Raw genomic sequence first — 115,343 nt, 5'->3', positions numbered from 1 at the left:
GTTCTTAAAAACCGTGAAATCATGGGTGCTACTAACCCTGCTGAAGCACTAGCTGGTACATTACGTGCTGACTACGCAGACAGCATCGACGAAAACGCTGTTCACGGTTCAGACGCTGTTGAATCAGCTGCACGTGAAATCGCATACTTCTTCGCTGACGAAGAAATCTGCCCACGTACTCGTTAATTTCGAGTTCACAGCTAAGTCTGTGATGCAGAAGAAAAAGGGCTTTCGGGCCCTTTTTTAGTCATTAGCTAAGCCTGTTATAAATCTGTTTAGCTAATGACTAAAGCGATTAAATAATATACAATCGCGCACCCAAATTATTAATACCATCACCGTCACTGATTGAGGTTGTTTCATGGCCACTGAAAAAAAGATTAACTTATTAGATTTAAACCGAGATGCAATGCGCGAGCTATTTGTATCGTTCGGTGAAAAGCCATTTCGTGGCGATCAGGTGATGAAATGGATTTATCATTTTGGTGTAGACAATTTTGACGACATGACGAACGTCAACAAAAAGCTGAAAGAGAAGCTTAAAGCTGAGTGTGAAATTGTCGCTCCTGAGATCTCAGTTAAACAAGTAGCAAGTGATGGCACCATCAAATATGCTCTTTTGCTACAAGGCGGCCAAGAAGTTGAAGCTGTGTGGATCCCAGAAAAAGATCGTGCAACTTTATGTGTTTCATCACAAGTTGGTTGTGCGCTTGAATGTACATTCTGCTCAACAGCACAACAAGGCTTCAACCGTAACTTAGCGGTGTCTGAAATCATTGGTCAAGTTTGGCGTGTCGCCAAAGACATCGGTTTAGATGGCGACAGTACTAAACGCCCTGTCACTAACGTTGTAATGATGGGCATGGGTGAGCCATTGCTTAATCTTAAAAACGTTGTGCCAGCGATGGAACTGATGATGGATGATTGGGGTTTTGGCCTGTCAAAACGCCGTGTAACATTAAGTACATCAGGTGTGGTGCCTGCGCTTGATTTATTAAAAGAGAAGATCGACGTCGCACTCGCTATTTCACTCCATGCGCCAAACAATGAGCTGCGTGATGTACTTGTACCAATTAATAAAAAGTACCCAATTGAAGAGTTTTTAGCGGCGTGTCGTCGTTATATTGATGGCTCTAAAGCAAACAAAGACGTGACAATTGAGTACGTCATGCTGCAAGGTGTCAACGACAGCACAGATCAAGCGCACGAGTTGGTTAAAACACTCAAAGGCACACCATCGAAAGTAAACCTGATTCCATTTAACCCATTCCCAGGTAATGAATATGGCCGTTCGAGCAATAGCCGCATAGACCGTTTCTCTAAAGTATTACAAGCTGCAGGTATTACCTGTATTGTTCGTCGTACTCGCGGTGATGATATTGATGCAGCATGTGGTCAGTTAGTAGGTGATGTTGTTGACCGCACCAAACGCCTAGCGAAAAAGAAAATGCGTGAAGACAATGCAATTTCGGTGAACATTCACCAAGCATAAACACGAAAATAAAAGATAAGCCTTTGTAGCAAGCCTGTTATTTTTAAAATAATAGATGCAACACAAAGGCTTTTCGGTAAGATAGGCATACGGAATCAAACAAGAGATTAGGTAATGCGATCTTTACTTGCCATAACTGTTAGTACTTTAGCATTAACAGGATGTGTCACAGAAAACAGCTATAACGGCAGTAACAAACCGGTTGTAGAGAACAAAATCAACAACACAGGTGCGGCACGCACACGTATAGCACTTGCTCTACAGTATTTAAAAACTGGCAATAACTCGCAAGCAAAATATAACCTAGAACGTGCTGCTGATTTTGCTCCTGAGCTCCCTGAAGTTCATTACTCTCTTGCTTATTATTATCAACAGGTTGATGAACCTGAACTTGCAGACAAAGCTTATCAACAAGCATTACGCATTGACCCTAATGATCCTAATACATTAAATAACTATGGTGTGTTTTTGTGCGGTATTGGTGAATATGACCGCGCAGCCGAAGAACTGCTTAAAGCTATTTCAATTCCGAGCTACATCCGAGTAGCAGAAAGTTATGAAAACTTAGCCTTGTGTGCTATTGAATTTGATGACTTTGAAAATGCAGAAAAATACTTAAAATCGGCCCTGAGTCATAGTTCACAACGCCCTTCTTCGCTGATCAGCCTTGCTGGTTTATATTATGCAAAAAGCGACTTGCATAAGGCACAAGAGGTCGTCGAAAAATATGAAGCGACCGGCAGAGTGACACCACGCGCGCTCATGCTAAGTTATTTAATTCAGCAACGCATGGGACATATAGAAAAAGCCCAAACCACCGCAGGGATTATTTTACAAACGTACCCAGGTTCAACTGAGGCCAAAGCAATTTCATCGGAGCAACTAAAACGCACTGAATTTGAAATTTTGCGCGAAAAGTATCGTCAATCACAGCTCAAAGAGCTACAGGTCTCAAACAACACCTTTGCTGTCAGTAAAGATCAACCCAAAATACGCATTGTGAAGAAAAAAGCACCGCCAAAAACTTCGCAACCACAAGTGATAGCAGCAAAAGTAGCAGCACCAGCAGCGCAACCATCAGCTGTAAAAGCTGAAAGTGCGGTTGTTCAAAATACGCCAACCGATAATTCAGTAAACCAAAAAACAACAATAGAAGAGCCAACTGAAGTAACAACTTCACCTAGCACCACAGCAGCAGCTCCCGTTGCAACACAGAGTGACGATATTACTATTGTCTCGTTTGGTGCGCCAAAAAAACCTGCCACCAAGCAGCAAACAACAGCGCAATCTCAAGCGAAAAGTAATGACGCGAGCACGGTTGTTTTTTACGAAGCAGAAAAAGATGAAAGCGTGTTTAGCGCAAACTCAAAAGAGACTCAAAACACCACCCAAACGCACTTTAGTGTAACGAACGAGCATACAAACTTACCGATGCTGAACCCAAGTGTACCTGCGCTGAATATCCCCTATCATATTATTCAAAACGGCGAAAACCTGTTTAGCATTTCGGTGCGATACAATGTTAAACTACAGAAAATTTTGCAGTGGAATGGCTTAAAGGAATCGGATCGTGTGCAAAACGGCACAAAAATCTATTTAAATGATCCGCACATTTATCACAACATAAATACCGGTGATACCCTTTTTGGCATTGCCACTGAGCACAGCGTGTTGATCGATCAATTAATGCGCTGGAACAAATTAAGTCCAGATGTTGCCCTCGAACCTGGACATAGACTCTTATTGGTAGACCCTGACTCATACGCATTATGAATGAAGAAAAAAATACAGAACAACCGCAAGAAACGCTCGGCCAAGTACTAAAACAGCACCGCGAAAAAGCGGGAATGAGCCTTGAGCAGCTTGCAGGTGCATTGAAATTATCAGTGTTACAATTACAACGTTTAGAAAATGACGAGCACACACTTCTTGGCCCTGCTACTTTTGTAAAAGGCTATGTAAAAAGCTATTGCCGAGAGCTAAAACTAGACTGCCAAGAGATTCTCACTCTCTTACCAGAACATGTTGAACCAACTAAAAAGTCCAACATGCAAAGCTTTTCTCGTCGCACAGAAAAAGAAGCGCACGACAGTCGATTAATGCTATTCAGCTATTTTATTTTAGCAATAGTCATTGGCTCATCCGTATTTTGGTGGTGGCAAAATAGCGCACCAAACTTAGAAGAGCCAGTGAATGCAGCCATGCCAAATCAGCTTGAAAAAAATGAGCCTGCGAGGCCGACTGAAGAGACGACAGCAGCTGTTCAGAATACAGAGGAAACAACTGGTTTATCTGAGCCACAAAACACATCGTTAGATGAAACACCTGCGACACAAACTGTGGAACCGTCAAAACCTACGGTGTCTACCGCAATTGAAAAAACGAAAAAAAATGACCCTGAACATAGCACCATTGTAATGAACTTCAATGAAGATAGCTGGGTCGAAATACATGACGGCAATGGCGATCGTGTAGCCTTTGGTGTAAAAAAGGCAGGCTATGTGATGACAGTAACTGGCGCACAGCCTTTTAATATTGTGTTAGGCAAGCATCAAGTTGTTGATATTACTTTCCAAGGTGAAGCTATCGACACCTCGCACTTTGCCAAAAATCGATTAGCTAAATTTACTTTACCGTTATCAGAGTAACCACAATGTTTTCAGAATCTCCCATTAAACGCAGAAAATCGACACGTATCAATGTAGGTAACGTTCCGATTGGTGACGGCGCCCCGATTGCTGTTCAGTCAATGACAAATACTGATACGCTTGATGTTGATGCCACTGTGGCGCAAATCCAAGCTATTCAAGATGCAGGCGCCGATATTGTTCGTGTTTCAGTCCCAACGATGGATGCTGCTGAAGCGTTTAAAAGCATTAAAGAGCAAGTGACTATTCCACTTGTGACGGATATTCATTTTGACTACCGAATTGCGCTAAAAGTAGCACAATATGGCGCTGACTGTTTACGTATCAATCCTGGTAATATTGGTAGCGAAGAGCGTATTCGTGCTGTCGTTGATTCTGCGCGCGAGCATAATATTCCAATTCGTATTGGTGTAAATGGCGGCTCATTAGAGCGTGACTTACAAGAAAAGTACGGTGAACCAACACCAGAAGCGCTGCTTGAATCAGCAATGCGCCATGTTGAAATTCTACAACGTTTAGACTTTGATCAATTCAAAGTGTCGGTTAAAGCATCTGATGTATTTTTAGCTGTGGGTGCGTATCGATTGCTTGCAAAAGAAATTGACCAACCGTTGCACCTAGGTATCACTGAAGCAGGCGGTATGCGTTCTGGCTCTGTTAAATCAGCCGTTGGTTTAGGTATGCTACTTGCCGAAGGCATTGGTGATACATTACGCGTTTCCCTTGCAGCAGATCCCGTGCAAGAAATTAAAGTGGGTTTTGATATTTTAAAATCACTGCGCATTCGCTCACGCGGCATTAACTTCATTGCCTGCCCTAGCTGCTCACGCCAAGAGTTTGATGTGGTAAGTACCATGAACCAGCTCGAAGAACGTTTAGAAGACGTTGTTGAACCCATGTCAGTGTCAGTTATTGGCTGTGTGGTAAATGGCCCAGGCGAAGCACTTGTTAGCGATATTGGTCTTGCTGGTGCCAACCGCCGTTCAGGTTTATACATCAACGGTGAGCGTCAAAAAGCACGTATCGATAACGACAACATTGTTGAGCAACTTGAAGGGTATGTGCGTGACTTTATCGCTAAAAAAGAAAAAGAAACGCCAATCGACATCAAAATAGTAGAATAATTAGCATATAGTCGGCAAACCCTTGGGTTTGCCGTTTACCTTTACCGTCCAAACGGTATAATAACGGGTCAATTTTTCAGTTTTCTTGATGCGCAGAACATTTTTGCGCAAGTACAGTATTTAGGATTTATCAGTGGCAAAACAAATTCAGGCAGTGCGTGGTATGAACGATTGTCTGCCAGGCGATACGCAAATTTGGCAGAAAGTAGAAAACATTTTACGTGAAACAGTTTCATCGTTTGGTTATCAAGAAATTCGTTTTCCTATTGTTGAGTCGACCGATCTTTTTAAGCGTTCAATCGGTGAAGTAACCGATATCGTTGAAAAGGAAATGTACACTTTTGCTGACCGAAATGGTGATAACCTAACTCTTCGCCCTGAAGGGACTGCGGTATGTGTGCGTGCGGGTAATCAAAATGGTTTACTGTACAACCAAGAACAACGTTTATGGTACATGGGCCCGATGTTTCGTCACGAGCGTCCACAAAAAGGCCGTTACCGTCAATTCCACCAATTTGGCTTAGAAACATTCGGCATCGCCACTGCTGATATCGATGCAGAAGTTATTTTGCTAACAGCTCAATTATGGAAAGAATTTGGTATCAGCGAGCACGTTCGTCTTGAGCTTAACTCACTAGGTTCTAACGAAGCGCGTGCTGAATACCGTGATGCACTTGTAGCTTACTTAGAGCAACATGTCGATGTGCTCGATGAAGACTCAAAGCGTCGTATGCACACTAACCCATTACGCGTTCTAGATAGTAAAAACCCTGATGTACAAGCTATTTTAACAGATGCTCCTAAGCTATCTGAGCACTTAGACGCTGAATCAAAAGAACATTTTGAAAATTTATGTGAACGTTTAGACGCCGCAGGCGTCGAATACACGGTAAATGAAAAGCTCGTGCGCGGCCTTGACTACTACAACCGCACCGTTTTTGAGTGGGTGACAGATAGCCTAGGCGCACAAGGAACGGTTTGTGCCGGTGGCCGTTATGATGGCCTAGTTGAACAACTTGGTGGTAAAGCCACGCCAGCGGTTGGTTTTGCAATGGGTCTTGAGCGCTTAGTACTGTTACTTCAAGCGTTAGAATCCGTTGGTGACATTCGCCGTAGTGCTGATGTATATTTGGCAGCCATGGGCGATAAAGCCAGTATTCAAGCACCGCTTATTGCCGCTCAATTACGTAAAGATGTTGCGGGCTTACGTGTGATGGTGCACGCTGGCGGCGGCAACTTTAAAAAGCAATTAAAACGTGCAGATAAGAGCGATGCATTAGTCGCGGTAATTATCGGCGAAGATGAATTAGAACAAGGCGTTGTGACTATTAAGTACTTACGAGAGCGTAAAGAACAAGTCACCCTAAAATTAGAAGAAGCGAAGACGCTACTTGCTGCGCTTATATAAGCCCAGTGAGCAACAGAGGTAAGCATGGATATTTATTCAACAGAAGAACAACAAGCAGAAGCGATTAAACGCTTTTTCCGTGAAAATGGTGTCGCACTAGCTATTGGTATTGTTGCTGGTTTAGGTGGTTTATACGGTTGGAAAGCGTATAACCAAAACCAAATCACAACAGCTGAAACAGCATCAGACTCTTTCACTAAACTTGTTGATAGCGGCGCAGTGTTAGACAAAGCAGATACGTTTATCAATGAGAATAGCGAATCAAGTTACAGTACTCTAACAGCATTTGTTGCAGCAAAAGAAGCGGTAGAAAAAAATAATCTTGATGCAGCAAGCGAAAAGCTTAACTGGATCATCACGAATGAGAAAAACCCTGAGTTAAAAGCAACGGCTGCAACACGTCTTGCACGTGTTCATATTGCCCAAAAACAATATGACCAAGCGCTGGCTACTTTAAACTCGCAGTTACCTGAATCATTTGCAGCAACTGTCGCTGAACTTAAAGGTGATATTTTTTCTGCGCAAGGTGATAAGGCTCAGGCACGTACACAGTATCAAGCAGCTGCTGACAAAGGGGGTCTTGAGAATAACCCTTTATTACAAATTAAACTTGATGACTTAGCACAAACTAGCCCAGCGGCGTAAGGGGTTAAGATGAAGAAGTTAACAGCGGCTACACTTGCTCTGTGTATTGCAACCCTAACAGGCTGTTCGTCAAGTGATGACGAAGAAGAATTAGTGCTGCCAGAAATCGTTAATCAATTTGAAACAGACATCATTTGGCAAGAATCAATCGGTGATGGTGTAGAGCATTACTTTTCTCGCCTGACACCTGCAGTGCATAATGATGTTGTGTATGTAGCGAACCGTGAAGGTGAAGTTGAAGCCCTATCGCTTGAAAATGGCGATACACTATGGCAAACAGACGTACGTGAAAACCCAGCATTTTGGCCATGGGAAAGTACAGAAAGCGCGAAGCTTTCTGGCGGTATTTTACAAGCATACGGCAAAATTTTTGTTGGCTCTGAGCACGGCTACTTAACCGCGCTTGATCGCGAAACAGGTGAAATTGCCTGGCGTAAAACCATGCCTGGTGAAGTACTGTCTAAACCAGCCGCCGGTGATGGTCTGGTGTTCGTTAACTTAGGCTCAGGTAAACTATTAGCTGTTCACCCAGATACCGGTGAAGAGCGTTGGCGCTTTGAACAAGAAGTACCCCCTCTTACGTTACGCGGGCAAAGCTCTCCAACCGTTGCAAATGGTGGCGTTCTACTTGGCCTTGAAACGGGCCGATTAAGCGTGCTTATTTCAGAAAATGGCTACTCTGCATGGAGTGCTGAAATTGCAACGCCAAAAGGGGCTTCTGAATTCGAGCGTCTTGTTGATGTTGATACACAAGCATTAATTAGTGGCCCATATGCTTACGCTATCGCCTATAATGGTAACTTAGCAGCTGTTGATATTCGTTCTGGTAATGTTGTCTGGAAACGAGAGTACAGCAGCTATCGTGACTTATCTATGGATAGCCAACACATTTACGTTGTCGATAGCGATGGCGTAATTTATGCTTTAGATAAATCATCAGGCATTGAACGTTGGAGTCAGCCAGCACTGCGCGGTTGGTACCTTACAGGACCAACCATTGCAGGAAATTATATAGCCCTTGGCGACCAAGAAGGTAACCTACATTGGCTAAATAAAGAAACAGGTGAGCTTGTTTCTCGTGAAGACTTTGACAGCTCAGGTTTCTTCGTTGAGCCTGTTGTTGCTGGTGACAAATTAATTTTATACACCCGAGATGGTGAAGTTAGCGCGGTCAAAATTCCAGACTAACTTATTAATATTACTTGTACTTTTTATAAGGCTTCGCTTAGCGAAGCCTTTTGTTGTTTTTTTAAGAGGTAGTTTATGCTTCCCGTGATCGCTCTTGTTGGGCGACCCAATGTGGGCAAATCCACATTATTTAACCGTTTAACACGTACTCGTGACGCCCTCGTTGCCGACTTTCCTGGCTTAACACGAGATAGAAAATATGGCCAAGCTGATTACGATGGCTATGAATTTATCGTGGTAGACACGGGCGGTATCGACGGCTCAGAACATGGTATCGAAACTGAAATGGCTGAGCAGTCGCTACTTGCGATTGAAGAGGCTGATATCGTCTTATTTTTAGTTGATGCCCGCGCGGGTATGACTGCCGCAGACCAAGCAATTGCTAATCACTTGCGTAAACAGCAAAAAAAATGCTTTGTTGTTGCCAATAAGGTAGATGGTATTGATGCAGACTCCTACTGTGCAGAGTTTTTCCAATTAAGCTTAGGTGATATTCATCATATTGCGGCGGCTCACGGCCGTGGCATCACACAACTACTTGAAACAACTCTACAACCTGTAATCGCTGAACTGGCAGGTGAAACAGAAGAGCTTGAAGAAAGCGATGACGAACTCGTTGATCTTTACAGTGAAGATGAAGAAAGCGAAGACAATGCGCAAGCCTTTGCCGACAAGCCTGTAAAGCTCGCTATTATTGGTCGTCCTAATGTAGGTAAGTCAACACTAACAAACCGTATCTTAGGCGAAGAACGTGTTATTGTTTACGATATGCCAGGTACAACACGCGACTCTATCTACATTCCGATGACCCGTAACGATAAAGAGTACATCTTAATCGATACCGCCGGTGTTCGTAAGCGCAAGAAAGTAAGCGATGTAGTTGAAAAGTTCTCAGTGATCAAAACCCTTAAAGCAATTGAAGATGCTAACGTTGTATTGTTAGTAGTTGATGCGCGCGAAGGTATTTCTGATCAAGATCTAAGCTTACTTGGCTTTGCTCTTAATGCGGGCCGCTCGTTGGTTGTTGCGGTAAACAAATGGGATGGCCTTGACGATTACGTGAAAGAGCGTATTAAATCAGAACTTGACCGCCGTTTAGGTTTTATTGACTTCGCTCGTTTACACTTTATATCTGCGCTACATGGTACCGGTGTTGGTCACTTGTTTGAGTCAGTGGACGAAGCGTATGAGTCAGCAACTAAGCGTATCAGCACAGCAATGCTACGTCGTATCATGGATATGGCACAAGCAGACCACCAGCCACCACTCGTTCGTGGTCGTCGTGTTAAACTTAAGTATGCACATGCCGGTGGTTATAACCCGCCACGTATCGTTATTCATGGTAACCAAGTGCATGACTTACCAGACAGCTACAAGCGCTACCTAATGAATTACTATCGTAAAGCATTAGGTATTATGGGCACGCCAATCAAAATTGAATTCAGAGAAGGCGATAACCCATACGCAGGCCGTACCAATAAAGTAACGCTATCGCAAAAACGTAAAATACGTGCCTTTGCAAAAGAAAACCGTAATAAATCTTAACGACAGTATCTATTAAGATGAAAACCTTGTAATTAACACTTACAAGGTTTTTTTATCTCTGCAAAATCGTAAAAAGTATGCTTTATTTAAAGAATCAATAATCACTTTGAGTGTACAAATGGAGTTTATAAGTCAGGTTATTTACGTCGATAACGTAGAAGAAGTACTCGACTTTTACTATCAAGCATTTGCTTTAAATACCAATCATATCAGTGATGATGCAGAGTATGGCGAGCTCGTAACGGGCACGGTAAAACTAGCATTTGCCACTCACCCATATGCCCAATCTTATTTTAAACAAGGCTACATTCGCGCCCATCCAAAGCAACCTGCGCTTGGCTTTGAGCTACGTTTTAGTTGTAAGAACTTAGTTGAAAGCTACGATAAAGCGGTGCTCGCAGGGGCAGAGCCTTTATGCCCACCAACCAAAAAAGATGCTCAACACTATGCCTATGTTCGCGCAATCGAGGGCACCCTCATTTGTCTAGTAGAGATTTAAATTACCATTTTTAAGTAATTAATTACGCTTAAAAACCCCTGCTCTTTGAACAATGAATTTCCTAAAGTTTAACTACCGAGGTTATACAAGTAATCACTCATTCAACAAAGACAAATACGCAAGCTCTGCGAGCTTTTGTAGGTTCGAGTTTTCATCGGCAGCAGACTTTTCTACATGAATATGATGACGACGTTTTGGGATTTTAACTTGAATATAGCCATTGTTATTTGCCATGTCGATGCGCAGCATTTCACGCTCTTTTGGGGTTAGGTGATTCTCATGAATTTTTTCAAGTTCCCCATTATCTAGCCAAATTGCAGCGCAGTTCGGACACTCATCAATTTCAACCACTTTAAGCGGCGTAAAAAAGCGCCGCATCATGACAACATCAGGACACTTAGGACAATGAATCCGCTTTTTTAAATCTATTGACTCAGGTGGCAGTGTTTGTAAATGAGCCACCAGCACTTGTGCGGGCTTTAACCTTGGGTCGCTGAAATGAAAGATTTGTCGATTATCAAAAAACACACCGCCAGTTGGGGATAAATAAACCTTAATATCACCAATAGTTGTTTCTTCAAGCGCTACTTTTGTTCGCGGGCAATACATTTTACATCCTTGTTTTACAATTAATTTAGCGCTTTTGTAATTAGCGGTTTAAGCGGCTCAGGTAAGCTGATGTTACCAGCGAGTACAAATTCATGTGCTTCGTTTGACATTTTTTGCCATGTTTTACGAATAATGCCCAGCCATTTTTGCTCATCGTAATCAGGCTTGCTACTTGCAAAATCAAGCATGTAATGTTCAATAAACACAAGACTTGCGATATCTTCAATGAGTTGGCTGTCGGGATTACGTTTTATATTCTTTTTAGCGACTGCCGCATAGACACGCTCGCATTCATCTGACGAATAGCCTGCCTGTTGCATTAACGTTGTAACACGTTCAGCATGAAAATCATATAAAGCAGTACGCCATTGATAGTAGCCTTGTTTTCCTAATGGAAAGTCACTTCGAGGAGAGCGCCAACGTTCAATGTGTTGTCCGTGAGCTGCGATACACATCAATTCATCTGCCGATGGATTAAAACGCTGCAACATCTCACTCATACGCGTAGCGTACAGGCTCTCTTTGCCATAGGGTTTCCCATCTACAGTCACTTTATTAGGGTCTGCAGCATTCGCTTTATCTATGGCTTTAATCACACTTTGGTACATTGCTTTTACACTTCTAAATTTCAAGTTACTGTTTCTCGGTACAAATATTTGTACTTTTAACAGCAATAACGCCCTATTTTATGTCTACTAACTAGACAATAAAACAACCCTAAACTAGTATTTTTAAAAACCTGCTCAATACTTAAATTGCATTATTAATCGGGAATACGAACTCTTTGCGAAATAATAACAAATCTTCACTAAGTGTGATCTCTTTCATTCTGACTTTTTGCTTATTTTCGATTATTGCGTTTAAAGTTTATCTCGATAGACAAACAATGCATCATATTGAACAAGAGTCTGTTCTTGATAGTTATACAAACGATTTAAAAACAAACCTAGAAACAGCCTTGCTCGGTCCTTATTTAATTAGAGATGCGATGCGTGATGCCAGCTACACAAAGACACAGTTTGAAACGCTCGCCAAGCATATTCTAAAGCATAGTGACGGTAGTCAAACCATCCAACTCGCCCCAAATGGCGTTATTACTTATAGTTATCCGCTTGTTACACACGAAGGAGTCATTAACAGTGATTTGTTTGCTGTCCCTTCAATAAGACCCTCACTAGAAAAAGCAATTCAAACTGAGCAAATGCAGCTTGATGGCCCAAAGCAACTTTCTCAAGGGGGGGCTGGATTAGTTGCCCGCTTACCTATATTCAACAAAGGCTCTTTCTGGGGATTCAGCATTGTAGTGCTTCGCTTTCCTGAGTTTATTAATAAAATAAAATTAAAACATGTATCCCACTCCCATATTATCGAGGTGTGGCAAAACAACGATGGGAACTACATTCCTTTATTAGGAGAGCATGCGTTTAATAATACTAAATGGGAAACACGTTCACTACCTGTCAAAAATCAATTATGGATTGTAGGGATAAAAGATGAATTTGCGTATCGTGCGTATGCTGAGATAGGCATTTTAACATTCATTGTTTTAGCTTTTTCGTCTTTAATTAGTTACTTAATTAGCATCACTTTGCGCCTGCGCGAACATGAAAAAAACTTAGAGTCATTGCTAACAAAGCGAACCAATGAGCTTTCTGAGCAAGCATTAGCCTTAAAACAGGCCCAAACACTGAGTGGTGTAGGCAGTTGGCACATTTCGCCTTACAGTGAATCGAGACACCTTTCTGCACAAGCGACTAAATTATTTAAAACGAAGTCACCTAAGCAGCCAATTCAACAAGTATGTGACCAAATTGATAGTGCCTATAAAAATGCATTTCTTAATTTTATAAACGCAAAACCAGCCAGCCCCAGTGAGCTTGAGTACACAATAAAAATCAATGGTGAACAACGCTGGTTTCATGAGTATGCTGAGTGGAATAACAAAACAAAAACCTTGGTGGGAACAGTAGAAGATATTAGTGCTGAAAAGCAAAAACAGCATGAACTATATCAACAAGCTCATTTTGATCCCATAACGGGATTAGCAAACCGCCACTACAGCGAAAAATATATCACCAGCCTATGCTCTAAAAACCAATATAACTCGGGTTTAACTCTAATTTGCCTAGAAATTAAAGGCTACAGGCAAATTGAAGACATGTACGGATATAAGGCGTCAAATGAACTACAAAAAGCCTTAGCCAATCGCTTAATTGAGTTTGCAGAGCAACACCAAGCATTCTGCTCTCATATTAAACTAGGCTGCTTTATGCTCTTGCTAAAAGAGGGAATTTTTGACGAAGAACTTGCAACTCTCATCGATGAACTACAACACCGTGTCGCGGGGCTGATTGAAACAGCAGGTACAGCTCATTTTTATCATTTTTATGTTGGCATAGGCTATCCGCACTTACAGAATTTAGATGCAGCAGAGCAAATTAACACAACATTAATTGCCATGAATGAATGCCACCGACAGAAAAAAGCCTACACCATTTATAGTCAGTCTCTTAAAGACAAACTAATCGCACAAAGTGATTTAGAAAGTGACTTAAGGCATGCACTTTCAACCGATAAACAACTTAGTATGGTGTATCAACCTATTGTAAATACAAAAGATGGAAAACTGATAGGCTGCGAGGCACTTATTCGCTGGCAACATCCTGTACGAGGTTTTGTATCCCCACAGGAGTTTATCGCCATTGCTGAGCAATCTGAGCTAATTAACCTCCTTTCGCGCTGGATTGTCGCAAGAGTCGCAAAAGATTGCCACAGCCTTGTGGCGAACAATATCCATGTAAAAATGTCGATCAACTTATCACGTAAACAATTTTCAGATGCGCACCTTGTTAATCGACTAACAAGTGAAAAAGCGCAGCTGTTTCCTGCTACACAAAAAATTAATTTAGAAATTACCGAATCAGCGCTATTTCAAAATACACAGTATGCTATTAGTTTAATGCATGAACTCAAGGCCGTTGGATTTGACTTATCACTTGATGACTTTGGCACTGGCTACTCATCACTCGCTTCGATTCAGCAATTCCCATTAGATAATGTAAAAATAGACCGCGCCTTTATTTGTAACTGCGTTGAAAACCCACGCGATGGTTTATTTTTACAGACCATGAGTGACTTAGCCCATCAACTAAATCTGACTATCACCGCTGAAGGGGTTGAGAGTTCAGAGCAGTGGGAGCTGGTCAGCGATAAACGCATTGATTATGTGCAAGGGTATTTAATATCAATGCCTATACCGATTGAGGAGTTTATAAAGTTTGACCCTGTATTGTGAGATCAGCAGCAATACTTTGCTTTGGTTTCTCAATCATACGCACAAGCTCTTTTTCGTCATCGCTGACAATGATGGTAGGCGTATAACGCACATCGTATTGCTTAGCCAGACCATTGGGATCGCGTTTATCATAGCCTACCGCCACTAAACGCAGCGAATCTAACTGTACCTTTGCAGCATTGAGTAATTTTAAAAAGCGCGGTACTTCTCGTTTTGAGTCATGACACCAAGTGCCCAAAAATACCAATACTTGCTTACCTTGCAGTGCTTTAATTTTTACAAGCTCTTCTTTGCTTGGCGAAAAGCTCTCATACTCTTTATTAAATGCAGGGTAATCTTTAAGTAACTCATCGGTGGTAATGTCTCCTCGGTGAGGAGCATCCGTTGCATAAGCCATACTTGAAAATAACACTAACAAAGCAGCTAAAAATCGTATCATTATTATATTTCCCTTTCATAAAGCTGTATCACATTAACTTAGACAAAACTCATCAATTTAATAAAAATCAACGCTCATAAATGAGCAAACAATCGAATCCTTTTGCCAAAACGGTTAAACTACAAAGAATCAAATGATTAAGAGTGAAGTGTATGTCTTATCCTCCCTGTCCACAATGTAATTCGGAATATGTTTATCCGGAACAAAATAATCTTATCTGCCCAGAGTGCGCCCATGAATGGAATCCTGATACGGTCAATGAAGATGACATTATCAATGTAAAAGACGCTAACGGCACGCTGTTGGCTGATGGCGACAAAGTAACCGTTGCAAAAGACTTAAAAATCAAAGGCAGTTCACAAGTCATTAAAATCGGCACCAAAGCGTTAATCCGCCGAGTGCTTGATAAAAAAGATCACGAACTCGACTGTAAAGTTGATGGTGTCGGTGAAATGATGGTGACAGCTAAGTTCGTTAAAAAAGCATAATTTGTAGCTCACTTTAATGGCAAAAATCGCGCCACGATATTAAATCGAGACGCATTATTGAACTCAGTTAATAAATAAGCTGTTGGCAGGGTTTATTTTCAAAAGAGCGATTAAAATCTGAGATTTCTGTCGCTCTTTGATAATTTTAAGGCTCTAAGCAGTGCTAATTTGAGACACTTTCAAATAAATCTTGAATGTGTTTGGACATCGAATCTAACTAAGTTGTATCCCCCTCTTTTCAGGCATGCCCATTTTCTTTGCGAAAGCTGACATAACACCTCACATAACTTCATAAAAAGTTACTTTACTACTTATAGATATTAATAATTTTTATTCAAGTGCTTCAATGCCTTCATTCATATATTATGATGGACAACAATAAATAGGTGAGCAGCTTACCTTACATGAAACTAAATTTGTTTTGGTAATTTAGTTGAAATAAGTACGGTAAAAACAATAAACACCAGTGAGATAGCCAAGCACGCTGCCAAGCCATATAGCTGAAAAACTAAACCAGACAGCACTGTACCAACCAAGCGCCCCACAGCATTAGCCATGTAATAAAACCCGACATCGAGTGATACGCCATCGGCATCGGCCATGCTAACAATCAAGTAACTGTGCAAAGATGAGTTAATCGCGAATAACACACCAAATAACATTAGCCCACCTATGAGCATAGGTTTTACAGCCCACTCAAAGCCAATAGCAAGGGCAATCGCTAAAGTCACTAAAGCAAGCCATGATGCCCACTTAACTGTTTCTGCACTCGGTGATGTTTGCTTATTAAGCTTAATGATTTTAGGAGCAAAAGATTGCACTATCCCATAACCAATTACCCAAGTAGCTAGAAAAGCGCCCACAGTCCAATGGTCCCAACCAAAGGCTTGCGATAAAAACACCGGAAGTGCAACAACAAACCAAACATCACGCGCACCAAACAAGAACAACCTTGCTGCTGACAAAATGTTGATTGAACTGCTTTTTGAAAATACCTCGTTAAACTTAGGTTTGTTTTTGGCTTTGCCTAAATCATTTTTAAGTGCATAAAGACTGAAACACCACACCACCAGCAAAGTGGCAGCCATCGCGAGCATTGCGCCTTTAAACGACATTAATGTGAGAAGTAAGCCACCTAAAAAGAAACCCACACCTTTTAATGCATTTTTAGAGCCCGTTAGTATCGCCACCCATTTAAACAAGGTGCCTTCTTGGCCACTGGCAACCAGCATTTTAATTGAGCTTTTAGCACTCATTTTATTGAGATCTTTTGCAATGCCCGACAGAGCCTGCGCTAACATCACATAGGCAACGCTCAACCAGTCAGGAGGGACTGCCAGCATGAACAACGCCGCCACCTGTATGGCAAGGCCAATATTCATAGTTTTGTTTAAACCAAGCCTTGCGCCTAAATAGCCACCTACTAAGTTAGTAACAACACCAAAAATCTCATAAAACAAAAACAGCATGGCAATACTCAAAGGCGAGTAGCCAAGCGCATGAAAATGCAATACCACCAACATCCTCAATGCGCCATCTGTTAGCGTAAATGCCCAGTAATTCCCAGTGACAATTAAGTACTGCTTTATATCAGCGGGAAGATTAGCCAAACGCGTCATTGCTTTTAACCTTTTAATGATAACGCAACTTTACGGGCAAGTTCGGCAGTGCGGTTTGCATAACCCCATTCGTTATCGTACCAAACATACAGCTTAACTTGTGTCTCGTTCACAACCATAGTTGATAACGCATCAACAATGCTTGAGCGTGGATCTGTTTTGTAATCGATAGAAACAAGTGGCTTTTCTTCATAGCCTAAAATGCCTTTTAGCTCACCCTCTGCGGCTTCTTGCATCCATTGGTTAATTTGCTCAGCGGTAGTCGGCTTTTCAACTTCAAACACACAGTCTGTGATTGATGCATTCGCTAAAGGCACACGAACCGCGTGGCCGTTTAATTTGCCTTTAAGTTCAGGGAAAATATGTGTAATCGCTGTTGCAGAGCCTGTTGTAGTTGGAATTAAGCTCATGCCACATGCGCGAGCACGGCGTAAATCTTTATGCGGCGCATCTAAGATAGTTTGCGTATTAGTGATATCGTGAATGGTCGTCATTGAACCATGTTTGATGCCAATTTTTTCTTGCAGTACTTTAACCACAGGCGCTAAACAGTTGGTAGTGCATGATGCCGCAGTCACAATATCGTGCTGCTGTACATCGTATAAATCATCGTTTACACCCATTACAACGTTTAACACGCCGTCTTCTTTTACAGGCGCAGTGACAACAACTTTTTTCACACCTTGTTCAAGGTAGGCTTGCAGTAACTCGGTTTTTTTCATCACGCCCGAGGCTTCAATGACGATATCGCAGCCAGACCAATCAGTGTCTGCAATTGCTTTATTTTGTGTGACGTTAATTTCGTGACCATCGATAATCACTGCGTTATCGTTACTTTCAACCTCATGAGGCCAAATACCGTGTACCGAATCATATTTTAGTAAGTGAGCCAGTGTTGCTGCATCACCCGCAGGGTCATTAATTTGCACAAACTCAACGTCGTCCCATGCAAACGCTGCTCTTAGCGATAAACGACCCATACGGCCAAAACCATTAATGCCTACTTTAATTGCCATTATTAAGCTCCTACTTTTTGAAAATTGTCTAACTTGTTTACCGAGTTTGCCGACAGTTAACAGCAAACCGCTTTGTTTAATTACAACAGCGAGCAACACGGGTTGGGCGATCATCTCCCATCGCATTTAGCCTTGCTAACTCGTTCTCTATAAAATTCGGTTCGTTTACCACGGTCGAGGTAATTGTTTGCTTCATCCACATAGGTAGAGTCGGGTTTAAAGAGTAAAACACCCACTGCTGGTGTTTTCTATCCGACAAAATGCCCTGCTTTTTCAGCTGCGCTAAATGCCTTGAAACCTTTGGTTGGCTTTGCTCATTAAGTGCCGTCATTAATTCACACACGCAAACCTCTTGCTCAACGGCGATAAGTAATAAGCTTTTTAAACGAATATCATCTGCAAGCGCTTTATAAAATGTGGTTGGCGAAATAGAGACGGGCTTTTCTTTGTTATGGGATTGTACAAACTGTTTAATTCGCTCATTGATCTCTTGCAAGGTTTTTTCAAAAGCATGAGGTTCGGAGCGAGATTTAGGATCTGCAAAGTCCCACGCAAGGCAATGGCTGCCATCGACGCGATTGGCGCATTCTTTTGTAGCGTCATCACATAAGGTAATAACGTAATCAAAATGCAGATTAGTTACATCGTTTAAGTGCTTTGAGTGTAAGTTATCGGTTTTTAAACCAAAATGCTCAATCGCCGCAAGCGTACGAGGGTCTACCGCATAAGGTTCTGTACCTGCACTAAACACTTCAAACTCACCTTTACCATGATGTTTAAGTAATGCCTCAGCCATAATTGAACGAGCTGAATTTTCTATACATAAAAAGAGAACTTTCATGGTCACTCCATAACAATTTATTTATATAATAATTTTGTTATATAAATAAAGCAAACCTTGTCTGACCTTATTTGAGAGCGACTGTGACATTTTGTCGCATTGCCCAGCGCAATTAATTTATGAAATAATATTTCTTGGCATATTGAATAAAGCCAGTAATTATAAGGGGTTCTCAATGCTCAACTGGCGAAAACTGCACCGCCGTATACACAAATGGCTTGGCCTGAGCCTTGGGTTATTATTTTGTGTTATCGCACTAACAGGTTCGTTATTAGTATTTTACGACGAGCTTGATCAAAGCTTAAACATCTCCCATTCCAAGTTGCAGAGCAACGCTTCGCCTAATTTTAGTAACGCACTGAATACCCTGCGCAAACAATATCCTGATAAACTAGGTAGTTGGCGTTTTGAAGTAACGGCAAATGCAGAGCTAATTCCCGCTCGATATTACAATCCGCCTGAAACACAGCATCTCGAATTTGCGCCGTTAATGGTATGGCTCTCACGTGATGGCAATACAATTCTACGCCACGATTATTGGGGTCAATATTTAATGACGTGGCTGTATAACCTGCACTTCACTTTACTACTAGGTAACACGGGAACTTGGCTTTTAGGCTACGCAGGTTTAGCTATTTTATACTTGTTATTCAGTGGCTTATTTGCATGGTGGCCAAAACGAGGGCAATGGCAAAGACAAATTAAATTTAAAAAACGCCCATCGCCTATCGGCAGGCTTTACGATTGGCATAAATTGCTTGGGCTGATTTTTATAATACCCTTAGTCATTTTGTCAGTTACTGGCGTAATGTTAGCACTCCCTAAAGAGTCAACGGCAATTTTAATAAAAATAACAGGGCCAATAGACACAGCGGAGGCTCCTGTAAATCCTTATGGTACTGATGCAGATAACACTATCATTGAACCCAATACAGCATTGAGTTTAGCACTAAATACTTTACCTAACTCAAGAGGTGCATGGATAGAAACACCCGCAACAAACGGCAACCCGTTTTATTATCGAGTTAGAGTGCAAACAAAGGGTGACCCATCGCGCCGTTTTCCGCACAGCTATGTCTATATTGACGGCCATACAGGTGAAATTTCAGAGGTATTCGATTACCAGAAACAAGGCACCAGCACTACTATTTTAAATTGGCTTCATCCTATACATGATGGTAGTTTTCTTAATTTAACTGGACGTATAACTTGGCTTTTCAGCGGCTTAGCTGTAGGTGTGTTATTTATACTTGGCGCTATGCGCTGGTTTATTCGTAATCAACACAAAGGTAAAAAAAGCCCAAGTTAATATATTTTAAGGGCTCACTTTACCGTTTTCAGTTATCACCGAGTAAGCATGTTCACAGCCATAATAACCAACAATCCTGCAAAGATTTTTTTAATAGTAGATACTGGCAAGTGATGCGTCGCTTTTGCCCCTAACGGCGCGGTAAACCACGAAGTACAGACAATCCCAAACAAGGCAGGTAAATAAACAAAACCAGCAAAGCCCTCTTTTAACGTAAAGTACTGACTGCCCGAACTGATGTAACCCACTGAGCCAAACAGGGCAATCACAATACCGCACGCCGAGGCGCAGCCAATAGCTTTTTTCATATCGACCGAGAAAAACGTGAGTAGCGGTACCAACACGGCACCACCACCAATGCCTATCATGGCAGATAAACCGCCTGTGATTGTTGTATAAAACGTTAAAAGCCCTTTATTTGGTAATGCGCGAGCTGTTTGGGCATCATTTTTACTGCCAAAAATCATTTTTAATGCAATAAGCACCACACTTACCGCAAACACAATTCGTACTACATTTTGCGGTAATAACGCTGCTAAGAAACCACTTATCAGTGCGCCTAATGCAACTCCTGTCATAACCCAAGGCGCAAGCTGCCAAGGCACATTGCCATTTTTATGGTGAGCAATGGCTGATGATGTTGAAGTAAACAGGATTGAAGCGAGCGATGTAGCAATAGCCACCAGCACAACTTGCTCTGCTGGCAACACCTGAAAATGCAGCAGTATCATACTTAATATCGGCACGATCACTAAGCCACCACCGATCCCCAAGAGCCCTGCCAAAAAGCCAACACCACTGCCGAGTATCGCACAAGCTAGTATTAACACGATTAATTCATTCATTTTACTTGTCTTTGTTATTAGTTAGGGAGCCGAGTATAACAACTTAAAGCAGCACAAATGACTATGAAGACAATGATAAGGGGTGAATATTACTCACGTTTTATATGAAAAAATCACAACACCAATAAAAACATCTAGCCATCTAGACATTCAAAGGTATTTTTCCAGATATTATCCTCTCTTTGCCACTCGATAAACTAATCACCTCATTCAGGTATGAATCAAATTCATGTTTTACCTGAAATAAAAACGTTTTTCTTCATGATGCGGGGCACGTATAAATAGATACCCAAGCCACCTCAAGGTTAATGACCTAGCTATTAAAGGAAGGTGAGCAGCAATCATTTATCTCAGGACATTAGGTACATTGCCATGAAACATAATTTCTCATTTACAATTAAGAGTATTCGCCTTGACGAAAATTACCAACCGTCAAACAGCACCCGTATTACCACTAACTTCGCTAACCTAGCACGTGGCGAAAGTCGCCAGCAGAACTTACGTAATGCATTAAAAATGATAGATAACCGTTTCAATGCACTGGCAAATTGGGATAATCCACAAGGCAACCGCTATTCTGTTGAGCTTGAAATTGTCTCTGTTGATTTAGATATTGCAGGTAGTGGTGAAGCGTTTCCTTCAATTGAAGTTTTAAAGACCAATATCATTGACCATAAAACCAATGAACGTATTGAGGGAATTGTTGGTAACAACTTCTCATCGTATGTCCGTGATTATGATTTTAGTGTGCTATTACTTGATCACAATAAAAGCAGAGAAGAATTTAGTATTCCAGATAACTTTGGCGATCTACACGGTAAGTTATTCAAATACTTTATTGATTCAGAAACTTATAAACAGCACTTCAAGAAGCCTCCGGTTATTTGCCTAAGCGTTTCTGACAATAAAACATATCACCGTACTGAAAATCACCACCCTGTTTTAGGTGTCGAGTATCAACCTAATGAATCGTCACTCACAGAACAGTATTTCAAAAAGATGGGCTTACAAGTTCGTTACTTTATGCCACCAAACAGCGTTGCACCGTTGGCGTTCTATTTCTTTGGTGACTTATTGAATGATTACACTAATTTAGAGCTAATCAGCACAATCAGTACCATGGAAACATTCCAAAAGATTTATCGACCGGAGATCTATAACGCAAACGCCGTAGCGGGTAGCAAGTATCAACCAAATTTACGAAATGCCGATCACTCTATCACACAGATAGTTTATGACCGCGAAGAACGCAGCCAACTTGCTATTGCTCAAGGTAAGTTTACTGAACAGCACTTTATTAAGCCTTATCAATCAGTTTTGGAACAGTGGTCGGCTAACTACGCGATTTAATGAGAGTTAACATGAAAAAATTATTACCAACATCGACAGCGGGCAGCTTACCAAAACCTTCTTGGCTCGCTGAACCCGAAACTCTATGGTCGCCATGGAAGTTACAAGGCGCAGAGCTTATTGATGGCAAACAAGATGCGCTACGTGTAGCCCTGCAAGAGCAACAACAGGCTGGCGTTGATATTGTCAGCGACGGTGAGCAAACACGCCAACACTTTGTAACCACCTTTATTGAACATTTGAATGGTGTTGACTTTGAAAACCGTAAAACAGTTACTATTCGCAATCGCTACGAGGCAAGTGTACCAAGCGTCATTGGGCCGGTATCACGCAGTAAGTCGGTGTTTGTTGAAGACGCTAAATTTTTACGTTCACAAACCAAACAGCCAATAAAGTGGGCATTGCCAGGCCCTATGACAATGATAGACACCTTGTATGACGCCCACTATCAAAGCCGAGAAAAGCTGGCTTGGGAATTTGCCAAAATTCTCAATCAAGAAGCCAAAGAACTCGAAGCCGCTGGCGTTGATATTATTCAATTTGATGAGCCTGCGTTTAATGTATTTTTTGATGATGTAAATGACTGGGGCATTAAGTGTCTAGAAAGAGCAATCGAAGGCTTAAAATGCGAAACAGCCGTACACATTTGCTACGGCTATGGCATCAAAGCAAACACAGATTGGAAACAAACGCTTGGGAGTGAATGGCGTCAATACGAAGAAGTGTTTCCAAAACTACAAAAATCGAATATCGATATTATTTCGCTGGAGTGTCACAACTCTCGCGTACCTATTGAACTGCTTGAACTTATTCGCGGTAAAAAAGTAATGGTTGGTGCAATTGATGTAGCAACCACTGATATTGAAACACCCGATGAAGTGGCCGCAACGTTGCGCGAAGCTCTCAAATATGTAGATGCTGACAAACTCTACCCCTGTACCAACTGCGGTATGGCACCGCTTTCAAGAGATATAGCTAGAGCTAAACTAAGCGCACTTAGTCAAGGTGCTGAAATCGTAAGAGCTGAATTAGGCGCGTAGTTAATAAGCTCGCTCCCCACGTTATTCTTAAATCTACACATTAATCTATTCATTAAAAGTGCTTCACCATACCTTGAAGCACTTTCCTCCCTTTTACGGCTCACGCTTTAAACTGAAAGATAAAATTCAGTTTAAGATACATAAAAATTAAACCCCTTATTATGAATCAGAGTGTTCCAAACAACAGGTGGCGTTGTTTTGTATTGTTTTTTTGTATTGTTTTTTAGACTATTAATGAGTTTAATGGGTCAGCTTTAATTAAAAATATGTCATGGATAAGACAATGAAATACATAAAATATAGTTTCCTTACTTTAGGCTTGATAATCTTAATTGGCATGTTGATACCAGAAAAAATCATTATTCCTGTTAAAGGAGCGACACCGAGTGATTGGAACCATGAAACTTTTTGGTTCGAGCCTTGGGGCTCTTCTGTTGTACATAAAGGTATAGATATATTTGGCGAGAAGGGAACCCCCGTTTCAGCTGCAAGCTCTGGCATAGTTGTTTTTTCAGGTCATCTCAACAAGGGTGGTAAAGCAATTGCTATTTTAGGGCCTAAGTGGCGTATTCATTACTTTTCTCACCTAGATAGCCTTTCAATCGCGAGTGGGAGCCTTGTTAAAATAGGCGATACCATCGGCACATTAGGTAATTCTGGCAACGCAATTGGTAAACCGTCACACGTTCACTATTCAATTTTATCTCTGCTACCACTGCCTTGGTTAATGACAAATGAAACCCAAGGATGGAAGAAGATGTTCTATCTAAACCCTCATGAAAAACTACTGTAAACAACTTAATTAATTACTCCCTCTACTATTTCATTACCCCTCATTCAGAGAGGGTTAACTAAAAATCTGCAAAATAGCGTTGGCTAGATTTATTATTCTTTGCTAGATTTTAGTTGTACCCAATGGACGGGCATATATTGAGGGATTAATATGAATGAGTTCGATATTTTCATTAAAAATATAGTCATGGATTACATTCGAGACCATGGTACTTGCAGTGATATTTGTGAAGAAAATGAACAACTAACCTTCTACGTTGACATAGAAAACCCTGATAACGTCGTCTCACATCAGCAGTTTAAAGTCACCTACCCTATAACTTACTCAATTCAGTCAGCTATTAAACATGAAGTTGATCTACTGAGGTATTTAGACTCCGGCGAAATAAGAACACCGTTTACAACCGATATCGTCGAAGTACTTAAGTCGGAACTCGAGTCGTTCATGTATAGCAATAAACCTAAAGGTGAATACCAGATTTATTGATGGGTTTGTTTTGATACAAAGATAGTTATTCGTGTCTTAAATACGCCTCATAGACTTGTTGTATATGCTCCTAACAATGATCTTCCCCTGAACAACTAGGCATCTTTCAGTTTTGGACTGAGAGTAAACGAGTATGAGGGTTTATTGTGATCCTAAATGGCTCATAAGCGACCTTAACCTATTAGCTCTAAATCTTTAAAGGGCAAAAGCGAGTTATATTTAAAACCCGTTGATGGACATAAAAGAGTTAGAGCCGACGGGGGGCTTTGTGTCAGAAGCAGCCGTTAAAACGAGAAATATTAGTTCATCGTTTTTAGGTGGGCTTTTAAAAAATCTTGAACTGACAGCCACCGATTGAAAAACGGGTAACTGTCAGATTCAAGTCTTAGCTAGTACAATTTTTATTAACTTTTATTATGAAGCAAGCGGCTTGACCCCTTTAATATGTTCTAAATTGAAGTCTTTGGTCATTTGTCATTCCTATTTTATATATAATACTGAAATGACACAGATTTCTAAACACTACCCTGATCCCTCCAAAGCTTTGTTATGGACCAAAAACAATATGGCTCAACGCAGTCAAAGTTAGTTTGCTAGCCTGTGATTAATATTCTCTAGTACTGTTTGTAAATTCTGCCTTAGAGCTTCGTCTTGAACTACACCAAGTTCACTCTCTATATCATCTTTTAATGTACTAAGACTTTCATTACTTAACTGTGCATCTGGATAATATGACGCTAGAAATGCCCGCTCTGCCACATTATTTGAGCTATTAATGATATTGACCACTAGATCTTCTTTTGACTTATCACTGACCAGTGACGCACTTTCAATCCAATTTATTTTATCGTAGTTATCTTGTTCATGTTTCCCAAATACAGCTTGTTTAGTTTTATCTAAATAGAGCTTAATAGCCTGTGTCTTCTCAGCTGATAGGGAATGTTTAGACATAGATTGAGTGTAGCTATATACAGTTCTGGAAAGCGAGACATCCGATGTGCTTAAAAGTTTTTTAAGGTAATCAGGGCTTTCAGCGCTCATTGCTTGCGAAAGTTTTACCTTTGATAGTCGCTCATCATCAATTGAGTGATTGATATTAGCTAGCTCGTTTTCAATAAAGTCAATGTAGTCTTCCGTATTTATTAGATTGTTATAATTAAATACTAAAGAGTTAATTACGTCAGTACTAACATGTTTGTTCTTTATTTCACTCTCAAAAAAGTCTTTTACTCTGACAAAGTCATCGGTGTATTCTTCTAACTTACTGTCATCAATTTCTGCTGTAATCGTTGTAGACTCTGAAAGTAATCTAATGATTTTTTGTTTTGATTTGTCGTTTTCTGTGATTTGATATAAATCAATGAATTCGGATGATAGTTTTAATGGCTTTAAATCTGAAATAACATCTACTAAATATCGGAATTCAAATGATTCAGGTGGATAGTTTTCTATAAGGCTGTATATCTCAGATATTTTTTCTTCCCTTGAAAGAGTGTCTGAATATACTATTAACTTTAACACTTCATCTGTCTCAGATAGTTGACCTGTAAAAATTTCATTTTTTATTATGTTTGTTTTTTTGTTTTCTTTCTCCGATATTGTTTTTTTATTTTTTTCTTTTTTTATATTTTGCGCATTTATTTCTTTATCTTTTTCTATATTCTCACTGTTTTTATTATTTGAAAATAAAAGTGCGGCTGGCAGTGATGTTAATAAAAAAATTAAAATTATCTTTTTCATTGTTTTATACCTTTACAAGCCACTTTATGTGGCTTTGGAATATATGGTCTTTCTTACATCAAATCATAGTAATTATACATTTGTGTTGGTGTACTACCATAAGGCTTTCTTTCATTTGCTCGATCCCAAGAAAATGCTACAAAAGTATCGCATCTGAATTTTGCTTTTTGAATAACAACCTTTTTTCTTTCCCATTTTTTAGTTACGTTATTATAAACACGCTTATAACCCCACTTGCCTGCAGTTGCAGCAAAAGAAAGCGTATAAGATGGAGAGAACTCTTTTTGTTGTCGGCCAAACTTAATAATGTTTTCCCTTTTATTTATATATACAGAGCTTCTTCTAACTTTATATCCCCAGTACTCAGAAGCATTTTTGAAACTATTCAATGAGTTTTCTTCAATGACGGCAGGTGTATCCAAAACTTCAAGTACTTGACTACCTGTCCACAGTCCAACGTGTCCAAGATTTTCTAGTCCTGCTGCACTAAAACTTAGATCTCGACCTAGAATATCTGCAACGTTTTCTGGTGTTGAAGCATTAGCTAAACCCGCTGTAATAGTTGCACCTAGAAGCAAAGCAAATCTAATTTTATACATTATAAATTCCTGTTTTAAATGTTCAAAAATAACTGTTGTTTTTTTGGCCAATATGTGTAGATTTTATCAAACACATGAAATGAAACTTCTTTATCTGGTACCGGGAAGTTAAATAATTTTTTAAAATCATTTAATTTTTCAAACTTTTCCGGCTCTTTTAATACTCTTAAACAAAGCTGTTCATTAAGGTTGTCACTAGATCTTATTGGGTAAGATTTAATTAATATTTCATCATCGCCTATGACATCGTTAACTAATAATATAGGTAGTTGCTTAAGTGCCCTTGCTACTCTTAAATATCCATCTCTATATTTAAGGCTATTTAGCTTTTGGTTATAAAAGTATTCTTTAATTCCTTTTTGATCAAAACCAAAAGGCATGTCAGCTGGCATAAATATGGCATAATCCTGTTTAACAAGCTTTAACGCCTTTCTTAAAAAGTGACCTCTGCTATCTAAAATAATAACCTCGGCTTCAATACCAAGCGATAATGCTGTTTTTTTTATTAGATTAATGTCATAACTCTGTTCCGTAATAAGCATACAGATACCTTTGTACCCCATTAACTTGCAAGTTTTATAAGGTATTGAAAAATAAAGGTAATGATGAAAGAGTAGAAAAAAACTACTACCAGCCACAAGTTTTTTATCAATAGTAAAAGTAAAGTCTGTCATTATTTTAGATGAGCTTGCCTTGTTGATAAACTCCCTATTTAGTGATTTATTATACTCCCACTCGGATAAAATTTGTTCAAAGTTGTTATCTTCAAGTATATAGCTTAATGATAAACTGGCGTCTGTTCTTTCTATGTTTCTTTTTATCTCTACAGCTTCAGCTGTTGTCAATTTATTGGCCATAATTTTAAAGCAAGCCAGTTATGGCTTGCCAGAAAATTAAACAGTTTCAAATGGGTTAGTGCCACAATCTTTTGCAGCGTTAACCACTTCTACTGAATTATTGGCGATTTCTAGCACGGTTAAAATGTTTAGTTCTAACATATTATATTCCTTGTTTATTTAATTGACCCTGTATTGGGTCTTTTAAATTTATCAATATTTTTTTCTTTTTGTCAAATAAGAATTTAATGGGTTAATTTTGTTTTTTATCGGCTTTGTTTTGTTTTTTTGTTTAATGTTAATTCAATAATCTGAAACTTAATTTTCTAAATTTTAGGGAGGTTGGTATTTTTACTGCGTTTTGTGTCTTTTTTGTGAGGTGGTTTTTTAATAAGTTTTTTGCATTATTTCATTTTTAAGTTTTAATTTTTAATTTTTAATTTTTAAAAAAATATGTTTGAGTGACTGAAATCTTCTCCTTGATGAGTAAAAAATAGTCCAAATCAGCACTTTGGGTTGCATAGTGTTTGAAACACTCCTAGGTTCAGGCTTTGCTTTTTGCCTTTTTAGTTCTTTCTCGTCATATCAACAAAATAAAGGAGTTCAAGCCGCTAGCTTCATATTATAGAGAAAGTGAAGATCTGCTTCTCGATCAAAGCCGTCATTAGAGCATTCACGTTAACTCATTTTGGGGTATTTTCGAGTTACGAAACGGCACAAAAATGGACTTCCCAGATTTTGATTACTCCCATCTGAGCTTTGTTTTAACTCTAGGACTTTATATTTTCATTATGGTTTTTCTGTAGCTTTGAGGCAAATATAAAGCTGTCACGCCTTATCAGAAAACCCCAAATATCGACATCCCCCTCTCCCTAAAACCCTTTACATACAAGACTTTCTATTCCAATCTTGTCAGAAACCATTCCAGTTTTGGAACAGAAAGTACAAAGTTGAACAGACACTAAAATAAATAATACGCTTTATGACAATAGTCATAATTCTGTCATTTAACTGATCAATAATTGACGCTAATTTAATCACCCACGTAATGAAGAAGTAATGGACAGTGCCTTGGTGCAACTTTCGTTTGCACTCCCCTCTAGTGACGATCCTATGTGTGCTGCACTTGCACATACTGTAGAATATGAACAATTGCATTTTATTGCCGATGAGCAAAAGCGTGTCGTTTTTTGCTGCGTGCTACCAGATGATGCCCATCAGGGCGATGTAATCTCTATTAGTGCAACACGTCCTGATGCGCGAGAGTCTGCCTATTTTACTGCCCATACACTTACGCAAAACGATTTAGAGCAGCACGTTATTATGCTTACACTAAATGATGTGACGCATAGCGGCGAGTTTGTATTGCAACTCATGCTACATGGCAAGCATGCCACTTTAAAAGACAGTGCGCAGTTTGATGTGAGCCTTGCTGCTAGCAGCTGTACAGCTGAAAACTTAACTAAGCAGCAAGATAAAGCGCAAAGCTTACGCCATTACATTAGTAGTATTGGCGCTAGCTTCTTGGCTTTTTTTTAGTCAGAAAAGCTAATTTTACCCATGGTAATATCGGGAATCCCCTGCTCGGTATTACCAAATCGCTGTTGCCCACCCGACAAACATTCATTTGCTAAAATAGCAAATAACACCGCCTCTTTGGCATCAGGGTTTATACCTAATTCATCTGTGTTTTTGATAGCTGAAAGTTGTGGGCAGTTGTCTAAAATAACTTTCATTAATAATGGGTTATGCACCCCACCACCACTTGCATACACTGCAACTCGACTAAGGCCGTCACTACATTGAGTTATTGCTTTGGCAATCATTAACCCAGAAAAATGCACCAGTGTTGCCATGACATCAAAGTGAGACAAGTGCTCGGTGTTGCTACGTGCTTGGGCCGCTGCTAAATAGCCTAAATTAAACACTTCGGGGCCTGTGGTTTTTGGAAAAGCAAGGCCGAAGAATGCATTATCACAGAGTGCATTTAACAAAAGTTCACTTACCTTTCCTTGGCTTGCGATTGCAGCATCTTTATCATAATGCAGCGGCGCAAAATAGCGCTGAATATATGCATCCATAATAGTATTGCCAGGGCCTATATCTGAGCTAAAAACAGCACGCGCATCGGCTGATTTAGGTAAGTAGGTCAAGTTTGCAATGCCGCCCATATTAAGCAATATGCGGTTTTCGCTGGTGCTTGTGAAATACAAATAGTCGCCATACACCGCAAGGGGGGCACCTTCACCTCCTGCTGCAATGTGTTTTTGTCTAAAATCGCCAATAGTGGTGATTCCTGCAGCAACAGCAAGGTGATCACTATCGCCAATTTGTAATGTTGCATTGCCGTATTCTGGGCGCTTATGCTGACTTTTTGGACAGTGGTAAATCGTTTGTCCATGGCTTGCTATGACATCGACAAGCTCTTTCGCTACATTCCACTTAGCTAACGTTTTTGCAACCATGTCACCATGTAATTGACCAATCCATGGGTTCAGTAGAGTCACCTCTTCAAGATCACACTCTCGCTTTGCAAACACCCGTTTAACTCGTGACTTATAATCATCATCGTAGTCAACTGTTGTGAATTTTATAACGTCAACATGGGTATTCATACCCTGTCCTGATACCTCACATAACGCGATATCAAGGCCGTCTAGTGAGGTTCCACTCATCAGACCAACAATTAATTTTTTTTCTTTTTTGGCGCTTAAGTACAGTTTTTCAATATGTTGATGCATAAATAAATCACTTAAAATCAGCTTTTTATATGAAAATAAACAAGCTTGGATGTTGGAATAGTTTATATTTTAAAATAATAGATTCAAAGAATAATTATTGCAAAGATTTTTAAATTGCTTTAAAACTGTACGAGTGAACTCCCCAAAAGGAGAACACGGAACGCATCATAACAAAAAGTATGACTCATTAAATTAACTAAATGGTCTAGGTAATAAGCCAACCAGCGTTGATTTAAATGATAAAACGCTAGGGAATCAACATGAAAGCAAAGACAACATCCACAACGCGCTCGCTTTTACTGCTCTCGCCACTTGCGATCGCAGTAAGTTCAATTATCGGCGTAGCCCATGCAGAAGAAGCAGAACAAGTAAAAAAGCCAGAAGTAATCACTGTAACAGGGTCGCGTATCCAACGTGCAGAGCTTGCCTCTAGCAGCCCTGTCGTCAGTGTTGACGAAGCGCAAATCCATCTCGACCGCGCAGTAAACGTAGAAGATATCACAGCAAAGCTGCCGCAAGCTGCGGCGGGTGCAAACAGTACGGGGGCAACAGTTGGTGACTCATTTGGCTCATCAACTATTGATTTACGCGGCCTAGGTCAAAACCGAACATTGGTACTTATTGACGGTACTCGCGCCGTACCATTTAGTTTTCGTAACTCGGTTGACGTAAATACCATTCCTGCCGGATTAATTAAACGCGTTGATGTATTAACTGGCGGAGCTGCGGCCGTTTACGGTGCCGATGCAGTGGCTGGTGTTGTCAACTTCGTTTTAGATGATGATTTTACTGGTGCGGAGTTTTCAACCAGCTATGAAAGTGCTGATGGCGGTAACGAAAAACTAAATTTCGAGGCGATTTTTGGTGGCGATATTGCTGATGGCCGTGGCCACATTACCGGTTATTTAGGTTACACAGAGCGTAAGGAGTTATTAGCGGGTGAACGTGATTATGCACTTGAAAACTCGACACCTTTAATTAATAGCGGTGGTTACTACACTGACGTAGCTTCTGGCAATAGCCTTGCAATTACCGATGCAGGTGCTGTAACAAATGAACGCCAAACCTCTGATTTTACTCCTCACCGCTACTTAACACAGCCAATGGATCGTTTCTCTGCTGGGTTACTATTTGATGTTGACGTAAGCGACAGTGCAATCGCTTATGGTCGAGCTATGTACTCAAAAGTAACCGTTAATGGTGCGGGAGCGAGTGGTCAAACACCTATTTTTGTTAATGAGCAAGTGACTCTTTCACAAGACAATGCTTATATCCCTGATGAGCTTCGTGACCAACTAACATTTGACAGTGAAGGCAATGCCCTTGTTAATGTTGAACGTAATTTAGGTTTGGGTGTTCAACACACCAAAGCAGTGCGTGACTCAATGCAATTTCAATTGGGTTTAAAAGGCGATATTACCGACTACTTACGCTACGATGTATACGGTCAATACGGCAAAACCGATGAAGTGGCGACTATTTACAACAACGCTTACCGTAATGATAACAATGGCAACAGCCGCTTTGCTGCATTGGCAAACTCCGTGGATATTTTTGATCCGAACCATGATTTTAGTGACTTTAGCGATCCCTTGCTTTATACCACCCGCGACCGTACACAAAGTGTGATATCAGCAACCTTATCGGGTGATTCTGGGTTCCTATTCGAGTTACCAGCCGGTGCTATTGATTTTGCAATTGGTTATGAATACCGTAAAGAAACTGGTAAACAAACACCAGGCGATGCTTTTAGAAACGGCACCAGCTTTGCTTCAATCAGCGCGTTCGATATGGATGCAAGCTTTAGTTCTGAAGAGTTCTATGCCGAAATTTTAGTGCCAATTTTAGTTGACCAACCTTTTGCTGAAGAGCTTAGCTTTGAAGGTGCGTACCGTATTTCTGATTATTCAAACACAGAAGCAGAAGACACCTACAAACTAGGTATCAACTGGGCAATTAATAGTGATATTCGTATTCGTGCAAACCGCTTAACAGCATTTAGAGCACCTAACTTAGGTGAATTTGCCAGCCCAATTACAGCACTTTCATTATCGTTATTCGATCAAAACAGTGACCAATTTGTACCTCGTCTCGCTGGGCGCTATAACGGCGATCCTTGCTTATTAGGCATAGGTGATGCAACACAATGTGCAGCCTTTGGCGCACCTGCTGTTGGTACACAGTTCGATTCAAGCACCGCTGAGTATACCTACGGGGGCAACCCGAATATCAAACCAGAACAAGCAGAGTCAGATACACTCGGCATTGTATACACGCCAAGTTATATAGACGGTTTTGATTTGTCCGTTGACTATTACAGTATCCGTGTCACCGATGCTGTAAGCCAAATTCAACCAGGCGCAGCACTACAAAGCTGTTATATTGACGATCCGAATCCGAACAATCCATTGTGTGGTGCGGTACTTCGCGATCCGAATACAGGCTTTATTAGTACAGCGATCGTGAACGACTTTAACCTAGCCGCGATTGAACAAGAAGGTATCGACGTTGCAGCCAACTACGTGATTGATGCACCAGAGCAAATGGGTGGTCGTTTCAGGTTCTCGTATCAAGGTAACTTTGTTACAAAACAAACTCGCCAAAACAACAGTACAGTGCCAGAAATTGACTGTAAAGGCACTTACGGCAGCGCATGTTCTGGTGACTTTGCGAGTATTTTGCAAGCAGATTACAAACACCGTGCAAGCATTGATTGGCAGTTAGACGATATGAACTTCCAGCTTGGCTGGCGCAGAATCGGCGAAGTTGAGTACGCTGTTGACCGCTCAGAAACTATTTCAGCGCAGAACTACTTAGATTTTGCTGCGGCTTGGCAAGTTAATGAGGAACTTGCGGTTAACTTTGGTGTCGATAACTTATTAGACCGTGAACCGCCAACACCTGAGGTAGGCGCAAACCACTTTAACACCGTGAGTGATTACAGTGTGATTGGCCGCTCGGTGGGTGTATCACTTAGGTATTCTCCAAGCTTCTAATTAATCCTACTGTTTTAGCTACACAGGATTGATCCCCACAAGCGCACCCTGCCCGGTGCGCTTTTTTTCGCCGACTTATTTTAAAGCAAAGATGACTGTGGCAAAGTACCTACAAAAGGAAATATATAGCGAGAAACATCATGCCATTTAACGATCAAGAACGAGATGCTTTATTAGCACTAAAAGGCGTTGGGCCAACGGTTGTAAAACGGTTTGAAGAAATTGGTATTGAATCGTTTGAGGAGTTAGCAGGGTTTGATGCAAACACAATTGCGGAGCGAGTCGCGTCGATGCTGCATTCAACGTGTTGGCAAAATAGCCCGCAAGCGAAAGCGGCAATAACAGCCGCCATTACGCGAGCAAAGCAAGGCTAAAGTTCTATCACTTCGATAGCGCCACGTTTTTGCATAGTCACATACATTTTAGTTTGTGACTCATTAAATGTTAGATTAGTTGGGTGTTGGCCTTTTAGTTTATAAGTTTTTAACACCTTGCCTTTGGGTGATACTTTAAGCACTTTGCCCGCGCCATAACGAGTAATGAAAATTTGACCTTCACTGTTTACTCGCATGCCATCAAGACCATGGTCGTCAAAGCGTATCAGCTCTTGTTTGTTACTGATGTTTAGCTCATCGTCAAGATCATATTGCCAAACCACACGCTGCACACTTTCATTTACGTAAAGTTTAGTATTGTCACCGTTCACAGCCACGCCATTGGTTGTGCCCATATTTTTTTCAAGAAGCTCAGTGCTGCCATCGGTATTAATGCGCCACAACTGGCCTGTACTCTTTGACCAGTTCGGATCACTTGCAAACAATGCCCCACTTTTAGTGATACTAATGTCATTTGGCTGATTCATTTTAGCGTTATGTGCAAACACTTCGACTTGATGAGTATTAGCAGGTACTTTTAAAATATTGTGGTTAACATAATCAGCAATATAGAGGTTACCTTGTTCATCAAATTGCAAGCCATTACCAACGCTGTCATTTGGTAAACGCACAAACAATGATGACTTACCCATGTTATCAACACGTCCAATAGTACCCTGCTCAGCATAATTCACTGCATATAAGGTATCGTTGTACATGGTTGGCCCTTCAACACCTTGAGTGAACACGTTATCTTTCACAAAGTCCTGGCTATCAATTGCCAATGCAAGCGGCGTGCATAAAAAGCTAGTCACAGCAATAAGTGTGTGAAGTCTCATAATCGTCCTTTTAATTATCTAAACTGGTGTATACAGCTAAAATTGGATATTCATTTTCACCAAAAGACAGCGTTAACGAACGTTTTTCTCCGTTATCAAGCTTAACACCGCCACTGAAAGAGGATGGGTGTATTCTTGAGCCATCAGCAAACAAAGCCATAATATGATCAGCTTGTAAAATACGCGAGCCTGACGCTTTATTCTCAACGGTGACAACCGCTAAACGCCTGCCACTTTCACTGCTCATCAACACGCTATGAACAATGCTGAATTCACTTTCTTTTGGGTATCGCCTTGCATCATTTTCAAACGCAAATGCACTTCCTGCTGGCAAAGTAGGATCAACCGACAAAGTCCCTGAATTCGCTTGTGCATTGGTTGCAGTAAGCCCCATAACAAGCGCCATTATTATTAAAGAAATACCTTTCATATCAATCCTTTTTGATCAGCTGAATATTTTTTCAGCATACACCGTAATAATACGTGGTGCAAAATGGATTGTTGCTTAACTGCAATTAACATTCCCTACTTGGTAACAATTTAATCATTGATTTCTATTGGCGTGCCCGCACCTCTTTATTACACAGAATTAAAAGCTAAGTCATAGGAGCTAAGCATGTCTGATCTTCAAAACCGTCAATATATTCTCGAGTCACGCCCGAATGGCCCTGCAACGAAAAGTAACGTTGCGTTAAAGACAAACTCAGTATCATCACCTAAAGAGGGTGAAGTATTGTTAAGAACGATTTATTTATCTCTTGACCCTTATATGCGAGGCCGCATGAGCGATGCGGAGTCTTATGCAGATCCTGTTGCAATTGGCGATGTAATGGTTGGTGCAACCATCTGTCAGGTTGAGCAATCAGCGCATCCCGATTATAAAGTCGGTGAATGGGTATTGGCTTACACAGGCTGGCAAGAATATGCGATTAGTAATACTGAAGGGCTAATGAAACTAGGTGAAAACCCAGACAACCCTTCTTACGCGCTCGGAATTTTAGGCATGCCAGGGTTTACCGCCTATATGGGATTACTGGATATTGGTGAACCAAAAGCGGGCGAAACGGTCGTTGTGGCGGCAGCAACGGGGCCAGTTGGTGCAACTGTAGGTCAAATCGCCAAAATTAAAGGCTGTAAGGTTGTCGGTGTAGCAGGCGGTAAGGAAAAATGCCAACACGCTGTAGAACACTTAGGCTTTGACGCATGTATTGATCATAAAGCTGACGACTTCGATGAGCAACTAAAAGCCGCTTGTGACCAAGGCATTGATGTTTATTATGAAAATGTCGGTGGTCATGTTCTTGATGCAGTGCTGCCTTTACTCAATACAAAAGCGCGTGTGCCCTTGTGTGGTTTAGTATCACAGTACAATGCAACTGAATTACCACCTGGGCCTGATCGTTTATCGATGCTGATGGGCTTGATTTTAAGAAAACGTATTAAGGTACAAGGCTTTATTATTTTTGATGATTACGGGGATCGCTATGACGAGTTTGCAAAAGATATGCAGCAATGGCTAAAAGAAGGGAAAATTAAATACAAAGAGCACCTAGAAGCTGATTTTGAAAATACACTTGATGCCTTTAACGCTATGTTAAACGGTGAAAACTTCGGTAAAACGGTTGTTCAAGTACAAAAGCCACTGTAATACTGATCCATTCAAATTATGTGGGCGTAGTAAAACCACGCCCACAAAAGGATAACTTATGATTAAACTTCATCACTTAAATAAATCGCGTTCAAAGCGTATTATTTGGCTTTTAGAAGAGCTAGGCATTGACTACGACCTTGTTGCTTATCAGCGCAACCCCGAAACGTTTTTAGCCCCTGATGAGCTAAAAGAAATTCACCCACTAGGTAAGGCCCCTGTAATTGAAGATAATGGCAAAGTTATTACCGAATCGGGTGCCATTACCGATTATTTAATAACAACGTATGGTAAAGGCAAATACATGCCAGAACCACAATCTGATAGCTACGTTAGTTACCAGCAATGGCTTCACTTTGCCGAAAGTTCTGCAATGGTGCCTTTTTTATTAAAGCTCTTTATTACAAAAGATGGTTGTAAAACCAACTTTATAGGTGACTATGCTGATAATGAAATTGGTAAAATACTGAGCTATGTGAATCAACAACTAAAAGGTAAACAGTACTTAGTTGATGACACACTGACTGGGGCTGACTTTATGATGTCATTTGTTGTAGAAAAAGCTGATGAGGCAGGTCTGCTTGCGCACTTCCCTGAAATCAAACGTTATTTAGAGCAGCTAAAAACTCATGAAAGTTATCACACAGCAAACGATTTAGAAACGAAATACGACTGACCTCATGTGCAGTGACAGTTTGTATACTGTCACTTTTTCCCTGTTCAATAAAATAAAGCTCCAAAGCTACCAATCAAGCTTCACACACTCGATTGCGGCCAGACTTTTTAGCTTGATACATGGCTTGATCGGCCCTTTCGATTGCTGTTTCGATATCATCATTAGCATTTACTAACGAAACACCAAATGAGCCTGTTACATTAATGTGTTTATCATTATCAATTTCGATTTTTAAAGCAGCAACCCCAGCTCTTAATCGCTCAGAAAATGACTTGGCACCTTCAAGCTCGGTTTGGGGTAAACAGACTAAAAACTCTTCGCCGCCATAACGATACAATTGGTCGTACTCTCTTAGATGAGATTTAATGCATTTAACAAGCGCGATTAACACCTTATCGCCCGCAGCATGGCCAAACTCGTCGTTCACTTGCTTAAAGTGATCAAGGTCGATCATTATCAGCGCGCAGCTAAGCGATTTACGTTTGCAAAGCTCATGCTCTTTTTGCAGGTTTTCTTCTAAATTCGTTCGATTCAACGCTCCCGTTAAAGGGTCTCGGGTGTGCAGCAATTCAGAGAACTCATCAATAAGGGTCTCAAATAATTCATGTAGCCTATCTAAATCGGCATGAAACTGATCCAATAGATTGACAGTAATAGCAGACTTAGTTTCTTTTAACGATAACAGGACCTTGGCACCTTGATGCATTTTTTGGTGTGCACAAGCGATTTCTGAAAAATAAGAATGAAGGTTTAGGGTCTGCTCGGGAAGCTTACTAAACCATTGCCCAAAGCGACAGAGGTTATGAGCATTATCGCTTAAGTCTTGTTCATTTGCGGGAGTATCTGCAATTAAGCATCTTAACAAATTTTTATACCATGATTGATGCCAATCAATAGCCTGCTCAATTTCTGCAATCACGTCTTCAAGCTGGGTATTCGACAGTGAACTAATGCCTTGCCCAGTATTTTGATGCATAGCCAATGAAAAGACTTCCACTTTATTATTTTATTTACTAAAACAGTACCTAAGGTCTGTGACAAACACAACTTAAAGCGTTGTTAAGCGATAATTTATTCAACTAAGCGGTAACCCACCGAGGGCTCAGTTAAGATATGCTTTGGGCTCGCTGCATTTTGCTCGAGCTTTTGCCGTAATTGACCAATGTGTACACGTACATATTCAGGGCGATTAATATACTGCTCACCCCACACCTCAGATAAAATAGCGTTATGTGTTAGCACCTTGTCTTTTTGCTGAAATAACAACAGCAATATAGCGTACTCTTTTTTAGTTAGTTTAACTTCTTCAGCGCCTTTACGGACCACGTGCTTATGTGGGTCGATGTGAATATCGCCGCATTGCAGAGTTAGGCTTGGTGTTGTTTGTGCGCGCAATAGCACCCGAATACGCGCTAATAATTCGTTTGCACTGAATGGTTTGGTCAGATAATCGTTAGCGCCATTATCAAGCGCGGTGACTTTTTCTGTTTCGCCATCGCGTGCAGAAAGTACTAATACAGGGAGCAGACTCCACTGCCTAAACTCCACCAGCCAATCTTGCCCATCCATATCAAGTAAACCTAAATCAAGTAGCACTAAATCAAACTGTTGTTGGCTTAAAAGTGCAAATGCATCAAGCCCTTTAGCGCACACACTGACTTCATGATTGCTGGCTTTTAGCAGTGTTTTTAAAAAACTTTGCAGAGGCGCAGAGTCCTCTAAAACCAAAATATTAGCCACGGCTGTTACTCCAAGTTAATATAGCTGTCGCCTGCTTTGTTTGCTCATTGAGAGTTAATTCAAAGCGCCCTTGATGACACTTAGCAACCACATCACAGATCACACTCCCTAAGCCGACTCCTTCATCTTGACTCGCCTCATGCTTATTAGCAAAAGGATTGGTTAACACAATTCGGTACTCACTATCTGTTTCAATAAATTGCATGCTTGCTGTGCCATTACCATAGCGCGCTGCGTTCTCGAGCATATTGGCAAAGGCAATTTCAAGTAAGGTTTCATCACCAAAGCAGAGACTGTTTGGCTGAGCCTCAATGTTCAATTTAAAGCATTGTAATTGCTGCTGGCGACGTGATTTTGCTTCGCTAACAAGAGTCAAAATAGGCAGCTTTTGCCAGTTGATATTCTCAGCTAATTTATTAACTTTACTGAGCTCCATGACTTTATCAAAGTGCTGATTAAGAATTTTACTTTGCTCATAAATATTAGCTGCTTGCTCTTTGATAACCTCTGAGCTTAGTTGAATATCATCATCAGCCAACATGCTCGATGCGCCCATTATAGTTGCTAATGGCGTACGCAAGTCATGGGATAAACTACGCAATAAGGTGTTTTTTGACCTTTCTAGCTCCGCCTGTACTTTGATCGCCGCGGATTGCTCACGCAATAAGGTTTTTTCTTGAACCTGATATAGTAAAGAGCATGCTGTATTCGCCAAAGCAAGTTGCTCAGCATTAAGCGCTTTAGCAAATGCAATACCGCCAAATTCAACTTGTTGTTCGTTTAAATAAATAAACTGCCTAGAGCCTGTTAGCTGCCAGTCACACGCAACCTTTAAGTGCGCAGCCATGGTCGTTAAAAACAGCTGCTTTTGCTCCTCAAGGCTATCGAGATCATTGAGCTTTTTAGCTAGTTCATACAACAAACGACTATTACTTGCATGGGCTTGCACATCGCGAACCTTGGTATTGAGCTCACCGGCTAGGTGGCTTATTACTAAACCCACAATCAGCATCACCAAAAAGGTAACCACATATTCAATATTTTCGATATGAAAAGTAAAATACGGCACCACATAGAACCAGTCAGTGCAGGCAACACTCACTAAGGTGGTAAGCGCAGCCACACGACGATTACTTCGCACCGCAACCCAGGTCACCCACAGCAGCTGTAACATCACAATATCAGTGGTTGTAAACAGTTCTCGAAACGGAAAAATCGTGAGTACCACCACAAGTGGCATCAACACACTTAAAAATGCGGCTTTTAAATACTGTATTTTGAATACTGACTGCATGATCTTTTCACTTATTGTTTGTCCCTATTAGATTAAAGGGTTTTCAATTTTGTCACTATAAAGTTTTTATAAAGTTTTTTTATCTCGGCATAAAATCTTTATAAAACTTCTGCCATGTCTAAAGACTTCTTCTTTTTTGCCATTAGCATTAAGTGTGAACCCACAATAGCGAGAAAAACAATGGCTCAGTTTGCAGTAATCGGATTAGGACGTTTTGGCGTAACCGCCTGTTTAGAACTTTCAAAACAAGGGCACACGGTATGTGCCGCAGATATTAGTGAAAGCACAGTTAACCACTATGCCGACCAGCTCAGTTTTACTGTGGTGGTTGATGCCAGCGATGAAACACAATTAGCGCGGCTCGATTTACCCAGTTGCCAAGCGGTATTAGTCGCCATAGGCGAGAATATTGAAGCCAGTATTTTATGTGTATTGCACTTAAAAAACTTAGGCGTAAAACAAATTTGGGTAAAAGCATGTACCAAAAGCCATCATCAAATTCTGAGTAAACTGGGTGTTGACCGCATCATTCACCCTGAAGAGGAAATGGGCGTAAGAGTTGCACAAGCGCTTAACTACCCAATGGTTAATCAATATTTCCCGCTTAACCAGTCCACGTTTATTGTTGAGCTGGGCATAGATCTACAACTTTCAGGTCGCAAAATTGGCTGGCTACTCAAAGAGCGTAATAGCGATATTAAACCGCTCACACTTCGACGTGATGATTATTTCAATACTGAGCTGACTAATGACACCGAGCTGCGCCACGGCGATAGTCTGGTGCTACTTGGCTCTAAAACTTATTTAACTAAACTAGCAAAACGGTTTCGTGCATTATGATTAACTGGCAAGCCAACGTTTATCCTAAACAATTTAGCGGTGTAAAGTGTCGCAAGCGGCAAAAAATTAACCCGCCATTAGTGCTCACTATCGGCTTTATTGTACTAATCATGCTGGGGACGAGTTTACTCATGCTCCCTGTAGCCAGCACCGAACCGATTAGCTGGCTTGACGCACTATTTACAGCAACCTCTGCGGTCACAGTTACAGGACTGGTGGTAATAGATACGGGTACTGCACTGACAGTATTTGGACAAAGCATAGTGATGCTGCTGATTCAAATTGGCGGTATTGGCTTTATGACAGTGGCAGTGATTTCAATATTAAGTTTAGGAAAAACCCTCGGTTTACAACAGCGCTTATTGGCCAGTCGCGCTTTTGACACTAACGATTTAACCTCGGTGATCAAGGTCGCTAAATACGTTTTAGTCTATTCATTAATTATTGAATCCGTGGCGTTTTTCTTATTATTTATCAGTTGGTTTGATGATTATGGCTTAGTAAAAAGTGCTTACCACAGTTTGTTTTATACGATTTCTGCGTTTAATAATGCTGGCTTTGCCTTAAGTGGCGATAGCTTATCTGCGTTCAAAGGGGATGTGACCGTAAACTTAGTAATCACAGGCTTATTTATTATCGGTGGTTTAGGGTTTACGGTACTAATTGATATTTACAAACAAAAACGTTGGTCATCACTATCAACCAATACACGCCTAGTATTAATTGCGACTTTAGTGATCAATAGTACCGCATTTTTACTCATCTTTTTATTTGAACACGCAAACCCCGCGACATTAGCGCCGCTATCAACGTCAGAGCAAATACTGACCGCATGGTTTCAAGCAGTGACACCTCGTACGGCAGGATTTAATACTTTACCGATTGATGCCTTAAGCCAAGATTCTACGCTACTAACCATGCTGCTTATGGTGATTGGCGGTGGCTCAGTTAGTACGGCTAGTGGTATAAAACTAGGAACCTTTGTGATCTTAATTTTAGCGATGCGCAGTTATTTAAAACAGCAAACAACAGTCACGGTTTTTAACCGCCAGTTGAGCGACAAACTCGTGATCAAGGCATTAAGTGTCATGATACTGTACTTATTTATCGCCTTTATTAGTATTATGGTTATTACCAAGCTTGAACAAGGCTCGTTACTGGATATCACCTTTGAGGCGATTTCAGCACTCAGTACCGTTGGCCTTTCGCGGGGTATTACGGGTGATTTAAGCGCACCTAGTCAGCTCATTATCATACTGCTGATGTTGATAGGTCGAGTTGGCCCACTCACGTTTGCATATTGTTTTGCAAGACAAAGTAGCCAACCTTTGACCTACCCTACTACCAGTATTCAAATTGGCTAAGTTTACAGTTATGACACTTTTTAGTGTCATAACTGAATACCTAAAACCCTGCTACAACTGCTGTAGCAAGGCTTTAATGTCACTGTATCGTTGCTGTTCGCAAAGGCCAAAGCCTGATAGCTGCCTAACTTTATTACGAGTAAATAAAGGTACACTCATGCCCGCTAAAAAGCGGCACTGTGTGTCAACGCTGACATCACTAAACCCTTTATTTGCTAGGTGCTGTTTAAGCTCAGCAACTTTACTGGCAATCACATTTTGCTCAGGCATTTGATGCACTAATGAATAACTAAGTTTTACCTGCTGGCCTCTACACACTGAGCAATGGCCACATTGCTGGGGTGCATGTTGGTCATCAAAATAGCGGGCTAAGTTGTAACTTAAGCAGCTATCTAACTCAAAAAAGCGCACTAAAGTGGCGATACGCTTAATTTCGGCCTGTTCTTTTTCGATAAAGTATTGATGAAGTTGCTGTGCTAAATCAGCATGGTTAATAACCGCATTATTCACTTCATACACTTGCGTAATACGTTTAGTTTCAAGAGCGATATGACCCTTTTCGGCCAAATAATCAAGCGCAGCAACCACACGTTTTCTGTCAACTTGAGTGGCACGGGTTAGCGCATCAAAATTTAATGTGCCCCAAATTTTCTTAAACTCAGTGTGTTTAAATACCTGTTGTAAAAACGCTTGGCGATCAGCATCAAACTGGCTAAGCAGCGCATTTTGATCCGTTAAAAACTTATATTTAAAGTCAGCGTAATAGGCATATAAAGGTGTAATAGCCCCTTGCATTTCTAACTGCACCAGTAAGGTTTTTAACGCTAAAGCACGAATATTACTGTCGCTCGAAAGGCTGTACTCTTGCATTTCCCACTGGTTATTAGTTTGCTCGTTACGAATGTTATTAATGACATACTCAATCCCACTTTGCTCTGGCGTGTCGGCATAAACAAAGTTTTCAACGGTATTTAAGCCATCTAAGTTTGCTAGGGTAAAACAGTTTGATGGCGCACCATCTCGCCCTGCGCGGCCAATCTCTTGGCTATAATTCTCAATCGATTTTGGCAAATCATAGTGGATCACAAAACGAATATCAGACTTATCAACACCCATCCCAAAAGCAATGGTTGCCACGACAACATTGATTTTACCCGCCATAAAATCATCTTGAATTTGCCAGCGTTTATCATCCTCAAGGCCTGCATGATAAGCCACCGCATTAAATCCGGCTCCCCTCAAGCCTTCGGCTACTTGCTCGGCGGTATGCTGTAAGGTGACATAAACAATCCCAGCCCCTTGTTGGCTGGCTATAATACTTGCTAATTGCTGAGGCTTTTCTTGGCTTGCGACACTAAGCACTGATAAATCGAGATTACTTCGGTAAAAGCCAGTTTGCACTACACATTCAAGGGCAATGGCAAAGCGCTCACACATATCGCGCTTTACTTTTTTGGTAGCGGTAGCGGTGAGTAACAATACCAGCGGAATATTAAGATCTTCACGATAGCGCGGCAGCTTTAAGTAGTCTGGCCTAAAGTTGTGGCCCCATTCAGATATACAGTGCGCTTCATCAACCACCAGCATTGAAATAGGCACTTGTTTAATAAATTCACGAAAGCGCTCATTCTTAAAGCGCTCCACTGAGACCATTAAAATTTTCACCTTCCCTGCGCGCACATCACTCATTACCGTATGGCTTTGCTCAGAGGTTTGGCTTGAATCTAGGCTTGCCGCATAGATGCCTTTACTGTTTAAAAAGCTAATTTGATCTTTCATCAGTGCCAATAATGGCGACACTACTAAGGTCAAATTAGGTAAATGCATCGCTGTTAATTGATAACACAACGACTTTCCCGAGCCAGTTGGGAAGATAGCCAACGATGATTGCTGGTTTAATAACTGCTCAATGGTTTGTTGCTGACCTAGGCGAAATTCATTAAAGCCAAAGTACTGATTTAGCGATGCATGTAGTGACGTAGTCATCCTGATCCCTTCGTTCATTTCCTTTATTCTGAAATGATAGGTGTTTAAAAAACTGATGCACCATACTATCGCGTTTCCTGTTATCGCCCAAGCACCTAAATAGGATAAAAAGCGCCACATTGTTCTTAACTTTTGCTGACAAAACAAGCAAAAAGGCGCACAATAGAGCCGTTGCCGTGGGGTATTGATGGATGGATTTGCAATACCTAAGCGCTTTTTATCAAGAGTGTTTAGGTATTATACTTTTGAGGGCAACGTAATGATTAACCAACCTCCTAAAATCGTGATTATCGGTGGTGGCGCTGGTGGCTTAGAGCTAGCAACACAATTAGGACACAAACTCGGAAAAAAACGCCAAGCAGAGATACTTTTAATCGATAAAAACCGCAGCCATATTTGGAAGCCGTTACTTCATGAAGTAGCGACGGGGTCGATTGATGCCGATTTAGACGGCGTTGTATACTCAGCTCATGCAGCAAAACACCATTATAATTTTCAACTCGGCAGCTTTTGCCACTTAGATCAAAGCAATAAAACCATTACCCTAAGCGAGTTAAAAGACGAGCTTGGCCACCGCATTTTACCTGAGCGCCAAGTCAGCTATGACTACCTCGTACTTGCCATAGGCAGTGTCAGCAACGACTTCAACACGCCTGGAGTCAACAAGCACTGTTTTTACCTTGACTCAAACCAACAAGCTGAACGCTTTCAGCACGCTCTACTCGATAACTTCACCCGTTTACATCAAGATGACGACCAACAGCATTCGTTAACTATTGCCATAGTTGGGGGTGGTGCAACGGGGGTTGAGCTGTCGGCTGAGCTTTATCATGTGTCAGATATGCTAAAAATGTATGGCCTTAATAAAATGACCGCCAAACGCTTACACATTGATTTAATCGAGGCGGGGCCACGTATTTTACCTGCATTGCCCGAGCGCATTGCGAACTCGGCTAAACGCGAGCTGGTTAAATTAGGGGTGACAGTACGCGAAGGTACCCAAGTAAAAGAGGCCACAGAGAACAGCTTTATCACCAAACACGATGAACATATCAACGCCGATATTATGGTTTGGGCCGCGGGTGTAAAAGCCCCTGATTTCATTAAAGACATTGGTATTTTTGAACTCACTCGCAATAACCAAATTAAGGTAAATCAATACCTGCAAAGTAGTGTTAACAACGACATTTTTGTGATTGGTGATTGCTGTGCATTTACCCAAGAAGATGGCTCACAAGTGCCACCAAGAGCGCAATCGGCTCATCAAATGGCGCAATGTGTTGAAAAAAACCTCATTGCCACACTTAAAAACCAGCCACTGAGTGCCTTTACCTACAGTGACCATGGTTCTTTAGTCAACTTGTCACGCTACAGCACGGTCGGTAGCTTAATGGGTAACTTAACCAGTAATAGCTTTTTCATTGAAGGAAAAATTGCGCGCTTTATGTATATTTCGCTCTACCGTATGCATCAACGTGCGATTCACGGCAGCGCTAAAACCTTTGCATTGTGGATCAGTGAAAAAGTGCTGCGGGTGGTAAGGCCTAAGATGAAGCTTCACTAAACCAAATAGGCACTATTGAGCCGTAAAATTAACCTATCGGTTTACGGCTCATAAGCGTATAATGCGCTCTTTTTGTGGGGCGCAAAAATTGAATATTATTACTCTGAGCGTTTTATCGCTTGCAATGTCTACCGATGCTTTTGCGGCTTCTATCACCAAAGGCAGTACACTTAAAAACCCGCGTATTCTCAGTGCAATCAAGCTTGGTTTATTGTTTGGCTGTATTGAAGCTATAGCGCCGATTATTGGTTGGCTTATCGGTAGTGCCGGTGCTGACTACGTGGAAGCGTTTGATCATTGGATTGCGTTTGTACTACTCGTTGGTCTTGGCGTTCACATGTTGCTTGAAAGCCGTAAAGAGGATGACGAAGAGGAACTAGCCCCCAATACCAAGCGCTCTTTTATTGCGACATTACTAACGGCTGTTGGTACCAGCATAGACGCGATGACAGTTGGTATTAGCCTTGCTTTCATGAAAGTAAACATTTACTTAGCGGCAGCAATGATAGGTCTTGCGACGACCATCATGGTGACAATTGGCTCACTACTTGGCAATGTAATGAGTGGCTGGGTTGGCAAAAAAGCCGAAGCCATTGGCGGTATAGCACTTATCTTAATTGGTTGTGGCATCCTTTACAGTCATACTCACGCTTAATTAAATCGCTCTTCAAAATAAGCTTTGGGCATAAGTTTTAAATCCTCTTGCCCAAGCTCATTAAAGCACACCAAAAACTAAAACCAATAAAAAATAACCATCGCGCATAATTTGTCTTCAAATTTTAACAAATGCCTTGTATGTTATGACAAACCACTAAAGGAATGACGCTATGACCCCCAAAACGCTGATTTTCAACTTTGATGGCACTGGCAGCGAACCTCGTGATGCAGAGCAATTTAGTGCAGCGCATTTTAAAGAAGACGCTAGTATCTCTAACATACTTAAACTTCACTTATTATTTGGCGGCACACTAAATAATGAGCCAGAAACCCCATTTCCTGATCAAATTAGTTTTTATTATCAAGGTATAGGCACCCAAGGCAGTCGTTTTAAACGCCTTTTCAATCAAGCTTTAGCCCCTAGAGGGGATGATGTTGCCAGTATTTTAAATCGCGCCATTAATGACTTTAAAAGCTATTACACTGTTGGCGATAAAGTACTACTCACAGGGTTTAGTCGTGGCGCAGCGTTAGCACGGCGTTTTGCTAAATGCCTTGAACCACTTATTAGTGATGATGTTTACTTGTGTGTATTTGATACTGTGGCATCGATAGGGTTTTCTAAAGTCACAAAAGCAACCCGTGGTGCTGAGCATGTGATTTTTGAAAACTATACTTTAGCAACAAATATTAAAGCCGCCCTTCACTGTGTTGCACTTGATGAAAAACGCAGAGCTTTTGAACCAACGCTTATTAATAAAGCGCCCCATGTTGAAGAAATTTGGTTCGCTGGTGCCCATTCCGATGTAGGCGGTGGTTACTATCGTGACGGTTTAGCCGACATTTGCCTACGATATGCGATTGAGTGGCTAATTGAACAAACAGTTGCACTAAACCTTTTAACCAGCGCAGACATCAACTACAACACGTTACTTCCACAAGCGCATCGAAACTTAATTGCACAAGACGATGTCACCGTTACGCCCGACCCACTAGCACTCAGTCATCAACAAAACTATTTTTGGTTCAATCCGTTATTCAAACTCGTTGATCGTGAATGCTGTGTACTTATTGAAAACGAACAAAGCGACCACCCGCCAACTATTCACCACACTGTCGCACATAGAATCAACCGCTTAACAAGCTATCGTCCTGAGTCACTCAAAAGCCTAACCTATAACGTACTTTATAACGATGGCAACCTGCTAAAATTTAAGGGGTTATGCCAACACATTGCGCTTGATAAGCAAAATATGACTGTGCTTAGTATTGGCCAAAGCAAGGATGTTTTAGTGTATGGTTCTGAAAAATACAATCACACAGGTGTCATGTTAGAGCTAGGTGGCACTTACCGCTTTACACCTTACCCTGATCAAATTTGGTATGACGACGGTATTAGTTGCGGCCCAGGCGGCTGGCATCGCGATAATATACAGCTGGGCGTGAAAGAAATTCCGATGGCATTACTCGAGCCATTTCGACGTTTAGCGCACGCACAATGGTTTGCACTCATTGGCGCGATTGATAACAACGATGATCACCTTTTCGAAATCGCAGAAGGTGCCGATATCCGTATAGCAAAATCAGGTGAATTTTGCCCATTTGCAAACGACCTTAACCGCTTTTATGGGGCAAATGCAGGGCGCATAAAGCTGCGTGTTACTCGTCTTGGCTAAAGCTTCTAACATGCTCAGCTATCAAACCTGTGATGCTTTGTTGGTGTGTGATGATGGTATTGTTTATTCTAGTACGCTCAGGCTCTGTTAAGGTTGTTTTACTAAGCATAAACGACACCCAATTATCGTTAATAATATAGTCATGAAGCGCAATTCCTTTTAACTTAAGCGACCCTATGAGATAAAGACCGGCAAGCTCATCATCTATAAAAAAATCGACTCTATTAGCTTGTAGCATTCCTAAACGTTGTTGCAATTTAGGCACCGCCATAATTTGATTTTTAAACATTTTTATTCGGCTAAGCGCTGTAAACTCTTCACCGTAGTAGCTACCACTGTTGATTAAAATAACCTGACCTTTAAGTAATAATCCTTTCAGACTAAGTGCCGCATATTCTTTTTTGGGATACCAAAATAACCGCATCACCTCTTTTCTATAAGGCTCTGAAAAGTAGCTAAAACGAGCACGTTCCTCACTAAAACTTGCGGCGGGAAGTAGGTCTACTTTACCTGACCGCAGTTCAGCAAAGCCACGCTTTGAAGACGGGAGTGAAACAAATTGTGTGCAAAACCCAGATTTACTTAATACAAACTCAGTGATCTGGATATCAATACCAGAAAACGTTTTATCACGAATAAGCACATAAGGTGCCCATTGCTGAGATATTCCAACCTTTAACGTGCGTTCACAACCAAGCGCTTTTTTAAAAAGCAAAATCGAACAAAGCAGAAGACACACTTTTAACTTCATCAATATACTTATCAGCGGCTATGGTTAATCATTACCAAAGTATGGTTGATAGTAAGTAAAAGACCAAAATAAACGTCCAAACATGAAAAAAGCAGCCTTACGGCTGCTTTAGAGGGAAATCACATTATCATGAAACGCATTCAAATGTGGCTAAAAAACACTTAAAGTGCTTTCCATACATCAGCGCTGCCTGGCTCGTCTCCTTGAGTCCACCACTTCGCTTCGTATTGAGTACCTTGGTGAGTCACTTGGTCGCCGCTGTTGTAAGTGCCTGCTGCTTGCCAAATAACACCACCATTTGCATCTGTAGGCTGTGAACTAGCTTCCCATACGCCACCTAGATCTGGACGATCACCTTGTGTCCACCATTTAGCAGTATATAAAACACCGTTGTACATCACAGTATCACCACCCACATAAATGGCAGTTTCATCCCATGTTGTATTACCAGGAGGATTAGTCGTACCTGAGTCTGTCACTGTCACGTTGAAGCTGACTGATGTAGCTGCTTGACCATCGCTTACCTCAACCGATACAGGGTAGGTTGTATCCGCAGTAACACTGGCCGCTTGCAAACTCACATTTGCACCAGAACCCACTAATGTAAGGCCGGCAGGTACAGTCCAATTATAAGTAAGGGCATCGTTATCTGCATCTGTTGCAGAAACTGAGACGGCTACGCTTGCCTCTTCGGCAACTGTTTTGTCAGTAATAGCTGCAACAACAGGCGCTGAGTTTCCACCAGTACCAGGCGCAACGACATTAACTGTCACGTTACGGCTTACACTTGCTTTGCCATCAGTGACTGTTACTGTTGCAATGTATCGCGTGTCAACAGTGACCGATGGTGCTGTAATAGCAAGTGTATTTGTATTTGCTCCTGATACAGTAAGTGCATTATCGGCAGTCCAGCTAAAGCTTAGAGGGTCGTTATCAGCATCTGTTGCTGATGCACTGATTGAGACAGTTTCACCCGCATTCACTGTCACCGAGCCTGACACAGAGACAACGGGTGCTTTGTTAGTCGGCTCAGTAACGGTACCACCTAAACCTTCATGCATTGCATTAAGGATATCACCGTTATCCGCATCAATTTCCCATGCAAATAAACCACCTAGGTTATGTTGGTTAACATAGTTACCTTTTGCGATAACTGACGCAGGGCTATCATATGTGATGAGTTTACCGGTAGAACGATTCCAAACATACGCGCCTTTTGCTTGTTCATCATAACCAACTTCAAAGCCGTTTATACCCGTACCCGATGCACCAATCATGTGTGCTTTAATGCCTTTATAATCGATTACACCATCTTCCCACACACCTTGTGCGTTACTGCCTTTTAATGGACCCGATCCTGTTGCTGTCATTGGATTACCATCAATGGTTGTGCCCGCAGGGTAAACACCTTCCCAACCACGGCCATACATTGCTGTACCAACAACAATTTTCTTCGATGGAACATTTTGCGCAAGCAGTAATTGAATTGCGTTATCGGTTGTGTAAGCAGGGCCTTGATAAGGAACGCCACCAGCATCTACACCCGTACCATCACATTGACCAGGGCGGAAATGCGTACCACAATAAAGTGCTGTTTGGTGACCTGTTACACCACTCCACGCGCCATAGAAGTCATACGTCATGGCAAAGATGTAATCCATGTACTGGCTCGCGGCTTGATAATCAACATCTTCAATTTTATCGTAGCCAGCACCAATTGCAGAAGTAAGCTCATATTGACGGCCAGTTTCAGCTTCTAGCTCATCAAGCATGATGCGAAGCTCTTGCATCAATGCAACATATGCAGGACCATCAGCGACAGGGTCACCTAGATTAGGGTTTGCGCCGTCACCACCTGGGAATTCCCAGTCGATATCAACACCATCGTAGAATTTCCACGTTTTTAAGAACTCTTTCATCGAGGCGACGAAGGTGTCACGATTTGCCTTGTTAGTGAAATACGCGAATGGGTCTGATAACGTCCAACCACCCACTGATGGTAAGATTTTTAAATCAGGATAACGCTGTTTTAGTGCCATTAGCTGTGAATATGTACCACGGATTGGATCATTAGCATCAACACCCGGTAGTGCTTTTTGAACAGCTGCCCATGGATCATGAATAACCACTTCAAAATCCTGCGAACCAGTACAAGCGGTATTTAACGCATTTTTAGGCCCACCGGTCAGTGAATCATTCGGACCACAAATTGGAATAAAGCCATATAAAATGTGCGTTAAGTTTTGGGCAGGAATATTCGTTACATCGAAATCACGACCGTAAATGCCCCACTCAACAAAGTAAGCACCAGTGACTAACCCTTGCTTTGTACCAATATTTTTATTGTTTGGATCATAATCCATAGGCAATGGCGCTAAATGTGCGCCGTCGGTATCAGCAATAACAATTGGTTTGCCTTCACTGCGCGCGCAAGTCGTGCCGCCTTCACAAAGCTCGACATACATAGTATGGCGACCTGCTTTATTATAAGGAAAACTAATTACACCACTTTTAGTACCCGCTGCAAGCGTACCTTCGTTTACAAGCATATTGTCAAAATACACTTTATAACTGTCGCCACCATCACCACTCCATGCATTCCACTGTACATTAATGGTCACTTGTTCAACACGATTGACAAGGCTTTTATATGAGCCTGTCCCTTCTAAGTTCACCTCAACAAATGAGTATTCTTGTGGCTCCCAATTAAGAACAGGGGTTGAAGGAGCAGCACTTGCTGCACTTGCGAATAATGCAACACCAATGGCTGCGCTTAGTTGTTTTATATTCATGATTCTCTCTTTATCTATTTTTATTAAGCTTTACGCTGTATTGAAAAGTTTGAACTACAAAACTTTAGATTTCTGTCCATACTTGGCTTTCACTCGGTACATCACCTTGAGTCCACCATTGTGCGCGATAGCGCTTTCCTTGATAGGTTACTTCAGCACTGCCCTGATAGGCTTTGCCACTCGTCCATTGTTCAGATGCTGTACCCGCTTCAAGCTGCCATGCATCACTGCTGTCAGGCTGTGCACCTTGGTTCCACCATTTGGCACTGTATATGCCACCGCCAAAACTGACTTGATCGCCCGTGTTATATTGGCGCATGCTGTCCCACGCAGGTACGCTTGGTTCGGTAGGTGTTGTATTGGTATCTAGCACATTCACAACAAAACGTGTTTGAGTGGTTAATTCACCGTCTGATACCGACGCTGTCACTGTGTAGCTAGTATCGGCATTAACCTCTGGCGCGACGATGGTGATATCAGCTCCAGTACCTGTAAAACTCAGCGGTGCAGGTACATTCCAGCTATACGTTAATGTGCTTTGTTGATCATCAAAGGCATGCAAATGCACTTTCGTACTGCTATTTTCATTAACTTGTAAATCATCGGGTTGATGAACAATGGGGGCTGTGTTTTCAGGTGCAGCTTGTACACTTAATGCAAAGCTGTAGCTTGCATTAGTTGCAAACACCTGATTTGTTAGTACATCGTTGGCATTAAAGGCAATACTGCCATCACTACTTTGAACACCCACTTGCAATAGGTGACTGTAATTAAGGTTGAGTAACTCAGCAAAGGCTTGCTGCCAATTCGCTTGATTTTCGCTGGTTATTTGCATTTGTTGAGTCACTAACTCTTGCCCTGCTTCATCAAACAAACGCGCAGAAACATTGCCACCGACAACAGCATCTTGCCCTTGGCGAACAAAGTAACTGAGTGCAGACCAGTTTGTTGAATCTGTTGGCCCAGCGTCAGTAACAATAGTAATATCGCTACAGTTATAAAAACCTTCACCACCGGCATCCTCACGCTGCCAACGTGTATACAAGATTGCATCACCGCTGCGACCAGCAGGAATTGAGACACTCATTTCGTAATAACGATCATTGTTTGCATCAATAACAAAATCGAGGTTGCCGTATTCAGCAACTAGCTCTAAGTCATTCCAAGTTAAAACTTGCGTTGCCCCATCAAAGCCTGGCTTTGTTAAGTAAAACTCCCAGAAGCTAGGGTTATGTGGTGTACTTGCTAAAAAGCGAACTAAAATATCGCCATTCGCATTCGGAATAACATCACTGCGTTGCCAATGCGGCGAAGGCAAATCCATACCTCGTTTTGCACTATCTCCTGCGGCACATAATGCCCCATCGGGTACACTTTGTTTTACCGCGGCAATGTTGGTGTAATCAGCGGTATTCGCCGAAAACTCAATATCTTGTACAAACTGTACATGTCCTGATTCAACAAATGCTGCTCGACAAGCTAGATTTGGAATACCACTGCCATCATCAGGCCACCAATAACCGCCATCAGCATTACAAATCGCCTGACGTGCTTTAGGACTTTCTAAAAATCCGTGGGCATTTACATGGCTTGATGCAAAGCCAAGCAACATGGTGCTTGCCACTGCCGATAAAGACAATGCCTTCGATTTAATAATTTTCATTGTTGTGTTCTCGCTGTAGAAACGCGGAGCAATCTCCTTGCTCCGCTTATTGAGTTAAAGTGTGCAACTCACTGTCCAGTCAGCTGTTGTGCCTGGCTCTGCGCTTGTCCACCACTTTGCTTCGTAAACCACATTGTTGTGATTCATAAGATCGCCGCCTAGAGCATGAGTTGGGTTACCTGCCCAATCCGTTTGCGGCCAGTTTGGATAAACAGGGATACTTGTTACATCAATACCTTCACATGTCGCACCATTTCCACCTGTGTTACCGCCTGTGTCAGTGCCTGAATTTGGCGTGCCAGGAACGGCATCTGGTAGCATTGGGTACTCATATTTGAACGCGTATGTTTTACCGCCCTTTTCAATCGTGAAGTTACTTGGGCCAGTAATTGGCATGTAATACATCACTTGGGCATTTACGGTTTGGCCTGTATTGAAGGCTTTTTCGATACCGCCCCACTCATTTGTAAGCGTGATAGAAAAACGATGGAACTCATTTTCATAGCCACCAATGTTATTACCAGCCGCATTCGAGCCATTCACATCCACAGCCATACCCAGTTTTTCTTGAGCATTCCAATTTGATTTGAAAATAGCTGATGTTGATACAGGTACATCAAAACTGATTTTCGCACCGCTTAAATCAATATTTGAATTGTTTGTGAATGAGAATGTAGGCGAAATTGGGTAGTTATCATCACCAATTGGGAAGTCTTTCACTGTAAAGCTGACATCAACCGCTTCACTCGGAACAGTGAAATTAACGTTACCTTGATGCGTGTCATACGCAACACCACTTTGATTAAACTTATTGTAAGCAAGTGTCGTTAGGCTTGAACCCATGAAGTACTCACCTTTTGCTGAGTCATAATCAAAGTCACCAGCAAGCTCCCAGAACATGATGCCACCAAGGCCGTTGTTGATAACGTAATCAACTTTGGTTGCCATTGATTGCTCATCTTCAATTGATAAGAATACTTTTTTATCTGCATTCCATAACCATGGAGCCACAGCCACATTGTCGTAATGACGTGTATAAGTGCCTGTTAATACATCATTTGGATCTGTACTTGGTGTTAAACCATAGATTTCAAGATAAGACGGGTTGATACCGTTTTCTAAATTTTTAGCATGCCACAGTGGGTTTGAGCCAGCAGGCATTTCTTCACCAGCGTCATTTTTATCATGCCACAGGTTATCGATACCTAACGCACCGTTACCACATTTGTTCTTCTCACCAACACCGGTTCCTTTAGCACATTTAGATTGGTCAGGCAGTGCAGCTTGTCCCCATAATCCATTTGTACCGCCAGATACATCTTTGAAACCACGGGTATAATACGGAATACCAATGTTGATACGACCCGCAGATACTGCACCGCGGAAATAACGCACAGCCCAATCTGTATTTAAGTAACCAATACCTTCAAATTCTGCCGTTGTATACACACCCCATTGCGCAAGCTCTGAATCAAGGCCTGTATCAAACAATGCAGCATTATGACCCACGTGTGAGTTCCATGCACCGTGTAAGTCGTAAGACATAATGTTCACATAATCTAGGTACTTAACACTTTGGAAAGTTTCCATACCACGTAACAAGTAGCCTGAAGATGGAGAAGCAATTGTTAGTAAGTAATGCTTACCCGCTTTTTGACCAGCAATATCAAGCTCTTCACGAAGTTTTTCCATAAGAACACGGTACGATGCATTTAGACCCGCACGGCGTGCATTCGAAATTGGGAAATCATCCGGATGACCCGAGTCATTCATTGATGAAGGGTATTCATAATCAATATCAACACCATCAAATCCATATTTTTCGATGAACTCAACGGCACTTTTCGCGAAAGCGTTAATACCAGCTTGGTTTATTGAACCATCAGCATTCGTTGTCATGGTGTAAAAACCACCACTATTAACACGTGTACCATCAGCACCAAAGTAACCACCAGTTTCGGCCCAACCACCAACAGAAATCAGTGTTTTTACATCTGGGTGTTGTTTTTTAAACTTGTTGAGAAGATTGAAGTGACCTGAGTAACTAAAGCTTGGATCCATCTCTGCACCCGACACACCAGGCCAAGTCATATTAGTGGCAGGGTTACCAGGTGCATTAGGGTCGCCAATTGATACCTTATTGTTAGCATCAACATGAGCAAATGCATAGTTGATGTGCGTGATCTTATCCCATGGAATATCGTTCACTAAGTAACTAGGTTGACCATTTGCACCATTCCGCCAGCTTGTGAAGTAGCCAATAACACGGCGTGGGTGATCTGCGCCCATTTTTTCACGACCATTTGCATCATACACAGTACAATACGGCGTATTTACGCCTGGAGTTTGATATAAGCCTTGTGGTTTACAATCTGCACCAGGTGGGGTTGCTTCAACAACATTAACAACTTTAGTTGCTGTGCCAGTCGCACCTTCGTTATCTGTCACCGTTAACATGAAAGTAACTTGACCTAAAGCGGTAGCCTGCCATGTATAGCTTGAAGATGCAGTATTAGCTTGGTGAACAGCGGTGCCATTTTCAGACAAACTAAGTCCTGTTACTTGACCATCACTGTCGGAGCCAGATAGTGCAAACACAAGCTCTGAGCCAACGGTAATTTCATTGGGTACAGCACTAAATTCAATGCTGGCTGTGGGTGCTTGATTTGTTGGGTCCACAACACCCGACACACTCAACGTGTTAGCGACAGCAGTCGATGCTAAACCTAAATCGTCCGTTGCAACGGCACTTATAACATGGCTGCCAGCAACCGCTTGCCAGTTAGTTGAATACGGTGGTGCACTCACAACGGCAACCGAAACATTATCAACAAAAAACTCAACACTGGCGACACTGCCATCAACATCGCTCGCCTGCGCATCAATGACAACGCTGTCACCGCTATTAAATAAAGAACCATCAGCAGGTGTTAAGCTAGTGACTAGAGGAGCTTGGTTATCAGTGACAACGCTGTCACAAGCTCCCAAAAAACGCCACTCTTGATCCGTGCCAGAATTCTCCACGGGGTTTGACTGTGTCCACCACTTGGCTTCATAGGCATTATTATTAGCCTGAACTTGGCTACCGCCAACGTGCGTTTGTCCTTGTTGCCATACTTCTAGATTACTGCAATCAACTGCAGCTTGTGCTGTAAAGCCATATAATCCAAGTGACATTGCACTTAGCTTAAAGGCATTTTTTATAAATTGATGTGAGCTCATTCGCTCCCTCCGCCCAAGGTTGTTATAACATTTATTTTACATTTCCAACTTAAAAGTAACACAAAAAATAAATGGGTCAACCTTAAAATTACCGATAAAAGGTAAAAATCAAATCCTTTTGGGCGTAAAATGCTTAGTTACAAACCAAAAAGAATGAATCCATTTACTCTTAATGAAACCGAGAGAGGATTCTACAACTAAAAAGTGAACACAAAGTTAACAACCAATTAATCTTGCTAACAATGATTAACACAGGGTTTTTGAATTAAATGGAGAGAGAAACGGGCTAAAACGGCAAATAAAATACGTTTCTTATTTGGGTATATAACTAATAATCTAGTTTTTAGAAAAAAATGTATAAAAAATTGTGTGTTTTTTGTTCTCCACTATTCACTTTTCAGTTTAAGAAGCAAATTCAAGGCATAAAAAAAGCAAACTTGTCAGTTTGCTTTTCTGTAAAAATCCTATTTGATCACAACTAAAATCTAAGCAGCGATTAAATAGGACTCTCGCCCTGCATGTTTTGCCTTACGTTGGTAAGCGCCTTTACCTTTTTTAGCTTTTTCTACCTTTGATTTAAATAATTTTGAAGTGACCAATGCCGCATAGACATTGTCATTAATAACACCGCGACCAGTATCAACTTGGCTTTGGTTATGTTTCTTTTTGCTCATTTATTGCTCCTATTTAAAGTGCCGCGATTATATACACGGTTTAATGCTACGCAAGTGGTTTTTAAAAAATTTTCTGTTTTATTCACTGCTTTAACGAACTTGAGGATGATTTTTTATTTTTCAACCCATTTAGTGTTTTCTTGCTTTTCCTATTGGCAATACTTTTTAAAACAACCATAGTTACTAAATGTGCTAATACATTGTTTATCATAAAAAAGGTCTAAAATGGCAGATATCCTCCTAATCGCCTTCATTTTTCTAATAGCAGGTATTGTTGCAGTACCCATTGCCACTAAGTTAGGTTTAGGTTCAGTGCTTGGCTATCTCCTTGCAGGTATCGCTATTAGCCCGCTGCTCAATGCGCTGAATGTCGATGTCATTGCAATTCAACACTTTGCTGAGTTTGGAGTTGTGATGATGTTATTTATCGTCGGCCTTGAATTAGAACCCAAAATATTATGGTCAATGCGTAAGCAACTAATAGGTCTTGGTGGTGGGCAAGTTATTATAACCAGTGCGGCTTTAGCTACAGTCGCTATTTTGCTCGGACACACTTGGCAAACGGCTGTCACAATTGGCTTAATCTTATCTTTATCGTCCACCGCCATTGTATTACAGACCCTCTCAGAGCGAGGACTATTAAAGTCAGATGGTGGGCAAGCTTCATTTAGCGTATTACTCACACAAGATATTGCTGTGATCCCTATGCTGGCTTTTATTCCTTTACTGGCTTTACCCGAGCTATCTCAAGGTATAAGTAGTGCGGCTCAAAATTCTCACAGTGGACTTAGCCTTGTTGCAGATCTTGAAAGTTGGCAGGCAGCATTTGTAACGCTAGGGATGATTGCCTTGGTCATTTTTGGTGGAAATTATCTAACAGCGCCTCTTTTTCGCTTTGTCGCGCTGGCTAGACTTCGGGAATTATTCACCGCTACGGCGTTACTTTTTGTAATCGGCATCGCGTTAATGATGTCTTTAGTCGGGTTATCTGCTGCATTAGGCACATTTTTAGCGGGTGTTGTGCTTGCCAACTCTCCTTATAAACATGAGCTTGAGAGTAATATTGAGCCATTTAAAGGCTTATTATTAGGACTGTTTTTTATCACCGTTGGTGCTGGAATAAACTTTCAGCTACTCACTGATAATTTCATGGTGACGGTGTTGTTAACATTCGCCCTTGTTATCACAAAAACGCTCGTGCTGTTTTTACTCGGCCGATTATTTGGCTTAAAAGGCGCAGCATCTTGGCTACTAGCTCTTGGACTTGCGCAAGCGGGGGAATTTGGCTTTGTCCTTTTAGCCTATAGTGTGGCAAATAATGTGCTCGATTCGAGCGTTGCTGATCAGCTACTTTTAACTGTCACACTATCAATGCTGATTTCGCCTGCTTTGTTCATTATTTATCAACGTGTTATTGCACCAAGGTATATTACAGAGCAAGGCAGTAGAGAAGAAAGTTTCCCTGACGATAGCCATGTGATCATTGCAGGATCAGGCCGCATGGGTGGCCTTGTCGATCGTATTTTACAAGCTGGTGGCTATAAAACGACCGTGATTGACTATAATTATAAGCAGCTTGATGCACTCGAGCGGGTTGGAATTCGTAATTTTTTTGGTGATGCAACGCGTCCTGATTTACTTAATGCGGCTGGAATTGAAAATGCAAATTTGCTCATCGTTGCCTTAGATGATGCCGAACAAATAACTAAACTGGTACGTTATGCTATGCATAACTACCCACATTTACATGTTGTTGCGCGCGCAGTAGACCGCCATCATGTTTACGATTTATGGGCCTATGGTTGTCGGGATATCATTCGCGAAACGTTTGACAGCACGATGAGAATGGGGCGTTCAGCTTTTGAAGCTCTCGGTATTGAGCGAGGAAAAGCCCAAGAAATGGTCGATATATTCACTGAGTTTGATAAGGAAATGCTACGTCAAGCCGCTGATGCCTACGAAATTGGCGTTCCGTTTGAGAAAAATCAAGCCTACATTGATTGTATAAATAAGCTATTTGATGAAAAAGAGCCGCAAATTAAGCAACAAATGCGTGAGATTTGCGAGCGTGTTGCCACATCAGAAAATAAATAGATCACATCAACTACTTTGAGTAACCTCAAAGTTTAGCGGCTAGCCGATTAGGGTAAAGAAAATTCTGACAATCGATGCTTTGAATACGACTGATATCTTTATGTAGTGGGTTTATTAAAAAGTTATATTCGTCTGGACATAAACTGGAGGGAACTTGAAGCACCGCTGCCTCCATCGAAGTAAGCCAATTAGAGCCTAAGGCCTGAGTATCAGTAATATAAGGGTGATCATCCCATGCTTTTGGCAGCTCGGAAGCAACTAACCTGATAACTTTTAGGTCGTCAGGTATTTGAATCGTTGTGATACTCAGGTTTTTACTTAAAATATCCGTTGTGTCATTCACTAAACGTTCAAGCATTGCCAGTGATCGTGAGCTGGCGGTATACACAATTGGCTTACCAACAAAATGCCACCGTCCCTGCGCATACAAGCCACCTAATCCAGATAGCGCGTTAGTTAGGTCGTTATGTACTTTAGGTGCGATCCGATAACAAATCATTAAGCAGTAAACCCATACTCAAGCCCTAAAATAACACGTTTAATCAGCGCTCGACCGCGAATGGTATGAATCACCGATTTCGGCTCTTGATTAGCAAACTGAATGTTAGGAGTACTAAGCCATTCATTCCAACGTTTAACATCACCAAAGTAAGCTATACCTTGTGAAGAAATACGTGCAACCTCTAAGGCGTTTTCACTTAGCTTAGCATTAAGACGTTTTCTGTCTTTGCTATAACGCTCAAGAGTACGCGTCGTTGTGCCTATTGACGTCGCTAGAATATTAGCATCCCAATTTAACTCCTTACCAAGAGATTTAATAGCACTGACTGTCACCCCCTGCGTGGCAACATTGATTTCATCTATTGTATTAGAGTGAACGGTCACTCTGCCATCGGTAACAACACCTAGGTAATCTGTTTCAATCACATTCATATTTCACCTCGCCGAAAATCGACATCTGTCACTCATTATAGTGACACCTGTCGCTTTTTACAATTATCATTGTGCAACCATTCTTATATTACTTTGGCTAATAATGCATCGTGCGACTTTTAGTTTTGGTGGGGGTTTATCACAGAGCTTTTAGATCTGTTTAGTTTTAGGAATGAAAATAGCGCCAAGTGGCGCTATTTTAAGTTTTAAAATTGCAGCTTGATTGCGTTAAAAGCTAAAGCTCAGTTTTGCGTAATAAGTCATGCCATCAAAACCATAAGGTAAAGCACGAACAGGATACTTAAAAGCTTTATTAGTAATAAAATCAAGCACCTCGTCTTCACCTAACTCATCAGGTGTTACATCAAAAATATTATCAATACCTGCCGATAGCATCAGTTCATCGGTCAATTGATAGCCAACATTAACATCAACTAATACAGCTGATTCAACAGTGCTGGTATCTTTGAACTCGCCTGTTGGCGATAGCTCATCAGGTAGACCGATGTGATCATTACCAAAGTATTTAACATCCGTTTCGCCGTAATAGTTGAAACGCACCATGCTATTGAAATCACCGCGATCATACTCAAAAGTCAGTGTTGCGCGCTCACCCGGTTGTCCATCGGTTAAAAAGCTACGTTGTAAGTCATCAAGAGCAACTGAATCAGGGATCCCTTCTGGCGCATTAACATCATCAATTTCTGTGTCATTTAAATTACCTGCAAAAGTCGCAGAGAAGTTACCTTCGTACAAATCAGTGCGGTAAGAGGCAATGATATCCACCCCTTTAGTTGTTGAATCAACAGAGTTTGAGAAGTAGTTAGCTTGCTGGGCACCTGTGGCATTTAACGCCGCAACGGCCTCTGGACTAAACGCCACATCATTTGCCGACATCAAGCTGCCTAGTGTAATACGGTCTTTAATTTCAACATGATAAAAATCAACGGTTAACGATAATTCACTACTTACGTTATATACAAAGCCCGCACTTAAGTTTTCAGAGCTTTCAAGACCTAAATTATCCACGCCAAGTGCTGAAGGGAAATCAGACCCCGCCGTTGCAGTGAACGATTGTAACAACACACCACCTGCACCTAGGTTAGTGGTATAGGCGGTGTATGCACTTTGTTGTAATGATGGTGCTCTAAACCCTGATGAAATCGCACCACGAACTGCAAAATCGTCTGTTATTTCATATCGTGTTGCCAGCTTACCAATGATGTCATCACCAGCATCAGAGAAGTCTTCATAACGAAGTGCGGTACTAACTTGCCACGCATCGGTAATTAAGGTTTCAGCATTTACATAAAAAGCGTAGCTGTGGCGGCTTTCTTTGTTTGACGCTTCTGGACGTAATCCGTTATAAGCTTGAAAACCACACTCAGCAAATACCCCCTCATCATTGACCGCAGGGTATGAGGTATCGGTATTCGCTAAGCCACATGCGTATGAGGCCTCTTCACCTGGCACTATTTGATAATTCTCTTTTCGGTATTCAGCACCTACCGATACATAAACAGGTTCGCTACGACCAACATCTAAAATACCATTTAGATCGGCATTAACGGTGGTTTGATCAAACCTAAAACCACCAGAATAACCGCCCGTTGGGCCCGCATTTGCGGCAATATCTGCATCACTCGCATCAGGGTTATTCGCTACAAACTCAGCAGCATAAGAAGCATTTATGGTATTTTTTGACGTAAAATCATAGCTATTTTCACCATACACAGCAGATAGGTCATAGCTCCAATCTGTATTCAGGTCACCACGAAGTCCTAAGGCTACCGAGATATCTTCAGCTTCATTATCAATACGTGGTAAAAAGCCATCACTGTATACTTGCACTACATTTTTGGCTGCTTCATTGTAATTACGGTAAAAACCATTGCCTAATGCAGTTCTATTTGAATAACCGCCGAATGAATACAGCTCAATATCCCCTAGTGGCAAAGCCATATTATAGAATAACGATGTAAATTCGCTGTCAGCATTACCTTGTCCCCAACGAACATCATCTGATAGCGCCCCTGCTGGCTCGCCTAAAGCTCCGCCGGTATCTCGTTGTGCTCGGTTAGTACCGTCAGCGTCCCGATATTCGGCTGAAAAATTAATAAAACCACCTTCGTCGCCTAAATCAAAACCACGATTTAAACCAATCGATATTGTATCGCCGTCGCCTTCGCCTGTACTCCCTGCTTGCACATACCCTGTAGTTATCCCCGTCGAATCATTTAGCGATAAGTTGATAACCCCCGCGATAGCATCTGATCCATACTGCGCAGCAGCACCATCTCGAAGTACTTCAACCCCTTTTAGGGCAGTCAGCGGAATCGCATTCATATCAGTACCAGCAGCACCCGCACCGACTGTTCCATTTAAACCAAAAATAGACTGATTATGACGGCGTTTGCCGTTTATAAGCACAAGCGTTTGATCTGGTTGCAAACCACGCAACGTAGCCGGTCTAAATAAGTCTGATCCGTCAGACACCTGAGTACGAGAAAAGTTAAAGGATGGTGCGGTTGCTTGTAAGCTTTGGCCAAGCTCAGTGAAGCCCCCTTTGTTTAATGTATCAGCATCAATTAAATCAATCGGAGATGAAGACTCTGTAGCAGTCCGATTAGCCACTCGCGAACCAAGCACTGATATTTGCTCTATATTTTTATCGGCTTTTGTACCTTGTGCTTCTTGAGCCTGCGTAGAAGTCGCCGTCAGCGCTAAACTCACCGCTACGGCAAGTAAGTTAAAAGAATGTGTTGTCATATGTGTCCTGTTGATAGTTTTAGGCTAACTTTCGTTAAAGTGAGACGCCCCTTAGAAAAACGAAAGTAACCACTAAGCACGTATAGTCGATTTTAAAATCACTGTGTTGAAAGCTAACTCATGCCTGCGAGTTAACTTTTAAGAAACATCCTATCAACAAACCAAGCAAATGGAAGAAAAAAAAGTTACGACTTAGGTATAAATTTTTCAAATAACGGAACTTACAAATTAGCACTGGTTAAATTTCACTAAAAACCAACACAAAAAAGGATACTAATGCAAAATATAAATGATTAACCTTCTAAACCAATTTGATTAAACACCGGAAATATACAGCTAATTCGTGACCCCATTCCCTCAGCGCTTTGAATATCGATCTCTCCTTGATGCTCATGGACAATAGCATACACCATTGTCATTCCCATTCCTGTGCCCTCGCCTACTGGTTTAGTGGTAAAAAAAGGATCATAAATTTTAGCGATAGTTTGCTCACTCATACCACACCCATTATCTTCAACATCAATATGGATGCGTCCTTCAAGTTCATAAACAGATACTATGATGTTAGCATTGTCATTGTTTTTACAAGCTTGGCTTGCATTAATCACTATATTTACAATTACTTGGCTAATTGCAGATAAATTACACCAACTTACAGAGATAGGGCTAAAATGAGTGTGTAATTGACAATGCTTTAATTGGTTAGCAAGTAATTTTAGTGCACTTTTAACAGCATCTGTCATATCTGAAAATTGCTTTTCATGGCTTTTAGGACGAGAAAAATCCAATAAATTAGCTACAATTTTACTGATTCGCTGAAGGCCTTGCGCGGTGTCACTTATCAGCTCAGGTAAATCATCAGAAACAGAACGAAACGAATGTGATTTGTTTAGTTGGCTAAGACGTTGGCAAAATGCTTCCTTATCTGTTGTGCTACATACAAACTCATCACACAGTTCAAGCAATTCGCTGAAATAAGCACAATGGCTTTTCAGACTATCAATATTACTCATACTGTAGGCCAATGGGTTATTAATTTCGTGCGCCACGCCCGCACACAAAGTTCCCAAAGTAGCCATCTTTTCGGCTTGTATGAATAAAGCCTGATGACATTTTAAATCCATGATTTTTTGTTCTAGTTCACTGTTTAGCGCGACCAGGATTCGACTTTTATCAGCTAATAGCTGCTCGGCCTCTTCTCTGGCTGCTTTTTCAAGTAAGTAGGCTTGTTTAAAATCATCCATTTTTAGCCTCAAAATATAAAATCATCTCTACTAAAACCTAGCACAAGCCCCAATTTGAAGCTATGTTATTGATTAAAGATAATTCATAGTGCGTCCTCTATGGCAGAACCAGCAATAAAAGAACATATTCAAGTTTTATGCATTGATGATGATGAAATTGTATTGCGCACTTTGCAAAGGCTACTTGTGTCTTATCATTTAAGTGTTAAAACAGCGCTTGCTCCCAACGAAGGACTAAAACTGCTCGATACTCACACATTTGATGTCATTATTTGCGACATGCGTATGCCACATATGGACGGTGCTGACTTTTTCGCACAAACACTTGATATTGCTCCAGATGTACACCGTGTTTTGCTCACCGGCTACGCTGACATAGACAGCACCATCTCTGCTGTTAATAAAGGAAAAATTCACGCCTATATACAAAAACCATGGCAAAACGAGTTACTGATACGAACAGTGAATGATGGTATCGAAAAAACGGCGCTAAAACGCAAAAATAAACAGCTCGAAAAACAAATAAAAGCGCAAAATAATCAACTAAAAGAGCTCAATAACAACCTTGAGCAAATGGTCGAAAAGCGCACACAGCAGATCCGTAAAGTGCTTAAGCAATTAGAAGAAGCAAACGAGCGAGAAAAGCATGAACATCGCACAACATTTGAAATTTTATATAACTTTATTAATGCCAATCCTTATTTAGATGGCATACAAGCGCAAAATATAGCCAGCACCAGCAAACAAATTGCAGAAAGTATAGGGCTGGATCAAAAGCATATTAATATGGCCGAAATGGCAGGTTACTTAGCACAAATAGGCTTACTCGCTATGGAACCAGCACTATATAAAACGCCGACTCGTGAATTACCCGAAAATCAAAAAAAAATATTCTACACACATCCAAGTACAGCCCAATTAATGCTCATGCCAGCAACACATTTGCATGATGTTTCTGAAGCCATTTACCATCAGTTTGAGCATTACAACGGAACAGGCATCCCCAAAGGCTTAAAAGGTAAAGATATTCCAATTACAGCAATGATCTTAGCCGTCGCCCGTGATTTTTGGCAAGCCGTAGATAATGTAACCGTACAAGGAAACAAATTTGAAAGCGCATTAGATCAATTACAGTTATACAGTGGTACGTATTATCATCCCAAATTACTTGAAGCCTTAGCGAGTTTAAAAATTACGTGCGCAAGTAATCAGCAAGTGGGTAGTATGAAAATATTGTCTGCTGATGAGCTAAAGAATGGCATGGTACTCGGTCATGCACTAAGAAATTACGATGGCATTATGTTATTGCCAAAAGGTCATATCTTTGGTGCGAAATCGATTGCCAAGCTTCAGCAACTTGAAGCGAAAAAACCAAACCCTTTCAGGATCATGATCAAAAATTAACGAACAAAAGTGATCACATAACCCCATTACTTCGTTACAATATGATTTATATTACGTTTACTTTCAAAAGGAGCGCTCAGTGTCGCGATTTTCCGCTATTACAGACAAGCCGCATGACGGCAGATTCAATAAAAAAACGGGCATTTTATTGACCAATTTAGGGAGTCCTGATGCCCCAACAACAGCGGCACTGAGAACGTACTTACGCGAATTTTTATCTGATCCACGTATTGTCGAGATCCCACGTTTTATTTGGATGATCATTCTGTATTGCTTTGTACTGACACTTCGTCCAAAACGCTCTGCAGCACTTTATAAAAGTATTTGGACTGAAAACGGCTCACCATTAACACATACAACCCGCGAGCAAAGCAAAAAGCTGGCGGCTCTTTTAAAAGAAAAAGGTCATCAAGATACTGAGGTTGTTATGGCTATGCGCTATGGTAACCCATCAATTGAAGCAGGCCTTGAAGAGCTTCGCGAAAAAGGCATTACTCGGGTGATTGTGCTACCACTTTATCCGCAGTATTCAAGCACCACAATCGGTTCGACTTTTGATGCTGTATCGAACGTATTACGTAAATGGCGCTGGGTCCCAGAGCTACATTTTATTAATGGTTACCATGACAACCCAACCTATATTGACGCCCTAGCAGCGAGTATTAGCGAGGATTTAAACGTTCATGGTACACCACAAAAACTAGTCTTTTCGTACCACGGGACGCCCAAATTGTTTTTAGAAAATGGCGATCCTTATTACTGTTTTTGTATGCAAACCACACGCCTAGTTGCCGAAAAGTTAGGCTTAGAAAAAGATTTTGCAGTGACCACCTTCCAAAGTCGCTTTGGTAAAGCTGAATGGTTAAAACCATACACAGATGCCACACTTGAAAGCTACCCTAAAGAAGGCATCAAAGATGTTGCAATTTTAAGCCCCGCCTTTAGTGCCGACTGCTTAGAAACATTAGAAGAATTAGAGGGCGAAAACCGCGAAAACTTCGAACACGCTGGCGGTGAAAAATACCGCTATATTCCAGCACTGAATACGCGTGATGACCACATCAATGCTATGTACGAAGTCATTAAGCCTTCGCTAAAATAATGTTAAGTAGGCCCTAGTAACGAGGGCCTACTTAACTATCACACACTCCCTTGCGTTTCTATCACCAAGATACGCGCCTCACCTATTGGGTGTGCCACATGCTCAGTACCAACACTGGCATAAAAAATATCCCCAACACTTAGTAGCTCTGTGCATACTTCACCCTGTTGCTTGTAGAGCATCTCAACCCGACCACTTAATACCACAAACACTTCTTCGCCATCATTGATATGCCACTTGTATGGCTCATCCGTCCAATGCAGACGTGTTGTAATGCCATTCATATTGGCAATATCTAGTGCGCCCCATGCACGGTTGGCAGTAAATTCTTGGCTTCGTATTACTTTCATCGGTTTATTTCCATCGCTTAATCTTTACGTGTCATCACTAAGGTTATGACTCCTGCGACAATCCCCCAAAACGCCGAGCCAACGGTAAACAATGTCAGGTTTGAAGCCGTCACTAAAAATGTCACTATGGCTGCCTCGATATAATAAGCCTCCGTTAACGCTTGCTGTAAACTACTGGCAATTGTGGCAAACAAGGCTATGCCCGCTAAGGCTAAAATCAGTGCTTGTGGTAAGCTCGCTACTAAACCAACTAATGTTGCCGCTAGTAACGCCATGATGATATAAAACACACCACCAGCAATACTTGCCCAATAACGTTTATCAGGGTTCTTATCAGCTTCGGGGCTCATACAAATTGCAGCGGTGATTGCCGCTAAGTTTATCGAGTAACCACCAAACGGGGCAATCAATACATTTAAAAGCCCCGTAACATTCAAAGCCGCCGAAACTGGCGCCTTATATTGATGAGCCTTTAAAACAGCGATGCCCGGTAAGTTTTGCGATGTCATCGTCACAATAAACAGCGGTAAGCCTACGCTGATCATGGCATTTAAATCAAACTCAGGAGCAATAAACGCAAACTCACTTAATTTCCATTGCCAACTGCTTGTATCGATTTGCCCAGTAAAGCCTGCCATTAAAAAGCCAACCACAACAACAGCTAACATCGCAAAACGCGGAAAATAACGTTTACCAAATAAGTAAACAGCGACCATGACACCAATGACTAATGGCAGCTCATTCATAAAATTGAATACATCTATACCAAAATTCACTAAAACACCCGCCAGCATCGCACACGCTAACTGACTCGGAATTTTGTTCATCACTCTTTCAAAAATACCAGTGATCCCGCATAAAAACACCAATACTGCCGAGAACATAAACGCTCCAACAGCTTGATTTAAGGTATAACCTTGTGCGCTTGAAATAAGTAATGCTGCCCCCGTTGTCGACCACGCAATTAAAATAGGAACCTTATAGTAATATGACAACGCAATAGAGCTTGCTCCCATCGCAAGGCCTAGCATAAGTACCCAACTGGCCACCAAATCAGGCGTACCACCTAGCACCATGACTAATTGATAAATCAAGGCAATTGAGCTGGTAAAACCAATAATTACCGCTACTAGGCCCGCAGTTGCTCGACTGATCAGTTGACTCATAAAGGGTAAACTCCTTGCAAAATATGCAGATAAAAACCTACCTTATCGCAAGGCGTACACAATGACACTGTACACTTTTGTAGTATTTTAAGATTTATTTACTATACAGAACCAACGTTAGTTCTCGCTGCAAACATTAACAAAATTTAATTTGCTCTCCACCTTGTAGCAATCCTTGCTTAGTTAAACTACAAACACTGACTAATTTAAGGACTAATCATGACTAAACTAAGCAATCAAAATCACTTATCTATTATCACATTAGCGACAATCAGCGCACTCCTTACTGGCTGTGGCAGTAGTGGTAACAATGAGCAACCAGCACAAAATACGCTTACCCTTCCTAGTTTATTAGTCGGTGAGGTTAGTGCGCTATCTGATACCAGTATTACCGTTAATCAGCATCAAATTGCAGCAAATAATGCTGATATTGAAATTGATGACAACCGCGCATCAATAAAAGATCTAAAAATTGGTATGATGGTAGAAGTTGAAACAAATGGAAAAGAAGCAACAGAGATTGACTACGATCCAAGCTTCAAAGGACCTATCAGTATTAACGAACAAGGCGCAACCATTGCGGGGATCAAACTAAATAACCTAAAGACAGAAAACCTGTCAGATGGCAGCCTTGTTGAGCTAAGTGGTTACAACAATAACCACAGTGAATTTACAGTTACCTACCAACAACCATTAACTAATAATGCAGAATTGGAGCTCGAAGGCTTCATTACTGAGTTAAATACCGCAGCATCTACATTTAAATTAGGTAATTTAACCATTCAATACCAACATGCAGATATAGACGGCACATTACAAAATAACCAATATGTTGAGCTAGAAGGTTACCTAGATGGAAAATTAATCATTGCACACGAGGTTGACGCTGAGCACAATTTTGAAGGCAATGACAATACTGACACAGAATTACACGGCACAATTACGTTTATTAATAATGACATCACCCTCGTTACGCTGAATAATCAGTGGCAAGTTAGTATCACAGAACAAACCACGTTCGAAGACATTACCCGCACAACATTAGCGATTGGAGATACAATTGAAGTAGATGCCGTATGGCAACAAGCTAATAACTGGTTCGTAGCTCACGAAATCGATCTTGAGAAAAGCCATACTGCGCCAAGTTCAACCCCTAGCTTTAGTGTTTCTGGTCTTGCCAACTACAGTGATGGAAACGTCACTATCAACGGGCTCAACTTACAAGTAACAAACAGAACGGTGTTTGAAGATGAGTTAACAGCAGATACACTTTCAGGTGAATGGTTAGAGCTTGAAGGGATTATTGACGGTCAAAACTATATTGTCAGTGAAGTCGAGCGTGACAACAGCAATGAGTTACTGGAGCTGAAAGGCATAGTGACTGCCAATGCATCACAACAAGCGAGCTTATTTGGCTATATTAGCGAAGATAACAGCTTAGCGAGCTTTACAGAGCAATATGTTGACCTAGAATGCCAGTGGGTACAAGATAATATTGTACGTGCATGCCAACTTGATGATTAACAGTAAAATTTAATAATGGCAGCGCTAAATGTGCTGCCTAACCAATATCGAAACACTATGAAAAAACTACTTCTAACTTGCTTATGTTTAATTTCAGGCCTTGCTTTTGCTGCCAGCTCAGCCATTTTCAATATGCTGGATTCAAGCTCTGCACCTGCACCAATCGATGTGCTATTTGGTATCGAACAACGCTACGCTAAAAATGCGGTTATTGTTGAATTTGAGTTTGAAATAGAAAAGGGTCAACGTGTTTATGAGGTCACGCTCTACCAAACAAAAAAACAACGTTTTATCGAGTTACTTCTTGACCAATCAGGACACATCATTGAACAAGAATACGAACAGCCAGAATTAGATGAACAAGAAGAAATTGCGGCTGCAAACCTGATGACTAAAAAAGGGTATACATTGCATGGTCTGGTCAAACAGTTGGATGACGAACCGACCCATTACCTAATTGAAGCTCAATTAGAGCAAGACATGGGTATTTCCTATATGGTCGCCACGTTTGTAACAGATAAAGGGCGACACAAAAAAGCCATTGATCTTGAAACGGGTAAGAACTTGCCATTACTTCGCTGGGGCAATTAATGAAACTGTTATTGGTTGAGGACGACCAACAAAATCGTGAGTTTTTATACAAAGCCTTTGTCGAGCAAGGCTACACACTCGATTGTGCAGAAGACGGCCAACAAGGGCTTATGCTGGCAACTTGTGAGCACTACGACGCTATTGTACTTGATCGCATGCTTCCTAAGCTTGATGGTTTGCAAGTATTACTAGCACTTAGAGCTACAGGAAAAACGACCCCTGTATTGATTTTATCGGCGCTCGATAAAGTTGATGACAGGGTAACAGGTTTAAAAGCAGGCGGAGATGACTACTTAACCAAGCCTTTCTCATTTTCAGAACTGGCTATTCGAGTAGAAAACTTAATAAAACGACATACCTTCCACGCACCGTTAACTACAAAAATTAATCTTGCTAACCTAACGCTTGATTATAGTGATCAACGGGTTGACGTAAATGGCAAAACACTCAACTTACAACCCAAAGAATTTAAACTACTTAGATATTTACTTGATCATCAAAATAAACTCGTCACCCGTACTCTATTATTTGAGTCGGTTTGGGAGTATCACTTTGATCCAGGTACTAACGTGATTGATGTTCATATTGCAAGGCTTCGTAAAAAACTTGCTGAGGCATCTGCACAATTAGAAATAGAAACAGTACGTGGTGTAGGCTACAGGTTAAAGGCGAATGTGAGTTGATGAATGAACATGGCCTGCGTTTGTTCGACCCAAGAAAAAGCTCCGTCTGGCGTTTAACGCTCGCGTTTGCAGCAATCACAGCGGTTACTTTACTGCTCGCGATTATACTTATCTATCAGTTATTACTGGGTGAACAAAGCCGCCAAGTTGAAAGGCGTCTTGATGCTGAAAAAACACGTATCGAAGCACTTGCTTCAGAGTTTGACAAAGGAAGCTTTTTTCAACAACTTGATGTATTTAGAAACGAAGGTGAAATTTTAATTTTTTGGCAAAGCGAGTATGAACAAAGCCAGCAGCTCAGTTTTTTGCCTGATAACATTCCCGCACTACCGCAAACCATTGTTTTTCCTGTTCTTGATACCGGGCGCGGACAAATCCGTCTACTAACAACTGGCAAAGTTAAAACACATCATGGTGATATTGTACTTGCCACCGCCACAGAGCATTTACAACGCTTAATTGTCGACTTTAAATCTATCGCTAGCTGGACTTTCATTATAGCCATCGTGCTGACAGGTCTATTTGGATATTTATTTTCTCGCCGGCATTTACGCCGTGTTAATTATTTTAATGAAACTGCCGAACAAGTACAAAATGGCGACTTGAGTGCGCGCCTGTCTCATAAAAATAAAGGCGATGAATTCGACCGCTTAGCAGCACATATAAATACCATGCTTGATGCTGTAGAAGAAAATTTCGCACTCGTGCAGGGTATAACCGACAACATTGCCCATGACTTAAAAACCCCACTCACACGATTAAAGCTTAACATAGAAAAGCGCTTAGAAGATCAACCCCAAATGGGTTATGAGCTTGAGCAACTCAATAATATCATTAATACATTTGATGCCATGCTTAAACTCACGCGTCTTGAGCATGGGCAGTTTCCATTGAAACTTGAAACAATCGACAGTAGCCAGCTTACTCACGATGTATGTGAGATATTACAACCCAGCGCAGAACAAAATGACCAAATAATTTGTGTAAATATCACTTCTCCTTGGCAATTAAACGGCGATAAAAACCTCATCTTCCAAGCAATATTTAACCTCGTTGAAAATGCTATAAAATACGCAGGTAAAGGCGCGACCATCACATTAGCACTTGATGAGAAAAGTCTTTCAGTCACCGATAATGGTAAAGGCGTTAACGAGCAAGATTTAAAGCAACTAACTAAGCGCTTTTATCGCAGTGATCCAGCTCGTCAACATGAAGGGTTTGGTTTAGGCCTTGCAACAGTCAAAGCAATTTGCAACCGCCATAAGCTAAATTTATCGCTTAGCTCAGACAATGGCTTTTGTGTAAAAATAACCAATGATTAAGCGGCATCCTCTGCTGCTTTCTCTACATTCTCAAGCTGTTCAGGCTTATCAAAAATACCTAAACGGATACGAATAAAGTGCAAAATCTCTTTTGCAACATCAATTCCCAACGCCCCTTCTAAACCTTCAAAGCCTGGGCTTGAGTTTGCTTCGCATATTTTGAAATGTTGCTCATCAAATAATAAATCAATGCCCGCCACATCAAGGTTAAGTACATTCGCAGTTTGTGTTGCAAGCCATTCGATTTCTGGCGTTATCGGAAATGACTTACCAGTACCACCGGCACTGACATTGGCTTTAAAGTTTTTGCCCTGCGAGTTACGCTCCATACAAGCAACAGCACGGCCACCGATAGTAAGTACTCGCAAATCACGACCGTGACTTGACTTAACAAACTGCTGCAAAATAATGTTTGCTTGTGGATTTGCAGCCTCAATTAACTGCATTAAATCATCAAACTCTTCTTTTGATTTTGATAAAAATACGCCACTGCCTTGCGAGCCTGATAACGTTTTAATCACCACAGGAAAACCGATTTGTTTTTCAACTAAATCAATATTAACTGGAAACTTAACGAGCATAGTGTTGGGGGTTGGTAAATTACACTCAGCTAAAATTTGCTGCGCAAATAACTTGTCTTTCACCGTTTCGATTGACTGCGAGCTATTCACGCAATACACGCCTAAACGCTCAAGATGGCGGATAATTGCCAATGCAAAATAGGTTGTGCTCGCGCCCATACGAGGAATCACAAAGTCAGGTAATTGTACAGAGTGACCATCAATCAAAATACTTTTACCATCTTCGCGAGTGATCGTTAAATCAAACTGATCAGGCGAATAAACTTGTAAATCAATGCCTTCCTCTTTCGCCGCTGCAAGTAAACGTTCAACTTCGTAAGTTTCTTGCTTTAACAAGCCTTGGCTATCTTTATAAATGATCCACCCGCGCATAAGTCGGTACCTCTAATATTGGAGTTTCGGTGACAAAAAAACGCGGATTATGCTCATCATCGGGGAGTGAGTAAAACAAGTTAATTTTATCGTCACGATGATAAAAATGACTACAAACTGAATAAACATTGACCACATTGTTAAATTGAGGTAAAAAGTCACAGTAAGTTAACAATAAACCCGATTAGAGAAACATGTGAACAGGACGCTTGCATTAATCTTCATTATCCCACTGAGCGTATTTGCCTTAAATGAATGGCATATTCAAAGTGGTGCCTTTAAGTTACAGCCCAATGCTGAGGAGCTTTTTGTTTCCAATGATACGCTGGCTAAACACACGATTCCGCAGCCCGTTGTTAACCTAACAGCACCACTTAATCAGCTTTCAAATCGTGCACACGATTACCTTTATAAACAAGGCCGTTTGCCTAAAAGGCTCAATAATACAACGTTTAGCAAGTTTGACCTTGGCACTCTAAAAACACTGCAATCCGGTGATAACTTCATTCTTATCGTTGACGAGCATCAAAGTTATACTGTCGAAATAACCAATATTATTGAAGCAAGTAATGGTAACCGCAGTGTGTTTGGCAAGGTGAATGATCACACTAACGCATTTCATCAAGCTGTAATGACTCTTACCGACAACACGCTGCAAGGGCAGTTTAACGCTGGCGATAAGAGTTATAAATTTGAAAGCTTTGGCGAGTTTGGCTGGGTTTCAAAAATTTAACCTAGCCATTTAAACTTTTTATTTAATGGCTGGCCACAAAGTTTCACCATCACTGTCGATTGGGCTTAAAATTTTCAGTCCTAATAGTTTCGCAATAAGCGGATACACATCTAAGTTATTCACTTCATCTAGCTGTACATGTCGTTTAAATGCAGGGCCCGTGGCAATAAACGTCGCGGCCATATCATCTGTGTATGCATAGCCATGCGTACCTAAATAAGAAGCCATTTTACTATCAGTAAATACGCGCGGTGCTGTGGTTTGTAAAACAATATCACCAACCCGAGGGCCTTTATCGTAATAATAATCGCGCTTTTGCTGGTCAGTTAAAACGATATAACGGCCATCTTCTGCTTTAGCAAGCTTTTTACTAAAACCCTTGATGTCTGCTTTGCTATTTGGTTTTGCATAGTACAAAACGCGAGGACCGGTGTTTTGCACCATAAAATTATCGTCTTTTGGCAGACTATCTATTTTGATGCTCATGCTTGGATCAACAGATGCCATACCATGATCAGACACAATCACTAAGTTAATATTTTCATCAAGCGCTTTTAAACGCGTGTGCAAGTCAGCCATTAAACTATCTAGCTGTTGAACCGCATCGTATGTCTGTTGTGCATCTGGGCCATACTCATGCCCCATGCTATCCACTAACGAAAAATAGCTTACCACCAAACGCGGGCGCTGCGCTTTTGGCAAGCTTAACCACTGAATAATCTGATCAACACGCTTTTGGTAATCACTGTGTTTAGAATAATGATAAAAGTAATCAGGTAACATGCCATTAAAGCGCGCATCAGACTCTGGCCAAAAATAAGTAGCTGCTTTTACACCTTGCATTTGTGCAAGATTCCAAAGCGGAATACCATTCAGCCAAGTGCTGTCATCTTTACCCTTACCCATTTTGTAGCACTCATTACGCTCAGTATCACAAAAACGGTTATCAACAATACCGTGGTTGACTGGCAATAAACCAGTAATGATAGACACGTGATTAGGAAAGGTTTTCGTCGGATACACAGGGCGCATTTTGGTGGCTCGTACGCCCTGTTCACTGATTATTTTTAGATTTTTAGCATCATGTTTTTCAATATAATCCCAACGGAATCCGTCAATCGAAATAAGTACAACACTCTGTTCTTCAGCAGCTTTAACCACTGCACTGGATGCCAGTAAAGCGAAAAAAATAAAAGGCCAAATACGCATTAAGAATCCTTGTAAATTAATTTTTTAAGTCATTAAGTTAGTGTATCTAACTCACTTTAAAATTTTGTGATCATAGCCACAGCGACTTTTTAGCGCGTAACTAAGTACAATCATTTAATAGCAAGTAGTTTGAGCAAAGTACGCAAACTAAAATTATAACTTAAAACTAATATTTTAATTTATGATACAAGCTGTTAGATTAAATTTAATCTTTAAAATCACCAAAAGTAATCACCACGACTGTAATTTACTTGGTAGGAATAGAAATGATCGATTTTCGAAAAAAAATAACACCCGCTCGTGAAATGCGCTCTACCAATAATTTACATACAGCGCTTGAAAGCGACCGTGGTCGCATTATTAATAGCGCAGCCATTCGCCGGTTACAGCAGAAAACTCAAGTGTTTCCGCTTGAGCGTAATGCTGCTGTGCGCTCGCGCTTAACTCACTCGCTCGAAGTACAGCAAGTTGGTCGCTTTATAGTACAAACAATTTTTAATAAATTAAGCGATGCTCAGCAAAAAGAGTATGGCCTTAAAGGGCTAGAAAGACCTTTAGAAAGCCTTATTGAAATGGCCTGTTTGATGCACGATATAGGCAACCCGCCTTTTGGTCACTTTGGTGAGGCTGCTATTAATCAGTGGTTTGCTAAGCATTTAGATGAACTTGTTCCTGAGCCATGTAAAGCGGTTGGCATAAGTGTTATTTTTAAACACCTTGCGCAAGATATAAAAAGCTTTGAAGGTAATGCACAAGGTATTCGTATAGTTCATTCTTTATTGTCACTAAATTTAACCTACAGCCAAACCGCTGGTATTTTAAAATACACCCGCCCTGCCAGTATGTCTAAAAAAGATAGTCCGACTAACAAAGATTATTTGATGAAAAAAGTCGGCTACTATTTTAGCGAAAAAACCTTCATAGACGCATTACAAACAGAGCTTGAAATAGAGCAATATTGCCGACACCCTGCAAGTTATATAATGGAAGCTGCTGACGATATTTCGTACTGCCTTGCCGACATAGAAGATGCAGTAGAAAAAGGCATCATTAGTGTCGATATACTTTGTGACAAGCTAAAAGAACAATATACCAAAACACTCACAAACCTGACATTAGACAATACGAAACACGGTGACTTTGCAGAAAAAGCAATTGATTACGCACTAAGTAAAGCCGCTGAGCAGCCATATAACTTTAACAGCGAATTCTTTATTTACCTGCGAGTAACCTTACTACATCCTTTAGTAAATTATGCTGCTGAGCGCTTTATCAAAAATATTGAAGCTATTTACCATGGCGATTTTAATCAAGCACTGCTTGAGGATCGCAGCCACTTACATGCAGTCACAAAAACGCTGAAACAGGTCGCGCTTAACCACGTATTCTGCCACAAAGAAGTTGAACGACTTGAACTTCAGGGTTACCGTATCATTAGCGGCTTACTTGATTGCTATAAACCTTTGCTAGCACTTGATCACGATAGCTTTAAGCGAGCATTAAAAGGCGATAACAACTTACTTATTGAAAGTAGACTTGTTAAAAAACTTTCTAACAAGCACTTAAACAGCTACCAAAAAGCCATAGATGCGCTTAAAGCTGAGCCTGGTCACTATGCAGCTTATGAGTTTTATTATCGTTGTCGCTTAGTTCAAGATTATATCAGCGGTATGACTGACCAATTTGCTTACGATGAATATCGCGCTTTAATGGTTCTCGAATAAACCTAATTTGTTAACCAAATGTGGATAAATTAGTCGACTAAGCTTAAAATAATTCAATATATAGTCACCAGCTAAACTTCACTGGTCAGGAATCTATGTCAATTATAAAAACGACCCTTTTTTTGTTATTTGCTGGTCTTAGCTTTACCAGTAGTGCCCAGTACAACGAAGCAATGTGTATTTTGTTAAAACAACAAATGCATGAATACCGCGATAATACCAGCAACCGAAACTATCGCTCAGCGGCCAGAAATTTTGAAAAAAACTGTAAAAACCCGACCCCAGTTAATAATACCGCCGCGCTACAAAAGCTCACTTCAGAAGCAACACCGACACCACCTAAAACAAGCATAACCGAGCACTCAGGTGCGATTAAAGGTGCTGCTGAAGATGTTCCTGCTCAAGCACCTGTTCAACAAGCGCCTGTAGAGCCAATACAACAAACACAGCAACCTGCAGAGCCAGAATTAATTGACTCTTCACTCAGTTCTGAGCTTAATAACAGTGAGCCGGTTCAACAAGATAACGATAGCCAGTCAATGCCTAAACTGCCACCAGCAACAGAGTCAGTGACTGAGGCGGCACCAATTACAAACACAGAGCCACAAGCTCCTGCTGCAAATAAAAACGACGCAAATCAAGCTATAGAGCCTGCTAAAAAACCGGCTCCGGTTATAGTACAAACACCAGAACCAAGCTCATCAAACTCATTATTGATGCCAAGCCTGCTTGTGTTATTGGTGCTTTTAGTTGGTGGCCTATTTATTTTGCGCCTTCGTAAGAGTAAACAATCTGACTCAAATGCTGAACTTGAAAACACCTTGCTTCAAGCTCAAGCTGCAAGTGCCAAAATAAAAGCGCAACAAGCATTAAATGAAGATGAAACAAGCTCAGCAGAATCACAACCACGCTACGAAGATGAGTTTGAGAGAGCATTTAATGACACATTTAACACGAAAACGACAACGTCCGATGATGAAGAATGGTCTGAATTTGCACGCTTAAATGCTGAACACGACGAACAAAGTGCCTTCATAAGCACCGAAGAGCAAGCAACTGACTTTGCCCATGCGCATGAATTCAACGAGCTTGAAATTAGCCACGAAGAAATACAGAACGATGAATCAATTCAAAGTGATGAACTTGAAAGCTCACGCAGCTCATTTGGATTTAACGAGTACAACACCTCTGAACCAGAAGAAGCAACGCCCATTTACCCCGAGTCAGATAATACCGAATTAGGTGATAAGTTAGGTAATAATGAGCAAGACAACGACATTAAACCAGAGCTCGATGATGAGCCTGAGTTTACCAGTACACGCAGCTCTTTTGGGTTTGATGAGTACAACACCTCAGAACCAGCAGAAACAACGCCGACATACGAAGAGTTAAATAATACCGAATTAGGTGATGAGTTAGGCAATGATGAGCAAGACAGCAACATTAAACCAGAGCTCGATGATGAGCCAGAGTTTACCAATACACGCAGCTCTTTTGGGTTTGATGAGTACAACACCTCTGAGCCAGCAGAAACAACGCCCATTTATGACGAGTCAAATAATACCGAGTTAGGTGATGAGTTAGGTAATAATGAGCAAGACAACGAGGTTAAGCCAGAGCTCGATGATGAGCAAGAGTTTACCAGTACACGCAGCTCTTTTGGGTTTGACGAGTACAACACCTCTGAGCCAGTAGAAACGGCGCCGACATACGACGAGTCAGATAATACCGAATTAGATGATGAGTTAGGTAATAATGAGTTAGACAACGACATTAAGCCAGAGCTCGATGATGAACCCGAGTTTACCAGTACACGTAGCTCTTTTGGGTTTGATGAATATAAAAGCGTTGATCAACCTCTAAAAGATGACGTACCTGAGTACGATTTGTCATCTTTAGTAGATGACGATCTGTCTTTTACAGGCGCAATAGATGAGCCTGAACACTTACCCGAACCTGCAACAATTACGCTTACTGACGATGACATAAGCGATGATGACTTAGCAAAAGCCCTGCAAACACTTGAACAGGAGCTGCAACAAAATACAACTGCGCTTGCTGATGAGCCAAAGACGGCACCCATTATGACTGACACTAACCTGCCAGATAATGATGACGATACACTATCTTTAGATGAGAGTGACATGCCTCAAGGGATCAGTGATGAACAAACAAAAGAAACGAGCTCAACAAACCCTTTTGCTAACTTGTCGCTAGACCCTACGTGGGCTCCCAACTCAACCGAAAAGCCGCAGATTGAAAGTAAAGAAAAACAGCCTAAATCACAAGCGCTTATTGACGCAGAAAACAGAGCGAAACAACTCAAAACAGATGATTAGCGTTGATATTAGTTAGAGTGCAATAAACTATTCATAGTTTATTGCACTCTAACTTAGTCTTTAATAGCAGGACGTGGGCGCATTAAAAAGTGAAAAATAAAGATAAGCGAAAAGAACACCGTTACGGCTAACGCACATAACACAATAATATTTGTTGGTAGAATTGTATCGTTAGTGTAGCTATAACGCTTTAACTCCCGTTCAGCCATTATTCTAGCTCGTTCAGACTTACTCGGTAATACAAACTCGTGAAAGGAATCTGTCGATTTAGCCTCAGCTCTTTCATACTGCGCACTTTTTTGCTGCCACAACATATCAAACTGCTGAAACTGAACCTGTTTATTCTCGATACACCAATCTAAATATTGAATATTTAAAGGCCTGTGTAAACAACGCGAAGGAATAACATAATAACGCTCCCACGCTGCTTGTTTACTAATATAACCTTGCTCAGATAAGGGTTTAGCTAATGGGTTTTCAAGATAAGCAATATCTTGGTTATAAAACGAATGAGTTCGCTTTAATATTTGTTCGTCGGTTAAGCAATTATCTGAAATGCGCGATGAAAGATTATGTAAGCGTTGTTTGTACGAATCAATTTTATCGAGTAGGTGGGTTTTTCGAATGGCTGATTGCAGCTCAGCTCGCTCTGCTTGCATGCTTTCGCATTGCTCAACACTGAGAGCTTGCTGCCCCCATGCAAAACAAGGAGCCATGAATAAAGCTGATAATAAAATCCTTTTGATCATAAATTTACGTCACTGTAAAAGTTAGAGGTACAGCCTAACATTTTTATATAATACTGCAACAAAACAGCGCTAAAATGACTAAAAAAGATGATAAGTAACTGCTTTTTTGTTAATACATTTTAACTGCTTATATACTAAATAACTCCCGTTAATATTTCCCCTCTTGAATTTAACTTTTAGCTTAGACATTGCGAGCAAACTTAATTTTATATAGAGCATGAGGAATGGAAATAGACCTGTTTATTTATCTGTTATAAAGTTAAGCTTCTAAACATGCTCTATAGGAAACCTTATACTCGAGAAAGTATATTAATGTCTATGGCTTATTTATCAGGCTACTTACTAATAACATTCATATGTGTTTGCTTTATTTCATCTCTTTTATTTTCAAAAGTGTCAATTAAGCATATAAAAAATGGAACTAGACGACTTGCACCTTCATAGTTGGGACCGAGGTATCGGCGCAAGCGATTCGTTTTATGTATTTGCAATACTTTTTAACAACTACAGAATTAAAAATAAACTATTTGATGCCCGCTTTATAGCTAACCATACACGACCTATTGATAGAGTGATTACAGCGGCTTACTTTCTCTCAGTTACAGGAACTACCATTAGTCTTTGTATTGCCTTATATTATCAAAGCAACTGATGACGTAGCCACTACAAAAAAGCTAAAACTTTATATAATAGATAACCCTTAACACAAGATTTTTTGCAATGACAGTACTTAACTTTATCCTGTATTGTGTAATTTTCTTCTTTGCTCTCATGATGATAATGACTGTGATATTCCCCAGAATATCAATACGACATATCGAGAGTAAAATGCAGGAAAATGGAGTTTCATCTCCTAGTTGGGATAGAGGAATTGGAGCCAGTGCTCCTTTTTACGCACTCGCTATCTTTGTAAAAAGAGCTCGTAAGTCTACGCCATTATTTGATGGCAGGTTTGTCGCCAAACACGCAAGGCCAATTGATAAGTTTCTCGCTTTTCTGCATCTTGTATCAACATCTGGCTTTATAATTAGCATATTTCTTATGGTAGTTTTAGAGTACTTTTTGTTGTAGCTGAGTTTTTTTACTTATTTCTAAAGTAAATATGTGTATTAATACTAATAGCTTCGTAAAAAAAGGTTATTGATAATATTTATGATCGTAAACTATTCATAGGGGTATTTATAGATGGATCTTACTCTAGCTCCTATTTTAACTTCCTTATTTTTAACTTTTCTTTTCAGCTTTTTTATTTCATCTCTTTTATTTTCAAGAGTGTCGATTAAGCACATAAATAAAAAAATGGAACTAGATGACCTGTACCCACCCAGCTGGGACCGAGGGATTGGAGCAAGCGCTTCGTTTTATGTATTTGCAATACTTTTTAACAAGTACAGAATTAAAAACAAACTATTTGATGCCCGTTTTATCGCTAAGCATGCGCGGACTATTGATAAAGTAATTGCAGCAATTTATTTTACTTCAGTGGCTGGCATGATAATTTGCCTCTGTATTATTACTTTATTTAAAAGCCTTACCTGAATTAACCTCTATGACAGGAGGCGCCATTATGGCGATCTCATTGGAAAAATTAGTTCTAGCGAACATGTTTGTATTCATGGCTTTAGCGTTTCTTTTTGTAATTTTATTTACACGCATCTCTATCAAGTACATAAATAAACAAATGCTAAACGACAGTGTTACTCCTCCGCTTTGAGACAAAGGCACTGGCGCTAGTACCCCCCTTTTATGCCATGGCAATATTTTTCAAACGCTCGCGATTACCCACACCTATTTTTGATGGCCGTTTTGTAGCTAAATATGCAAGGCCTATCGATAGAGTTATAGGAGCTGCGCACTTAATCTCGGTCTTTGGGGCGATTATTTGCCTATGTATCGTTTCTTATTATCAAAAAAGCTAGCTCCTTTGTCTAACTACAAAACTATCGATGATCTAAAAGTGCGACTGAGTAGGCGTGAAACTTGTTTCGCGCGCCATATAACCATGCAGTAAAGCGCCCCAAAACCAATTTATAAGTAATAAACAAGCTATAATGAGGCGCTTTAATAACCGAATATTTATATTTGGCTTTTAACTAATACACCTCTACTTTTGAAACCTCAACAGGCTGTGCCAGCGCATTTTCATAAAAAGCGAACACAGCTTTGGTGTATGGCTGCTCGTAATGAGCATCAAGTGCAGCTTGCGATACAAACTGCTCAACTAAAAACAGACAACGCTGCTCTTTACTCGCAAACAGCTCAAAACGATTACAACCCTGCTCTGCACGAGTGGCGTTTAATATGCCCTGTAAACGCCCTTTACAGTCTTCAAAAAATGCTGCTTTAGGGGTAATTTTTGCTACGATATTAATCATACTAACTCCTTAGCGTATAATTTTAAAACCAATGCCCTTATTGGCGGCTTGGCGGCGCAACCGTAAAAGCCACCACAAAAGCAGCAGGCCATGCATTGGCAAACGCCTTCATCCAGCTTGCTAAAAATGTATCGCTTAGCCCTAAATTGACATAGGTAACCCATGCCGAAAGCAAAAACGACATTAAAAACGAAAATGCCGCAGTAAATGTAAAATGAATTTTCATATGTCCTCCTTGGCGTTACTATATTTGCATAGCCCAAGTAGCAACAGTCACTAAAATGCAAACTAAGATTGAGGGAGTAGTATGCTGGATGATCTGCATTTATTTATCGAAATAGCCCGCCGTAAAAGCATGAGCCAAACAGCAAAAGATTTAGGACTGAATCTATCAACGCTTTCTAGGCGCATTCAAACACTCGAAGACAAGCTCGGTGAGCCATTATTACAACGCACGGCCAGAGGCATTGTGTTAACCACCAAAGGCGAGTCACTTTATAACGAATTAGGCGAGCAAGTGCTTGCTCTCAATAGTCAGTTAGCACAATTAAACGACTCGCCTACCGCAAAAGACTTTTACCTGTTGTGCCCACAAAACATCATTGCGGGTCCACTGATGGGCGCAATTAATCAATTTGCGATGGCAAACCCTGCGTTAAACCTCCACATATACCCAAGCAATGCCAATAGTCAGTTAAGCCAAAAACGTTTTGACTTAGCTATTCGTATTGGCGAACAACAAGACTCTAGCTACTACCAAAAACGCCTAGGTATGATTGCAATTAAACTTATAACAAAACAAGGCGCACCTAAATCACGTTTAATTATCCCCTACTCTGAGTCACAACTACCCAGTGGTTTGCTAAACAAATTAAAAAAAGAGTATGAGCAAATAAGCTTTTGTTTTGATATCACCATTGCCAGAAAAATGATTGAAGCAGGCTATGGTGCAGGCATACTCCCTATGAGTGAAATAGGCTGTATAAAAAACACCAATCAATTTAATTACCTAGATACGCCACACAATTTACCTGCGAGACCTATTTACGCCCTCTGGCCGCATTCACGCACCCCCTCTGCCAATGCCCAGCTCTTAATAGAGCAACTGCAAAACAGCATTACTCACACCCCTAGCTTACAAGGGGATGTGATAGAGCTATAGAATGAGTAGCAGCGATTTTACATCGCGTTTTAATAAGCTACTTTTAATAACTTACCGTCGCAGCATAAAGCCACTGCTACGCGTGTAAGAAAGTAACTTAAAAAACAAGCCTAATTTTGATTTAAGGCTGGGCATTCCAAGCAGATTCAAACAAGGCTTTTTGCTCAACTTTGTTTTCACTACACCATACAAAATCCGCTTGCTGGATTTTCTTTGCTCTACAGCGCTCTGGTAGCTTATAAAACTCTCCCCACGCTTTACGTTTTTCATCATCATTGTATGAATTGGAATAAACAGTAGAGTTATATACTTTCGTATTTAAAAGCCCTGTCGGGTTTGACCGATAACTATAATTACCGCCATTACCCGCGCTTCTTGTCGGTTTTTTGCAATGTCTTGCCAGCAAAGTAAACAGCTCGTCGGAGCGCTTATTCCAACGCTCACCTTGTTGTGCGCTATAACTGCGATTCATTCTTTTACGAATAGACTCACGTTCAGCTTTAATGTTATCGCATTGGTTTTGAGAGTATTGCTCGTTGGCAATTGAAGTTGGGCTTACTAATAAACTAGCGAGTAATAAAATCCATTTATTCATAATTTCACATCAATTTTGTTAATTGTTTTTCCCTACAAATATTACCGACTAAAAAATATAAATAGTCTCAGAACTGACATGCCTTTTATAACATAATTTAAACAAAACTCTATTTATTTTAGGGCTATATAAAGTACCCAAAATTTATTTTTAGCATATTAACATTACAAATAATCATGATAGAATTCTGCCCATAGGATTTTAATAAGGATATTTTATGGATATTATAATTGGTCAACACGTGCTGAAGAAAAAAGCACAGTTAACCCAACTTTCAGATCGCGCAATCGGGCGAGAATTTAAAGATCAAGCAGCCCTAGCAATACAAATGACACAATGTAGCGCAGCTGTTTATCGTCGCTTACAACGAACGTATAAATCAACCATCACACCAAAAGATCAAAAACGTGTAAAAGCGGGCGGCTTAAGTACAGAATCTGTGACTTTTTCAACAAGTAACCGTAGCCAAAAATCTTTTAACAGTTTACTTCCCGCTATGCGAGGAGGTGCATCTGCTCCTGGTAATGTGCCAAAAACATCTAATGATGTTGCTGTTGCTTCTAACCAACCCCAAGCAACTAACTTACTCGCTTTACTACACCCTATACTCAGCGAAGATATTATGAAAACGGGTAACAGTGTAGAAAAAGCCGCAACAATACTTGGCCTTGTCACAACAACAGCGGGTTTTGTTATTCCTGGCGGCGGCGTTGCTTCTTCAATCGTAAGTTGGGTAGGAAGTGGCGCAACTTATTCAAGCTACTCAATGTCAAGAATTCGTCCCGATGCACCAGACCGCGCTTTTCACCAACTAACAAACTACATTACCTGCTTAGCAGCATGGAATAAAAAAGCGTGTGAGTTAATTGATATTGCCGACTCAAACGGCCAATGGACTTTCCGCGATATTGAAACGGGCTTTGCATAAAACAAAGCTCGTTTTAATGCACAGACACCACAGCATTGTGCTTGGTGTTTGTGATTTTAAAAAAATTAACGCTTCCATAAGGCCGTACACGCTCTAATTGCAGCAGCAATAGCTGACGCACTTTGTTTTGAGTAACCCCCACCACCAGTAACGACGGTTGGTATATTTAGGCTTTTTAAACGAGATAAAATACTCTTTTCACGCTCAACAACATCTTCTATTGTCAGTTTAAAGCCACCCAGTTTATCAACGGCCAGTACATCTGTTCCTGCAATTACAAAAGCCAAAGCATATTCATCAATCACTAATTCGAGCGCTTGATTAAGTTTCGTCAAATACTCTTCGCCTTCGACACCGCTTTTTAATGGCACAGGAAAATTCACTCTATTGCGGGTGAAGCTCGATGTTGGGTAAATATCTTCATTGTAAACATCTAACAAATGTACGTTTTCATTATCTTTAAATGAATACGCATTACCGTTGCCATGATGAGCATCAACGTCAATAATCAACACTTTATCTGTTTCGCTTAAATGGCCATTTTTTCGTAATTGCTGGTAAGTAATGCCAATATCATTATAAATACAAAACCCTTCCATATTTAAATTACTAGCATGATGAAAGCCACCAGATAAATTCCACATAGTCTCGCCAGACTCTAGCGCTTTTTCGGCACCTAATAGAGTACCCGAAACAGCTAAACGCATAGGCGTTAAGATTTTTTTATCTAGAAAATCAAAGCTAACAAAAGGGATTTTAGGAACTTCAAGGGCACGGAAAATAAGCATTCGACTCAAGACCAATTTTCTCATTAGCTCATTGAGGTACTCGTTAATTATATCGGTAGAAATTGGTTCATTCGGTTGGATTACTTCAACATCCACACTATCAAGTTCAGATGCTACTTTGGCAAACTTTTCACCATCAAATGGATGCAAATACTTCAGTAATCCTAGCTGATAATTAAAGCGTGGTTCATAAATAACTTTCATATTTATGCATTTTCCGTTTCTGCAAGCTCTTTAGCGTAACGCAATACCTCATGAGGTGTCCAAACATATACTTTCAACATACAAAAAGCTTTCCCCCTATAAGGACCAACCTATACATTTAAAAGATAATAATCAATTACGTGGTTCAAAATAACCATGTAAGTAATTTAAGCTTTGGAACTACACCTTTCTATATATTCTTGGCTATTAACTCTGCTTTCAACAAGCCACCTTTTGTAAGTAACTTTGGCGCAAAACTGGGGTTTCGTTTAGATTTAAAAGCATCAAGAATCAACTTCAGGCCATGCGCTTCAAGAAGAGAAATGTTTACCTCTGTATCCATTTCAGCAGATTCAATAAAATCCTCAGAAAAACTCGGTGCAATTATTAGTACTTGAGCAACTCTTTTACCTTGATTCTCAGCACGATTTACATAAGCTTTAATTTGACGAGAAGTTGTTGAATATTTAGCAAAGTCACCGTTCTTGCAAGTTTTAGCTTCACCAATAATAATATCGTTATCACTCAGTGAAATAACAATATCGGCCTTATCTTTGGCCGTATTTAGATCTTTGCGTAAGTCTTCATCAATATTCAATTCTAAAACTTCTAATATCGCTTTTGTAACTTCTTCGAACTTAATACCTAAATCCACCTCTGAAACTTCAACCCCAACATCTCGAAGAGCATTAACGTCTCTTTTAGCCAATAAGTCATAGTTCTCTATTAACTTGTCTGTTGCATTAGCGAAACTTTCTAGTATGGCAAAGCGAGGATTACCACGCTTTGATAACCCCATACCATCTCGTACTTCTTTTACTTCTTCATTAGATAAAAGATATAAAATGTCATGTGGCGTAATACTCAATGAACGAAGCTTTTCAGTATCAATAATCTCTGTTGGCTCTAATTCAAAAGCCTCTTTCAAAACTGCTTGCATGGATGGAAAATGATCTTCCAAGGTCTTTAACAATTGTTTAAAGCCACTCACGCTTAAACAATCGAACTCTTTTTCAGTCGCCCCTGAGAGTGAATTTAGAATTAAGCCAATTCTTTCATCGAGTGTTGTGCCCAGTTTATCTGTATCAATTTCTAGGTCAGTAATTAGCTGTTTTAATCTTTCTTTACGCTGATTTTGAGTGTCTTCTGGATTATGGATATCATCACTTAAAAGCTTAGATGCACTTATACCTGAATGAATAATAGTTTGAATCTTCTCAGCGCGACTAATGCCTCTGATCTTACGACCATGAGCTTTCAATGCATTTGAAAGCTCAGCATCTGTGCAGGTTCTTAATATTCTTAACACATATTTATCAGCTAAGTCTTTGCCTTGTAATTCATTTAATAATGTAACAATCTCATCAGGAACAAATACTTCTTGTCGTTTTTTGCTGATAAATACAAGCCCAATATCTCTTAGACTATTTAATGCATCTAAAACACCCGTCTCAGGAATAACATCCACTAAATGCTCTATAGCTGCACATTCATCGGTAGTAAGCTCTAGTTGATTTGCAAGTACATTAAGAATACTTCTCTCATCGTCAGTAACCTTTGCATCACGGTTATTCTTTTGATCGTTAAAATACGCTTCACTCATGCAAGCATGATAAATTTTAAGCGCTTTATCTCTATCAATTGATGCATCAGATGAACCTTGGTTTATACAATTAAAAAGCTCCTTAGAGAGCTTAGATAGTTCTTTCCACTCTTTCGCATAAAGAGTTTCAATCCAACTGATACGAGCAACACAATTCCCGTCACGGCTCAGTAAATTGACTAATAAATTTAATTGAGCAGAACTCATCAGAATTTGCTCTTTGACAGACTCTTTGAAAAACTCCCTCACTGTATTAAACAGTTGGGTTATTTCACTGCCAGATGCATTTTTTATTTGCCCATCTATGTTATCTATTGTTTTAGCGAGTTTTCTGTTACTTTTTGCTGCATCAGAACAAAGGCGATCGAGACATGAAATGAATTTTGATTTTTCAACTTGATTAACGATAGATAAAACTTGATTAAGTTTCATAGATAGAGTCCTTTCTTATTATGTAGTTACAAACCTAGCATCTATTTGTAATTAGAGCAATTTTCATTCAGTCTATATTCATTAACAGGGTTAAATGACACATCTTTTGAGTAACACCAATCTACCAGTACACTCCAATTCCCCATGATCATACCTAAAACCATTTAGGCAATGTTGTACATCAAGTGTGCTCCTCGGCAGCCTCTCTTTGGTTGCCATCGCCAACGCGATAAAACCTCAAGTCGAGTTTTTTAAATCTCTTCTCAACTCCTAAAAACACACAAAAATACGTGCCTTAAAACCTGTTATCAAAAACAAAGCACGATATAAAATCGAGCCTACGCGATATACCTTGGTTTATCTTCTACCACTTAACCAAGCTCATTTTTGGCTATTAATAAATAGCACTTTCTGCAAACTCAAAACTATTTATGCCTACCCACAATTTGGCGCTGTTTGCCTGTGCAACCTGATACGCCCAATCGCTTACTGAGCGTGACTTTTCAGCATCACAATTAAAGTAATCGCTTAACTCTTTGGTTATGTACTGGTTATTTATAACGAGGTTTTGCTCTTGCCAGCGCTCGCGGTGCTCTTGTGCAGCTAAAAAGTCGCGTTTGCTGTTATTGCATTTACTATGAGCTGCCACAAAGTTGTGGCCTAAATCGTTGGCGTAACGCGTAAACGGAATAAAGTGATCAACCTCGGTTTTGCTGTTTAATGCCTTTTGACAATAAAAGCACTGCCCTTTTTGTAGTTCTATTAATACAGGTTTTGCTTTATTGAGTGCATTGCGATCAAAGCCAAATAAAAAGTCATGAAGCTGGCTTTGTGGGCCAATTAGCGCTTGGTTGTATTTAATGCTTTGAATTTTTTGTAGCCATGCATTTTTGGCTAAGTAAACAACTAAGTCGTAAAAGCGTCTAAAGCAACTGGCAATACCTACATTTAAGATAATATATTGCTGACCTTTAACATGAGGGTATAAAAAACACTCTTCCTTGCCATTTAGCTTTTGTAATAACCATAACGGTCCTTCTTTAATGGTTTTTAACGTTGTTCTGCGTATATTTTCCCAATCACTGCACTTTTTTAATTGGCTAACTGAGTTAATGTTTCTTAATTTTGCATCATGCAGTGTGGTGATGATTTTGGCTTGTTTTTTGAATTAGTGTTTTGTAAAAGCAACAGGTCTCTATTATTACCAATAGCAGCAAAAGGAGATGCTTGGTGCCAATATAAGGTAATAAACTTTTCGACTAATTCGTGAAAGGTTATTTGTAATTGGGCATTCGGATCTATTTGCTGTTTTTCAATGCTGATATCAGCAAGCGCATGTAACAAAGCAAACTTATAAGTGGCACTAAAATCCCCTTCCACCAGCATGCGCTGGATATAAGCGATAAAGTCGAGCTGTTGCTGCATAGCCATATCCAAACTATGCCTTTAAAAAATTGATGAGGGCTGCTTTTAAGCGCATAACTAAATCCTGTTACTGCGGCTTAAAACTAAAAAACCGCTCCATGGTTTTGAATTAATACTTACTAACTAGATATTAAGCTAGCGTTAAGTTTCAAACAATCTAGCATAAGTAGTGATGAAAAATATAGACTTTTTCAGTAAGCGGGGTAATAAATCTAATTTTTAAGGAGGGATTTTATAGTTAAAATGCGGTACTTAAGGGGCGTACCACATTATTTTTAATAATTGACTATAAGACTAAAAGATTACTCAAATAGTCCTTCTGTGCAAAATAGCATTCAGCCAGATCTCTGACGCTCGCTCGGGCCGTTGGTCGGCGCTTTGCCACGATTTTAAAATAAACAGGTTGGTGTTTTTAATAATGCTCTCAAGCGTTTGCTCGTTTAGGTCGGTAAATTCGCGGCCGTTGTGCTCGCGCTCACCGTCGCCGTATTTAAACGATACGTACACAATTCCTTGTGGTTTAAGTGCACGAGCAAGGTTGTTAAATGCCTCGGTTAAGTCTTTTTTTGCGACATGAATTAAGCTTGCGCAGCACCAAATACCATCGTATTTATCAACATCATCAAGCGCTTGAAAACTGCTTACAGCCACTTTCTGATTTAGGTATTCTGAGGCGAGTTTGGCAATTTCAGGGCTTATATCAAACGCATCAACATTAAAACCACGCTCTTTAAAAATGAAGGCGTCGCGTCCTGAGCCACACCCGGCATCTAACAACGTGCCATTTTTGGGGATTAACGGTAAAAATTCATCGTAAAGCTCTGTTAAGTCTACATCGAGCGTGGCATCTACAAATGCTTGTGCATTCTGGTTGTAATAATCGATTGTTTTGGTTGCCATTTTATATCCTTTATTGCGGCAGAAGTGTTTGCGTTAAAAATATCATTAAAAGGTGAGGATCATAAATAAATTTAGCAAATGTAGTGAGTATATAAATAAGTATTTATATGCAGAACGCCATTTAAGTACTATAAAATTATAAATATAACCCTTACTGACTTTTTAACTGCCACCTCAATTTATAATATTAAAATACCTTTAAACATTATTAATTAAAACAACAATTTTTTATTGCTCTGGTAACAATTTTCTCATACCTTATGTCGCCCATTTCGCAACTTACTACTATAATATTAAGCGAAATCAACATTTTCATACTAAATATTAGGGATACACAATGAAAAAACTTCCTATTGCATTAGCTCTATGTGCTGCTTTTGTGTCTGCAAACACGTTAGCAGAGGTTCGCATAAACGGCTTTGCTTCAATAGTTGGTGGTAAAACTCTTGATGACGACAACGCAACACTGTACGGCTACGATGATGACATTTCGTTTAAAAACGAGAGTATGTTTGCATTACAGCTGTCTGCTGATTTACAAGAAAAACTAAGCGCAACAGCGCAAATTGTTGCTCGTGGCAGTGATGATTTTGATGCTGAATTTGAATGGGCTTATCTAACTTATGAGTTTACAGATGAGCTACAAGTTAGTGCAGGTAAAATGCGCGTGCCTTTTTATCGCTACTCTGATTTCTTAGATGTGGGCTACACGTATCGCTGGGTTCGTCCACCACAATCGGTATATAACTTACCATTTTCGACTTATGAGGGTTTAAGTCTTCTTCATAATACACAGCTAGGCGACTGGGATTCTACGGTACAGGTTATCTATGGAAGCTTTGACGACAAAATTGCGGTGGTTTCTGTAAACGGTGATACCGAACTAAATGATATTGCAGGTATTAACTGGACGCTATCTTACGACTGGTTTAGTGCCCGCGCTGCTTATTTTGTAGCAGAAACCTCAATTGCGATTGAAAACGATACCGATGCTGGCATTGCACTAAATGGCTTAGAGCAGACATTGCGTAATGCAGGTTTTGTTGATCAAGCTGATGATATTGCTGTTAACGAAGATGATGGCTCTTTCTTAGCGCTTGGTTTTTCAATTGATTACAACGACATTTTATTTGATGCCGAATACACTGAGTTTGAAGTTGATAACAGCGCGCTTGCTAAGCAAACACAGTATTACACGTCGGTAGGCTACCGTATGGATGAGTGGACTGTTCACTTAACTTACGAAAATAACGATGATAAGCACGATAGTAGTCGTTACAACGCTCTTCCTGCTGTACCTGCTTTAAACGCCGGTATTAACCAAGTATTGGAAAGCGGTAAAGCTAAAAGTAATGTTTACACTATTGGTACTCGTTATGACTTCCACCCTTCAGCCGCTTTGAAAGTGGACTTTAGCCGCTTTAAAGATGACATCACTGATACAGACACTGATGTTGTTGCTGTTGCTGTAGACTTAGTTTTTTAATTGGAGCGCATAATGAAAAAATTACTTTTAGCTACAGCGGTAGCGCTTTTATCAAGCACCGCTTTTGCTGATGTTGCTGTGATTGTTAACCCTGCGAATGGCAATGCAATTGATGAAGGCACAATTAAAAAAATCTACTTAGGTAAAGCAAAGTCATTTGATGATGGCACTAAAGTAAACCCAGTAAACCAAGACGGCAACAGTGTTAGCGATGAATTTAACGATAAAGTAGTCGGTAAATCGAGCAGCCAGCTTAATGCTTATTGGTCAAAATTAGTATTTACAGGCAAAGGCACGCCGCCAGAAAAGCTTGCTAATGACCAAGCTGTTATCGATTTTGTATCAGCAAACGGTGATGCTATCGGTTATATTGATGCATCAAAAGTAACTGATAAAGTGAAGGTTGTTGCAACGTTTTAATTGCGTTTCAATAACAAGAGCCACCTTCTAAAAGGTGGCTCTTTATGAGTCTACTAAAGCTGGCGTTGCCAGCTTTTTATATGTAATTTTATTCGACCTTAAATTTAGCCGTAGCATCTAGTAGTGAGTCCGAGAGGTAATGCAGGTTCTTCGCAACATCTCTTACCTCAGACAACGAATTCATTGTCTCTTCAAATGACATATGCATATTAGAAACATTATCAACCACCATACTCGCGACCGATGTTTGCTCTTCAGTAGCCGCTGCAATTTGTGAGTTCATACCATTTATTTCTAGAATCTGCTCCGCAATTTTTTCAATTGAAAGGCCTGTACTCTCAGCTGCTTGTGCATTATTTGTAGCCATATCTCTGGCTGATGTCATGGCATTAACTGACTCATTTGCTGCCGTTGTTAATGTTGTCAGCAGCTCTCTAATTTCGTTGGTAGAGTGCGATGTTCTTGATGCAAGTTCTCTCACTTCATCTGCAACAACGGCAAAACCTCGTCCTTGCTCACCAGCCCTTGCAGCTTCAATCGCTGCGTTAAGTGCCAATAGGTTAGTTTGCTCAGCTATAGAGGTAATAACGTTTAAAATCTGTGTCACATTTTTTGTGTCATCAGCGAGTCGGTTAATGGTCGTTGCAGCTTGATTAATTTCATTGCTCAAAGTGCGTGACTCTTGCACTGAACGCTGTATTTGGGTGCGGCTTTGCTCTACTTCTTGCTCAGCAGTTTGTGCTGCATGTGACGCACTGGCTGCCGATTGTGAAATGTCAGCAACGCTTTGACGCATTTCTTCCATTGAGTGTTTTACCACTTCTGCATCTGTTGTTTGCTTGGTTGTTGCTTTTTCTGCACGCTCCATACCTTGCACTAAGCGTGTTGAGTTTTCCATTAACGGCTCACACACAGACATCACATCCAGCACCGCGGCCTTTAATAGCTTAATAAAGGCATTAAAGTTAATAGACACTTGGCCAATTTCATCCTTTGCATGAACTGCAAGTTGTGTGCTTAACGAGCCTTTACCATCTGCAAGCAAGCCTAAATTATTTGCCGCTGCACTGGCTGACGAGCCAATTCCACGAGCAATCCAAATAGAGGTGATTACCAATAAAAAGAGTGAAATAACTGACACCACAAGCATTAACTGCAACGCATTGTCTGAGCGTGCTTTAGTCGCCTGAACAAGTTCAAAGAAACGGTCATCCGCGCGTGTTTGAGCACGCTTAAAACCTTCAAGTACAGCCTCATAGAGTTGTGTTTTTTGCTGAGCTTGCTGCTGAATTTTACTAAAATCAGCGGTACCTGAGATCATTGAACTGGCGATCGTAGACGAAATATTAGCATACTGTTTTAGCTTTTCTTTCGTATCATCATGAACATAGGTATCGTTAATGGCTATAATATTTTTTAAATTTTCATTAATTGTCTTATAAGTTTGTGCCGCACTTTCAACTAAGTCTGGCTCGCCAAATGTCACTGCTTGTGTGTAAAGCTCGTCTAATTTTTCGAGTAAGCCAACATTTGATGACGTTAACTTTACTACTTCGTATGAAGACTTTTCTAACTCATCAAGTGACGCTCTGTTGTCATTCATTGCGATGTAGTTTACTAACACAATAATGACAAATGCTGCCACTGCTATACATGTAATCGCGTGTATTTTTTTAGTAATACTTAAGTTTTTAAAAGAAATACCTGCCGCCATTGAATTCACCTTTGCTGTCTTGTTATACGTATTATCGCCCGATTTATAAAAACTGTTAACTATATTTATATATTTTCAGGTTTTTTGTTAGCAACTGGCAAACAGTTTTAATCAAAGATACGTTTAACTTGAATGTAAACTCAGTATAGCAGTAACTTTTAGCTCGCAGCTTCTTGATTACAAAATCAATCCTTTTTTATCAAATTGACTTTATTTTTTAAAATAAGGGAGGGGTGCTTTATTAGTGAGCAAAATGAAAAAGGCCCTTTCGGGCCCCAACGTGGAGAGGGTTATTCACCGCCTTGGTTTGTAGCGATAATTTTCAGGCTATTTCCAGCAATAAATAAAGATGCTGCAAACAAACCGATATCTTTCAGTAGAAACTCACCAACAAAACTTAGCACAGGGAAACCTGCTTCCGTTGTAATGCCGGATAGAAATACCATCATGCTAATTGTTACAACAAATAACGCCATTGATAAAAGGCCACCAACCACTGATAACGCAGGATTGACGAAACGTCCAAAAAATAGCAAACCAATGATGATTTCAAGCGTTCCTAAAAAATTCACCAAACCTTGTTTCGAGAAAATGACATACATCCAAGAAACGAGAGGGTTGTTGGCAATCATGCCGTACATGCCTTCAGCCTGTCCTTGCGTAAATTTAATCCCACCAAACCAAATATAAATAATACCTAGGGTAATATATAAAAGTGGTAAACCAGCATTCTCTAGTTTGCTTGCAATACGTTGTGCTGTTTGTTGCTGTGTTGTAGTTAAGTTCATGAGTTTCTCCTGTGGCTATAGCCGTTTTTGTTTAAAGGCTTTTAGCCTCACTTAGGGTAATTAGGTTAATTAGGTTAATTCAACTTGTGGAAAGTCAATTTCAATATCGAATGCTTCGTTAAAGTAATTAGTAAAGCTATTTAGGGCGATATGGCCAATCACTTCAACAAGCTGCTCATCGCTAAAACCGGCATTTTTTACGCGCTGTAATTGCTCTTGCGATACACTACCGCGTGATTCAATCACTTGCTTTGCAAAGCTCAGTAACACATTTGTTTGGTCGTCTGCTGAAGTCGCTTTTAAATTCGCTTTAATTTCATCAGCAGACAGGCCTAGTTTGTCGCTAATATATGAATGAGCAGAAGCACAGTAACGACAACCATTAGTACCTGCGATTGCTAACGCTAATTGCTCTGAGTGCAATTGTGTTAAAGAGCCTTTATCTAAAGCCGCTTTAAAATTTAAAAAACCTTGTAACGCTGCGGGTGAATTAGCGAGCGCACCAAATAAATTAAGCTCTGCGCCCATTGCCTGCTTAAGGTCACTTAACTGGGTTTGCGCTTGGCCGCTCGTGGTGTTTACTGTCAATGTTGTAATGCGTTGCATAATAATGCTCCTTGTACAATTTAATTACCTACTAGTAGGTAGGTTTGTTGGGTAAATTTTTTAGAAACAGAATTTATGATCTAAACGATCATAAACTCAGTGTTTCTAAACATGCATCACAAGTTTGTATGAATAAACCTTGATGATGCTCACTTCTGTTTAACATTAATGCGCCTTTAATCGCGCAACATATTATTACTGCTTGCTGATAAGCTGAGGTTTTAAAACTAAACTCATTTCTCTCAAGGCCAGCTTGTAAAATAGAGCTAAGTATCTGTAATTCAAGATCAGCCATTTTCGTCACTTGCTTTTGCAGCGGCTCTGCCATTAAACGTAAATCTGTTTGCATGGCATATATTCCGCACATTTGCTTTTCGCTGGCACAGCTTTGAAAAACATCAAAATAGCCTTTTAAGCGCTCTTTAGCTGAAGGCAATGTTTTTAAGTGTGACTCAAGTTGCTGAAGCTGCTCACATTTAAGTTGGCAGAATGCAATACCTAAATCTGCTTTTGTTGCAAAATGATGGTGGATACTCGCTTTACGAATATCGAGCTCTTTTGCAAGGTCAGCATAACTAAAACCATGAAAGCCATTACTCTGAATGAGCTTATCTGCAAGTTGCAGAATATTTGTATATGTCGTGTTCATGGCAGCCATCTTACCTACCAGTTGGTAGGTAAGCAAGTTATTTTTTAAACTTTTGATCAAAAAGATCCTCAAATTAAATATAATCTATTAAAAATCAGATAATTAATTATTACAAAAATAATCAGTAGAGTCTAAATCTTGAGTAAATCTTTTACTAGATATAATCCTGCTTCTAAAAACAGCTGTAAGTTATCATTTATAAGTGTAAATTTTTGGTAACAACATTTGCACATTAGCCCATTTACTAGCACTATGGTTTAAAATCGAAATAATTTATAGGTAATAAATGCCTTCTAATAACGCTTCTTGCCAGCAAACTTGCAGACACTGTGAAGATCTAGCTGCACTAGATTTTGAATTTACCATGGCTTTTCAACCCATAATTGACTGTACGGCAAAACGTATTTTTGGTTATGAGGCGTTAGTTAGAGGAGCAAATAATGAGTCTGCTTACTCTGTAATCTCTCAAGTTAACAACGAGAACCGATATACATTTGATCAGCTTTGTCGAATAAAAGCCATTTCACTCGCAGCACAACTAAAACTCGATTCAATTTTAAGTATCAACTTTTTACCAAACGCAATTTATAAACCTGAGCGTTGTATAAAAACGACGCTAGAAGCTGCAAATAAGGTTAACTTCCCTGTTGAACAAATTATGTTTGAGTTTACCGAGGTAGAACAAGTAGAAGACAGCGCACATATCAAACGTGTCATTGAGTACTATCAATCACTTGGTTTTATCACTGCCACGGATGATTTTGGCTCTGGCTACTCGGGGTTAAACTTATTAGCTGATTTTCAGAGTAATATAATTAAGCTAGATATGAATCTAATTAGAGACATTCATCTTAATAAAGCAAGACAAACGATTGTCAGTCATTGTATTGCTATGTTTGAAGAATTAAATATCACTACACTTGCTGAAGGAATAGAAACAATTGAAGAATATCAATGGTTACGCCAAGCTGGTGTGAGTTTGATGCAAGGCTATTTATTTGCGCGCCCAGGGTTCGAGTCTTTACCTAGCGTTGACTTTAGCGTGCTTGATTAAATGAAGCGGCTTTATGCCGCGACATCACAAATTGCAACGCGATGTAAAATACGCCTAAGATTGAACTGTATCCAACTTTATCTTGTTTTTAATAGCGTTCTGAAAGGCTGATCTGTATAATCCGCGGCCTATTATTTACCCTATTGCTTGTTTATTTTCGCAGTTGCTGCGCCCATAACCTGTCAGTCTTTTTCTAGGAATAATTCGTTGATTTCAACCGCTAATATCACCATGCAGTTTGGCGCAGAGCCTTTATTTGAAAATATATCAGCCAAGTTTGGTAACGGTAATCGCTATGGTTTAATTGGCGCCAATGGCTGCGGCAAATCAACCTTTATGAAAATCTTAAGCGGCGCACTTGTGCCTACCGCTGGTAATGTGTCGATTGCGCCTGGTTTAAAGCTAGGTACCCTTAGCCAAGATCAATTTGCTTTTGAGCAATACTCTGTAGTTGATGCGGTGATCATGGGTGATGCTGAGCTTTGGAAAGTTAAACAAGAACGTGACCGTATTTACTCATTACCTGAAATGAGTGAAGAAGACGGGATGAAAGTCGCTGAACTTGAAAGCATTTTTGCTGAAATGGATGGCTACACAGCCGAAAGCCGCGCTGAAGAAATTTTGCTTCAAGCAGGTATTGAACAAACGTTTCATTACGGCTTAATGGCGAACGTTGCACCTGGTTGGAAACTGCGTGTGTTATTAGCACAAGCACTCTTCGCGAATCCTGATATTTTACTTTTAGATGAGCCAACCAATAACCTTGATATTCACACTATTACGTGGCTTGCGAATGAGCTAAATCAACGTAAATGTACAATGATTATTATCTCGCACGACCGCCACTTCTTAAATTCGGTATGTACTCACATGGCCGATATTGATTACGGCGAGCTAAGAATCTACCCAGGTAACTACGAAAAGTGGATCGAAGCTTCAAGCTTACAACGTGAGCAACTGCTTGCTGAAAATGCCAAAAAGAGCGCAGAAATAGATGAGTTACAGGAGTTTGTAAATCGTTTTGGTGCGAATGCTTCAAAAGCAAAACTGGCCAGTTCTCGCGCTAAACGTATGGATAAAATTAAGCTTGATGAAGTAAAAGCATCCAGCCGTATTAGCCCATCACTTCGTTTTGACGAAGGGAAAAAGATGTATCGCCAAGCATTAGAGCTCACTAAGTTAGGTCATGGCTTTGATGGTGAAACCCTGTTCAGCGGCGGTGACTTATTACTGGAAGCCGGTGCTAAGCTTGCCGTTATTGGTGAAAATGGCGTAGGTAAAACCACTTTTTTACGCTGCCTTGTTAATGAATTACAAAGCAACGAAGGCGTGGTGAAGTGGTCCGAAAACGCTAGCATCGGTTATTGCCCTCAAGATAGTAGTAAACAATTTGATAACGATCTCACGCTGTTTGATTGGATGTCACAATGGCGCACCGCTAAGCACAATGATTTAATGGTTCGCGCTATGTTAGGTCGATTATTATTTACCGCCGACGATGCCAATAAAAAAGCACGTAATTGCTCAGGTGGAGAAAAGAACCGCCTATTGTTTGGTAAGTTAATGATGCAAGACATCAATGTATTGATTATGGACGAACCGACCAATCACATGGATATGGAAGCCATTGAAGCACTTAATAATGCATTAAAAGATTATCAAGGTACCTTGATTTTTGTCAGTCATGACCGTGAATTTGTCTCATCATTGGCAACTCGCATCATCGATATTAAGGATAAACAGGTCATCGATTTTCAAGGTACATTTGACGAGTATATGGATCATCTGGCTCAGCAAGCATAGTGCACTGAAGCACCATAAAAAAAGGCTACAGAGTTCTGTAGCCTTTTGGGTGTAGCATCATATCAAATTAAATATCAAAGCGGTCAGCATTCATCACTTTAACCCACGCATCAACAAAGTCTTGTACAAAACGCTCTTTGTTATCGTCTTGTGCGTAAAACTCTGCGTATGAACGCAAGATTGAGTTTGAACCAAACACTAAGTCAACACGTGTTGCTGTCCACTTAGTAACCCCAGTGCTGCGCTCAACAATATCGTAGAAACCTTTGCTTATTGGCTTCCACGTGTAAGCCATATCGGTTAGATTTACGAAAAAGTCGGTGCTTAATGTACCTACGTTATCAGTAAACACACCGTGTAAAGTACCATCATAGTTAGTACCCAATACACGCATACCACCGACTAGTGCCGTCATCTCTGGCGCTGTTAAACCCATTAATTGTGTACGCTCTAGCATTAGCTCTTCAGCAGAAACTGCGTAGTCTTGTTTCAGCCAGTTACGAAAACCGTCATGAATTGGCTCAAGCACATCGAACGAATCAGCATCGGTCATTTCATCCGTTGCATCACCACGACCTGGGGCAAATGGCACGGTTATATCAACGCCTGCGGCTTTTGCTGCTTGCTCAACCGCCGCTGTTCCACCTAGTACAATTAAATCAGCTAAGCTTACTGGTTTACTTAAACTCGCTTGCACCGATTCGAGCGCACTGAGAACTTTTGCTAAACGTTTTGGTTCGTTACCTTGCCAATCTTTTTGTGGCGCAAGGCGAATGCGTGCACCGTTTGCACCACCACGGTGATCTGAGCCACGGTATGTGCGTGCGCTATCCCATGCGGTTGCAATTAAGTCTGCTTGGCTTACACCACAGTTCAGCAGCTTGGTTTTAAGGTCACTAATTTCGCTGTCTGATAATGTGTAATCAACCGCAGGGATCGGATCTTGCCAAATTAGATCTTCGCTTGGTACATCTGCACCTAAGTAACGCGATTTTGGACCTAGGTCACGGTGCGTTAATTTGAACCATGCACGTGCAAACACATCACTAAAGTATTCAAAATCATCGTTAAAACGCTCGATAATCTTACGGTAGGTTGGATCCATTTTCATCGCCATATCGGCGTCGGTCATAATTGGGTTTAGACGAATTGATGGGTCTTCCACATCAACTGGCTTGTCTTCTTCTTTGATATCGATTGGTTCCCATTGCCACGCACCTGCTGGGCTCTTCTTAAGTTCCCACTCGTAGTTAAGCAGCAAGTAGCAATATCCGTTATCCCACTTAGTTGGGTAAGTCGTCCACGCACCTTCGATACCCGAGGTCATCGTATCGCGACCAATACCGCGTGAGTTGTGGTTGTTCCAACCTAGGCCTTGCTCAAACACATCGGCCGCTTCAGGTTCAGGACCAACGTTTGCTTCGCTGCCGTTACCATGCGTTTTACCTACGGTATGACCACCGACTGTTAACGCCGCAGTTTCTTCGTCATCCATTGCCATACGGGCGAATGTTTCGCGAACTTGCTCCGCCGTTTTAAGCGGATCAGGGTTACCATTAACCCCCTCAGGGTTTACGTAAATTAAGCCCATTTGCACCGCAGCAAGCGGATTTTCCATCGTGTCGGGTTTTTCTACATTGGTGTAGCGTTCATCACTTGGTGCTAGCCATTCTTTTTCAGCCCCCCAGTAAACATCTTTTTCTGGATGCCAAATATCTTCACGGCCGCCAGCAAAACCAAAGGTTTTTAAGCCCATTGATTCATAAGCCATATTACCAGCTAAAATCATTAAATCTGCCCAAGATAGCTTGTTACCGTATTTCTTTTTAACAGGCCAAAGTAAACGACGTGCTTTGTCTAGGTTAGCGTTATCTGGCCATGAATTTAAAGGCGCAAAACGTTGGTTACCTGTACCACCGCCGCCACGGCCATCTTCTAAACGGTATGAACCCGCTGAATGCCATGCCATACGGATCATTAAACCACCGTAATGACCCCAGTCAGCAGGCCACCACTGCTGGCTTTCAGTCATCAAATTTTTTAAGTCAGTTTTTACAGCTTCAAGATCGAGCGATTTAAATGCTTCAGCGTAGTTAAAGTCTTTACCGTAAGGGTTAGTTTTACTGTCGTGTTGATGAAGGATGTCGAAGTTTAGAGAATTTGGCCACCAATCTGTATTTGATTGTGCGGTAACAGTGTTACTACCATGCATAATCGGGCAGCCGCCCGTTTTTCCATTACTCATTGTATGCTCCTGATAAGCTAGAAATATGACAAATATTTATGTATGAATACTGATAAGGCTTTGTCATAAAAAAGGATTTCCTGTTAATAATGAATCACTAATCACTTAGAATTTCCCGTTGTTTTAAACTATAGGGGCAGTGCAAAAATAAAGCTAGGCCTGTCTTTACTTTTAAATCGATTGTATTAATTGAAAAATCTGATTTGAGTTATTGGCAAAAGTCATACATTTTATAAGGGTATTCATTGACGGTGAGAAAATCATGAAAGCCATAGACCCACAGGTTGCAAAACAACTAAGTATTAACTTTTTTATCGCAAATTTACCTTTATTAATGTTAACAGGGATGGTTGTTGCCTCAATTGTCGGGTTGGTGTTTCGAAGCCCAATTTTATTTTGGCTTACGCTGCTAATGACACCTCTGGCTATAAATCACGTATATTCAAAAAGAAAAATCAAGCAATTTTGCGAGACAAACTCATGCGATAATTTATCTTGTCTTGGCAAAGCTGTTGATTAAAAATTAATTTTATTACCCAGTCACCAGATTATTTAGCCTACATTTAGCTTAAATTTTGTTTATTAAGCTATATTAATAGGCAGTTTTAAGGTGACTGAGACACCTTGATCAGGCTGACTAGCGACATTAATTTCGCCTTGCAGAGCTTGGGTTGCAAGGTTATACACTATCGACATTCCCAAACCGCTTCCACCTGTGCCACGCTTAGTGGTAAAAAATGGTTCAAATACTTTATGCATCACCTCATCAGTCATTCCACAACCATTATCTTTATAGCAAAGTGTGTATATCCCCTTTTCATCATCTAGGTGAACGCTAATATCAATCACGTTATGATCTTTTCCGACAAAACCGTGTACACAACTATTATTCACTAAGTTTAAAATGATTTGGCTAAGCGCTCCTGGAACGGTTATTAGCGTAAGGTCATCTGCACAGTCAATATTAACAATAACATTATGGCTGCGTGTTAAAGGCATTAAACTATGGACAATATTCTCAAGGTAGGCTTTTATTTGAGTTTCTAATAAATTTAACGAAGATTGATCAACCGCAGTTTGCTTGAAATCACTGATCAGTTTTGCAGCACGCTCTAAGTTAGTAAATGAAATTTTTATACATTCATTTAAATGCTTCATTCCTTCTAGCAACGCGTGCTTGGTTAACGTATTGGCACTTATGAGTTTATCAAGTTCAGTAAGTTTATCTTTTGCTGAACTATTTGCTGTAACAGCAATACCAATCGGTGTGTTTACCTCATGAGCAATACCTGCAACTAAGTTACCCAAAGAAGCCATTTTCTCAGACTCAATGAGCTTTTCTTGCATTTCTGTCAGTTCATTTAAGGTTTTTTCGAGAGTGCGAGTTCGCTCGGCAACCCGATGTTCTAAATGTTGGTTAGCTTTTTCTAACTCGGCATTAACGCGCTCATTCTCCTGCGCCGATAATGCACGTCCGTACAGGTCAGCTAATGCGCCAATAAATGAACATTCATCTTCAGTCCACTCTCGTTCTCCCCCTATATGCTCACAGCAAAATATACCTATCATTTTTCCTTTATAGCGTATTGGTGCATCAAGCATGGCACCAATATTTAAAGGGCTGAGGTAACTTTCACTAAATTCGTAAGTCGCAGGGTCGGTGTGAGCATTAACAGCGGTAATGGTTCGTTGCGTATCAAGAGCTCTAAAATAAGCAGGGTATGCGTCTCTTGGAAGCACCAACATTTGAAGCTCTTTGCCATTTTCTCTATCAAGTAAAAGGCGGCATTCAATGGCGGTATTTTCTTCATTCAGTAACCAGATACCCGCTCTACCTATTTCTAGGCCGTCTAACACCGCATTTAGAATTAAACGTTCAGCTAATTCAACGTTACCACTATCAAGATCTGATGATATTGACACTCCATAGAGTAGTTGGACTAGTTGTTGGCGCATCACTCTCACCTTTTAGTTGTAAGACCATTTAAGTCTAGACGAACATAACTGATCTAGCATATTGAAAATAAATTTTTAGAAACTCTTTTAGGATTAAGTAGTTGTTCAGATACCAATGGTTATATTACACCTAACTCCTGTTGATACCCCTGACAACTTATGTTGTTTATGCAGTTTGACCAGCTCACCCTACGAGCTGGTTTTTTTTGCCTAGTCCACAGTGCTCACGCATGTTACAGTTAGCCTAGAATTCACTATAAATGAATAAGCTATGCGTTATATCTTACTATTAATTACCCTATTAATGAGCCTTACCATCTCTGCAAGTGCTCAAAACGAAACAGAAAACCGCCCTGCGCTGACTGAGGTTGAGCAACAGCAAGCTCTCGATAAGCTACAAGAGCCTATGTATAAGCCGCTCTTAGAGCGCTACATTCTTGATGAACTTAAAGCTGTGCGCCAAGATCAACAAAAGTTACGCGAAGATGTAACAAAACAAGTCGCTCACACTCAATTAGATACTGCTGACCGTGCTTTAACTTATACAACGGACACGATAAATAATGTCTTCTTTATTATTACGATTACTGCATCTATCTTGGTTTTAGTTGGCTGGAATTCATTACGTGATGTGAAAAATAAAGTAGAAGACATTGTAAATACCCGCGTTAGTGCGATCACTAAAGAGTATGAAGAACGTCTTAAAGTATTAGAAGAGAAGCTACGTGAACGTTCTGAAGAGATTTTACTTAACCAACAAAAAATCTCGATTACAAACGAAGTACACTCTTTATGGATGCGAGCTAATTTAGAAAGTGATGTTGCGAATAAAATTGAAATATTCGACGAAATTTTAAAACGTAAACCAGAAGATGTTGAAGCCATTGCCTACAAAGCAGATGCGCTACTTGAGATAAACGAAACAGGCGAAGCAATCGAGTTATGTAATCAAGCACTTGAAATAGATAGTGACTATGGTTATGCATACTGGCAACGCGCTTGTGCTTATGCTCTATTGCATAAACATGCTGATGCAATGGCTGATATTCGCATGGCGCTTGAGTATTCACCTAATCTTCGCAATGAATTATTACATGAAAGTGCTTTTGCAAGCTTGCATGACAACGAAAGCTTCAACTCATTGTTAAATGAAACGGCTTAGCCGAGACGCGCGAAGGGTACGTTGGGTCGAGCCCAGCGACACCCAACGTAAAGGAGCTTTAAGCCGTAAGCTCTCAGCCGACATGTAGCAACGGGTTTATCCCGCGTCATTAGGTGCTTGGTTCTAGGTACAGGGACGCGATGTGAAATCGCTGCTACCTCAAATCTAGTAACTTTCATCTACCCAAAAAAAGAGCAGCTAAGCTGCTCTTTTTTTATCTGAAAAATAATACTTTGGTTATTTTACCGTTTTCGATTTGGTAACTTGTAACAAACTCAGCCCGTTTATCAACCACATTCGGGTCTTCTGAGCAGGTTTCTGATAACTCATGATCAATCACTATATTGCCATGCACAATACGTTTAATCGGTGATGATTTGATACACTTTAACTTTTTAAACATGATGCCGTAGCGAGCTATAAGCTTCTCTTTCCCCGTGAACATAAGCTCATTAGGAAATGTATAAAACTCAACATTTTCATCATACATTTTGATAAAAGCGTCAATATTGCGGGCATTATAAGCCGCAATAACTTGTTCGATAACCGCTGTCGCCTCACGTGACTGACGCGCTTTTTCTTGCTGTTTCTCTGTGAGTGCCTTTTTAGCTTTAGCAACAGCTTGTTCAGCCTCATTCACAGCTTCCTGTTTTTCCTCTGCGGTCTTTGGCTGTTCTGCCGGTGCAGGGTTTTGTGAACCTAATACCTTACTGTCATCAACCTTAGCCAGCGGTTTTTTAGCTTGGGCTGAACTCGGTACTTGCTGAGTTGCTGGCTTCTGTTCAATAAATTCAAGGCTATCAACCTCTTTCTTTTCAGGCTCATTTACTGAAGCTGGCTGAGCTTGCTTTTGTTCAGTGCTTGATTCAGTAGCAGCCAATTGCCATGAAATAAATAGACTTATTGCAAAAAGTAACGGTTTCATAGTTTTCCTAAACACACCATGCTCATTTGAGGCGCTAAAGTAGCAAATTCTAGCTATTAGGCATAGCTTTTTACCAATATTGCTCAACAGTTATATGACCAGGATCACGACGTCTGTTGCGGCTAAAGCCAAGCTCTAACAAAATAGCTGTTGTATCTTTCACCATTTCTGGATTACCACAAATCATAAATTGTGTGGTATCAGGCACAGCAGGATGACCTGTAACATCAAACAAACGGTGGTCTTTAATTACATCTGTGATCCGACCATTAAACCCCAGTGTGGCTGACTCTCGGCTGACTACAGGAGAATAATGCAAGTTTGAGTACTGTTGCTGTAGCGCTTTAATGCGAGCTTGGTAGCTCAAATCTTCGTTGAGGCGCACGCCATGTACAAGGTGAACATGCTCGAACTTTTGCCACACCTCCCCCTGCTCTAATATTGAAATAAAAGGCCCAAGTGCCGTACCTGTACTCAGCATGTAAAGCTGCTCACTGCTTGGCACTTCATCAAGGGTAAAAAAGCCTGTGGCGCGGCGCTCAATAGTGACGCTATCGCCTGGCTTTAATTGTGCCAGCTGCTGAGAAAGTTGACCGTCTTTAACATTGATCAAATAAAACTCAAGGTCGGGATTATTCGGCGCATTCACATAAGAATAGGCACGTGCAACACGTTTATCACCCACTTGCATAGCGAGTTTAGTAAACTGCCCTGCGGTGAATGGTTCTACGTCCGCATTTACAATTAAGCTAAATAATGAGTCTGTCCACCATTTAACGTCTTTGACCTTAGCTTCAACCCAATTAGACATACACATCCTCAATTGTTGTTCCTCTATTAAAAGTGGCAACAATTGCTTGAATTTTCAAGTTTTAAGGTGCGAGGTATAGGCAACGAGCTGAATTTTACGCGAGATAAACTCGCAACTATAAAAAAAGCCGCATAAATGCGGCTTTGAAAGGGTTTCATTAATTAGGTTATAAGCCTTTATTAACCGTGTTTTGCCATGCAGCTTCCCAAAGGCTAAGATCTTCTAGCTTGATAAAGTTAATGCGAGGATAAATTAAGTTTTCAATTTCATCCTCAGAAATTTCACCATTATTATCCTCATCATAACCATAATAACCATATTCATGTACTAATGCAGAATTTGATTCAGGAACGTATGCAAGTACATCCCAAAATATATAGCGCAAATCAAAGTCACTTTCATAGCCCATTTTAAGCTGGTTTTCGGTTCTGCTCCATGTCCATTCGTTACCAATGTGAAAATAGTTATCAGGCCCATCTATTAAATGAGCTGAACGAATAGCCCGTTTTACTGTATTATTTGCATCAAACTGATAAGCATTTAGATAATCAATATTCATTAAGTCATCTTCATATACACTCTCACTACCATGATTCATTACTGTAATCATAGGTTGATACACCTTTGGTAGCTCAGTAATCATGTTTTCAAAAAACAATTCAGCATCGTCTATTACTTTTACAACGGAGCCTGTACCTTGAAAAATTAGTTCGTCATTTTCCCATTGCTGTACAAAGGTTAAGTAACGATTACCATCAGACATAATCGGCGTATAAGTCACTTTTTCTGTAGAGCTAGAAAGAACCAAGCTATTTTCTAAGCGTTCTACTACATAAGATTTACCTGTGTGTTTCGCAGTTGCTGTCACGCCTGAAATTGTTAAGTACTCATGTTTAAGAATGCTTCCTGAAATTTCCTCTGAAGCATACAGTGATGGAACTGACCACTCCCCAACTAACTGTTCTGAACTAAGCAATGAAAATTCATCGTTGGTGCCGTTAACAATTTTTAATACATCATCAATTGGTTTTTCGTAAATTAAAGTATCTGTTTCCCATTCAACGGCATCCGGGATCTCTAACTCTTCAACATCTACCCCAGAAATGTATGCTAAAACACCTGACTTATCATTGGCTAATTTAGAAACAGTTCTTTTTAGTGGGTACTTTTTAACAATAATAAATGAATTTATTTTGCCTTTATAGTAAGCATCTCGTATTGCTATAGCGATATCTTCGCCCCATTTATTAGCAATTTCCACCATACCACTATCAATGTTGAAGCTTAAGTCAATTGCATATCGTAAAACTGAGTCTTCTGCAAAATCGAATACAAGCTTACCTTGTTCGATTTTCCACTCAACACTCGCCTCTCGAGTATCGTTATTGTTAGCGACTATACTTTTACCTTGATAATCACTATTCAAAATAAGTGTTTTATCTGCATATAGCGGCATTAACTTTTTACGGTACGCTGAAAATGTAAATAGTGGTTGCTCAGTGAGCTCTTGTTCAGTAAAGGCCAAATCAGTACCGCTGATAGAATCATTTTTCGCTTGTGTGAAATCAGCTTCATACTGCTCGGTTAGATTACCTTGCGTATCCATTGCAGCAATACTCACTAAGTAAGCATTTATAGCCTCTTTAACTTCACCAGAGTTTAGTAAAGTCAACGATGTACCTTCAGCAACTGTATAGTTGTCATTATCGACCAACAGTTTTATAAAACTTGCAGTATCTAATAATTCCTTTGGTGATATTTGTGCAGATAAACTATCGTAAGCTTCTTGGGTAGTTATTGTGTCTTCAGCATTTTGTTCTTCAGCCAATAAATAGTGAGCAGTCGATAAGTGAGTGATGTTGGCATTATCCCCTTGCTCATATGAATAAATGCGGTCCTCACCCGAAGCTAGCATTACACTTTCAAAACTCCCAAATAAATTAACTAACTCGACGTGTTGTTGATCATTAGCCGTACCAATCGCCTTTAATAAAAGCATATCGGTTATATCTGACGTTTTAACATCTAACTGATAAAAGCCATTACTATCAGCGTGAGTTTCAAGTGTTTCGCCATTAATTGTTAAAGAGACATCAGCATTTGCAATTGGTTTATCAACCACTTGCCCATGTAAAGTCAACTGCTGATATAAAGTTAGCTCAACGCTTGCTTGTGACGTTTTTTCTCCATCTGTTATTTGATAGCTAAAGCTATCTTTTCCTGCAAAGTTTGCATCAACCGGAGTATAAAGCACTTGATTATTTGAAATCATTGCTGTTCCGTGAGTTGGCTGCGTTAATATTTGCGCAACAGTTAACGCATCACCATCACTATCTGTGTCATTTTCCAAAACACTAATTACAACACTTTCACCATTAAGGGTTGAACTAGTATCAATAACTGCAACGGGTGCCGAATTTGTTAATTCTTGTTTAGATTCCTCATTACTATCACTATTGCCACCGCAACCAGTAAGTAAAGATGAAAAGACAAGGCTTAGAGGTAGGTATTTATATTTCATACTAATCCTTAGTATTTTTGTCCAAGAGAGTTATTAATTATTATTTACTTTTTAGGTACAAACCAAAAGACTAACAGTAAAGTATTGTTGCTTATGATTACAACTCTTTTTTATTAATCAAGGCTTAAAATTGCGAGATGCGAGTAGGATTTTACGCGAGATAAACTCGCAACTATAAAAAAAGCCGCATAAATGCGGCTTTGAGGTTAGTCTCACTTCACTTTGGGCGTGTTTCCAAATTTCAGTGAATACGTTACCAAGGAACTTATTTAAATTGATTCTAAAGCAATTTTAACCATTTCGTTAAAAGTGCTTTGACGCTCTTCACTTGGTGTCGCTTCACCAGTGATTACGTGGTCACTAACAGTAAATAATGCCATCGCTTTTGCGCCGTATTCAGCGGCTACGCCGTACATGCCAGCTGTTTCCATATCAACAGCAAGTACGCCTAGCTTGTCTAATTCTTGATAGAATGTGTTATCTGCTTGGTAGAATGTATCTGTTGTAAATACATTACCTACCTTCGCTTCAATGCCTAATTCTTTTGCTGCGTTTACGCCGTTAAGTAGTAAACCAAAATCAGCAATTGCGGCAAAGTCATAACCACGAACGCGCGCACGGTTTACGTTTGAATCTGTGCTTGCACCTTGTGCAAAGATAACGTCACGGATTTTGATATCGCTACCAATACCGCCACAGGTACCAATACGAATTAGATTTTTAACGCCGTAACTAACGATCAATTCACGGGCATAAATTGACATTGATGGAATACCCATCCCAGAGCCCATAATACTCACTGGTTTACCTTTGTAGGTACCGGTAAAACCATACATATTACGAACGCCTGTTACTTGTTTTGCGTCATCTAAAAAGTTTTCAGCAATGTATTGAGCGCGAAGCGGATCACCTGGCATTAATACCGTTTCTGCAAATTCGCCTACATTGGCACTGATATGAGGAGTACTCATTATTGGTTTCCTTTTTTGTTCGCTAATAGCTGGTCTTTAAAGCTATCACCGTATTCAAGTGCAGGAAGATTAAACCACTGGGCAAGGGTTTGACCTATGTCTGCAAAACTAGCTCGTTCTCCAAGCGGGGTGTTTGTCATCCCAGGTTGGTAAGCAAGTACTGGCACGTATTCACGTGTATGGTCAGTGCCTGCTGCTGTTGGATCACATCCGTGATCGGCCGTGATAATTAACACATCATCACTATTTAGTTGATTTAAGATGGTCGGTAGATAATCATCAAACTCTTTTAATGCTTTAGCATAGCCAACGGCATTACGGCGATGACCGTACTTTTCATCAAAATCAACTAAGTTTGTAAAAATCAAACTATGCTCTGGTGCGCTTGCGATAACTTCTGAGGTTTTCTCAAGTAAGTTTATCAGCCCTGGCGCTTTGTGTTTTTGGGTGATGCCTTGGTGCGCATAGATATCAGCAATTTTACCAATACTAATCACTTCACCGCCGTCTTGCGATAATTTATCAAGCAAGGTTGGCGACGGTGGCAGCACCGAATAGTCACGACGATTACCGGTACGGGCAAAATCGTCACGGCTCGAACCCAAAAATGGCCGCGCAATCACTCTTCCTATGTTCATTTCATCAAGCAGCGCCCGTGCGATTTCGCAAACCTGATAAAGTTTCTCCAGTCCAAATGATTCTTCGTGCGCGGCTATTTGAAACACGCTATCAACTGAGGTGTAGCAAATCGGCATACCGGTTTGCATGTGTTCTTCACCCAGTTGTTCTAAAATGGTTGTTCCTGAGGCATAGCAGTTACCCAAAATGCCAGGAATACCTGCACGAGCTATTAGCTCGTCCACAAATTCTTGTGGAAAACACGGCTGTGTATTTGGGAAGTAACCCCAATCAAATAACACAGGGACACCAGCCATTTCCCAGTGCCCTGAAGGCGTGTCTTTACCACTTGATAACTCTTTAGCGTAACCCCATGCGCCAACAGGTGCTTGGCGATCACTGACTAAACACGGTTCTTTACCAGCGGCTTCGCATGCATCGGCCAAACCTAAACGGGTAAGATTAGGTAGCGATAAGTGCTCACCGGTTTCTTCAGCATAAGCTTTGAGTAAATGAGCGAAAGTATTTGCGCCCACATCACCAAACTTGTCTGCGTCAGGTGCTGCGCCAATTCCTAGGCTATCTGCCATTAAGATAAGTGCTCTTGCCATGGGTACCTCGTTATCAATATGTGAATACTTTATATGCTCTTCGAATTTTTGGTACAGGACATAAGTCCTGTTTCATAAAACAGAAACATTATAAATTTGCACCCCTGAGCGAAGCAAAAGAGATTAATCGTGTCTTTTTTGCTATTGTGATCTACCTAACAATGTTTCCTTCTGTGTGGGCGAGAACTTTAGTGACACGAACAATTATAGCTATTGCTGGCGCATCTGCGTCGGGCAAGTCTCTTTTTAGCAAGACAATTTATAACGAATTAGTCAATGAGCTTGAACCGGGCGCGATCGCAGTGATCGAAGAAGATGCTTATTACAAAGACCAGTCGCATTTGCCGTTTGACCATCGAACGCAAACTAATTACGACCATCCTGATGCTTTCGAGCATGAGCTTATGCATGAGCATCTACTTCAATTACGCGCTGGAAAATCAGTAGACGTACCAACTTATGACTATGCAATGCATACTCGCAGCGAAGAAACGCGCCGAGTTGCACCGGCAAAAGTACTTATCGTTGAAGGTATTTTGCTACTGAGTGATCCGGCACTCCGTAAAGAATTTGATATTAAGGTGTTTATTGATACACCATTAGATATCTGCCTTATGCGCCGTATGCAACGAGATATGGAGCAGCGTGGCAGAACATTACAGTCCGTTGTTGATCAATATCAAGCGACAGTGCGACCTATGTTTTATCAGTTTATTGAGCCATCAAAGCACAAAGCTGATCTCGTAGTCACACGCGGCGGTATGAATCGCGTTGCCATTGATATAATTAAAAGTAAAATAAAATATTTACTGCAACAATAACAACGGGAAATAGTCAGTATGACAACATTTATGAGCTTAGTAGGCATTGTTATGCTACTAGCCATTGCTTTTGCGGCCTCAACAAACCGTAAAGCAATTAATTTAAGAACTGTGGGCATCGCCTTTTTACTTCAAGTGTTAATTGGTGGCTTTGTCTTGTTCTTCGAGGTGGGCAAAAACGTACTGGCAAGTATGTCACGAGGCGTGTCATCGGTCATTGGTTATGCTAATGACGGTATAGGCTTTTTATTTGGCTCACTGGCATCGCAAGATACCTTAGGGTTTATTTTTGCGATACAAGTATTGCCCGTTATTGTGTTCTTTTCAGCACTCGTTGCTGTGTTGTATCACATTGGGGTGATGGATTGGATAATCAAGATTCTAGGCGGTGGCTTACAAAAGCTATTGAAAACCTCGCGCCCTGAGTCGCTTTCTGCAACCGCCAATATTTTTGTTGGCCAAACAGAAGCACCATTAATTGTTAAACCATTTATTGCCAGCATGACTAAGTCTGAGCTGTTTGCGGTAATGGTCGGTGGCTTGGCTACCGTAGCAGGCTCCGTTATGGCAGGTTATGTAACGATTGGTGTAGAGCTTAAATACTTAATTGCAGCCAGCTTTATGGCGGCACCGGGTGGCTTCTTAATGGCAAAAATGATTGTGCCAGAGACCGAAACACCCAAAGAAGATTTAGCTGATTTAGACGTACAAGAAGAAAAACCGGTTAACGTAATTGATGCTGCTGCATCAGGTGCCGCAAACGGTATGCATCTGGCACTTAATGTAGGTGCGATGTTACTTGCTTTCGTAGCACTTATTGCACTTCTAAATGGGTTATTAGGCGGTCTTGGTGGTTGGTTTGATCATCCAACATTAACGCTTCAGGAAATTTTAGGTTACGTATTCGCACCGGTTGCATGGTTATTAGGTGTACCTTGGGACGAAGCAGTAATCGCAGGCAGTTTTATAGGTCAAAAGGTTGTAGTTAACGAATTCGTTGCTTACCTCGACTTTATTAATTATCGCGATACGTTAAGTGCGCACACACAAGCGATTGTCACATTCGCGTTATGTGGGTTTGCTAACTTATCATCGATAGCAATTTTACTAGGTGGATTAGGCGGTATGGCGCCTAGTCGGCGAAAGGATATCGCACGCTTAGGGCTCAGAGCAGTGTTAGCAGGATCTATGGCTAACCTCATGAGTGCAGCAATTGCAGGTTTTTTCCTCTCGCTAGCTTAGAAACTTAATGAGATGAGCCGTAGTTGCAAAACAATAGGATAGAACTTTAAGGGGTTAAAGGTCTATCTGACTTGAACGATACTTCACCAAGGGCCGCAAGGCCCTTTTATCGTTTTATGTGCTAAGATTTAAATACTAAGTCTTTTTAAGTACATAAATGAAATACTCTCTATTTTTATTCACCTTATTATGTATAAGTTGGTCTGCGCATAGTGAACCGGCCTTAACGGTCGTGACCGAACTCTCCCCTCCCAATCAAACTTTAATAAATAACCAAGTTTCAGGCGACAGTACACAGCTTGTAAAGGCGATATTTGCCAAAGCCGAATTAACAGCCAATATTGAGGTTTATCCATGGGCACGTGCTTATAAGATGGCGTTAAAAAAGCCACATACGTTTATTTTTAGCATGGCTAAAACACCTGAGCGAGAAAATAAATTCGAGTGGATTGGGGCAGTGGCAACCTATCAAATGGGGTTTGTAAAGCTCACCCAACGCGCTGATATTAATATAACAACAAGCGAACAGGCAAAGCAGTATAAAGTCGCTGTTCAACGAGATGACCTGTCAGCCAAACAACTTTCGGAGCGAGGCTATACAATCATATACACTTCAGATATAACCCGTTCTTACCAATTACTCATATCTGGCAAAGTCGACCTAATCGTTGATGATAAAAACTATATCGCAGCAATGGCAGAGCAATTAGCACAAGACGAACAAAATTTTACCTTTGCTCATTCTATCGACTTCTTAGCCATGAAAGGCTACCTTGCAGCCAATAAGAATACAGATCCACGTTACATTAAAGCACTGAAAGATGCTTTTGAAGATGTAGCAAAGAGCGAAACTTATCGTAAAGTGATGATGCTAACTGAATACAATTAGTGCTGACCGACTAAGTACTCGTTTGTTAGCTTGTCTAATTTGCCTTGTTTCATCAGCTTTTGGTAACTGATTTGAAATTGCTCAACAATTTCTTTAGGCATATTTTTATTTAACGCTAAAAAATTACCCGTTGTATTGTTAAGTGGTAATTCTATTAGCTTTACAACTTCTTGACCTGCATAGCCGTATTGCATAAGTTGATAATGGAAGGATAATTCTGAGCCGATAATAAGGTCGAGCTTTCCCTTAAAAAATAAGTTAATGCATTCATAATAATGGCTAAATTTAAGCAGATTCTGCTCGCTTTCAAAACCAATATTTTCTACAAACTGCTCATAAATACTGTCTCTCACCACCCCAAGAGTATAATCTTTCACTTCCGATAAATCTCGAGGGTTAACTTGCGAGTTCGACTTTAAACGATAAAAATAGTTACGAGATGAAGCCATAGGCCCAATCCAATTGAAGAAGGGCTCTCTATCAGGGATACGGGCTGTAGACACAAGCCCTGCCATAGGCTCTTCTTGCGCTAAGTGATAGGCTCTTGACCAAGGCAATAGCACAAATCTACACTCGATATTGGCATCCACGCACATTGCGCTTACAAAGCGAAGATTAATGCCTTCCAAGTGCCCTTTGTTAGAGAAGTTATAAGGGGGAAACTGCTCAGTATAGATGGTCACACTATGCTTGGCGTACACTATCGGAGCAATGCCCAAACACGCTAATAGAAGATATCTAAAAATGATTAAAACACCCAAATACGACGACTGAATTAACTATAGGAATGTTAATGCTCTCAGTCAATTTTTAGACATAAAAAAAGCAAGCCGTAGCTTGCTTCTTCTTAATCATTACTTTTCAGTAAGAATTATAACGGAGTGATGTTATCCGCTTGAGGACCTTTTTGACCTTGTGAAAGAGTGAACTCTACACGTTGGCCTTCAGCTAAAGTTTTGAAACCGTCGCTTTTGATTGCGCTGAAGTGTGCGAATACGTCTGGGCCATTTTCTTGCTCGATGAAACCAAAACCTTTAGATTCGTTAAACCACTTAACTGTACCTGATACGATGTTAGACATAGTATTATTCCTGATATAAAAAAATTAAACATGCCCTAAATGGGCGGGTGTAGCAAAAAATGAGATGGTACTTAAAAACTTCAGGACGGTACTACAAGTATTACTTATACAACAACGAAATAAAGATTTATTAATTACACGCTTTCTTTCTAGCTGGGGCCCACTATATAGAGTTAAGAAGATAAGTCAAATACTATCGACAATTAAAATTCAAACTCTAGTGCTAAACGAAAACTATGATCTTTGCCTGATTGAGTTAATTCACTTATGAACCCCGCTTCCCATTTTAGTTGATGCTTAGGACTAAAGCGATGCAAA

Annotated in this window: 101 protein-coding genes (2 of these 101 running past the window's edge); 48 read left to right on the top strand and 53 right to left on the bottom strand. The window is 40.6% G+C overall.

The features are described from left to right. From ndk to L3V41_RS08710, 10 genes are all read left to right on the top strand, one after another. Positions 1-186, top strand: partial view of a nucleoside-diphosphate kinase gene (ndk, locus tag L3V41_RS08755; RefSeq protein WP_036972405.1) — the final stretch only. It extends 246 nt beyond the left edge of the window; 186 of the gene's 432 nt are visible here — the last part of the coding sequence; its start codon lies beyond the left edge, outside the window; the stop codon is at positions 184-186. 175 nt (positions 187-361) lie between these two features. Continuing rightward, the gene (locus tag L3V41_RS08750; protein WP_062567705.1) at positions 362-1,492 is read left to right on the top strand and encodes a bifunctional tRNA (adenosine(37)-C2)-methyltransferase TrmG/ribosomal RNA large subunit methyltransferase RlmN; all 1,131 of its coding nucleotides are present in this window, start codon (positions 362-364) and stop codon (positions 1,490-1,492) included. Between the two features lie 114 nt (positions 1,493-1,606). Then, positions 1,607-3,265 carry a type IV pilus biogenesis/stability protein PilW gene (gene pilW, locus L3V41_RS08745; protein ID WP_237127579.1) on the top strand — a complete coding sequence of 553 codons (1,659 nt, stop codon included), beginning with the start codon at positions 1,607-1,609 and terminating at the stop codon, positions 3,263-3,265. Then, positions 3,262-4,140 carry a RodZ domain-containing protein gene (locus tag L3V41_RS08740; protein WP_237127578.1) on the top strand — a complete coding sequence of 293 codons (879 nt, stop codon included), beginning with the start codon at positions 3,262-3,264 and terminating at the stop codon, positions 4,138-4,140. Before pilW ends, L3V41_RS08740 begins: the two co-directional genes overlap by 4 nt. Positions 4,141-4,145: 5 nt before the next feature. Then, on the top strand, positions 4,146-5,264 hold the full coding sequence (gene ispG / locus L3V41_RS08735) for a flavodoxin-dependent (E)-4-hydroxy-3-methylbut-2-enyl-diphosphate synthase (RefSeq protein ID WP_237127577.1): 1,119 nt from the start codon (positions 4,146-4,148) through the stop codon (positions 5,262-5,264). Between the two features lie 133 nt (positions 5,265-5,397). Beyond that, positions 5,398-6,672, top strand: coding sequence for a histidine--tRNA ligase (hisS, locus tag L3V41_RS08730; protein ID WP_237127576.1), 1,275 nt, complete (start codon positions 5,398-5,400; stop codon positions 6,670-6,672). A gap of 24 nt (positions 6,673-6,696) precedes the next feature. Continuing rightward, on the top strand, positions 6,697-7,317 hold the full coding sequence (locus L3V41_RS08725) for a tetratricopeptide repeat protein (RefSeq protein WP_237127575.1): 621 nt from the start codon (positions 6,697-6,699) through the stop codon (positions 7,315-7,317). Positions 7,318-7,326: 9 nt separating this feature from the next. Beyond that, a complete protein-coding gene (gene bamB, locus L3V41_RS08720; RefSeq protein WP_062567711.1) occupies positions 7,327-8,505 on the top strand; it encodes an outer membrane protein assembly factor BamB in 1,179 nt (392 codons plus the stop codon). Positions 8,506-8,580: 75 nt separating this feature from the next. Then, positions 8,581-10,050 carry a ribosome biogenesis GTPase Der gene (gene der / locus L3V41_RS08715; RefSeq protein WP_237127574.1) on the top strand — a complete coding sequence of 490 codons (1,470 nt, stop codon included), beginning with the start codon at positions 8,581-8,583 and terminating at the stop codon, positions 10,048-10,050. A gap of 118 nt (positions 10,051-10,168) precedes the next feature. Continuing rightward, complete coding sequence (locus L3V41_RS08710; RefSeq protein WP_237115451.1) at positions 10,169-10,549, top strand: glyoxalase; 381 nt, start codon at positions 10,169-10,171, stop codon at positions 10,547-10,549. Positions 10,550-10,642: 93 nt separating this feature from the next. On the opposite strand, the gene L3V41_RS08705 is transcribed toward L3V41_RS08710, so the two are convergent. Beyond that, positions 10,643-11,158, bottom strand: coding sequence for a zf-TFIIB domain-containing protein (locus tag L3V41_RS08705; protein WP_237127573.1), 516 nt, complete (start codon positions 11,156-11,158; stop codon positions 10,643-10,645). A 20-nt stretch (positions 11,159-11,178) separates the two neighbouring features. Next, a complete protein-coding gene (locus tag L3V41_RS08700; protein WP_062567715.1) occupies positions 11,179-11,766 on the bottom strand; it encodes a DUF4202 domain-containing protein in 588 nt (195 codons plus the stop codon). 278 nt (positions 11,767-12,044) lie between these two features. Between L3V41_RS08700 and L3V41_RS08695 the strand changes: the two genes are divergently transcribed. Beyond that, positions 12,045-14,453: a bifunctional diguanylate cyclase/phosphodiesterase gene (locus L3V41_RS08695; protein WP_237127572.1), complete on the top strand. Its 2,409-nt coding sequence runs from the start codon at positions 12,045-12,047 to the stop codon at positions 14,451-14,453. On the opposite strand, the gene L3V41_RS08690 is transcribed toward L3V41_RS08695, so the two are convergent. Beyond that, positions 14,428-14,892, bottom strand: a complete 465-nt coding sequence (locus tag L3V41_RS08690) for a thioredoxin domain-containing protein (RefSeq protein WP_237127571.1) — start codon at positions 14,890-14,892, stop codon at positions 14,428-14,430. The two genes, L3V41_RS08695 and L3V41_RS08690, sit on opposite strands and share 26 nt — an antisense overlap. Before the next feature lie 152 nt (positions 14,893-15,044). Between L3V41_RS08690 and L3V41_RS08685 the strand changes: the two genes are divergently transcribed. Further along, the gene (locus L3V41_RS08685; protein ID WP_062567718.1) at positions 15,045-15,380 is read left to right on the top strand and encodes a zinc ribbon domain-containing protein YjdM; all 336 of its coding nucleotides are present in this window, start codon (positions 15,045-15,047) and stop codon (positions 15,378-15,380) included. Between the two features lie 410 nt (positions 15,381-15,790). Here L3V41_RS08685 and arsJ read toward each other — a convergent pair whose 3' ends face one another. From arsJ to L3V41_RS08670, 3 genes are all read right to left on the bottom strand, one after another. Then, positions 15,791-16,999: an organoarsenical effux MFS transporter ArsJ gene (gene arsJ / locus L3V41_RS08680; RefSeq protein ID WP_237127570.1), complete on the bottom strand. Its 1,209-nt coding sequence runs from the start codon at positions 16,997-16,999 to the stop codon at positions 15,791-15,793. Between the two features lie 5 nt (positions 17,000-17,004). Next, positions 17,005-18,015 (bottom strand): ArsJ-associated glyceraldehyde-3-phosphate dehydrogenase, encoded by a 1,011-nt coding sequence (locus L3V41_RS08675; RefSeq protein ID WP_237127569.1) that lies wholly within the window; start codon positions 18,013-18,015, stop codon positions 17,005-17,007. 76 nt (positions 18,016-18,091) lie between these two features. Further along, positions 18,092-18,856 (bottom strand): metalloregulator ArsR/SmtB family transcription factor, encoded by a 765-nt coding sequence (locus L3V41_RS08670; protein ID WP_062567721.1) that lies wholly within the window; start codon positions 18,854-18,856, stop codon positions 18,092-18,094. 175 nt (positions 18,857-19,031) lie between these two features. On the opposite strand from L3V41_RS08670, the gene L3V41_RS08665 reads away from it, so the two are divergent. Then, positions 19,032-20,165, top strand: a complete 1,134-nt coding sequence (locus tag L3V41_RS08665; protein ID WP_237127568.1) for a PepSY-associated TM helix domain-containing protein — start codon at positions 19,032-19,034, stop codon at positions 20,163-20,165. 35 nt (positions 20,166-20,200) lie between these two features. Here L3V41_RS08665 and L3V41_RS08660 read toward each other — a convergent pair whose 3' ends face one another. Then, positions 20,201-21,010, bottom strand: a complete 810-nt coding sequence (locus L3V41_RS08660; RefSeq protein ID WP_062567723.1) for a sulfite exporter TauE/SafE family protein — start codon at positions 21,008-21,010, stop codon at positions 20,201-20,203. 372 nt (positions 21,011-21,382) lie between these two features. Between L3V41_RS08660 and L3V41_RS08655 the strand changes: the two genes are divergently transcribed. The 4 genes from L3V41_RS08655 to L3V41_RS08640 all read left to right on the top strand — a co-directional run bounded on the left by L3V41_RS08655 (position 21,383) and on the right by L3V41_RS08640 (position 24,679). Continuing rightward, on the top strand, positions 21,383-22,360 hold the full coding sequence (locus L3V41_RS08655) for a DUF1852 domain-containing protein (protein ID WP_062567724.1): 978 nt from the start codon (positions 21,383-21,385) through the stop codon (positions 22,358-22,360). An 11-nt stretch (positions 22,361-22,371) separates the two neighbouring features. Continuing rightward, positions 22,372-23,400 carry a methionine synthase gene (locus tag L3V41_RS08650; RefSeq protein WP_062568154.1) on the top strand — a complete coding sequence of 343 codons (1,029 nt, stop codon included), beginning with the start codon at positions 22,372-22,374 and terminating at the stop codon, positions 23,398-23,400. Positions 23,401-23,683: 283 nt separating this feature from the next. Continuing rightward, positions 23,684-24,193 carry a M23 family metallopeptidase gene (locus L3V41_RS08645; RefSeq protein ID WP_237127567.1) on the top strand — a complete coding sequence of 170 codons (510 nt, stop codon included), beginning with the start codon at positions 23,684-23,686 and terminating at the stop codon, positions 24,191-24,193. Positions 24,194-24,343: 150 nt separating this feature from the next. Next, positions 24,344-24,679: a hypothetical protein gene (locus L3V41_RS08640; protein WP_062567725.1), complete on the top strand. Its 336-nt coding sequence runs from the start codon at positions 24,344-24,346 to the stop codon at positions 24,677-24,679. Between the two features lie 585 nt (positions 24,680-25,264). Here the strand turns inward: L3V41_RS08640 and L3V41_RS08635 are convergent. From L3V41_RS08635 to L3V41_RS08625, 3 genes are read right to left on the bottom strand one after another with little or no spacing between them, the layout of a single operon-like run. Beyond that, entirely contained in the window at positions 25,265-26,419 is a 1,155-nt protein-coding gene (locus tag L3V41_RS08635; RefSeq protein WP_237127566.1) for a hypothetical protein, read from the bottom strand. A gap of 53 nt (positions 26,420-26,472) precedes the next feature. Then, positions 26,473-27,018, bottom strand: coding sequence for a hypothetical protein (locus L3V41_RS08630; RefSeq protein WP_237127565.1), 546 nt, complete (start codon positions 27,016-27,018; stop codon positions 26,473-26,475). A 14-nt stretch (positions 27,019-27,032) separates the two neighbouring features. Beyond that, the gene (locus L3V41_RS08625) at positions 27,033-27,863 is read right to left on the bottom strand and encodes a hypothetical protein (RefSeq protein WP_237127564.1); all 831 of its coding nucleotides are present in this window, start codon (positions 27,861-27,863) and stop codon (positions 27,033-27,035) included. 1,050 nt (positions 27,864-28,913) lie between these two features. Here L3V41_RS08625 and L3V41_RS08620 point away from each other — a divergent pair. Then, complete coding sequence (locus L3V41_RS08620; RefSeq protein ID WP_237115457.1) at positions 28,914-29,393, top strand: hypothetical protein; 480 nt, start codon at positions 28,914-28,916, stop codon at positions 29,391-29,393. On the opposite strand, the gene L3V41_RS08615 is transcribed toward L3V41_RS08620, so the two are convergent. Beyond that, positions 29,390-30,595, bottom strand: a complete 1,206-nt coding sequence (locus tag L3V41_RS08615; RefSeq protein ID WP_237115458.1) for an anhydro-N-acetylmuramic acid kinase — start codon at positions 30,593-30,595, stop codon at positions 29,390-29,392. The genes L3V41_RS08620 and L3V41_RS08615 overlap by 4 nt on opposite strands. A gap of 260 nt (positions 30,596-30,855) precedes the next feature. Between L3V41_RS08615 and L3V41_RS08610 the strand changes: the two genes are divergently transcribed. Together L3V41_RS08610 and L3V41_RS08605 are read left to right on the top strand one after the other, a co-directional pair. Beyond that, complete coding sequence (locus tag L3V41_RS08610; RefSeq protein ID WP_237127563.1) at positions 30,856-33,591, top strand: TonB-dependent receptor; 2,736 nt, start codon at positions 30,856-30,858, stop codon at positions 33,589-33,591. A 140-nt stretch (positions 33,592-33,731) separates the two neighbouring features. Then, the gene (locus L3V41_RS08605) at positions 33,732-33,965 is read left to right on the top strand and encodes a helix-hairpin-helix domain-containing protein (protein ID WP_237127562.1); all 234 of its coding nucleotides are present in this window, start codon (positions 33,732-33,734) and stop codon (positions 33,963-33,965) included. Here L3V41_RS08605 and L3V41_RS08600 read toward each other — a convergent pair. Beyond that, positions 33,962-34,804: an SMP-30/gluconolactonase/LRE family protein gene (locus L3V41_RS08600; protein ID WP_157066161.1), complete on the bottom strand. Its 843-nt coding sequence runs from the start codon at positions 34,802-34,804 to the stop codon at positions 33,962-33,964. The genes L3V41_RS08605 and L3V41_RS08600 overlap by 4 nt on opposite strands. Before the next feature lie 10 nt (positions 34,805-34,814). Then, the gene (locus L3V41_RS08595; protein WP_237127561.1) at positions 34,815-35,234 is read right to left on the bottom strand and encodes a hypothetical protein; all 420 of its coding nucleotides are present in this window, start codon (positions 35,232-35,234) and stop codon (positions 34,815-34,817) included. Between the two features lie 186 nt (positions 35,235-35,420). On the opposite strand from L3V41_RS08595, the gene L3V41_RS08590 reads away from it, so the two are divergent. Both L3V41_RS08590 and L3V41_RS08585 read left to right on the top strand, forming a co-directional pair. After that, entirely contained in the window at positions 35,421-36,452 is a 1,032-nt protein-coding gene (locus L3V41_RS08590) for an NADP-dependent oxidoreductase (protein ID WP_062567736.1), read from the top strand. A gap of 58 nt (positions 36,453-36,510) precedes the next feature. Continuing rightward, complete coding sequence (locus tag L3V41_RS08585; protein WP_237127560.1) at positions 36,511-37,128, top strand: glutathione S-transferase; 618 nt, start codon at positions 36,511-36,513, stop codon at positions 37,126-37,128. A 73-nt stretch (positions 37,129-37,201) separates the two neighbouring features. Here L3V41_RS08585 and L3V41_RS08580 read toward each other — a convergent pair whose 3' ends face one another. The 3 genes from L3V41_RS08580 to L3V41_RS08570 form a co-directional block, all read right to left on the bottom strand. Next, the gene (locus L3V41_RS08580; protein ID WP_237127603.1) at positions 37,202-38,104 is read right to left on the bottom strand and encodes a diguanylate cyclase; all 903 of its coding nucleotides are present in this window, start codon (positions 38,102-38,104) and stop codon (positions 37,202-37,204) included. A 95-nt stretch (positions 38,105-38,199) separates the two neighbouring features. Then, on the bottom strand, positions 38,200-38,868 hold the full coding sequence (locus L3V41_RS08575; RefSeq protein ID WP_237127559.1) for a response regulator transcription factor: 669 nt from the start codon (positions 38,866-38,868) through the stop codon (positions 38,200-38,202). Further along, entirely contained in the window at positions 38,861-40,162 is a 1,302-nt protein-coding gene (locus L3V41_RS08570; RefSeq protein ID WP_237127558.1) for a DUF4118 domain-containing protein, read from the bottom strand. Before L3V41_RS08570 ends, L3V41_RS08575 begins: the two co-directional genes overlap by 8 nt. Positions 40,163-40,342: 180 nt before the next feature. Between L3V41_RS08570 and L3V41_RS08565 the strand changes: the two genes are divergently transcribed. Together L3V41_RS08565 and L3V41_RS08560 are read left to right on the top strand one after the other, a co-directional pair. After that, a complete protein-coding gene (locus L3V41_RS08565; protein WP_054553462.1) occupies positions 40,343-41,002 on the top strand; it encodes a TrkA family potassium uptake protein in 660 nt (219 codons plus the stop codon). Beyond that, entirely contained in the window at positions 40,999-42,366 is a 1,368-nt protein-coding gene (locus L3V41_RS08560) for a TrkH family potassium uptake protein (RefSeq protein WP_237127557.1), read from the top strand. Before L3V41_RS08565 ends, L3V41_RS08560 begins: the two co-directional genes overlap by 4 nt. Before the next feature lie 51 nt (positions 42,367-42,417). Here the strand turns inward: L3V41_RS08560 and L3V41_RS08555 are convergent, their stop codons facing one another. Further along, entirely contained in the window at positions 42,418-44,352 is a 1,935-nt protein-coding gene (locus tag L3V41_RS08555) for a RecQ family ATP-dependent DNA helicase (protein WP_237115467.1), read from the bottom strand. 259 nt (positions 44,353-44,611) lie between these two features. Here L3V41_RS08555 and L3V41_RS08550 point away from each other — a divergent pair, with 259 nt between their 5' ends. From L3V41_RS08550 to L3V41_RS08540, 3 genes are all read left to right on the top strand, one after another. Continuing rightward, on the top strand, positions 44,612-45,916 hold the full coding sequence (locus L3V41_RS08550; RefSeq protein WP_237127556.1) for an NAD(P)/FAD-dependent oxidoreductase: 1,305 nt from the start codon (positions 44,612-44,614) through the stop codon (positions 45,914-45,916). Between the two features lie 88 nt (positions 45,917-46,004). Then, a complete protein-coding gene (locus L3V41_RS08545) occupies positions 46,005-46,571 on the top strand; it encodes a manganese efflux pump MntP family protein (RefSeq protein WP_237115469.1) in 567 nt (188 codons plus the stop codon). A gap of 172 nt (positions 46,572-46,743) precedes the next feature. After that, positions 46,744-48,249: a DUF2235 domain-containing protein gene (locus tag L3V41_RS08540; RefSeq protein WP_237127555.1), complete on the top strand. Its 1,506-nt coding sequence runs from the start codon at positions 46,744-46,746 to the stop codon at positions 48,247-48,249. Here the strand turns inward: L3V41_RS08540 and L3V41_RS08535 are convergent. The 5 genes from L3V41_RS08535 to L3V41_RS08515 form a co-directional block, all read right to left on the bottom strand. Beyond that, positions 48,233-49,000, bottom strand: a complete 768-nt coding sequence (locus L3V41_RS08535) for a transporter substrate-binding domain-containing protein (RefSeq protein WP_237127554.1) — start codon at positions 48,998-49,000, stop codon at positions 48,233-48,235. The genes L3V41_RS08540 and L3V41_RS08535 overlap by 17 nt on opposite strands. Positions 49,001-49,161: 161 nt before the next feature. Further along, positions 49,162-51,792 carry a glycosyl hydrolase family 18 protein gene (locus L3V41_RS08530; RefSeq protein WP_237127553.1) on the bottom strand — a complete coding sequence of 877 codons (2,631 nt, stop codon included), beginning with the start codon at positions 51,790-51,792 and terminating at the stop codon, positions 49,162-49,164. 64 nt (positions 51,793-51,856) lie between these two features. After that, on the bottom strand, positions 51,857-53,455 hold the full coding sequence (locus L3V41_RS08525; RefSeq protein WP_237127552.1) for a lytic polysaccharide monooxygenase: 1,599 nt from the start codon (positions 53,453-53,455) through the stop codon (positions 51,857-51,859). A 54-nt stretch (positions 53,456-53,509) separates the two neighbouring features. Further along, entirely contained in the window at positions 53,510-56,677 is a 3,168-nt protein-coding gene (locus tag L3V41_RS08520) for a glycosyl hydrolase family 18 protein (RefSeq protein ID WP_237127551.1), read from the bottom strand. Positions 56,678-57,162: 485 nt separating this feature from the next. After that, the gene (locus tag L3V41_RS08515; RefSeq protein WP_062567747.1) at positions 57,163-57,351 is read right to left on the bottom strand and encodes a ribosome alternative rescue factor ArfA; all 189 of its coding nucleotides are present in this window, start codon (positions 57,349-57,351) and stop codon (positions 57,163-57,165) included. Between the two features lie 225 nt (positions 57,352-57,576). On the opposite strand from L3V41_RS08515, the gene L3V41_RS08510 reads away from it, so the two are divergent. Then, complete coding sequence (locus L3V41_RS08510; protein ID WP_237115474.1) at positions 57,577-59,445, top strand: cation:proton antiporter; 1,869 nt, start codon at positions 57,577-57,579, stop codon at positions 59,443-59,445. Positions 59,446-59,470: 25 nt separating this feature from the next. On the opposite strand, the gene L3V41_RS08505 is transcribed toward L3V41_RS08510, so the two are convergent. From L3V41_RS08505 to L3V41_RS08490, 4 genes are all read right to left on the bottom strand, one after another. After that, a complete protein-coding gene (locus L3V41_RS08505) occupies positions 59,471-59,944 on the bottom strand; it encodes an RES family NAD+ phosphorylase (RefSeq protein ID WP_062567749.1) in 474 nt (157 codons plus the stop codon). Further along, a complete protein-coding gene (locus L3V41_RS08500; RefSeq protein ID WP_062567750.1) occupies positions 59,944-60,378 on the bottom strand; it encodes an antitoxin Xre/MbcA/ParS toxin-binding domain-containing protein in 435 nt (144 codons plus the stop codon). The genes L3V41_RS08505 and L3V41_RS08500 overlap by 1 nt, the downstream gene beginning before the upstream one ends. Positions 60,379-60,606: 228 nt before the next feature. Continuing rightward, the gene (locus L3V41_RS08495; RefSeq protein ID WP_237127550.1) at positions 60,607-63,147 is read right to left on the bottom strand and encodes a TonB-dependent receptor; all 2,541 of its coding nucleotides are present in this window, start codon (positions 63,145-63,147) and stop codon (positions 60,607-60,609) included. Between the two features lie 293 nt (positions 63,148-63,440). Next, complete coding sequence (locus L3V41_RS08490) at positions 63,441-64,391, bottom strand: ATP-binding protein (protein WP_062567752.1); 951 nt, start codon at positions 64,389-64,391, stop codon at positions 63,441-63,443. Positions 64,392-64,490: 99 nt separating this feature from the next. On the opposite strand from L3V41_RS08490, the gene L3V41_RS08485 reads away from it, so the two are divergent. Continuing rightward, a complete protein-coding gene (locus L3V41_RS08485) occupies positions 64,491-65,795 on the top strand; it encodes an HD domain-containing phosphohydrolase (protein WP_062567753.1) in 1,305 nt (434 codons plus the stop codon). 79 nt (positions 65,796-65,874) lie between these two features. After that, a complete protein-coding gene (hemH, locus tag L3V41_RS08480; protein ID WP_237127549.1) occupies positions 65,875-66,897 on the top strand; it encodes a ferrochelatase in 1,023 nt (340 codons plus the stop codon). Positions 66,898-66,935: 38 nt separating this feature from the next. Here hemH and L3V41_RS08475 read toward each other — a convergent pair whose 3' ends face one another. After that, positions 66,936-67,247, bottom strand: a complete 312-nt coding sequence (locus L3V41_RS08475) for a cupin (RefSeq protein WP_062567755.1) — start codon at positions 67,245-67,247, stop codon at positions 66,936-66,938. A gap of 17 nt (positions 67,248-67,264) precedes the next feature. Then, on the bottom strand, positions 67,265-68,413 hold the full coding sequence (locus tag L3V41_RS08470) for a benzoate/H(+) symporter BenE family transporter (protein WP_237127548.1): 1,149 nt from the start codon (positions 68,411-68,413) through the stop codon (positions 67,265-67,267). A 219-nt stretch (positions 68,414-68,632) separates the two neighbouring features. Here L3V41_RS08470 and L3V41_RS08465 point away from each other — a divergent pair, with 219 nt between their 5' ends. Genes L3V41_RS08465 through L3V41_RS08450 form a run of 4 tightly spaced genes read left to right on the top strand, consistent with a single transcriptional unit; the run spans position 68,633 to position 72,533 of the window. Continuing rightward, a complete protein-coding gene (locus L3V41_RS08465; RefSeq protein ID WP_237127547.1) occupies positions 68,633-69,937 on the top strand; it encodes a DUF5666 domain-containing protein in 1,305 nt (434 codons plus the stop codon). Positions 69,938-69,994: 57 nt separating this feature from the next. Then, the gene (locus L3V41_RS08460; protein ID WP_157066162.1) at positions 69,995-70,528 is read left to right on the top strand and encodes a hypothetical protein; all 534 of its coding nucleotides are present in this window, start codon (positions 69,995-69,997) and stop codon (positions 70,526-70,528) included. Next, positions 70,528-71,211: a response regulator transcription factor gene (locus L3V41_RS08455; protein ID WP_062567759.1), complete on the top strand. Its 684-nt coding sequence runs from the start codon at positions 70,528-70,530 to the stop codon at positions 71,209-71,211. The genes L3V41_RS08460 and L3V41_RS08455 overlap by 1 nt, the downstream gene beginning before the upstream one ends. Further along, positions 71,211-72,533, top strand: coding sequence for an ATP-binding protein (locus L3V41_RS08450; RefSeq protein ID WP_237127546.1), 1,323 nt, complete (start codon positions 71,211-71,213; stop codon positions 72,531-72,533). Before L3V41_RS08455 ends, L3V41_RS08450 begins: the two co-directional genes overlap by 1 nt. Here L3V41_RS08450 and L3V41_RS08445 read toward each other — a convergent pair. Beyond that, entirely contained in the window at positions 72,530-73,486 is a 957-nt protein-coding gene (locus L3V41_RS08445; protein ID WP_062567761.1) for a RimK family alpha-L-glutamate ligase, read from the bottom strand. The two genes, L3V41_RS08450 and L3V41_RS08445, sit on opposite strands and share 4 nt — an antisense overlap. A gap of 196 nt (positions 73,487-73,682) precedes the next feature. Between L3V41_RS08445 and L3V41_RS08440 the strand changes: the two genes are divergently transcribed. Next, positions 73,683-74,219 (top strand): hypothetical protein, encoded by a 537-nt coding sequence (locus tag L3V41_RS08440; RefSeq protein ID WP_237127545.1) that lies wholly within the window; start codon positions 73,683-73,685, stop codon positions 74,217-74,219. An 18-nt stretch (positions 74,220-74,237) separates the two neighbouring features. Here L3V41_RS08440 and L3V41_RS08435 read toward each other — a convergent pair whose 3' ends face one another. Continuing rightward, entirely contained in the window at positions 74,238-75,428 is a 1,191-nt protein-coding gene (locus L3V41_RS08435) for an ectonucleotide pyrophosphatase/phosphodiesterase (protein WP_237127544.1), read from the bottom strand. 266 nt (positions 75,429-75,694) lie between these two features. On the opposite strand from L3V41_RS08435, the gene dgt reads away from it, so the two are divergent. Beyond that, positions 75,695-77,152 carry a dGTPase gene (gene dgt, locus L3V41_RS08430; RefSeq protein WP_237127543.1) on the top strand — a complete coding sequence of 486 codons (1,458 nt, stop codon included), beginning with the start codon at positions 75,695-75,697 and terminating at the stop codon, positions 77,150-77,152. Between the two features lie 95 nt (positions 77,153-77,247). Then, positions 77,248-79,491 carry a hypothetical protein gene (locus L3V41_RS08425; RefSeq protein WP_237127542.1) on the top strand — a complete coding sequence of 748 codons (2,244 nt, stop codon included), beginning with the start codon at positions 77,248-77,250 and terminating at the stop codon, positions 79,489-79,491. Between the two features lie 53 nt (positions 79,492-79,544). On the opposite strand, the gene L3V41_RS08420 is transcribed toward L3V41_RS08425, so the two are convergent. After that, complete coding sequence (locus tag L3V41_RS08420; protein WP_237115484.1) at positions 79,545-80,240, bottom strand: hypothetical protein; 696 nt, start codon at positions 80,238-80,240, stop codon at positions 79,545-79,547. Positions 80,241-81,425: 1,185 nt separating this feature from the next. On the opposite strand from L3V41_RS08420, the gene L3V41_RS08415 reads away from it, so the two are divergent. Then, positions 81,426-81,779 (top strand): hypothetical protein, encoded by a 354-nt coding sequence (locus tag L3V41_RS08415; protein WP_237127541.1) that lies wholly within the window; start codon positions 81,426-81,428, stop codon positions 81,777-81,779. A gap of 554 nt (positions 81,780-82,333) precedes the next feature. Here L3V41_RS08415 and L3V41_RS08410 read toward each other — a convergent pair. Together L3V41_RS08410 and L3V41_RS08405 are read right to left on the bottom strand one after the other, a co-directional pair. Next, complete coding sequence (locus L3V41_RS08410; RefSeq protein ID WP_062567770.1) at positions 82,334-82,615, bottom strand: antibiotic biosynthesis monooxygenase; 282 nt, start codon at positions 82,613-82,615, stop codon at positions 82,334-82,336. Positions 82,616-82,652: 37 nt separating this feature from the next. Further along, positions 82,653-82,841: a DUF2798 domain-containing protein gene (locus L3V41_RS08405; protein ID WP_237127540.1), complete on the bottom strand. Its 189-nt coding sequence runs from the start codon at positions 82,839-82,841 to the stop codon at positions 82,653-82,655. Between the two features lie 81 nt (positions 82,842-82,922). Here L3V41_RS08405 and L3V41_RS08400 point away from each other — a divergent pair, with 81 nt between their 5' ends. Continuing rightward, positions 82,923-83,777 carry a LysR family transcriptional regulator gene (locus tag L3V41_RS08400; protein WP_237115488.1) on the top strand — a complete coding sequence of 285 codons (855 nt, stop codon included), beginning with the start codon at positions 82,923-82,925 and terminating at the stop codon, positions 83,775-83,777. A gap of 121 nt (positions 83,778-83,898) precedes the next feature. On the opposite strand, the gene L3V41_RS08395 is transcribed toward L3V41_RS08400, so the two are convergent. Next, positions 83,899-84,372 (bottom strand): hypothetical protein, encoded by a 474-nt coding sequence (locus L3V41_RS08395; protein ID WP_237115489.1) that lies wholly within the window; start codon positions 84,370-84,372, stop codon positions 83,899-83,901. 217 nt (positions 84,373-84,589) lie between these two features. On the opposite strand from L3V41_RS08395, the gene L3V41_RS08390 reads away from it, so the two are divergent. Then, on the top strand, positions 84,590-85,300 hold the full coding sequence (locus tag L3V41_RS08390; RefSeq protein WP_062567774.1) for a hypothetical protein: 711 nt from the start codon (positions 84,590-84,592) through the stop codon (positions 85,298-85,300). 65 nt (positions 85,301-85,365) lie between these two features. Here the strand turns inward: L3V41_RS08390 and L3V41_RS08385 are convergent, their stop codons facing one another. The 5 genes from L3V41_RS08385 to L3V41_RS08360 all read right to left on the bottom strand — a co-directional run bounded on the left by L3V41_RS08385 (position 85,366) and on the right by L3V41_RS08360 (position 90,652). Further along, the gene (locus L3V41_RS08385; RefSeq protein WP_237127539.1) at positions 85,366-86,292 is read right to left on the bottom strand and encodes a histone deacetylase; all 927 of its coding nucleotides are present in this window, start codon (positions 86,290-86,292) and stop codon (positions 85,366-85,368) included. Between the two features lie 190 nt (positions 86,293-86,482). Continuing rightward, positions 86,483-88,327 carry a hypothetical protein gene (locus tag L3V41_RS08380; RefSeq protein ID WP_237127538.1) on the bottom strand — a complete coding sequence of 615 codons (1,845 nt, stop codon included), beginning with the start codon at positions 88,325-88,327 and terminating at the stop codon, positions 86,483-86,485. 394 nt (positions 88,328-88,721) lie between these two features. Continuing rightward, positions 88,722-88,976 (bottom strand): hypothetical protein, encoded by a 255-nt coding sequence (locus tag L3V41_RS20000; RefSeq protein ID WP_237127537.1) that lies wholly within the window; start codon positions 88,974-88,976, stop codon positions 88,722-88,724. A 470-nt stretch (positions 88,977-89,446) separates the two neighbouring features. Next, positions 89,447-89,752 carry a hypothetical protein gene (locus L3V41_RS08365; protein ID WP_237127536.1) on the bottom strand — a complete coding sequence of 102 codons (306 nt, stop codon included), beginning with the start codon at positions 89,750-89,752 and terminating at the stop codon, positions 89,447-89,449. A 306-nt stretch (positions 89,753-90,058) separates the two neighbouring features. Further along, positions 90,059-90,652 (bottom strand): class I SAM-dependent methyltransferase, encoded by a 594-nt coding sequence (locus tag L3V41_RS08360; RefSeq protein ID WP_237127535.1) that lies wholly within the window; start codon positions 90,650-90,652, stop codon positions 90,059-90,061. A 337-nt stretch (positions 90,653-90,989) separates the two neighbouring features. On the opposite strand from L3V41_RS08360, the gene L3V41_RS08355 reads away from it, so the two are divergent. Both L3V41_RS08355 and L3V41_RS08350 read left to right on the top strand, forming a co-directional pair. Next, on the top strand, positions 90,990-92,138 hold the full coding sequence (locus tag L3V41_RS08355) for a porin (RefSeq protein WP_130151967.1): 1,149 nt from the start codon (positions 90,990-90,992) through the stop codon (positions 92,136-92,138). A gap of 12 nt (positions 92,139-92,150) precedes the next feature. Next, complete coding sequence (locus L3V41_RS08350) at positions 92,151-92,558, top strand: phosphate ABC transporter substrate-binding protein (RefSeq protein ID WP_130151968.1); 408 nt, start codon at positions 92,151-92,153, stop codon at positions 92,556-92,558. Positions 92,559-92,646: 88 nt separating this feature from the next. Here L3V41_RS08350 and L3V41_RS08345 read toward each other — a convergent pair whose 3' ends face one another. The 4 genes from L3V41_RS08345 to L3V41_RS08330 all read right to left on the bottom strand — a co-directional run bounded on the left by L3V41_RS08345 (position 92,647) and on the right by L3V41_RS08330 (position 96,375). Further along, positions 92,647-94,272: a methyl-accepting chemotaxis protein gene (locus L3V41_RS08345; RefSeq protein ID WP_062567780.1), complete on the bottom strand. Its 1,626-nt coding sequence runs from the start codon at positions 94,270-94,272 to the stop codon at positions 92,647-92,649. A 290-nt stretch (positions 94,273-94,562) separates the two neighbouring features. Beyond that, complete coding sequence (locus tag L3V41_RS08340; protein WP_062567781.1) at positions 94,563-95,060, bottom strand: DUF417 family protein; 498 nt, start codon at positions 95,058-95,060, stop codon at positions 94,563-94,565. Positions 95,061-95,129: 69 nt separating this feature from the next. Further along, positions 95,130-95,666: a peroxidase-related enzyme gene (locus tag L3V41_RS08335; protein WP_237115495.1), complete on the bottom strand. Its 537-nt coding sequence runs from the start codon at positions 95,664-95,666 to the stop codon at positions 95,130-95,132. An 88-nt stretch (positions 95,667-95,754) separates the two neighbouring features. Further along, entirely contained in the window at positions 95,755-96,375 is a 621-nt protein-coding gene (locus L3V41_RS08330; protein WP_237127534.1) for a TetR/AcrR family transcriptional regulator, read from the bottom strand. A gap of 226 nt (positions 96,376-96,601) precedes the next feature. Here L3V41_RS08330 and L3V41_RS08325 point away from each other — a divergent pair, with 226 nt between their 5' ends. Together L3V41_RS08325 and L3V41_RS08320 are read left to right on the top strand one after the other, a co-directional pair. Beyond that, positions 96,602-97,369, top strand: coding sequence for an EAL domain-containing protein (locus tag L3V41_RS08325; protein ID WP_062567784.1), 768 nt, complete (start codon positions 96,602-96,604; stop codon positions 97,367-97,369). A 207-nt stretch (positions 97,370-97,576) separates the two neighbouring features. Further along, positions 97,577-99,172: an ABC-F family ATPase gene (locus L3V41_RS08320; RefSeq protein ID WP_267135571.1), complete on the top strand. Its 1,596-nt coding sequence runs from the start codon at positions 97,577-97,579 to the stop codon at positions 99,170-99,172. Between the two features lie 67 nt (positions 99,173-99,239). On the opposite strand, the gene katG is transcribed toward L3V41_RS08320, so the two are convergent. Both katG and L3V41_RS08310 read right to left on the bottom strand, forming a co-directional pair. After that, positions 99,240-101,417, bottom strand: coding sequence for a catalase/peroxidase HPI (gene katG / locus L3V41_RS08315; protein ID WP_237127533.1), 2,178 nt, complete (start codon positions 101,415-101,417; stop codon positions 99,240-99,242). Between the two features lie 582 nt (positions 101,418-101,999). Then, complete coding sequence (locus L3V41_RS08310) at positions 102,000-103,373, bottom strand: GAF domain-containing sensor histidine kinase (RefSeq protein WP_237115498.1); 1,374 nt, start codon at positions 103,371-103,373, stop codon at positions 102,000-102,002. Positions 103,374-103,644: 271 nt separating this feature from the next. Here L3V41_RS08310 and L3V41_RS08305 point away from each other — a divergent pair, with 271 nt between their 5' ends. Further along, the gene (locus L3V41_RS08305) at positions 103,645-104,535 is read left to right on the top strand and encodes a tetratricopeptide repeat protein (protein ID WP_062567788.1); all 891 of its coding nucleotides are present in this window, start codon (positions 103,645-103,647) and stop codon (positions 104,533-104,535) included. A gap of 214 nt (positions 104,536-104,749) precedes the next feature. Here the strand turns inward: L3V41_RS08305 and L3V41_RS08300 are convergent, their stop codons facing one another. From L3V41_RS08300 to L3V41_RS08280, 5 genes are all read right to left on the bottom strand, one after another. Continuing rightward, positions 104,750-105,460, bottom strand: coding sequence for a nuclear transport factor 2 family protein (locus L3V41_RS08300; RefSeq protein ID WP_237115499.1), 711 nt, complete (start codon positions 105,458-105,460; stop codon positions 104,750-104,752). A 70-nt stretch (positions 105,461-105,530) separates the two neighbouring features. Beyond that, positions 105,531-106,271, bottom strand: coding sequence for a ferredoxin--NADP reductase (locus L3V41_RS08295; protein WP_237127532.1), 741 nt, complete (start codon positions 106,269-106,271; stop codon positions 105,531-105,533). 166 nt (positions 106,272-106,437) lie between these two features. Next, a complete protein-coding gene (locus tag L3V41_RS08290; protein WP_237127531.1) occupies positions 106,438-108,792 on the bottom strand; it encodes an Ig-like domain-containing protein in 2,355 nt (784 codons plus the stop codon). Between the two features lie 269 nt (positions 108,793-109,061). Beyond that, the gene (gene deoD, locus L3V41_RS08285; protein WP_036972525.1) at positions 109,062-109,763 is read right to left on the bottom strand and encodes a purine-nucleoside phosphorylase; all 702 of its coding nucleotides are present in this window, start codon (positions 109,761-109,763) and stop codon (positions 109,062-109,064) included. Further along, the gene (locus L3V41_RS08280; protein ID WP_062567791.1) at positions 109,763-110,992 is read right to left on the bottom strand and encodes a phosphopentomutase; all 1,230 of its coding nucleotides are present in this window, start codon (positions 110,990-110,992) and stop codon (positions 109,763-109,765) included. The genes deoD and L3V41_RS08280 overlap by 1 nt, the downstream gene beginning before the upstream one ends. Positions 110,993-111,183: 191 nt before the next feature. Between L3V41_RS08280 and udk the strand changes: the two genes are divergently transcribed. From udk to L3V41_RS08265, 3 genes are all read left to right on the top strand, one after another. Beyond that, complete coding sequence (gene udk, locus L3V41_RS08275; protein ID WP_062568159.1) at positions 111,184-111,813, top strand: uridine kinase; 630 nt, start codon at positions 111,184-111,186, stop codon at positions 111,811-111,813. Between the two features lie 18 nt (positions 111,814-111,831). Continuing rightward, positions 111,832-113,055, top strand: a complete 1,224-nt coding sequence (locus L3V41_RS08270; RefSeq protein WP_062567792.1) for a NupC/NupG family nucleoside CNT transporter — start codon at positions 111,832-111,834, stop codon at positions 113,053-113,055. 157 nt (positions 113,056-113,212) lie between these two features. Further along, on the top strand, positions 113,213-113,944 hold the full coding sequence (locus tag L3V41_RS08265; protein WP_237115502.1) for a transporter substrate-binding domain-containing protein: 732 nt from the start codon (positions 113,213-113,215) through the stop codon (positions 113,942-113,944). Here L3V41_RS08265 and L3V41_RS08260 read toward each other — a convergent pair. The 3 genes from L3V41_RS08260 to L3V41_RS08250 form a co-directional block, all read right to left on the bottom strand. Then, entirely contained in the window at positions 113,941-114,627 is a 687-nt protein-coding gene (locus tag L3V41_RS08260; RefSeq protein WP_167346331.1) for a transporter substrate-binding domain-containing protein, read from the bottom strand. The genes L3V41_RS08265 and L3V41_RS08260 overlap by 4 nt on opposite strands. Positions 114,628-114,815: 188 nt before the next feature. After that, on the bottom strand, positions 114,816-115,025 hold the full coding sequence (locus L3V41_RS08255; RefSeq protein ID WP_036972536.1) for a cold-shock protein: 210 nt from the start codon (positions 115,023-115,025) through the stop codon (positions 114,816-114,818). A gap of 203 nt (positions 115,026-115,228) precedes the next feature. Further along, a protein-coding gene (locus tag L3V41_RS08250) for a hypothetical protein (RefSeq protein WP_062567794.1) crosses the window boundary here: on the bottom strand, positions 115,229-115,343 show its final stretch. The gene runs 590 nt beyond the window's last position; the window shows 115 of its 705 coding nt (coding positions 591-705); its start codon lies beyond the right edge, outside the window — the gene reads right to left on this strand; it ends in the stop codon at positions 115,229-115,231.

The organism is Pseudoalteromonas sp. L21, assembly GCF_021728035.1.
GTDB lineage: Bacteria > Pseudomonadota > Gammaproteobacteria > Enterobacterales > Alteromonadaceae > Pseudoalteromonas > Pseudoalteromonas arabiensis.
This window is presented reverse-complemented; position numbering and strand designations above follow the sequence as displayed.

What these genes read in the sequence shown, in the direction of transcription:
- L3V41_RS08580 (WP_237127603.1), bottom strand. Translation starts at nt 38,104, where the DNA reads ATGCATCAAAATACTGGGCAAGGCATTAGTTCACTGTCGAATACCCAG.
- L3V41_RS08535 (WP_237127554.1), bottom strand. Translation starts at nt 49,000, where the DNA reads ATGAAGTTAAAAGTGTGTCTTCTGCTTTGTTCGATTTTGCTTTTTAAA.
- L3V41_RS08460 (WP_157066162.1), top strand. Translation starts at nt 69,995, where the DNA reads ATGAAAAAACTACTTCTAACTTGCTTATGTTTAATTTCAGGCCTTGCT.
- L3V41_RS08505 (WP_062567749.1), bottom strand. Translation starts at nt 59,944, where the DNA reads ATGATTTGTTATCGGATCGCACCTAAAGTACATAACGACCTAACTAAC.
- L3V41_RS08490 (WP_062567752.1), bottom strand. Translation starts at nt 64,391, where the DNA reads ATGGATGATTTTAAACAAGCCTACTTACTTGAAAAAGCAGCCAGAGAA.
- L3V41_RS08565 (WP_054553462.1), top strand. Translation starts at nt 40,343, where the DNA reads ATGGCTCAGTTTGCAGTAATCGGATTAGGACGTTTTGGCGTAACCGCC.
- L3V41_RS08410 (WP_062567770.1), bottom strand. Translation starts at nt 82,615, where the DNA reads ATGATTAATATCGTAGCAAAAATTACCCCTAAAGCAGCATTTTTTGAA.
- L3V41_RS08360 (WP_237127535.1), bottom strand. Translation starts at nt 90,652, where the DNA reads ATGGCAACCAAAACAATCGATTATTACAACCAGAATGCACAAGCATTT.
- L3V41_RS08630 (WP_237127565.1), bottom strand. Translation starts at nt 27,018, where the DNA reads ATGTATAAAATTAGATTTGCTTTGCTTCTAGGTGCAACTATTACAGCG.
- L3V41_RS08570 (WP_237127558.1), bottom strand. Translation starts at nt 40,162, where the DNA reads ATGCAGTCAGTATTCAAAATACAGTATTTAAAAGCCGCATTTTTAAGT.
- L3V41_RS08610 (WP_237127563.1), top strand. Translation starts at nt 30,856, where the DNA reads ATGAAAGCAAAGACAACATCCACAACGCGCTCGCTTTTACTGCTCTCG.
- L3V41_RS08325 (WP_062567784.1), top strand. Translation starts at nt 96,602, where the DNA reads ATGCCTTCTAATAACGCTTCTTGCCAGCAAACTTGCAGACACTGTGAA.
- L3V41_RS08655 (WP_062567724.1), top strand. Translation starts at nt 21,383, where the DNA reads ATGAAACATAATTTCTCATTTACAATTAAGAGTATTCGCCTTGACGAA.
- L3V41_RS08265 (WP_237115502.1), top strand. Translation starts at nt 113,213, where the DNA reads ATGAAATACTCTCTATTTTTATTCACCTTATTATGTATAAGTTGGTCT.
- dgt (WP_237127543.1), top strand. Translation starts at nt 75,695, where the DNA reads ATGATCGATTTTCGAAAAAAAATAACACCCGCTCGTGAAATGCGCTCT.
- L3V41_RS08685 (WP_062567718.1), top strand. Translation starts at nt 15,045, where the DNA reads ATGTCTTATCCTCCCTGTCCACAATGTAATTCGGAATATGTTTATCCG.
- L3V41_RS08355 (WP_130151967.1), top strand. Translation starts at nt 90,990, where the DNA reads ATGAAAAAACTTCCTATTGCATTAGCTCTATGTGCTGCTTTTGTGTCT.
- L3V41_RS08750 (WP_062567705.1), top strand. Translation starts at nt 362, where the DNA reads ATGGCCACTGAAAAAAAGATTAACTTATTAGATTTAAACCGAGATGCA.
- L3V41_RS08495 (WP_237127550.1), bottom strand. Translation starts at nt 63,147, where the DNA reads ATGACAACACATTCTTTTAACTTACTTGCCGTAGCGGTGAGTTTAGCG.
- L3V41_RS08660 (WP_062567723.1), bottom strand. Translation starts at nt 21,010, where the DNA reads ATGAATGAATTAATCGTGTTAATACTAGCTTGTGCGATACTCGGCAGT.
- L3V41_RS08450 (WP_237127546.1), top strand. Translation starts at nt 71,211, where the DNA reads ATGAATGAACATGGCCTGCGTTTGTTCGACCCAAGAAAAAGCTCCGTC.
- L3V41_RS08555 (WP_237115467.1), bottom strand. Translation starts at nt 44,352, where the DNA reads ATGACTACGTCACTACATGCATCGCTAAATCAGTACTTTGGCTTTAAT.
- L3V41_RS08425 (WP_237127542.1), top strand. Translation starts at nt 77,248, where the DNA reads ATGTCAATTATAAAAACGACCCTTTTTTTGTTATTTGCTGGTCTTAGC.
- deoD (WP_036972525.1), bottom strand. Translation starts at nt 109,763, where the DNA reads ATGAGTACTCCTCATATCAGTGCCAATGTAGGCGAATTTGCAGAAACG.
- L3V41_RS08470 (WP_237127548.1), bottom strand. Translation starts at nt 68,413, where the DNA reads ATGAGTCAACTGATCAGTCGAGCAACTGCGGGCCTAGTAGCGGTAATT.
- L3V41_RS08695 (WP_237127572.1), top strand. Translation starts at nt 12,045, where the DNA reads ATGCATCATATTGAACAAGAGTCTGTTCTTGATAGTTATACAAACGAT.
- L3V41_RS08415 (WP_237127541.1), top strand. Translation starts at nt 81,426, where the DNA reads ATGGATCTTACTCTAGCTCCTATTTTAACTTCCTTATTTTTAACTTTT.
- L3V41_RS08310 (WP_237115498.1), bottom strand. Translation starts at nt 103,373, where the DNA reads ATGCGCCAACAACTAGTCCAACTACTCTATGGAGTGTCAATATCATCA.
- L3V41_RS08475 (WP_062567755.1), bottom strand. Translation starts at nt 67,247, where the DNA reads ATGAAAGTAATACGAAGCCAAGAATTTACTGCCAACCGTGCATGGGGC.
- L3V41_RS08600 (WP_157066161.1), bottom strand. Translation starts at nt 34,804, where the DNA reads ATGAGACTTCACACACTTATTGCTGTGACTAGCTTTTTATGCACGCCG.
- L3V41_RS08520 (WP_237127551.1), bottom strand. Translation starts at nt 56,677, where the DNA reads ATGAGCTCACATCAATTTATAAAAAATGCCTTTAAGCTAAGTGCAATG.
- L3V41_RS08385 (WP_237127539.1), bottom strand. Translation starts at nt 86,292, where the DNA reads ATGAAAGTTATTTATGAACCACGCTTTAATTATCAGCTAGGATTACTG.
- L3V41_RS08445 (WP_062567761.1), bottom strand. Translation starts at nt 73,486, where the DNA reads ATGCGCGGGTGGATCATTTATAAAGATAGCCAAGGCTTGTTAAAGCAA.
- L3V41_RS08395 (WP_237115489.1), bottom strand. Translation starts at nt 84,372, where the DNA reads ATGAATAAATGGATTTTATTACTCGCTAGTTTATTAGTAAGCCCAACT.
- L3V41_RS08255 (WP_036972536.1), bottom strand. Translation starts at nt 115,025, where the DNA reads ATGTCTAACATCGTATCAGGTACAGTTAAGTGGTTTAACGAATCTAAA.
- L3V41_RS08270 (WP_062567792.1), top strand. Translation starts at nt 111,832, where the DNA reads ATGACAACATTTATGAGCTTAGTAGGCATTGTTATGCTACTAGCCATT.
- L3V41_RS08280 (WP_062567791.1), bottom strand. Translation starts at nt 110,992, where the DNA reads ATGGCAAGAGCACTTATCTTAATGGCAGATAGCCTAGGAATTGGCGCA.
- L3V41_RS08675 (WP_237127569.1), bottom strand. Translation starts at nt 18,015, where the DNA reads ATGGCAATTAAAGTAGGCATTAATGGTTTTGGCCGTATGGGTCGTTTA.
- katG (WP_237127533.1), bottom strand. Translation starts at nt 101,417, where the DNA reads ATGAGTAATGGAAAAACGGGCGGCTGCCCGATTATGCATGGTAGTAAC.
- L3V41_RS08515 (WP_062567747.1), bottom strand. Translation starts at nt 57,351, where the DNA reads ATGAGCAAAAAGAAACATAACCAAAGCCAAGTTGATACTGGTCGCGGT.
- L3V41_RS08380 (WP_237127538.1), bottom strand. Translation starts at nt 88,327, where the DNA reads ATGAAACTTAATCAAGTTTTATCTATCGTTAATCAAGTTGAAAAATCA.
- L3V41_RS08585 (WP_237127560.1), top strand. Translation starts at nt 36,511, where the DNA reads ATGATTAAACTTCATCACTTAAATAAATCGCGTTCAAAGCGTATTATT.
- L3V41_RS08300 (WP_237115499.1), bottom strand. Translation starts at nt 105,460, where the DNA reads ATGAAACCGTTACTTTTTGCAATAAGTCTATTTATTTCATGGCAATTG.
- L3V41_RS08500 (WP_062567750.1), bottom strand. Translation starts at nt 60,378, where the DNA reads ATGAATGTGATTGAAACAGATTACCTAGGTGTTGTTACCGATGGCAGA.
- L3V41_RS08295 (WP_237127532.1), bottom strand. Translation starts at nt 106,271, where the DNA reads ATGTCTAATTGGGTTGAAGCTAAGGTCAAAGACGTTAAATGGTGGACA.
- L3V41_RS08390 (WP_062567774.1), top strand. Translation starts at nt 84,590, where the DNA reads ATGGATATTATAATTGGTCAACACGTGCTGAAGAAAAAAGCACAGTTA.
- L3V41_RS08605 (WP_237127562.1), top strand. Translation starts at nt 33,732, where the DNA reads ATGCCATTTAACGATCAAGAACGAGATGCTTTATTAGCACTAAAAGGC.
- L3V41_RS08365 (WP_237127536.1), bottom strand. Translation starts at nt 89,752, where the DNA reads ATGCAGCAACAGCTCGACTTTATCGCTTATATCCAGCGCATGCTGGTG.
- L3V41_RS08345 (WP_062567780.1), bottom strand. Translation starts at nt 94,272, where the DNA reads ATGGCGGCAGGTATTTCTTTTAAAAACTTAAGTATTACTAAAAAAATA.
- L3V41_RS08435 (WP_237127544.1), bottom strand. Translation starts at nt 75,428, where the DNA reads ATGCGTATTTGGCCTTTTATTTTTTTCGCTTTACTGGCATCCAGTGCA.
- L3V41_RS08635 (WP_237127566.1), bottom strand. Translation starts at nt 26,419, where the DNA reads ATGAAAAAGATAATTTTAATTTTTTTATTAACATCACTGCCAGCCGCA.
- L3V41_RS08645 (WP_237127567.1), top strand. Translation starts at nt 23,684, where the DNA reads ATGAAATACATAAAATATAGTTTCCTTACTTTAGGCTTGATAATCTTA.
- L3V41_RS08530 (WP_237127553.1), bottom strand. Translation starts at nt 51,792, where the DNA reads ATGAATATAAAACAACTAAGCGCAGCCATTGGTGTTGCATTATTCGCA.
- L3V41_RS08670 (WP_062567721.1), bottom strand. Translation starts at nt 18,856, where the DNA reads ATGAAAGTTCTCTTTTTATGTATAGAAAATTCAGCTCGTTCAATTATG.
- der (WP_237127574.1), top strand. Translation starts at nt 8,581, where the DNA reads ATGCTTCCCGTGATCGCTCTTGTTGGGCGACCCAATGTGGGCAAATCC.
- L3V41_RS08335 (WP_237115495.1), bottom strand. Translation starts at nt 95,666, where the DNA reads ATGCAACGCATTACAACATTGACAGTAAACACCACGAGCGGCCAAGCG.
- L3V41_RS08590 (WP_062567736.1), top strand. Translation starts at nt 35,421, where the DNA reads ATGTCTGATCTTCAAAACCGTCAATATATTCTCGAGTCACGCCCGAAT.
- L3V41_RS08710 (WP_237115451.1), top strand. Translation starts at nt 10,169, where the DNA reads ATGGAGTTTATAAGTCAGGTTATTTACGTCGATAACGTAGAAGAAGTA.
- L3V41_RS08740 (WP_237127578.1), top strand. Translation starts at nt 3,262, where the DNA reads ATGAATGAAGAAAAAAATACAGAACAACCGCAAGAAACGCTCGGCCAA.
- L3V41_RS08560 (WP_237127557.1), top strand. Translation starts at nt 40,999, where the DNA reads ATGATTAACTGGCAAGCCAACGTTTATCCTAAACAATTTAGCGGTGTA.
- L3V41_RS08665 (WP_237127568.1), top strand. Translation starts at nt 19,032, where the DNA reads ATGCTCAACTGGCGAAAACTGCACCGCCGTATACACAAATGGCTTGGC.
- L3V41_RS08340 (WP_062567781.1), bottom strand. Translation starts at nt 95,060, where the DNA reads ATGAACTTAACTACAACACAGCAACAAACAGCACAACGTATTGCAAGC.
- arsJ (WP_237127570.1), bottom strand. Translation starts at nt 16,999, where the DNA reads ATGACGCGTTTGGCTAATCTTCCCGCTGATATAAAGCAGTACTTAATT.
- L3V41_RS08725 (WP_237127575.1), top strand. Translation starts at nt 6,697, where the DNA reads ATGGATATTTATTCAACAGAAGAACAACAAGCAGAAGCGATTAAACGC.
- L3V41_RS08620 (WP_237115457.1), top strand. Translation starts at nt 28,914, where the DNA reads ATGGACAGTGCCTTGGTGCAACTTTCGTTTGCACTCCCCTCTAGTGAC.
- L3V41_RS08525 (WP_237127552.1), bottom strand. Translation starts at nt 53,455, where the DNA reads ATGAAAATTATTAAATCGAAGGCATTGTCTTTATCGGCAGTGGCAAGC.
- L3V41_RS08350 (WP_130151968.1), top strand. Translation starts at nt 92,151, where the DNA reads ATGAAAAAATTACTTTTAGCTACAGCGGTAGCGCTTTTATCAAGCACC.
- L3V41_RS08290 (WP_237127531.1), bottom strand. Translation starts at nt 108,792, where the DNA reads ATGAAATATAAATACCTACCTCTAAGCCTTGTCTTTTCATCTTTACTT.
- L3V41_RS08485 (WP_062567753.1), top strand. Translation starts at nt 64,491, where the DNA reads ATGGCAGAACCAGCAATAAAAGAACATATTCAAGTTTTATGCATTGAT.
- L3V41_RS08595 (WP_237127561.1), bottom strand. Translation starts at nt 35,234, where the DNA reads ATGAAAGGTATTTCTTTAATAATAATGGCGCTTGTTATGGGGCTTACT.
- L3V41_RS08455 (WP_062567759.1), top strand. Translation starts at nt 70,528, where the DNA reads ATGAAACTGTTATTGGTTGAGGACGACCAACAAAATCGTGAGTTTTTA.
- pilW (WP_237127579.1), top strand. Translation starts at nt 1,607, where the DNA reads ATGCGATCTTTACTTGCCATAACTGTTAGTACTTTAGCATTAACAGGA.
- L3V41_RS08510 (WP_237115474.1), top strand. Translation starts at nt 57,577, where the DNA reads ATGGCAGATATCCTCCTAATCGCCTTCATTTTTCTAATAGCAGGTATT.
- L3V41_RS08640 (WP_062567725.1), top strand. Translation starts at nt 24,344, where the DNA reads ATGAATGAGTTCGATATTTTCATTAAAAATATAGTCATGGATTACATT.
- L3V41_RS08305 (WP_062567788.1), top strand. Translation starts at nt 103,645, where the DNA reads ATGCGTTATATCTTACTATTAATTACCCTATTAATGAGCCTTACCATC.
- L3V41_RS08705 (WP_237127573.1), bottom strand. Translation starts at nt 11,158, where the DNA reads ATGTATTGCCCGCGAACAAAAGTAGCGCTTGAAGAAACAACTATTGGT.
- L3V41_RS08400 (WP_237115488.1), top strand. Translation starts at nt 82,923, where the DNA reads ATGCTGGATGATCTGCATTTATTTATCGAAATAGCCCGCCGTAAAAGC.
- L3V41_RS08650 (WP_062568154.1), top strand. Translation starts at nt 22,372, where the DNA reads ATGAAAAAATTATTACCAACATCGACAGCGGGCAGCTTACCAAAACCT.
- L3V41_RS08405 (WP_237127540.1), bottom strand. Translation starts at nt 82,841, where the DNA reads ATGAAAATTCATTTTACATTTACTGCGGCATTTTCGTTTTTAATGTCG.
- L3V41_RS08690 (WP_237127571.1), bottom strand. Translation starts at nt 14,892, where the DNA reads ATGATACGATTTTTAGCTGCTTTGTTAGTGTTATTTTCAAGTATGGCT.
- L3V41_RS08420 (WP_237115484.1), bottom strand. Translation starts at nt 80,240, where the DNA reads ATGATCAAAAGGATTTTATTATCAGCTTTATTCATGGCTCCTTGTTTT.
- L3V41_RS08615 (WP_237115458.1), bottom strand. Translation starts at nt 30,595, where the DNA reads ATGCATCAACATATTGAAAAACTGTACTTAAGCGCCAAAAAAGAAAAA.
- L3V41_RS08550 (WP_237127556.1), top strand. Translation starts at nt 44,612, where the DNA reads ATGATTAACCAACCTCCTAAAATCGTGATTATCGGTGGTGGCGCTGGT.
- L3V41_RS08540 (WP_237127555.1), top strand. Translation starts at nt 46,744, where the DNA reads ATGACCCCCAAAACGCTGATTTTCAACTTTGATGGCACTGGCAGCGAA.
- ispG (WP_237127577.1), top strand. Translation starts at nt 4,146, where the DNA reads ATGTTTTCAGAATCTCCCATTAAACGCAGAAAATCGACACGTATCAAT.
- bamB (WP_062567711.1), top strand. Translation starts at nt 7,327, where the DNA reads ATGAAGAAGTTAACAGCGGCTACACTTGCTCTGTGTATTGCAACCCTA.
- L3V41_RS08700 (WP_062567715.1), bottom strand. Translation starts at nt 11,766, where the DNA reads ATGTACCAAAGTGTGATTAAAGCCATAGATAAAGCGAATGCTGCAGAC.
- L3V41_RS08465 (WP_237127547.1), top strand. Translation starts at nt 68,633, where the DNA reads ATGACTAAACTAAGCAATCAAAATCACTTATCTATTATCACATTAGCG.